General features: G+C 64.9%; 106 protein-coding genes and 1 tRNA gene (1 of these 107 running past the window's edge). 66 read left to right on the top strand and 41 right to left on the bottom strand.

Features of this window, described 5'->3' with window-relative positions; all coding sequences use genetic code 11:
- A protein-coding gene (locus tag SSO01S_RS06620; protein ID WP_066797057.1) for a DNA-directed RNA polymerase subunit alpha crosses the window boundary here: on the top strand, positions 1-1,053 show its 3' portion. The gene continues 18 nt to the left of window position 1, outside the view; 1,053 of the gene's 1,071 nt are visible here — the last part of the coding sequence; its start codon lies off the left edge, out of view; the stop codon is at positions 1,051-1,053.
- A 170-nt stretch (positions 1,054-1,223) separates the two neighbouring features.
- Complete coding sequence (locus SSO01S_RS06615; RefSeq protein ID WP_066797055.1) at positions 1,224-1,691, top strand: MEKHLA domain-containing protein; 468 nt, start codon at positions 1,224-1,226, stop codon at positions 1,689-1,691.
- Positions 1,692-1,723: 32 nt separating this feature from the next.
- Here SSO01S_RS06615 and SSO01S_RS06610 read toward each other — a convergent pair whose 3' ends face one another.
- Entirely contained in the window at positions 1,724-2,113 is a 390-nt protein-coding gene (locus SSO01S_RS06610) for a hypothetical protein (protein ID WP_157073674.1), read from the bottom strand.
- Positions 2,114-2,349: 236 nt separating this feature from the next.
- Here SSO01S_RS06610 and rplQ point away from each other — a divergent pair, with 236 nt between their 5' ends.
- The 6 genes from rplQ to SSO01S_RS06580 all read left to right on the top strand — a co-directional run bounded on the left by rplQ (position 2,350) and on the right by SSO01S_RS06580 (position 8,299).
- Positions 2,350-2,772 carry a 50S ribosomal protein L17 gene (rplQ, locus tag SSO01S_RS06605; protein ID WP_066797048.1) on the top strand — a complete coding sequence of 141 codons (423 nt, stop codon included), beginning with the start codon at positions 2,350-2,352 and terminating at the stop codon, positions 2,770-2,772.
- A 74-nt stretch (positions 2,773-2,846) separates the two neighbouring features.
- Positions 2,847-4,919: a prolyl oligopeptidase family serine peptidase gene (locus SSO01S_RS06600; protein ID WP_245646632.1), complete on the top strand. Its 2,073-nt coding sequence runs from the start codon at positions 2,847-2,849 to the stop codon at positions 4,917-4,919.
- A gap of 65 nt (positions 4,920-4,984) precedes the next feature.
- The gene (locus SSO01S_RS06595) at positions 4,985-5,500 is read left to right on the top strand and encodes a hypothetical protein (RefSeq protein ID WP_157073673.1); all 516 of its coding nucleotides are present in this window, start codon (positions 4,985-4,987) and stop codon (positions 5,498-5,500) included.
- 60 nt (positions 5,501-5,560) lie between these two features.
- The gene (gene guaA, locus SSO01S_RS06590) at positions 5,561-7,120 is read left to right on the top strand and encodes a glutamine-hydrolyzing GMP synthase (protein WP_066797034.1); all 1,560 of its coding nucleotides are present in this window, start codon (positions 5,561-5,563) and stop codon (positions 7,118-7,120) included.
- Positions 7,121-7,262: 142 nt separating this feature from the next.
- On the top strand, positions 7,263-7,886 hold the full coding sequence (locus SSO01S_RS06585) for a hypothetical protein (protein ID WP_066797031.1): 624 nt from the start codon (positions 7,263-7,265) through the stop codon (positions 7,884-7,886).
- Complete coding sequence (locus tag SSO01S_RS06580; protein ID WP_174520761.1) at positions 7,883-8,299, top strand: GNAT family acetyltransferase; 417 nt, start codon at positions 7,883-7,885, stop codon at positions 8,297-8,299. The genes SSO01S_RS06585 and SSO01S_RS06580 overlap by 4 nt, the downstream gene beginning before the upstream one ends.
- 25 nt (positions 8,300-8,324) lie before the next feature.
- On the opposite strand, the gene SSO01S_RS06575 is transcribed toward SSO01S_RS06580, so the two are convergent.
- Positions 8,325-8,765, bottom strand: a complete 441-nt coding sequence (locus SSO01S_RS06575) for a hypothetical protein (RefSeq protein WP_066797027.1) — start codon at positions 8,763-8,765, stop codon at positions 8,325-8,327.
- A 1,049-nt stretch (positions 8,766-9,814) separates the two neighbouring features.
- Between SSO01S_RS06575 and SSO01S_RS06570 the strand changes: the two genes are divergently transcribed.
- Both SSO01S_RS06570 and SSO01S_RS06565 read left to right on the top strand, forming a co-directional pair.
- The gene (locus tag SSO01S_RS06570) at positions 9,815-10,162 is read left to right on the top strand and encodes an ArsC family reductase (protein ID WP_066797025.1); all 348 of its coding nucleotides are present in this window, start codon (positions 9,815-9,817) and stop codon (positions 10,160-10,162) included.
- 70 nt (positions 10,163-10,232) lie between these two features.
- The gene (locus SSO01S_RS06565) at positions 10,233-10,664 is read left to right on the top strand and encodes a hypothetical protein (RefSeq protein WP_066797023.1); all 432 of its coding nucleotides are present in this window, start codon (positions 10,233-10,235) and stop codon (positions 10,662-10,664) included.
- A 6-nt stretch (positions 10,665-10,670) separates the two neighbouring features.
- Here SSO01S_RS06565 and SSO01S_RS06560 read toward each other — a convergent pair whose 3' ends face one another.
- The 4 genes from SSO01S_RS06560 to SSO01S_RS06545 form a co-directional block, all read right to left on the bottom strand.
- On the bottom strand, positions 10,671-11,120 hold the full coding sequence (locus SSO01S_RS06560) for a surface-adhesin E family protein (RefSeq protein WP_066797020.1): 450 nt from the start codon (positions 11,118-11,120) through the stop codon (positions 10,671-10,673).
- A 63-nt stretch (positions 11,121-11,183) separates the two neighbouring features.
- Positions 11,184-11,396, bottom strand: coding sequence for a helix-turn-helix transcriptional regulator (locus SSO01S_RS06555; RefSeq protein WP_066797017.1), 213 nt, complete (start codon positions 11,394-11,396; stop codon positions 11,184-11,186).
- Positions 11,389-11,811 (bottom strand): hypothetical protein, encoded by a 423-nt coding sequence (locus SSO01S_RS06550; protein WP_066797015.1) that lies wholly within the window; start codon positions 11,809-11,811, stop codon positions 11,389-11,391. The genes SSO01S_RS06555 and SSO01S_RS06550 overlap by 8 nt, the downstream gene beginning before the upstream one ends.
- A gap of 2 nt (positions 11,812-11,813) precedes the next feature.
- Entirely contained in the window at positions 11,814-12,278 is a 465-nt protein-coding gene (locus SSO01S_RS06545) for a hypothetical protein (RefSeq protein WP_157073672.1), read from the bottom strand.
- A 125-nt stretch (positions 12,279-12,403) separates the two neighbouring features.
- Here SSO01S_RS06545 and panB point away from each other — a divergent pair, with 125 nt between their 5' ends.
- The 5 genes from panB (at position 12,404) to SSO01S_RS06520 (ending at position 17,361) form a co-directional block, all read left to right on the top strand.
- Complete coding sequence (panB, locus tag SSO01S_RS06540) at positions 12,404-13,261, top strand: 3-methyl-2-oxobutanoate hydroxymethyltransferase (protein WP_066797010.1); 858 nt, start codon at positions 12,404-12,406, stop codon at positions 13,259-13,261.
- A gap of 68 nt (positions 13,262-13,329) precedes the next feature.
- Positions 13,330-14,040, top strand: coding sequence for a tetratricopeptide repeat protein (locus SSO01S_RS06535; protein WP_066797008.1), 711 nt, complete (start codon positions 13,330-13,332; stop codon positions 14,038-14,040).
- A complete protein-coding gene (locus SSO01S_RS06530; protein WP_066797007.1) occupies positions 14,037-15,362 on the top strand; it encodes an outer membrane protein assembly factor BamB family protein in 1,326 nt (441 codons plus the stop codon). Before SSO01S_RS06535 ends, SSO01S_RS06530 begins: the two co-directional genes overlap by 4 nt.
- A 107-nt stretch (positions 15,363-15,469) precedes the next feature.
- Complete coding sequence (gene der, locus SSO01S_RS06525; protein ID WP_066797004.1) at positions 15,470-16,840, top strand: ribosome biogenesis GTPase Der; 1,371 nt, start codon at positions 15,470-15,472, stop codon at positions 16,838-16,840.
- A 107-nt stretch (positions 16,841-16,947) separates the two neighbouring features.
- Positions 16,948-17,361 carry an Hpt domain-containing protein gene (locus tag SSO01S_RS06520; protein ID WP_066797001.1) on the top strand — a complete coding sequence of 138 codons (414 nt, stop codon included), beginning with the start codon at positions 16,948-16,950 and terminating at the stop codon, positions 17,359-17,361.
- Positions 17,362-17,370: 9 nt separating this feature from the next.
- Here SSO01S_RS06520 and bfr read toward each other — a convergent pair whose 3' ends face one another.
- The 3 genes from bfr to SSO01S_RS06505 form a co-directional block, all read right to left on the bottom strand.
- Complete coding sequence (gene bfr, locus SSO01S_RS06515; RefSeq protein WP_066796999.1) at positions 17,371-17,856, bottom strand: bacterioferritin; 486 nt, start codon at positions 17,854-17,856, stop codon at positions 17,371-17,373.
- A gap of 104 nt (positions 17,857-17,960) precedes the next feature.
- Complete coding sequence (locus SSO01S_RS17185; RefSeq protein WP_083942888.1) at positions 17,961-18,131, bottom strand: (2Fe-2S)-binding protein; 171 nt, start codon at positions 18,129-18,131, stop codon at positions 17,961-17,963.
- A 76-nt stretch (positions 18,132-18,207) separates the two neighbouring features.
- A complete protein-coding gene (locus tag SSO01S_RS06505; RefSeq protein WP_066797712.1) occupies positions 18,208-19,455 on the bottom strand; it encodes a DUF418 domain-containing protein in 1,248 nt (415 codons plus the stop codon).
- A gap of 20 nt (positions 19,456-19,475) precedes the next feature.
- On the opposite strand from SSO01S_RS06505, the gene SSO01S_RS06500 reads away from it, so the two are divergent.
- On the top strand, positions 19,476-21,077 hold the full coding sequence (locus tag SSO01S_RS06500) for a GGDEF domain-containing protein (protein ID WP_066796993.1): 1,602 nt from the start codon (positions 19,476-19,478) through the stop codon (positions 21,075-21,077).
- Positions 21,078-21,083: 6 nt separating this feature from the next.
- On the opposite strand, the gene purL is transcribed toward SSO01S_RS06500, so the two are convergent.
- Entirely contained in the window at positions 21,084-23,303 is a 2,220-nt protein-coding gene (purL, locus tag SSO01S_RS06495; protein WP_066796984.1) for a phosphoribosylformylglycinamidine synthase subunit PurL, read from the bottom strand.
- Positions 23,304-23,400: 97 nt separating this feature from the next.
- Between purL and SSO01S_RS06490 the strand changes: the two genes are divergently transcribed.
- A complete protein-coding gene (locus tag SSO01S_RS06490) occupies positions 23,401-23,814 on the top strand; it encodes a PAS domain-containing protein (protein WP_157073671.1) in 414 nt (137 codons plus the stop codon).
- A gap of 57 nt (positions 23,815-23,871) precedes the next feature.
- On the top strand, positions 23,872-24,615 hold the full coding sequence (locus SSO01S_RS06485) for a hypothetical protein (protein ID WP_066796978.1): 744 nt from the start codon (positions 23,872-23,874) through the stop codon (positions 24,613-24,615).
- Here SSO01S_RS06485 and arsC read toward each other — a convergent pair.
- The 4 genes from arsC to aroQ all read right to left on the bottom strand — a co-directional run bounded on the left by arsC (position 24,612) and on the right by aroQ (position 27,341).
- Positions 24,612-24,947, bottom strand: a complete 336-nt coding sequence (gene arsC / locus SSO01S_RS06480) for an arsenate reductase (glutaredoxin) (RefSeq protein WP_066796977.1) — start codon at positions 24,945-24,947, stop codon at positions 24,612-24,614. The two genes, SSO01S_RS06485 and arsC, sit on opposite strands and share 4 nt — an antisense overlap.
- Positions 24,948-25,019: 72 nt before the next feature.
- Positions 25,020-26,381, bottom strand: coding sequence for an acetyl-CoA carboxylase biotin carboxylase subunit (gene accC / locus SSO01S_RS06475; protein WP_066796976.1), 1,362 nt, complete (start codon positions 26,379-26,381; stop codon positions 25,020-25,022).
- Between the two features lie 2 nt (positions 26,382-26,383).
- Entirely contained in the window at positions 26,384-26,872 is a 489-nt protein-coding gene (gene accB / locus SSO01S_RS06470; RefSeq protein ID WP_066796975.1) for an acetyl-CoA carboxylase biotin carboxyl carrier protein, read from the bottom strand.
- Between the two features lie 34 nt (positions 26,873-26,906).
- Positions 26,907-27,341, bottom strand: coding sequence for a type II 3-dehydroquinate dehydratase (aroQ, locus tag SSO01S_RS06465; RefSeq protein WP_066796973.1), 435 nt, complete (start codon positions 27,339-27,341; stop codon positions 26,907-26,909).
- A gap of 100 nt (positions 27,342-27,441) precedes the next feature.
- Between aroQ and thiS the strand changes: the two genes are divergently transcribed.
- Entirely contained in the window at positions 27,442-28,446 is a 1,005-nt protein-coding gene (gene thiS / locus SSO01S_RS06460; RefSeq protein ID WP_083942887.1) for a sulfur carrier protein ThiS, read from the top strand.
- 41 nt (positions 28,447-28,487) lie between these two features.
- On the opposite strand, the gene SSO01S_RS06455 is transcribed toward thiS, so the two are convergent.
- On the bottom strand, positions 28,488-30,029 hold the full coding sequence (locus SSO01S_RS06455; protein ID WP_066797707.1) for a CocE/NonD family hydrolase: 1,542 nt from the start codon (positions 30,027-30,029) through the stop codon (positions 28,488-28,490).
- Positions 30,030-30,525: 496 nt separating this feature from the next.
- On the opposite strand from SSO01S_RS06455, the gene SSO01S_RS06450 reads away from it, so the two are divergent.
- Positions 30,526-31,569, top strand: a complete 1,044-nt coding sequence (locus SSO01S_RS06450) for an MBL fold metallo-hydrolase (RefSeq protein ID WP_157073670.1) — start codon at positions 30,526-30,528, stop codon at positions 31,567-31,569.
- Positions 31,570-31,575: 6 nt separating this feature from the next.
- On the opposite strand, the gene SSO01S_RS06445 is transcribed toward SSO01S_RS06450, so the two are convergent.
- Positions 31,576-33,090: a DUF389 domain-containing protein gene (locus SSO01S_RS06445; protein ID WP_245646631.1), complete on the bottom strand. Its 1,515-nt coding sequence runs from the start codon at positions 33,088-33,090 to the stop codon at positions 31,576-31,578.
- Between the two features lie 771 nt (positions 33,091-33,861).
- Positions 33,862-34,461 (bottom strand): class I SAM-dependent DNA methyltransferase, encoded by a 600-nt coding sequence (locus SSO01S_RS06440; RefSeq protein ID WP_066796967.1) that lies wholly within the window; start codon positions 34,459-34,461, stop codon positions 33,862-33,864.
- Positions 34,462-34,551: 90 nt separating this feature from the next.
- Between SSO01S_RS06440 and SSO01S_RS06435 the strand changes: the two genes are divergently transcribed.
- Together SSO01S_RS06435 and SSO01S_RS06430 are read left to right on the top strand one after the other, a co-directional pair.
- A complete protein-coding gene (locus tag SSO01S_RS06435) occupies positions 34,552-34,755 on the top strand; it encodes a CsbD family protein (RefSeq protein WP_066796965.1) in 204 nt (67 codons plus the stop codon).
- Positions 34,756-34,932: 177 nt separating this feature from the next.
- Positions 34,933-35,247 carry a helix-turn-helix domain-containing protein gene (locus tag SSO01S_RS06430; RefSeq protein ID WP_066796962.1) on the top strand — a complete coding sequence of 105 codons (315 nt, stop codon included), beginning with the start codon at positions 34,933-34,935 and terminating at the stop codon, positions 35,245-35,247.
- Between the two features lie 4 nt (positions 35,248-35,251).
- Here the strand turns inward: SSO01S_RS06430 and SSO01S_RS06425 are convergent, their stop codons facing one another.
- Together SSO01S_RS06425 and SSO01S_RS06420 are read right to left on the bottom strand one after the other, a co-directional pair.
- Positions 35,252-36,901 carry a thiamine pyrophosphate-binding protein gene (locus SSO01S_RS06425; RefSeq protein ID WP_066796960.1) on the bottom strand — a complete coding sequence of 550 codons (1,650 nt, stop codon included), beginning with the start codon at positions 36,899-36,901 and terminating at the stop codon, positions 35,252-35,254.
- Between the two features lie 42 nt (positions 36,902-36,943).
- Entirely contained in the window at positions 36,944-37,360 is a 417-nt protein-coding gene (locus tag SSO01S_RS06420; protein WP_066796958.1) for an energy transducer TonB, read from the bottom strand.
- Positions 37,361-37,496: 136 nt separating this feature from the next.
- Between SSO01S_RS06420 and SSO01S_RS06415 the strand changes: the two genes are divergently transcribed.
- From SSO01S_RS06415 to grxD, 12 genes are all read left to right on the top strand, one after another.
- Positions 37,497-38,204, top strand: coding sequence for a CoA transferase subunit A (locus SSO01S_RS06415; protein WP_066796956.1), 708 nt, complete (start codon positions 37,497-37,499; stop codon positions 38,202-38,204).
- A gap of 2 nt (positions 38,205-38,206) precedes the next feature.
- Positions 38,207-39,259 (top strand): HAD family acid phosphatase, encoded by a 1,053-nt coding sequence (locus SSO01S_RS06410; protein WP_245646656.1) that lies wholly within the window; start codon positions 38,207-38,209, stop codon positions 39,257-39,259.
- Positions 39,260-39,895 (top strand): CoA transferase subunit B, encoded by a 636-nt coding sequence (locus SSO01S_RS06405; protein WP_066796953.1) that lies wholly within the window; start codon positions 39,260-39,262, stop codon positions 39,893-39,895.
- The gene (locus SSO01S_RS06400) at positions 39,895-40,776 is read left to right on the top strand and encodes an alpha/beta hydrolase (protein ID WP_066796950.1); all 882 of its coding nucleotides are present in this window, start codon (positions 39,895-39,897) and stop codon (positions 40,774-40,776) included. The genes SSO01S_RS06405 and SSO01S_RS06400 overlap by 1 nt, the downstream gene beginning before the upstream one ends.
- A gap of 31 nt (positions 40,777-40,807) precedes the next feature.
- Positions 40,808-41,470: a hypothetical protein gene (locus tag SSO01S_RS06395; protein WP_066796947.1), complete on the top strand. Its 663-nt coding sequence runs from the start codon at positions 40,808-40,810 to the stop codon at positions 41,468-41,470.
- 84 nt (positions 41,471-41,554) lie between these two features.
- Positions 41,555-42,397, top strand: coding sequence for a c-type cytochrome (locus SSO01S_RS06390; RefSeq protein ID WP_083942886.1), 843 nt, complete (start codon positions 41,555-41,557; stop codon positions 42,395-42,397).
- A gap of 70 nt (positions 42,398-42,467) precedes the next feature.
- Positions 42,468-43,910 carry a 3-isopropylmalate dehydratase large subunit gene (gene leuC, locus SSO01S_RS06385; protein WP_066796941.1) on the top strand — a complete coding sequence of 481 codons (1,443 nt, stop codon included), beginning with the start codon at positions 42,468-42,470 and terminating at the stop codon, positions 43,908-43,910.
- 183 nt (positions 43,911-44,093) lie between these two features.
- Positions 44,094-44,723: a 3-isopropylmalate dehydratase small subunit gene (gene leuD, locus SSO01S_RS06380; RefSeq protein ID WP_066796938.1), complete on the top strand. Its 630-nt coding sequence runs from the start codon at positions 44,094-44,096 to the stop codon at positions 44,721-44,723.
- On the top strand, positions 44,686-45,684 hold the full coding sequence (locus tag SSO01S_RS06375) for an NADPH:quinone oxidoreductase family protein (RefSeq protein ID WP_174520760.1): 999 nt from the start codon (positions 44,686-44,688) through the stop codon (positions 45,682-45,684). Before leuD ends, SSO01S_RS06375 begins: the two co-directional genes overlap by 38 nt.
- Positions 45,685-45,908: 224 nt before the next feature.
- Entirely contained in the window at positions 45,909-46,232 is a 324-nt protein-coding gene (locus SSO01S_RS06370; RefSeq protein WP_066796933.1) for a DUF1476 domain-containing protein, read from the top strand.
- A 1-nt stretch (position 46,233) separates the two neighbouring features.
- Positions 46,234-46,473, top strand: a complete 240-nt coding sequence (locus SSO01S_RS06365; RefSeq protein WP_066796931.1) for a BolA family protein — start codon at positions 46,234-46,236, stop codon at positions 46,471-46,473.
- Positions 46,474-46,478: 5 nt separating this feature from the next.
- Positions 46,479-46,799: a Grx4 family monothiol glutaredoxin gene (grxD, locus tag SSO01S_RS06360; protein WP_066796929.1), complete on the top strand. Its 321-nt coding sequence runs from the start codon at positions 46,479-46,481 to the stop codon at positions 46,797-46,799.
- A gap of 296 nt (positions 46,800-47,095) precedes the next feature.
- On the opposite strand, the gene SSO01S_RS06355 is transcribed toward grxD, so the two are convergent.
- Positions 47,096-47,860, bottom strand: coding sequence for an SDR family NAD(P)-dependent oxidoreductase (locus tag SSO01S_RS06355; RefSeq protein ID WP_066796927.1), 765 nt, complete (start codon positions 47,858-47,860; stop codon positions 47,096-47,098).
- 403 nt (positions 47,861-48,263) lie between these two features.
- Between SSO01S_RS06355 and SSO01S_RS06350 the strand changes: the two genes are divergently transcribed.
- From SSO01S_RS06350 to nadA, 5 genes are all read left to right on the top strand, one after another.
- On the top strand, positions 48,264-48,632 hold the full coding sequence (locus SSO01S_RS06350; RefSeq protein WP_066796926.1) for a BlaI/MecI/CopY family transcriptional regulator: 369 nt from the start codon (positions 48,264-48,266) through the stop codon (positions 48,630-48,632).
- On the top strand, positions 48,629-50,131 hold the full coding sequence (locus tag SSO01S_RS06345; RefSeq protein ID WP_066796924.1) for a M56 family metallopeptidase: 1,503 nt from the start codon (positions 48,629-48,631) through the stop codon (positions 50,129-50,131). The genes SSO01S_RS06350 and SSO01S_RS06345 overlap by 4 nt, the downstream gene beginning before the upstream one ends.
- 184 nt (positions 50,132-50,315) lie before the next feature.
- Positions 50,316-51,173: an MBL fold metallo-hydrolase gene (locus tag SSO01S_RS06340; RefSeq protein WP_066796922.1), complete on the top strand. Its 858-nt coding sequence runs from the start codon at positions 50,316-50,318 to the stop codon at positions 51,171-51,173.
- Positions 51,155-51,850, top strand: coding sequence for a DUF4230 domain-containing protein (locus SSO01S_RS06335; RefSeq protein ID WP_066796920.1), 696 nt, complete (start codon positions 51,155-51,157; stop codon positions 51,848-51,850). The genes SSO01S_RS06340 and SSO01S_RS06335 overlap by 19 nt, the downstream gene beginning before the upstream one ends.
- 71 nt (positions 51,851-51,921) lie before the next feature.
- Entirely contained in the window at positions 51,922-52,947 is a 1,026-nt protein-coding gene (gene nadA / locus SSO01S_RS06330; RefSeq protein WP_066796918.1) for a quinolinate synthase NadA, read from the top strand.
- Here the strand turns inward: nadA and SSO01S_RS06325 are convergent.
- Positions 52,944-53,930, bottom strand: coding sequence for a phytanoyl-CoA dioxygenase family protein (locus SSO01S_RS06325; protein ID WP_245646628.1), 987 nt, complete (start codon positions 53,928-53,930; stop codon positions 52,944-52,946). The genes nadA and SSO01S_RS06325 overlap by 4 nt on opposite strands.
- 73 nt (positions 53,931-54,003) lie before the next feature.
- Between SSO01S_RS06325 and nadC the strand changes: the two genes are divergently transcribed.
- The gene (gene nadC, locus SSO01S_RS06320; protein ID WP_066796915.1) at positions 54,004-54,849 is read left to right on the top strand and encodes a carboxylating nicotinate-nucleotide diphosphorylase; all 846 of its coding nucleotides are present in this window, start codon (positions 54,004-54,006) and stop codon (positions 54,847-54,849) included.
- A 9-nt stretch (positions 54,850-54,858) separates the two neighbouring features.
- Positions 54,859-55,575 (top strand): ribonuclease T2, encoded by a 717-nt coding sequence (locus SSO01S_RS06315; RefSeq protein WP_066797693.1) that lies wholly within the window; start codon positions 54,859-54,861, stop codon positions 55,573-55,575.
- A 6-nt stretch (positions 55,576-55,581) separates the two neighbouring features.
- Here SSO01S_RS06315 and SSO01S_RS06310 read toward each other — a convergent pair whose 3' ends face one another.
- Both SSO01S_RS06310 and SSO01S_RS06305 read right to left on the bottom strand, forming a co-directional pair.
- A complete protein-coding gene (locus tag SSO01S_RS06310; RefSeq protein ID WP_066796911.1) occupies positions 55,582-55,986 on the bottom strand; it encodes a DUF4112 domain-containing protein in 405 nt (134 codons plus the stop codon).
- 23 nt (positions 55,987-56,009) lie between these two features.
- Positions 56,010-57,455: an ABC transporter substrate-binding protein gene (locus tag SSO01S_RS06305; protein WP_066796908.1), complete on the bottom strand. Its 1,446-nt coding sequence runs from the start codon at positions 57,453-57,455 to the stop codon at positions 56,010-56,012.
- A gap of 162 nt (positions 57,456-57,617) precedes the next feature.
- Between SSO01S_RS06305 and SSO01S_RS06300 the strand changes: the two genes are divergently transcribed.
- Positions 57,618-57,842, top strand: coding sequence for a hypothetical protein (locus SSO01S_RS06300; RefSeq protein WP_066796906.1), 225 nt, complete (start codon positions 57,618-57,620; stop codon positions 57,840-57,842).
- Positions 57,843-57,844: 2 nt separating this feature from the next.
- Here the strand turns inward: SSO01S_RS06300 and SSO01S_RS06295 are convergent, their stop codons facing one another.
- Positions 57,845-58,345, bottom strand: a complete 501-nt coding sequence (locus tag SSO01S_RS06295) for a MarR family transcriptional regulator (RefSeq protein ID WP_066797691.1) — start codon at positions 58,343-58,345, stop codon at positions 57,845-57,847.
- 69 nt (positions 58,346-58,414) lie between these two features.
- Here SSO01S_RS06295 and SSO01S_RS06290 point away from each other — a divergent pair, with 69 nt between their 5' ends.
- Both SSO01S_RS06290 and SSO01S_RS06285 read left to right on the top strand, forming a co-directional pair.
- A complete protein-coding gene (locus SSO01S_RS06290) occupies positions 58,415-59,512 on the top strand; it encodes a branched-chain amino acid aminotransferase (protein ID WP_066797688.1) in 1,098 nt (365 codons plus the stop codon).
- Positions 59,513-59,535: 23 nt separating this feature from the next.
- Positions 59,536-59,610 (top strand) — tRNA-Gln (locus SSO01S_RS06285).
- Positions 59,611-59,670: 60 nt separating this feature from the next.
- Here SSO01S_RS06285 and SSO01S_RS06280 read toward each other — a convergent pair.
- Positions 59,671-59,868, bottom strand: a complete 198-nt coding sequence (locus SSO01S_RS06280; protein ID WP_066796903.1) for a hypothetical protein — start codon at positions 59,866-59,868, stop codon at positions 59,671-59,673.
- A 216-nt stretch (positions 59,869-60,084) separates the two neighbouring features.
- Here SSO01S_RS06280 and SSO01S_RS06275 point away from each other — a divergent pair, with 216 nt between their 5' ends.
- Both SSO01S_RS06275 and SSO01S_RS06270 read left to right on the top strand, forming a co-directional pair.
- Positions 60,085-62,313 carry a TonB-dependent receptor gene (locus SSO01S_RS06275; protein ID WP_066797686.1) on the top strand — a complete coding sequence of 743 codons (2,229 nt, stop codon included), beginning with the start codon at positions 60,085-60,087 and terminating at the stop codon, positions 62,311-62,313.
- Between the two features lie 81 nt (positions 62,314-62,394).
- A complete protein-coding gene (locus tag SSO01S_RS06270; protein WP_066796900.1) occupies positions 62,395-63,993 on the top strand; it encodes an AMP-binding protein in 1,599 nt (532 codons plus the stop codon).
- A gap of 36 nt (positions 63,994-64,029) precedes the next feature.
- On the opposite strand, the gene SSO01S_RS06265 is transcribed toward SSO01S_RS06270, so the two are convergent.
- A complete protein-coding gene (locus tag SSO01S_RS06265) occupies positions 64,030-65,664 on the bottom strand; it encodes a carboxylesterase/lipase family protein (protein WP_066796898.1) in 1,635 nt (544 codons plus the stop codon).
- The gene (locus SSO01S_RS06260; protein ID WP_066796895.1) at positions 65,661-66,947 is read right to left on the bottom strand and encodes a spinster family MFS transporter; all 1,287 of its coding nucleotides are present in this window, start codon (positions 66,945-66,947) and stop codon (positions 65,661-65,663) included. Before SSO01S_RS06260 ends, SSO01S_RS06265 begins: the two co-directional genes overlap by 4 nt.
- Positions 66,948-67,084: 137 nt before the next feature.
- On the opposite strand from SSO01S_RS06260, the gene SSO01S_RS06255 reads away from it, so the two are divergent.
- The 4 genes from SSO01S_RS06255 to SSO01S_RS06235 all read left to right on the top strand — a co-directional run bounded on the left by SSO01S_RS06255 (position 67,085) and on the right by SSO01S_RS06235 (position 70,836).
- Complete coding sequence (locus SSO01S_RS06255; protein ID WP_245646626.1) at positions 67,085-67,768, top strand: TetR/AcrR family transcriptional regulator; 684 nt, start codon at positions 67,085-67,087, stop codon at positions 67,766-67,768.
- A gap of 106 nt (positions 67,769-67,874) precedes the next feature.
- On the top strand, positions 67,875-68,768 hold the full coding sequence (locus SSO01S_RS06250; RefSeq protein WP_066796891.1) for an SDR family NAD(P)-dependent oxidoreductase: 894 nt from the start codon (positions 67,875-67,877) through the stop codon (positions 68,766-68,768).
- Positions 68,765-70,081, top strand: coding sequence for a glycoside hydrolase family 1 protein (locus tag SSO01S_RS06245; RefSeq protein ID WP_083942884.1), 1,317 nt, complete (start codon positions 68,765-68,767; stop codon positions 70,079-70,081). The genes SSO01S_RS06250 and SSO01S_RS06245 overlap by 4 nt, the downstream gene beginning before the upstream one ends.
- Before the next feature lie 440 nt (positions 70,082-70,521).
- Positions 70,522-70,836 carry a helix-turn-helix domain-containing protein gene (locus tag SSO01S_RS06235; RefSeq protein WP_245646624.1) on the top strand — a complete coding sequence of 105 codons (315 nt, stop codon included), beginning with the start codon at positions 70,522-70,524 and terminating at the stop codon, positions 70,834-70,836.
- Here SSO01S_RS06235 and SSO01S_RS06230 read toward each other — a convergent pair.
- The 4 genes from SSO01S_RS06230 to manD form a co-directional block, all read right to left on the bottom strand.
- On the bottom strand, positions 70,815-71,732 hold the full coding sequence (locus SSO01S_RS06230) for a 1-phosphofructokinase family hexose kinase (RefSeq protein ID WP_066796875.1): 918 nt from the start codon (positions 71,730-71,732) through the stop codon (positions 70,815-70,817). The two genes, SSO01S_RS06235 and SSO01S_RS06230, sit on opposite strands and share 22 nt — an antisense overlap.
- The gene (locus tag SSO01S_RS06225) at positions 71,729-72,730 is read right to left on the bottom strand and encodes a P-loop nucleotide/nucleoside kinase family protein (protein WP_066796872.1); all 1,002 of its coding nucleotides are present in this window, start codon (positions 72,728-72,730) and stop codon (positions 71,729-71,731) included. The genes SSO01S_RS06230 and SSO01S_RS06225 overlap by 4 nt, the downstream gene beginning before the upstream one ends.
- A gap of 67 nt (positions 72,731-72,797) precedes the next feature.
- Positions 72,798-73,943, bottom strand: coding sequence for an endo-1,4-beta-xylanase (locus SSO01S_RS06220; protein ID WP_066796869.1), 1,146 nt, complete (start codon positions 73,941-73,943; stop codon positions 72,798-72,800).
- A 13-nt stretch (positions 73,944-73,956) separates the two neighbouring features.
- Complete coding sequence (manD, locus tag SSO01S_RS06215) at positions 73,957-75,168, bottom strand: D-mannonate dehydratase ManD (protein ID WP_066796866.1); 1,212 nt, start codon at positions 75,166-75,168, stop codon at positions 73,957-73,959.
- A 129-nt stretch (positions 75,169-75,297) separates the two neighbouring features.
- Between manD and SSO01S_RS06210 the strand changes: the two genes are divergently transcribed.
- The gene (locus SSO01S_RS06210) at positions 75,298-77,454 is read left to right on the top strand and encodes an alpha-glucuronidase family glycosyl hydrolase (RefSeq protein WP_066797679.1); all 2,157 of its coding nucleotides are present in this window, start codon (positions 75,298-75,300) and stop codon (positions 77,452-77,454) included.
- Positions 77,455-77,589: 135 nt separating this feature from the next.
- Here the strand turns inward: SSO01S_RS06210 and SSO01S_RS06205 are convergent, their stop codons facing one another.
- Positions 77,590-78,606: a cupin-like domain-containing protein gene (locus SSO01S_RS06205; RefSeq protein WP_066796864.1), complete on the bottom strand. Its 1,017-nt coding sequence runs from the start codon at positions 78,604-78,606 to the stop codon at positions 77,590-77,592.
- Between the two features lie 171 nt (positions 78,607-78,777).
- A complete protein-coding gene (locus SSO01S_RS06200) occupies positions 78,778-82,029 on the bottom strand; it encodes a TonB-dependent receptor (RefSeq protein ID WP_218000341.1) in 3,252 nt (1,083 codons plus the stop codon).
- 335 nt (positions 82,030-82,364) lie between these two features.
- Here SSO01S_RS06200 and SSO01S_RS06195 point away from each other — a divergent pair, with 335 nt between their 5' ends.
- The 6 genes from SSO01S_RS06195 to SSO01S_RS06170 are packed head-to-tail and all read left to right on the top strand — an operon-like array spanning position 82,365 to position 91,812.
- Positions 82,365-83,852 carry a tryptophan halogenase family protein gene (locus tag SSO01S_RS06195; RefSeq protein ID WP_066796855.1) on the top strand — a complete coding sequence of 496 codons (1,488 nt, stop codon included), beginning with the start codon at positions 82,365-82,367 and terminating at the stop codon, positions 83,850-83,852.
- A 2-nt stretch (positions 83,853-83,854) separates the two neighbouring features.
- Positions 83,855-85,288 (top strand): tryptophan halogenase family protein, encoded by a 1,434-nt coding sequence (locus SSO01S_RS06190; protein WP_066796852.1) that lies wholly within the window; start codon positions 83,855-83,857, stop codon positions 85,286-85,288.
- Complete coding sequence (locus SSO01S_RS06185; RefSeq protein WP_066796849.1) at positions 85,285-86,802, top strand: tryptophan halogenase family protein; 1,518 nt, start codon at positions 85,285-85,287, stop codon at positions 86,800-86,802. Before SSO01S_RS06190 ends, SSO01S_RS06185 begins: the two co-directional genes overlap by 4 nt.
- Positions 86,799-88,301 carry a tryptophan halogenase family protein gene (locus tag SSO01S_RS06180; RefSeq protein ID WP_066796846.1) on the top strand — a complete coding sequence of 501 codons (1,503 nt, stop codon included), beginning with the start codon at positions 86,799-86,801 and terminating at the stop codon, positions 88,299-88,301. Before SSO01S_RS06185 ends, SSO01S_RS06180 begins: the two co-directional genes overlap by 4 nt.
- Complete coding sequence (locus SSO01S_RS06175) at positions 88,298-89,989, top strand: glycoside hydrolase family 43 protein (protein ID WP_066796843.1); 1,692 nt, start codon at positions 88,298-88,300, stop codon at positions 89,987-89,989. Before SSO01S_RS06180 ends, SSO01S_RS06175 begins: the two co-directional genes overlap by 4 nt.
- Positions 89,990-89,991: 2 nt before the next feature.
- Entirely contained in the window at positions 89,992-91,812 is a 1,821-nt protein-coding gene (locus tag SSO01S_RS06170) for a glycoside hydrolase family 9 protein (RefSeq protein ID WP_066796841.1), read from the top strand.
- 87 nt (positions 91,813-91,899) lie between these two features.
- Here the strand turns inward: SSO01S_RS06170 and SSO01S_RS06165 are convergent, their stop codons facing one another.
- Positions 91,900-94,296 (bottom strand): glycoside hydrolase family 3 N-terminal domain-containing protein, encoded by a 2,397-nt coding sequence (locus SSO01S_RS06165; protein ID WP_066796839.1) that lies wholly within the window; start codon positions 94,294-94,296, stop codon positions 91,900-91,902.
- Positions 94,297-94,443: 147 nt separating this feature from the next.
- Between SSO01S_RS06165 and SSO01S_RS06160 the strand changes: the two genes are divergently transcribed.
- From SSO01S_RS06160 to SSO01S_RS06145, 4 genes are all read left to right on the top strand, one after another.
- On the top strand, positions 94,444-95,544 hold the full coding sequence (locus SSO01S_RS06160) for a LacI family DNA-binding transcriptional regulator (RefSeq protein ID WP_066796836.1): 1,101 nt from the start codon (positions 94,444-94,446) through the stop codon (positions 95,542-95,544).
- 83 nt (positions 95,545-95,627) lie between these two features.
- Positions 95,628-97,034: a sugar porter family MFS transporter gene (locus SSO01S_RS06155; RefSeq protein WP_066796833.1), complete on the top strand. Its 1,407-nt coding sequence runs from the start codon at positions 95,628-95,630 to the stop codon at positions 97,032-97,034.
- A gap of 159 nt (positions 97,035-97,193) precedes the next feature.
- Positions 97,194-98,972, top strand: a complete 1,779-nt coding sequence (locus tag SSO01S_RS06150; protein WP_066796830.1) for an IlvD/Edd family dehydratase — start codon at positions 97,194-97,196, stop codon at positions 98,970-98,972.
- 9 nt (positions 98,973-98,981) lie between these two features.
- Positions 98,982-101,312 carry a glycoside hydrolase family 95 protein gene (locus SSO01S_RS06145; protein ID WP_083942883.1) on the top strand — a complete coding sequence of 777 codons (2,331 nt, stop codon included), beginning with the start codon at positions 98,982-98,984 and terminating at the stop codon, positions 101,310-101,312.
- Positions 101,313-101,324: 12 nt separating this feature from the next.
- Here SSO01S_RS06145 and SSO01S_RS06140 read toward each other — a convergent pair whose 3' ends face one another.
- Positions 101,325-102,017 (bottom strand): DUF4386 family protein, encoded by a 693-nt coding sequence (locus tag SSO01S_RS06140; protein ID WP_066796827.1) that lies wholly within the window; start codon positions 102,015-102,017, stop codon positions 101,325-101,327.
- A gap of 130 nt (positions 102,018-102,147) precedes the next feature.
- Here SSO01S_RS06140 and SSO01S_RS06135 point away from each other — a divergent pair, with 130 nt between their 5' ends.
- A complete protein-coding gene (locus SSO01S_RS06135) occupies positions 102,148-102,756 on the top strand; it encodes a TetR/AcrR family transcriptional regulator (protein ID WP_066796825.1) in 609 nt (202 codons plus the stop codon).
- Positions 102,757-102,834: 78 nt separating this feature from the next.
- On the opposite strand, the gene SSO01S_RS06130 is transcribed toward SSO01S_RS06135, so the two are convergent.
- The 4 genes from SSO01S_RS06130 to SSO01S_RS06115 form a co-directional block, all read right to left on the bottom strand.
- Complete coding sequence (locus SSO01S_RS06130) at positions 102,835-103,722, bottom strand: SMP-30/gluconolactonase/LRE family protein (protein WP_066796823.1); 888 nt, start codon at positions 103,720-103,722, stop codon at positions 102,835-102,837.
- A gap of 2 nt (positions 103,723-103,724) precedes the next feature.
- Positions 103,725-104,519 carry a D-xylose 1-dehydrogenase gene (gene xylB, locus SSO01S_RS06125; protein WP_066796820.1) on the bottom strand — a complete coding sequence of 265 codons (795 nt, stop codon included), beginning with the start codon at positions 104,517-104,519 and terminating at the stop codon, positions 103,725-103,727.
- Positions 104,520-104,558: 39 nt separating this feature from the next.
- Positions 104,559-105,680, bottom strand: a complete 1,122-nt coding sequence (locus SSO01S_RS06120) for a fumarylacetoacetate hydrolase family protein (protein ID WP_066796817.1) — start codon at positions 105,678-105,680, stop codon at positions 104,559-104,561.
- 89 nt (positions 105,681-105,769) lie between these two features.
- Positions 105,770-106,438 (bottom strand): nucleoside/nucleotide kinase family protein, encoded by a 669-nt coding sequence (locus SSO01S_RS06115; RefSeq protein ID WP_066796814.1) that lies wholly within the window; start codon positions 106,436-106,438, stop codon positions 105,770-105,772.
- 224 nt (positions 106,439-106,662) lie between these two features.
- On the opposite strand from SSO01S_RS06115, the gene SSO01S_RS06110 reads away from it, so the two are divergent.
- Complete coding sequence (locus SSO01S_RS06110; protein ID WP_157073668.1) at positions 106,663-106,932, top strand: hypothetical protein; 270 nt, start codon at positions 106,663-106,665, stop codon at positions 106,930-106,932.
- A 104-nt stretch (positions 106,933-107,036) separates the two neighbouring features.
- On the opposite strand, the gene SSO01S_RS06105 is transcribed toward SSO01S_RS06110, so the two are convergent.
- Complete coding sequence (locus tag SSO01S_RS06105; protein WP_066796808.1) at positions 107,037-107,651, bottom strand: response regulator transcription factor; 615 nt, start codon at positions 107,649-107,651, stop codon at positions 107,037-107,039.
- Entirely contained in the window at positions 107,648-110,005 is a 2,358-nt protein-coding gene (locus SSO01S_RS06100; protein WP_066796805.1) for a PAS domain-containing sensor histidine kinase, read from the bottom strand. The genes SSO01S_RS06105 and SSO01S_RS06100 overlap by 4 nt, the downstream gene beginning before the upstream one ends.
- 176 nt (positions 110,006-110,181) lie before the next feature.
- On the opposite strand from SSO01S_RS06100, the gene SSO01S_RS06095 reads away from it, so the two are divergent.
- From SSO01S_RS06095 to SSO01S_RS06085, 3 genes are read left to right on the top strand one after another with little or no spacing between them, the layout of a single operon-like run.
- Positions 110,182-111,600 (top strand): amidohydrolase, encoded by a 1,419-nt coding sequence (locus tag SSO01S_RS06095; protein WP_066796796.1) that lies wholly within the window; start codon positions 110,182-110,184, stop codon positions 111,598-111,600.
- Positions 111,600-112,910, top strand: coding sequence for an amidohydrolase family protein (locus SSO01S_RS06090; RefSeq protein ID WP_066797672.1), 1,311 nt, complete (start codon positions 111,600-111,602; stop codon positions 112,908-112,910). The genes SSO01S_RS06095 and SSO01S_RS06090 overlap by 1 nt, the downstream gene beginning before the upstream one ends.
- Before the next feature lie 56 nt (positions 112,911-112,966).
- A complete protein-coding gene (locus SSO01S_RS06085) occupies positions 112,967-113,362 on the top strand; it encodes a hypothetical protein (protein WP_066796793.1) in 396 nt (131 codons plus the stop codon).
- Positions 113,363-113,486: the final 124 nt, after the last annotated feature.

Genomic DNA, 113,486 nt, shown 5'->3' with positions numbered 1-113,486 from the left:
AACTGGCAGGAACTCAAGAAGCCGAACGGCCTCGAAAAGAAGCCCAGCGGCGATCCCAAGCGCAAGACCAGCTTCGTCGCAGAGCCGCTCGAGCGTGGCTTCGGCCTGACGCTCGGCAACGCGCTGCGTCGCGTTCTGCTGTCGTCGCTCCAGGGCGCGGCAGTCACTTCGATCAAGATCGAAAACGTGCTGCACGAATTCTCGTCGCTTGCCGGCGTGCGTGAAGACGTGACGGACATCGTCCTGAACGTGAAGCAGATCGCCATCCGCATGCAGGGCGAAGGCCCGAAGCGGCTTCAGCTCTCGGCCACCGGCCCCGCTGAAGTGAAGGCTGGCGACATCGCCGTCTCGGGCGACATCGAGGTGATGAACCCCGATCTGATCATCTGCCATCTGGACGATGGCGCGACGCTCAACATGGAGCTGACCGCCGATACCGGTAAGGGCTATGTCCCGGCCGCTGCCAACCGTCCGGTCGACGCGCCGATCGGCCTGATCCCCGTCGATGCGCTGTACAGCCCGGTCCGCCAGGTTTCGTACAAGGTGGAAAACACCCGCGTCGGCCAGGAGCTCGATTACGACAAGCTCACGCTGACGATCGAGACTGACGGCACGATCACTCCGGAAGATGGCCTCGCTTATGCGGCGCGCATCCTTCAGGATCAGCTTGCCCTGTTCGTCCACTTCGACGATTCGGCGGTCACCCGCTCGGCTCCGATCGGCATGGCGGCTCCTGCCGCTTCCGAGGGTGGCGCAGCCGGTGGCGATACCGCGCAGATCAACCGTTACCTTCTCAAGAAGGTCGACGAGCTTGAACTGTCGGTGCGTTCGGCGAACTGCCTGAAGAACGACAACATCATCTATATCGGCGATCTGGTCCAGAAGACCGAAGCGGAGATGCTGCGCACCCCGAATTTCGGTCGCAAGTCCTTGAACGAAATCAAGGAAGTGCTTTCGTCGATGGGTCTCCGTCTGGGCATGGAAATCCCGGGCTGGCCGCCCGAGAACATCGAAGAGATGGCCAAGAAGCTCGAACAGGAGATCATGGGCTGATCGCAATGGATTAGCGCGAGCTAATCCATGTCTCGGCGATCTGCCCGGCCGGCGGGCTAGGCCCGTCCGACGACGCGGCTTTGCCGCGGCGGGATCTGCAGGAAACAGGAAGGGCTCCGCAGCAATGCGGGGCCCTTTTTGCTGGCGCGGCGCTAAGCTACCAGCCTCAAATGACCACGCCGCTGCCACCCCGGTTTGCCACGCCCGCGATGCGTGCGTCGCTCGCATTGATCGCCGAGAGCCATTTGCGGCTGACGGGGCGGGCGCTTGTCACGGGGGCCGGTGATCCCCAGGCGCTCTGGCATGCGCCATTCGCGATTGTCGCGCACGGCACACAGGCCGATCCTCTCTTCTTCTTCGGAAACCGCGTGGCGCTCGATCGGTTCGAGCTGTCCGCAGACGCGTTTTCAGGGATGCCGTCGCGGCTATCCGCTGAGCCATTGTTGCGCGAAGAGCGACGAAAGCTGCTCGCCCGCGTGACCAGCCATGGCTTTATCGATGACTATGCCGGGGTGCGTATCTCCGCCAGCGGACGACGCTTTCGAATCCGCGAGGCGACGGTGTGGAACCTCGTCGATTCGGGCGGTGTGGTGCATGGGCAGGCCGCAGCGTTCGCGCGCTGGGACGAATTGGATTGAAGCGGTGCCGTGTCAGGTCGAAGCGCTGCGTCTCAGTCTTCCGCGATCCAGGCCAGTGCCTCGGCTTCCGAGCCGAAGAATTTGTAGAACTGGTTTGAAAGGCGGCTGATCTGCATCTTCACGATCGGATTGGGCGTCACTACGCCGCATTTCCGCAGTCCCATGGCCTTTGCCTCCTCGACCAGCCTTTCGCGCGCGTCGTTGAGTGTTTGAAGCTGCGGTGGAAAGTCGGTCAGGTCGCCAAGCAGGTCGAACGGTTCCCCGCGGCTATGAAATTTGCTCATCTCGCGCAGAATCGCCTGGTGGAAGCGGGCGTAGATAGCGGCGTCCCAAAAGCCCTTCATCGCATAGCGGATCATTGATCCCGTGCCATCGATCCTGATGTCGAAATACGTCGAATCCGATGCTTGCGGCGCGTCCACCTTCATCCTCCCCGTCAATTTCTCGCCCGATGCGTGAGGGGCGCTCGGCTGTCGGCGAGTGATGGCATAGCGACAACGGCGGAGCAATTGCGGTCTGAAGCTGGTGGTGGGAGGGGCCAGCCTTGACTTTTCCGGGAGAATCGGGTTGTAGCCCGCCTTCGGTTTTTGGCGGTGACCGCAACATCGCCTGGTCTGGGGTACCTGAAACGGCCCCTTAACGAACGAAGGAAAATACCATGCGCCATCGCGTAGGCGGCCGTAAGCTTCAGCGCACCTCGGCTCACCGCATTGCTCTGTTCCGCAACATGAGCGCAGCTCTCATCAAGCACGAGCAGATCACCACCACCGTCGCCAAGGCGAAGGAACTGCGTCCCTATATCGAGAAGCTGATCACGCTCGCCAAGAAGGGTGGCCTTTCGAACCGCCGTCTCGCGCATTCGCGCCTTCTCGACGATGCGCAGCTGGTGAAGCTGTTCGACGTGCTGGCCAAGCGCTACGCCGATCGCAACGGCGGCTACACCCGTATCATCAAGGCCGGCATCCGCGCTTCGGACGCATCGCCGATGGCGATCATCGAATTCGTCGACCGCGACGTTTCGGCAAAGGGCCAGGATTCGGGCCCGGTGCTGGGTGACGACGACTACGCCGACGCCGCGTAAAACCCCTCTCGGGTTGCGAAACAGGATAGGCCGGGCCATTTGGCTCCGGCCTTTTCTGTATCTGGAGCACCCGCGTGACCGATCCGATCGCTTATCCCGAGACCCGCCGCGACGAGATTGTGGAGGAACTGTTCGGAACCAGCGTTGCCGATCCCTATCGCTGGCTCGAAAACGACGTCCGCAGCGACAGCGAAGTCGCCGATTGGGTTGAGCGCCAGAACGCCGTCACCAGCGCCTATCTCGCCACGCTCCCGGCACGCGACTGGTTCCGCAGCCGCATCAAGCAGCTCTTCGACTATGAGCGCTTCGGCCTGCCCGAGAAGAAGGGCAGCCGCTATTTCTACATGCACAATTCGGGGCTCCAGCAGCAGGCAGTGCTGTTCGTCCGCGAAGGGATCGATGGCGCCGGCCGTGTCCTGATCGATCCCAATGGCTGGTCCGCCGACGGCGCCACGGCGCTTGCCGAATGGACGCCCTCGGAAGACGGGGCGCATCTGCTCTACGCGGTGCAGGATGGCGGCAGCGACTGGCGCGTCGCGCGGGTGCTCGATGTCGCGACCGGCAAGGATAGTGGCGACGAGATCCATGGCATGAAGTTCGCGCTATCGGCGGTCTGGAACAAGGACGGCAGCGGCTTCTTCTACTCGCGCTATCCGGAGGTGGCCGAGGAGGACAAGTTTCAGGCGCTCAACGAGAACCACAAGATCTATTTCCACCGGCTCGGCAATCCACAGTCGGCCGACGGGCTGGTCTATGAGACCCCCGCGCATCCGAGCCACAGCCATTATGCCCAGATCACCGATGACGGGGACTGGCTGGCGATCACCACCAGCGAAGGCACCGACGATCGCTACCAGATCACACTGATCGACCTGCGCGAGCCGGCCTGGCCCGCGCGGACGATCATCCACGGGCTCAACCATCATTGGAGCCTTGCCGGTAATGTCGGCACGCGTTTCTATTGGAGCACCAACAGCCACGCGCCGCGCATGCGGATCGTGACGATGGACGTGGCCACCGGCGAGCACCCCGAAGCGCACGAACTGGTGCCCGAGGACAAGGCCACGCTGGAGGGCGCGGCGATCATCGGGCACACGCTGCTCGCCTCCTATCTGGTCGATGCCCGCACCGAGATCCGCCGCTTCGCGCTGGACGGCACGCCATTGGGGCCGGTCGCGCTGCCCGGCATCGGCACGGCGTCCGGCTTTGGCGGGCATTCCGACGATCCCGAAACCTTCTTCGCATTTACCAGCTTCAACGAGCCGACGACGATCTACCGCCACAATGTCGCGACCGGCGAGAGCGTCGCCTGGGCCGCGCCGAAGCTGCTGTTCGATCCGTCCGGATATACCGTCGAGCAGCGCTTCTACGCGTCGAAGGACGGCACGCGCGTGCCCATGTTCGTGGTTCGCCGCAAGGATACGCATGGTCCCGCGCCGACGCTCCTTTATGCCTATGGCGGCTTCGGCATCTCGCTGACGCCTGCTTTCGCATCGTCGCGGATCGCATGGATGGAGCAGGGCGGGGTGCTCGCCGTGGCGAACATTCGCGGCGGCGGCGAATATGGCAAGGCGTGGCACGATGGCGGCCGCCTCGCCAACAAGCAGAACAGCTTCGACGATTTCATCGCGGCGGGCGAGTATCTCATCAAGGAAGGCATCACCGGCAAGGGCCGGCTCGCCATCCAGGGCGGCTCGAATGGCGGCTTGCTGGTCGGTGCCGTGGTCAACCAGCGGCCGGACTTGTTCGCGGCCGCGCTACCGGCTGTGGGCGTGATGGACATGCTCCGCTTCGATCGCTGGACCGCAGGCCGCTACTGGGTCGACGATTATGGCAAGCCCGGTGAGGAAGCGGAATTCCACAATCTTCGCGCCTATTCGCCCTATCACAATGTGCGCGATGGCGCGGACTATCCGGCGATCCTCGTCACCACCGCCGACACGGATGATCGCGTCGTGCCCGGCCACAGCTTCAAATATGCGGCCGCGATCCAGGCTGCGGCGATCGGCGACAAGCCGCATCTGATCCGTATCGAGACGAGGGCGGGCCATGGTTCGGGCAAGCCCACCGACAAGATCATCGAGGAAGCTGCGGACCTCTGGGCCTTCGCCGCCGAATGGACCGGATTGGCCGTCAAGACCGGCTGATCCGGTTCATCGCTGCGACAGCCACGCGAGCCTATCTCGTTTCGCACAAGAAACGGGAGGAAGGCATGAAGCTTCTGAAGATCGGCGGCGGAATCACGGCAGCGCTCGCAGTTTTGAGCATGACGGTTCCGGCGCAGGCGCAGGACCGGCGCTGGCAGGGGCGGGGCGACCACAAGCGACACCATCGCGGCGGCGACAGGATCGACGCGGGCGATTTGCTGATCGGCGCAGTGCTCCTCGGCGGGATCCTGGCCCTGACCTCCGGCAGCAAGAAGCGTCAGCGTACCGAGGCCGATTATGACGCGCCCTATGCGCCCGATGCCGATCAATATGACGGCGTCTATGATCCCGAGGCCGCGGGCGAGCGCTGCGGCGCCGAGGCGGGCATCCAGGGCGGAGACTATGCCCGCTTCTCGCGCCTCGAGTCTGTCGGCAGCACCAACTGGAATGGCCGTAGCTGGGTGGTGAAGGGCCGCGTCGAGCTGAGCGACGACGACGATCAGCGCACCGTCCGCACCGCCAGCTTCCGCTGCACCCTCCGCGCGGGCAGCGCGCCTGTCGTGACCTTCGAAGGCTATTGAGGGCCGTGCACGGCCAATAGCCCGCTTTACACTGCGGGACGGGCTTTCTATCGCCCGGCCATGACGGCCCAGCACAACGACTCCATCCTTATCGTCGATTTCGGGAGCCAGGTAACCCAGCTCATCGCGCGCCGCGTGCGCGAAGCCGGGGTCTATAGCGAGATCGCCCCATTCACGACCGCGGCGGAAGCCTTTGCGCGGATGAAGCCCAAGGGCGTCATCCTCTCCGGCTCGCCCGCTTCGGTGCTCGAAGAGGGCAGTCCGCGCGTTCCCCAGGAAATCTTCGATTCGGGGCTGCCGGTGCTCGGCATCTGCTATGGCCAGCAGGTGATGATGCACCAGCTTGGCGGCGAGGTGCGGCTGGGCGATTCGGGCGAGTTCGGTAGCGCGTTCATCGAGATCGAGGACAGCTGCGTGCTGTTCGACGGGCTCTGGGCCGAGGGCGAGACGCATCAGGTGTGGATGAGCCATGGCGACAAGGTCACCGAGCTTGCCCCCGGTTTCCGCCCGGTGGCGGTCAGCCCCGGCTCGCCCTTTGCCGTGATCGCCGATGATGCGCGCCGCTATTATGCGATGCAGTTCCACCCCGAGGTCGTCCACACCCCCGACGGCGCAAAGCTGCTCGCCAATTTCGTTCGCCACGTGTGCGGACTTGGCGGTGACTGGACGATGGCCGAATTCCGGGCGGCCAAGATCAAGGAAATTCGCGAGCAGGTCGGCGACGGGCGGGTGATCTGCGGGCTTTCGGGCGGCGTCGACAGCGCGGTGGCGGCGGTGCTGATCCATGAGGCGATCGGTGACCAGCTGACCTGCGTGTTCGTCGACCATGGCCTGATGCGGGCAGGGGAGGCCGATCAGGTCGTCAGCCTGTTCCGCGGCCATTACAATATCCCGCTCGTCCACCGGAATTGCGAGACGCTGTTCCTGAACGGGCTGGCCGGGGTCACCGATCCCGAGGCGAAGCGCAAGTTCATCGGCAAGACCTTCATCGAGGTCTTCGAGGAAGAAGCGAAGAATATCGGCGGCGCCGATTTCCTGGCGCAGGGCACGCTCTACCCGGATGTGATCGAGAGCGTCAGCTTCACCGGCGGGCCGAGCGTGACGATCAAGAGCCACCACAATGTCGGTGGGCTCCCCGAGCGCATGAACATGAAGCTCGTCGAGCCGCTGCGCGAGCTGTTCAAGGACGAAGTGCGCGCGCTGGGCCGCGAGCTGGGCCTGCCCGACATCTTCGTCGGGCGCCATCCGTTCCCCGGGCCCGGCCTCGCCATCCGCATCCCCGGCGAAGTCACCAAGGAACGCTGCGATATCCTGCGCAAGGCGGATGCGATCTATCTCGAAGAAATCCGCAACGCCGGGCTCTACGATGCGATCTGGCAGGCATTCGCGGTGCTGCTGCCGGTGCGCACCGTGGGCGTGATGGGTGATGGGCGCACCTATGATTACGTCCTCGCACTGCGCGCCGTGACCTCCACCGATGGCATGACCGCGGTCGCGTTCGAATATCCCGGCGGCTTCCTGCCCCGCGTCGCGACGCGGATCGTGAACGAAGTCCGTGGGATCAACCGGGTGACCTATGACTATACGTCGAAGCCGCCCGGCACGATTGAATGGGAATGACGGCGGGGCGGTTGGCGGGATCGGCGCGGACGAACCAGGGCTAGGCGCAGCAGCCGTGCCCCGTGCCATGCAGGTTTCCATTTCGCCTGCGGAACGGCTGGGTTACGCTGGTACGCCCGAACCGGCGCAGGGGGGAATTCGAATGCACAAGACGATGCTGATGGGTGCGGCCGCCATGCTGGCGCTGCTGACCGGTTGCCAAAGCGAGCCAACCGCGAATGTCGCGGTCGCCAATGAGGCGGCGAATTTGGTTGACCCGGAGCCGGCCGCCGCAAACACCGCTGCTGCTGCGGAGGTTTCGGAGACCGCAGCGCTCGCGCTCAACCTCGCTTCGGACGAACTGACCCTGGTCACCGAAAGCGGTAGCGCGCGGCACATCCCGTTCGGCATGGAGCGCGCGACGGCGCTCCATATGATCTCCGCTGCTCTCGGCAGCCCGATCGAGCAGGACAGCAACCAGGATTGCGGCGGGGGCAAGCTTGATTACGCCGCCTTCCGCCAGGGCCTGTCGCTCTATTTCCAGGACGGCAAGTTCGCCGGATGGAATCTCGATGGCCGGGAAAATGGCAAGTTCACGACCGCCAACGGCATCGGCATCGGCATGACGCGCGCGGCGCTTGAGGATTCGGGCAGCGAAGTGACAGTCGAGGAATCGACGATCGGGCTGGAGTTCATGACCGGCGACATGTCCGGCCTGCTCAGCGCGCCGGGGCCGGGCGGCAAGGTTACCAATCTCTGGGCCGGCGTAAACTGCATCGCGCGGTGATCGAACCGGCCCATGTCGGCGACAGGGATGCCGTTGTCGCGTTGTGGCGCGTCTGCGGCCTCACCCGCCCGTGGAACGATCCCGACGCCGATTTCGCGCTCGCAATGGCTACCACGGACAGCGTGGTTCTGGTCGCGCGCGCCGAAGCAGGCATCGTCGGCAGCGTCATGGCGGGCTTCGACGGGCATCGCGGCTGGGTCTATTATCTCGGGGTCTCGCCCGATGCGCGGCGCGGCGGGCTGGGCAGGGCGTTGATGGCCGCGGCCGAGGCCTGGCTGCGTGAGCGCGGCGCGCCCAAGATCCAGTTGATGGTGCGCGGCACCAATGATGCCGCGCTCGGCTTCTACGAAGCGCTTGGCCTTGAGCGGCAGGACGTCGTAACCCTCGGCCGCTTCCTGAACGATCCTGCCTGATCGGCGCGCGGCGCTGGCTTATCGGTCAGCGATACTCTCCCTTCGGGCCATCGGCTGAGCCGAAGATCCTTTTGCACTCGCTGCGATTTTGCGGGAATTCGCACAGTTTGCGGCAATGTTCGAGCGGGCCATCGCGCTTGTCCCAGGCTTTCATGCAGAGACGATAATATCGCTCTTCGTCTGCTGCGGCGATTTGGCTGCTTCTCTCGTGGTTTACATAGACTGCGAGCATCAACGCCGCACCGATGATGATGGTCACACAGCCAATGCCCGCTTTACCCCCGGTAAGGCCTCCCCGGCGGCGGGTTTGTACGAGTTCATCGTATGATTCAAATTCCTGGACACCATGGGCGTTGGTGCGTTCGAACTTCTCCCTGTCCATCTGCTTCCCGGCCTTGGTCGCCGAGATAAACAGATACACGCCGAACAGCACGACCAGGGCGCCGAACAGATAGCCGCCAAGCACTGCCACCCCTCCTCCCGAAACTGGAACGGGGCTTGGCAGGAAACTCCTACTCCGCCGCCCCGTCTCTCAATTGCTTATCGTCACATATTAGGATCGATATGGAAATGATCTCGTATGGCGCAAATGTGCGCGGAGCAACGACGCGTTGCTCGCCTTCGAGGATGCTCCGGCCTATCGGTCGGCTCTATTGTCCCTTCGGCTTGTCGCGCTCGGCCCGTCGGGTGAACCGAAAATCCGGGTGCACTCGCTGCGATTTTGCGCGAACTCGCACATCCTCCGACAGAGCTCTATCTCATTTTCCCCGTTGTCCCAGGCTCTCGTGCAACTGTGATAGTATCGTGCCGCCTGATCTGATTGCCTTTGGCTGTCTCGCGAATGCCCAAGATAGGTCGCAAGCATGAACGCCGCGCCGGTGAAGAGGGTGACGCAGCCGATGCCTGCTTTGCCTCCGGTAACCCCGGCCTTTCGGCGAGCCTGCAGCGAAAGTGCGCAACCGCTGTCCGGGCGTGAGGAGTTGGCGGCGGAATAGGCCAGCCTACTCGTCGCCCCAACCGTCACCCCGGCGAAAGCTGGGGTCTCCCGCGAGAACTCGCTGTCCGAGCCGCGAGCGATGCCAGCTTCCGCTGGCATGACGGCCAGTTACCATGTCCCGAACCCCGCTCGCACACCGCCGCCCCTTCACCGAATCCCCCCAACCGTCACCCCAGCGAAAGCTGGGGTCTCCCGCGACGGCGCGCCGCCCGAGCCGCGAGCGATGCCAGCTTCCGCTGGCATGACGGCCAGTGACCTTTTCCCGAACCCCGCTCGCACCCCGCCGACCCTTCACCACGTCCTCCATTCGTCACCCCAGCGAAAGCTGGGGTCTCCCGCGATGGGCGAGCCGCCCGAGCCGCCAGCGACGCCAGCTTCCGCTGGCATTACGGGTAGTTGCGCTGCTTCTGCCCCACGCGCACCCGGGGCCGTCTCCTCATGGATGGGCGAGCTGCGCGGCTGCAATATCGTTCGACACGCGCTATCGGGGCCAAATCACTCAGCATGCCGAGGTGCCCATGACCGTCACGATATTCGGGATTCCCAACTGCGACACGATGAAGAAGGCGCGGGCGTGGCTCGATGAGCACAAGGTCGCGACTGAGTTCCACAACTACAAAACGTCGGGAATCGACGCGGCCCGGGTCTCGCGCTGGATCGAGATTGCCGGTTGGGAAAAGGTGCTCAACCGTGCCGGCACCACCTTTCGCAAGCTCCCCGATGCGGCGAAGACGGATCTCGACGCCGGCAAAGCCGCCGCGCTGATGCTGGAGCAGCCATCGATGATAAAGCGCCCGGTGCTGGAATATCCGGGCGGCCTGCTGATCGGTTTCAAGCCTGAGGAATATGCCCGGGCGCTTCTTTAGCTGCATGCTTCTCTAATTCTGCATTTTCCGGTAGGTTAACCCTATAATCGCGGTTGTCGGGGGATTGACGATGACGATTGCAAAGCGGCCGGGCTGGTTCATCATCCTCGTATGCGTGCTGATCCTGTGGGGATTGGCGGGATGCGCGGCATTCTATGTGCACGTGAAATACGGGCCGGCGATGGATCCGGCGGCGACCGATTGGGACCGCGCTTATTTCGCCGCGCTGCCGCCTTGGTTCACCTGGGACTATGCGGTCGCCGTAGGAGCGGGGCTGCTCGGCTCGATCGCCTTGCTTGCCCGCTCGCGCTGGGCGGGGCTGCTTTACGTCCTCTCGCTGATCGCGGTGGCTATCCAGTTCGGTTACGTCTTCTTCGCGACCGATCTGCTGGCGCATAAGGGAGCTGCCGCCACCGTACCGTTCCCGGTGTTCATCGTCGCCATGGCGCTGCTCCAGGTGTGGCTGGCCGGATATGCCCGCGATCGCAACTGGGTAAGCTGACGTGGTTTAGAAGCCGCTGGCGAACTTTCCGAGTGCCCAGACTTCGACATCGCCGGTAATGACCGGGGAGAAATAGTCGCCGCGCCCGCAAACCGTGTTGAGCATGGTCATCAGGACCGTTCCAGGCTTGGCGACAATGGCACCTCCCGGGCCTTCTTCATGCCCCAGGAACTTCTTGCCGACATAGAAGTCGCTCTTGCGCATGCTCGACGTATAAGCGCTGCAATCCGCGTCGCGCCAAAACACAGACCGGGTGAAGTCGCGAGACTCGGTTGTGGTATCGTAGATGGACATTTGGCGGAAGCTTACCTTCGTGCCGTAGCGACTGATCGAATCAATATCGACGAAAAAGGCCAACTTCGGGAATGCGTTGGAATAGGCGGCAAGACGCCACGCTTCGGCCGATGCGGTGTGCGGAACCAGAAACGCCGCCAGAGCGAGAAGCGTAGCGCGCATGAAAATCCCCCCGTTGTTGCGCGAAGGCTAGTGATTATCCCAAGCCGCGCAAGGCCGCGATGCTCATTCCTCCCACTGGAATACCTCCTCCAGCGGCTTGCCGAACACCCGCGCGATCCGGAACGCGGCTTCGAGGGTGGGGGAGTATTTGCCCGCCTCGATCGCCGCGATCGTCTGGCGTGTCATGCCGATCTTCTCGCCCAGCTCTGCCTGGGTCATTTCCCCGGCCATGAAGCGCAACGTGCGAACCTGGTTGGCAATGTGCGGCTCAGCCATGCCAGCCTCGGCGGTAGCTCATAAGGACCACGCCGTTGTTGACGAGCTCGGCGATGACGATCGCGAACAATGCAGCATTGACGATCTTCGCTGGCGGTGCGGAGAACGGCATCATCACACCGGCGATGACAGCCCCGGTCATCAGCACGAGATAGGCGATGCTCGCGCCGCGCCGGTTGATTGCACGATCGCGCTCGTCGGGCTGCGCGCGGCCCTCGGCGCCGGACTGGATGCGGACCACGAGGGTGCCAAGGCCGGCGAGCACGGCGTGGACGATCGCAGCACCGCCGAACAGCCAGAGCATGTCGATTAGCCGCGGTTCGGGCGGGCGTGTCGCGACCAGGGTGAAATAGACGGAATAAGGCAGCGCCATTGCGATGAAGTACACTGCGGCGAGTTTTTCACGATAAGCCATGCTCAGCTTCCTCTGCGAAAATGGATGATCTGCGTCACTGCGTTGGCGACCTCGGCGGTCACCAAAGCGGCGAGAAGTGCGTTGCCCATGAACACGGGCGCCATGCTCGGGGGTGGGGCGGGGGTCCATTCATAGGCGATGTGCAGCAGGATGGGGGTGGTGATCATCAGCATCACGACGATCAGCATCAGCGCGATATAGGCCGACCGGTAGCCGAGCAGCGCGATCGTCTTTTCGCGATCATCGGCGGGGGCATTGGCTTCCCGCCCTGACGTCAGCGCCAGCGCTGCGGCCATGATGATCTGCACCACGACGATCAGGATGATCGCGGTGACGAAGTTTCCGGTCTCCGCTGCCAGATCGTAGCGGCTGGCGCGCACGGCATCTGCGAAGCCGGCGAAATACCAGCCCCATATCGCCAGCGTGCTGGCGAGCGACGTCCAGAGCATCTTTTCACGGAAAGCCATTTTGCGCACCTCATGTCTGCGATTCGCGACATCATGTAAAAAATATCGAACATTGAGTCAAGAATATCAGTCATGCACGGGTGGGTGGTTGGCGTCCGCCGCGATGTGCGGCTAGGAAGCGCGCCATGTCTCACATGACGCTCGATACCGGCACCAGCCGCGCGAACCCGACACCTTCCCCGATGAAGCGGCTCACGGTCCCTGCGATTCGCAATCGCAAGGGAAAGGACCCGATCGTGATGCTCACCGCGTACACCACGCGGATGGCGCAGCTTCTCGATCCGCACTGCGATGTGCTGCTGGTGGGGGATAGCCTGGGGCAGGTGATTTACGGCCTGCCGTCGACGCTCCCGGTCACGCTCGACATGATGATCGCGCATGGCGCGGCTGTGGTGCGCGGCAGCTATCATTCGGTGGTGATCGTCGACATGCCCTTCGGCAGCTACGAAGCGAGCCCGGAGCAGGCGTTTCACTCCGCTTCCCGCGTGATGGCCGAAACCGGCGCGGCGGGCGTAAAGATGGAGGGAGGCGAGACCTTGGCTCCCACCGTCGAGTTCCTTACCCGGCGCGGCATTCCGGTGATGGGCCATGTCGGCCTCACGCCCCAGGCGGTGAACGCGCTCGGGGGCTATGGCGCGCGGGGCCGGAGCAACGCCGAGCATGCCCAGATCCTGGATGATGCGCGCGCGATCGCGGATGCTGGCGCGTTCGGCGTGGTGGCCGAGGGCGTCGTCGAAACGCTGGCCAATGAGATCACCGCCGCGGTTTCCGTGCCGGTGATCGGCATCGGCGCTTCGTCGCAATGCGATGGCCAGGTTCTGGTGACCGAGGACATGCTGGGCATGTTCGAGCGCACGCCGCGTTTCGTGAAGCGTTTCGATGACCTGGCTGGCCGCATTTCCGCCGCGGTTGAGACCTATGCGACGGAGGTTCGCTCACGGGCCTTCCCGGGTGCCGAACAGGTCTATGCGGCGCGGGATTGAACGGCTAGGCAAACGATCTTTCCCGGTGCGGTGCCAAGATCCGCGCTAACGAGCCGATGGAGTAGATTTTGGCGCTTCCCCCCCCCGATGCGACGAACGAAGCCTTCCTGCGCGAAGTCGACGAGGAATATCGCCGCGAGCGGTTGCTGAACATCTGGCGCAATTACGGGCGCTGGATCGTTGTCGCCGTTGTGGCCGCGCTGGTCGCGCTGGCCGCCTGGCTCTATTGGGGTCACCGCACGAACAGCGCCGCGGGCGTGGAGGGTGAGCAATATGATGCCGCGCTCCATCTGGTCGAAGAGAATCAGCCGGACAAGGCGATGCCCGAGTTCGAGAAGCTCGCGAAAAGCGGGAGCGAGGGCTACGCCGCCTTGTCGCGCATTACGCTCGGCAATTTGCTGCTCCAGAAGGGCGATGCGAAGGGCGCTGCGGCGAAGTTCGCCGAAGTGGTGTCCGACACCCGCTATCCGCAGCCATATCGCGATCTCGCGCTCGTGCGCCAGACGTCGACCGAATATGATACGCTGAAGCCCGAGCAGGTGATCGATCGGCTGAAGGGCCTGGCCGTGCCCGCATCGCCCTGGTTCGGCACCGCCGGCGAGATGGTCGCAGCATCCTATCTGAAGCAGGGCAAGCGAGCCGATGCCGGCAAGCTCTATGGCCAGATCGCCCAGGGCGGCGAGAATGTGCCCGAAAGCATCCGCCAGCGCGCGGTCACGCTGGCCGGCGTTCTTGGCGTCGACGCTATCGATCAATCCACGGGAAATAGTGCGCAATGAACAAAAAGGTGAGGGTGGCGGCGGCGCTCGGAGCGCTCGCGCTGGTCAGCGGTTGCGGGATCATCAAGGGCGGCGGCAAGGCGAAGACGCCGGTGGTCGGCGAACGCGTGCCGATCCTGATTTCGGAAAACGACATCGTTGCGGACCGCGCGCTTTCCGGCGTGGACGTGCTGGTGCCCGAGCCTGCGGCGAATGAGGCCTGGGCACAGCCGGGCGGCAACGCCGCCAAGTCGATGGGGCATCTCGCGCTGGGCCAGAATCTCAGCCGCGTCTGGAGCAAGTCGGTCGCCAAGACCTCGAAGCGCGAGCGTCTCGCCGCTTCGCCGGTGGTCGCGGAGAACAAGCTGTTCGTGATCGACACGGCCGGCGTGGTGCATGCCCTGGCGGCGGATTCGGGCGGCGCGCTGTGGACCGCCGATACTGTCAAGGAAAAGGGCAACAAGTCCGCGCGCTTCGGCGGCGGCGTCAGTGTGCAGGGCGAGCATGTCTTCGCGACGAACGGGCTGGGCGATGTAGTCGCGCTCAATGCTGCGAACGGCTCCGAAATCTGGCGCAAGCGTCCCGGAGGTCCGCTGCGCGGTGCGCCTACGCTCGCCAACGGCAACGTCTATGTTCTCACCCAGGACAACCAGCTCTTCGCGCTGAACCAGGAAACCGGCGAGTCCGCCTGGACCGCGACCGCCAGCCTCGAATCGCAGGGTGTGTTCGGGGTCGCGGCCCCGGCATCGGCGAACGGCACCGTGGTCGCCGGCTTCTCCTCGGGCGAGCTCAACGCGTATCGCTATGAGAATGGCCGTTCGCTCTGGGCCGAAGTGCTGTCGCGCAGCTCGATGACGACCTCGGTTTCGTCGCTCTCGGATATCGATGCCGAGCCGGTGATCGATCAGGGCCGGGTCTATGCCGTGGGGCAGGGCGGGCGCATGGTCGCGATCGACCTCGCCAGCGGCCAGCGCATGTGGGAACAGAATATCGCCGGCATCTCGACGCCCTGGGCGGCGGGTGAGTGGCTGTTCGTCGTCACCGATGACGCCCGCCTGCTCGCGATCGCGCGCGGCAGCGGCAAGGTGCGCTGGATCTCGCAGCTCACGCACTATCGCAACGAAAAGAAGCTCAAGGGCATGGTAGGCTGGGTCGGCCCCGTGCTGGCCGGCGGCCGCCTGCTGCTCGGCAATACCGAGGGCGAACTCGTCTCGGTCAATCCCGCGGACGGCAGCGTGACTGCCACGCTCAAGGTCAAGGCGCCGGTCACGCTCCAGCCGATCGTCGCGAACAACATGCTCTATATCCTCGACGACAAGGGCGATCTCTCGGCCTATCGCTAAGCGCGCCTTTGATGAACCAGATGGAACGGGCGGGGCCGCAGGCTCCGCCCGTTGCCTTTTTGCCCTCCCGGCGTTCCCCTCGCACCATAGTCTGATAAGAACCGCATATGCCTCTGCCCACCGTAGCCATTGTCGGCCGCCCGAATGTCGGCAAATCGACGCTGTTCAACCGGCTGGTCGGCAAGCGCCTGGCGCTGGTCGACGATCAGCCCGGCGTGACGCGCGATCGGCGTGAGGGCGATGCATCGCTACTCGGGCTCGATTTCCGCATCATCGATACCGCCGGTTACGAGGATGAGGATGTCGCGACGCTTCCCGGCCGGATGCGCGCGCAGACCGAAGCGGCGGTTCGCGATTCGGACGTCTCGCTGTTCCTCATCGATTCGCGCGTGGGGGTGACCCCGCTCGACGAGGAAATCGCACGCTGGCTGCGCGGCACCAACCGTCCCGTCGTGCTGATGGCCAACAAGGCGGAGGGCAAGTCGGGCGAGACCGGCGTTATCGAAGCGATGGGGCTGGGTCTTGGCGATCCCATTCCCTTCTCGGCCGAGCATGGCGAAGGCGTGGCCGATCTGTTCGAGGCGCTGCGCCCGCATCTGGAGCGCGACGAAGACGAGATCGCCGAGGAAGACGAGGAGGGCAGCGACGCGATCCTCAAGCTCGCGATCGTCGGGCGCCCGAACGCGGGCAAGTCCACCCTGGTCAACCGCTTCCTTGGCGAGGACCGTCTGATCACCGGGCCGGAGGCGGGCATCACCCGCGATTCGATCTCGGTCGATTGGGAATGGACCGATTTCGAGGAACAACCCCGCAAGGTGCGCCTGATCGACACGGCCGGCCTCCGCAAAAAGGCGCGGGTCGAGGAGAAGCTCGAAAAGCTCTCCGTGATGGATACGCTCCGCTCGATCGACTTCGCCGAAGTCGTCGTCTTGCTGCTCGATGCCACACGCGGCCTTGAGGTTCAGGATCTCAAGATCGCGGATCGCGTGCTCCAGGAAGGGCGCGCGCTCATCATCGCGCTCAACAAATGGGACGTGGCGGAGAATGCCTCCAGCCTGTTCAACGGCGTGAAGGCCGCGCTCGAAGAGGGCCTGTCGCAGGCGAAGGGTATTCCGGTCCTCACCGTCTCGGCGGTGACCGGCAAGGGCCTCGACATGCTTATGAAGGTCGCGTTCGAGACGCGCGAGGCATGGTCGCGCCGCGTATCGACCGGCCAGCTCAACCGCTGGTTTGAGCGCGCGATCGAAGCCAATCCACCGCCCGCGCCGGGCGGAAAGCGGATCAAGCCGCGCTACGTCACCCAGAACAAGACCCGCCCGCCCAGCTTCGTCCTGTTCGGCACCCGCGTCGATCAGCTTCCGGTCAGCTATCAGCGTTATCTGATCAACAGCCTGCGCAAGGAGTTCGATTTCGGCGCGGTGCCGGTGCGCCTTTCGCTGCGCGCGCCGAAGAACCCGTTCGATCAGGAGAAGAAATAGCCGTTACGGGTAAGAAATACCCAAAATGGCCATATCAACCTGCTGTTTACTTCCACCTGCGTATGTCGGGTTCGTGCCTCTTGGGCGCGGTGTTGGGGTAAAAAGCGATGACCGGCGGCGAACCTCTGGTGAATTGGGCGGCTTTCGGACAGGCTCGTAGCGAGCTTGGCGCCAATTTCGTACGGATTCTCGGCTATTTTCGCGAGGACGGTTTCAAGTCCGTCTCTCAGATCGAGGATGGCATGCGCGCCGAGAGCGCTGCGGCGATGGTAATCCCCGCCCATACGCTGAAGGGCGAAGCGCGCCAGTTCGGCGCCGATGTGCTGGCCGATCTCGCCGAAGATATCGAGACGATCGCGCGGCTCTGCGTCGAGCGGCACGATACGCCGACCAACGCGCTGGAGCATGTCGTCAAGCTGCGCCCGCTGTTCGATTCCACGCTCGAATTGCTTGAGCGCGAGGCCAATCCGCTGGTCGCGCGCCGCCCTGCGACCTTTGGGCGCCGCAGCCTCGCGGGTTGATCTTCCTTTCTATTCCGCGTCGGCTTCGGACTTGCTGTTGAGCTGGATGTAATTCTCCAGCCCCATGCGCTGGATCATCTCGAACTGCCGCTCGAGCGTATCGACATGCTCCTCCTCGCTGTCGAGGATGCGGCGGAACAGATCGCGGCTGACATAGTCGCGCACCTTCTCGCTATGCTCGATCGCGTCCCTGAGCACGGCCACCGCCTCGATCTCCAGCGCCAGATCCGATCGGAGCGCCTCTTCCACGGTCTCGCCGATGCGCAGCCGCCCAAGCAGCTGGAAATTGGGCAGGCCGTCCAGGAACAGGATGCGCTCCGAAACCATGTCGGCATGCTTCATCTCGTCGATCGATTCGTGGCGCTCGAATTCCGCGAGCTTCTTCACGCCCCAATGGTCGAACAGCCGGTAATGCAGCCAATATTGGTTGATCGCGGTGAGTTCGTTCTTGAGCACCTCGTTGAGGTATTCGATGACTTTCGCGTCGCCCTTCATGTGCCTGTCCAATCGCTGAATTACAGAAGCGACAATAGGCTCGCCGGGGCGGCTTTAATAGCTAAAAAATGGCGGATTTCTGCGGTTTTTGGCTGTTGCGAGTGTTACGCAGCAGCACGTTCTTCGGCGATAATGGCTCGCGCGAACGGCACGCACTGGCCGCATTTGGGCTGGAGGCCGAGCGCGCGATACGCCTGGCAGGCGCTGATCGCGCCTTCGCGCGCCGCAGTGCGGACTTCCCGTTCCCGAATTGCATTGCAAACGCAGACGACCATGCGACCCTCACATTCGATGATCGCTAGCTAGGGCTAATGCGAGCGATTCGCAAGGGTATTGCGACGCGTTCGCAATTTAGCCAATGGCTCCCCCGCGTATCGGCTGCAGCCGAAGCCGCGCCAGACTGCGCCACAGCCATTCCAGCGGCCCGAATCGGAAACGCTCCAGCCAGGGCTTCGACCAGAGCAGCATCAGCGCCCAGATCGCCAGCACCACGAGATACACCTGCCAGCGCGAGAGATGGCCGTAGAGACCCAGACCATAGCCGTAGAACAGCGTGGTGCAGATCAGGCTGGTGAAGAGATAGTTGGAGAACGCCATCCGCCCCGCCGCCGCGATGCGCGTGGTCAGCGCGCCGCCCGGCCGCATCAGCAGCAGGATCAGGCACGCCCAGGCCAGGATCATCAGCGGGCGGAAGGGCACCGATGCGGTCATCACGCCCAGCCCCGTCGCGAACACGCTGAAATTCTCGCGCACCATATAGGCGGCGATCGCGACATAAGCGGGGATCGCGATGGCGAAGCAGACGAGCATCCATTTCCAATATCGCTTGCGTTCCCACGCTCCGGTCAGCAGGCCGCTCTTCAGCGAGGCCATGCCGAGCAGCATATAGCCCAGCGTTTCGGGGCCGCTGAACGACAGCATGCCGAGCGGGGAAAGCACGTGATGGCCGAAGCGGTCGCGCAATATGGCTTCATAGGAGCCGCGGAACAGCGCGAGCTGATCGGCGATATAGGCGGCTGGGGGCACGCCGAATGCCTTCTCGAATTCGACCAGCGCTTTCGCCATCTCGGCGGCGCTGGCATTGGCCCAATTTTGCTGGAGCGCGAGCACGCCCATCGGGATGCCGCACATCAGAAGCGTCTCCAGCACAAGCAGCCCGATGCCGATCCGGACCAGCGAAGCCACCGGCTTATCGCGGAAGAAAAAGGCAATCGCGCCCACCAGCGCGTAATGGGCCAGGATGTCGCCCCACCAGACCAGCCACAAGTGCGCGAGGCCGAACACCAGCAGCCACAGCATGCGCGAATAATGCACCCGCGCCGGGTTTTCGCCTTTCGCCTCGGCGCGCTCGGTCACCAGCACCAGCGATGCGCCGAACAGGAAGGAGAAAAGCCCGCGCATCTTGCCGTCGAACAGCACGAAATTGACCAGATAGACCCACAGGTCCGCCCCCGTCGCGCCGCCATAGGCGCGGGGGTTGATATAGGCCGCCTCTGGCATCGAGAAACCGATGATGTTGAGCAGCAAGATGCCCATCACCGCCACGCCGCGAACGGTATCCAGCGCTATAAACCGCTGCTCGGCAATGTCTGCGTTCATGGCCTGTTTTCGCATCTCGCATGGCGCCGCGCAATCGCGGAAGCGGCGCATCGGCCTTCCATGTCGGACCTCTGCGCGTATTTGAAGGAATCCTTAAGCTAGGCGCTGTAGTCACATCGGTCATGTTAGTCGGCGTACCGTATCTCGAGGCGTCGCGGATTGCCGCATGGTCCGCCAAACGGCTCTTCTGGGCCAGCCTGCTGGTTCCCCTCGTACTGCTCGTCTCGCAGATCGGCGTCTATGCGGTCGGCGTAAGCCGGGCGGATCTGGTCTCGTTCGCCTTTAACGGCGCGGCGCCGCTGGCGGCGGCCATTGCTTGTTTCATGCGTGGCATGCGATCGCCGCCGGGTGCGGGGGAAGGGTGGTTCGCGCTTTCGCTGTCGCTTGCGCTTTGGGCCGGCGCGATGGCGGTACTGCTGCTGGCTGCATTTTCCGGCCACTTCGATCCGGATTCGCTGCCCCCGCTCCTGCTCTTCGTCCTCTACGGGGTACCGCTCACCTTTGTGCTGGCCAGTCAGCGTTCGGAGATTTGGCCCGCGCGTGTGGTGGATGGGCTGATCGCGCTGACGCTTGGCGTTACTTTCTACATTTTTCTGTCAACCATCGTCGCGCCGTTGACCAGGCCGATTACCCCGGGGGCCGAAGGACATCTCACCTTGGCGACGATGTTCGATGTGCAGAATGCCTATATCGCGGTCTTCGCTGCGATTCGTTATTTCTCTAGCTACAGCGCCCGGGACCGGAGCTTCTTTTCCGTGCTGGCGGTTTTCGGCGTCGGCTACGGGATATGCGCGGGGATCTGGAACCACTTCTTGCTGATGACGCCATTCGCCTCGATGCAGGAATTGCTCGTCACGATTTGCTTCCTGTTGCTGATAGTATTGACCGGGATCGTCCATTTGCCCGCCCGTGCCGCGGCCAGGCCATCCGGTTTTGCCAGGATCGTGCGGGCCGGCAGCCCCTTGATGCTGCCGCTAACCCAGATCACGCTTTCTATCGCGCTGGTGCCCAGGCACCTGGTGGCCGGAATTGCCGGGCTGGTCGCCGCGCTGGTCCTGTACGGTGTCCGGAACATTCTTGTTCAGGTGCGGAACGTCGAGGAACAGGAGCGGTTGCAGGGCCTGTCTTCCACCGATGCGCTCACCGGGCTGGGAAATCGCCGCATGTTCGATGAGGCGCTGCGCCGCGAATGGGATCGCGCCCGGCGTTCGGGCGATGGGCTGGCGCTGATGATGATCGATATCGATCACTTCAAGACGCTCAACGATGTGATGGGCCACCCCGCGGGCGACGCCCGGCTCCGCGACGTCGCCCAGGCAATACGCGGGCGTGCACGTCGCGCGGCGGAGGTGGCCGCGCGCTATGGGGGAGAGGAGTTCGCCGTCATCCTGCCGGGCGTGGATCCCGAACGCGCGCTCGCCCAGGCCGAAGAAACGCGGCTGGCGGTCGAGGAGATGGCGCTGCAATCCCCCGCGCCGCTGGGCAGGATAACCGTGAGCATCGGTGTGGCGCACATATTCGGGCCGCACGACGCGGACACCGCCGCCCTTACTGCGGCAGCGGACGCCGCGCTGTACCGCGCCAAGCATGCAGGCCGGAATTGCGTGATGCTTCACGCCTGAGCGGGATTACGCGAGCGCGCCGTCCTCGCCCATCAGCGCGGGGAAGAAGCCTTCATGCGCGGTGCGCAGATCGTCGATGCTGACGCAATAATCGCCCTCTTCCAGTTCGAAGATCAGCCGGTTTGCGATCGTGCGCCCGATCGGATCGGCGACCAGCCCGGCCTTGTCCGCCGCGACGAGGAAATCGGCGAGCGATTCGTCGCGCACGGTGACCACGTACAGGCCCTGATCCTCGCCAAAGAAGCTGCCCGCCACGCCAAAGGGCTGGGGCTGATCGATGATCGCGCCAATGTTCGACGCCAGCGCCATTTCCGCCAGCGCCACCGCGAGGCCGCCATCGGAGACGTCATGGCATGCGGTGATGCAGCCGCTATGGATCGCCGAACGCACGAACGCGCCCGCGCGCCGCTCCGCCATCAGGTCGACGGGCGGGGGAGGGCCTTCCTCGCGCCCGTGGATTTCGCGCAGCCAGATCGACTGGCCCAGATGGCCTGATCGTTCGCCCAGCGCGATGATGATGTCGCCGGTGCCCTTGAAGGCGATGGTGCAGCTCTTCGACCAATCCTTGAGCAGCCCGACGCCGCCGATCGCGGGGGTGGGCAGGATCGCCGATCCGCCGCCGGTCGCCTTGCTCTCGTTATAGAGCGAGACGTTGCCCGAGACGATCGGGAAGTCGAGCGCGCGGCACGCTTCCGACATGCCTTCCAGGCAGCCGACGATCTGGCCCATGATCTCGGGGCGCTGCGGATTGGCGAAGTTGAGGCAGTTGGTCACGGCCAGCGGCGTCGCGCCGACCGCGCTCAGATTGCGCCAGGCTTCGGCAATCGCCTGCTTGCCGCCCTCGACCGGGTCCGCGAAGCAGTAACGCGGGGTGCAATCGGTGGTGATCGCCAGACCTTTGTCGGTGCCGTGGACGCGGACCACCGCGGCGTCGCCGCCCGGGCGCTGGACGGTGTCACCGCCCACCATGTGGTCATATTGCTCCCAGATCCAGCGGCGGCTGGCGATGTCGGGCGAACCCATCAGCTTGAGCAGATCGGCCGCGATATCGGTGCTTTCGGGCACGTTGGTCAGCGGCGCGGGCTTCGGCGTCGGGACATGCGGCCGGTCATAGAGCGGCGCTTCGTCGGCCAGCGGCGCGAGCGGAATGTCGGCAACCACGTCGCCCTTCCACTTCAGCACCATGCGGCCGGTGTCGGTAACGTGCCCGATCACCGCGAAATCGAGCTCCCACTTGCGGAAGATCGCCTCGGCAAATGCCTCGCGGCCGGGCTTGAGCACTATGAGCATGCGCTCCTGGCTCTCCGACAGCATCATCTCATACGGCGTCATGCCGGTCTCGCGCTGCGGCACATCGTCCATGATCAGCTCGATGCCGACGCCGCCCTTGCTGGCCATCTCGACCGAGGAGGAGGTGAGGCCCGCGGCGCCCATGTCCTGAATCGCGACGATCGCGTCGGATGCCATGAGCTCCAGGCATGCCTCGATCAACAGCTTCTCGGTGAACGGATCGCCCACCTGCACGGTCGGGCGCTTCTCTTCCGAATCCTCGCCGAAGTCGGCCGATGCCATCGTCGCGCCGTGAATACCGTCGCGGCCGGTCTTGGAGCCGACATAGACGATCGGATTGCCGATGCCGGAAGCGGCGGAATAGAAGATCTTGTCCTGATCGGCGACGCCCACGGTCATCGCATTGACCAGGATGTTGCCGTCATAGGCCGGGTGGAAGTTCACTTCGCCGCCCACGGTCGGCACGCCCACGCAATTGCCATAGCCGCCAATGCCGTGGACCACGCCCGCGATCAGATGGCGCATCTTGGGATGATCGGGACGGCCAAAGCGCAGCGCGTTCAGGTTCGCGACCGGACGCGCGCCCATGGTGAACACGTCGCGCAGGATGCCGCCCACGCCCGTCGCCGCGCCCTGATAAGGCTCGATATAGCTCGGGTGGTTATGGCTCTCCATCTTGAAGATCGCCGCCTGGCCATCGCCGATATCGATCACGCCGGCATTCTCGCCGGGGCCGCAAATCACCTGCGGGCCTTCGGTCGGCAGCTTCTTCAGATGGATTCGCGAGCTCTTGTAGCTGCAATGCTCGGACCACATGACCGAGAAGATGCCGAGTTCGGTCAGGTTCGGCTCACGCCCCATCGCGTGCAAAACGCGCTCATATTCCTCAGGGGACAAGCCGTGCTCGGCGACGATCTCTGGGGTGATTCCGCTCATGAGCGCAGCCCATAGCGATGGCATTGCGCGCCGTCACCCTCCGCTGTGCTGCCGCGCGTAATCATTGGGTAAGCCCCGCTCGACTAAGCGTGTGGCCATGCACGCAATCATCCCCCAGGTCGAACTCGGTAGCCGCACATGGCGGCATGCTACACGGTCTGCGGAGCCGATGCGTCCGGCGGCCTGCGCCGGGCGCTGGCACTGCGATCTCGCCGATGACAGCCTCTCCTGGTCGCCTCCGATCTTCGCGCTGTTCGGGCTCGATCCGGCCAGCCCGCTCGATCGCGACACGATCGTGGAGATGTACGAGCCCGACTCGCGCATGCTGATGGAGCAATTGCGCGCCCGCGCCATCGAGGAGCGCGGCAGCTTCACCATGGAGGCCAGGATTCGCGGCGCCGATGGCGCGGTGCGCTGGATGCTGCTCACCGCCGATGTGGCATGCCATAATGGCCGCCCGACCCAGCTTTACGGCGTGAAGCAGGATATCACGCTGGAGATGACGGCGTAGAAAAAGCTGGTCGCGGCAGGGGCTTTACCCAGGTTAGGTGTCTGATAGGGTCGCCTTGTGGCAAAACCCGGTTTCCTGGAACGGCAGTTTCGCAGGCAATTCACGCCGCACGAAGGCGGCTATTTGCTGCAAAGCGATCATCTCTACTCGTTCGACGCCGATGAGGTGGAGCAGTTCATCGAGGAATGGCGCAGGCACTGGGCCAATCCATGGGTCTGGATTGGCTATTTTCTGATCGGAATCGCGGTTCCGGTCTGGTTCTATTCGCAGGACTATTGGGGCGCAGCCTTTGTGATCGGCGTCATCGCCGGCATTGCGATGGTCGTCAATCTCACCTTTCCGCTCCGCCAGCCCTATGACGTGGCCGCCGGTCGCGCGCCGCTGCCGGAAGCACCGGTGTGGCGGCCACCGACGGGGCTGGGGGTGATAGGCGGATTTGGCGCCGCAGCCGCCTATGGTTGTTATGTCTGGTATATGCACGAGCCGGGGGAGCCATGGCTCAGCGGGTTTGAAATTCCCGTGCTGCTCTGGGCGTTGATCTTCCTGTGGTTTGCATTCGTCCAGCTGGTGCTGTGGTGGCGCGCGAGCGGCTTTTCACACAAGCCATTTTCTCGGGAAAAGGCGGAGGAGCTTCGCGGAAACGGCATCTATTTCGCGCTTGCGGTCCTGGCCGTCTGCCTATGGTTCTCGCCGAACGCCGACTGGTGGGAGCGTATGCTCTCGATCGGCGTGCTGGTCTTCTTCGCGGTCGTAGATGTGGTGAAGCGCGTGAGAGGGCGCGAGGAAGCCGACGCCGCCTAGAGGATCTCGCGCACCGCTTCCGGCGGCCGCCCCAGCCGCACGCCCTTTTCGGTCTCGACCAAGGGCCGCTCGATCAGGATCGGGTCGGCGGCCATCGCCGCCAGGATCGTCGCATCATCGGCATCCGCCAGCGGCTTCGCGCCCGGTTCGGCCTTGCGCAGCACCTGCGCCGCCGTCAGCCCGGCGCGATCGAACAGCCGCGCCAGTTCCGCTGCGCTGGGCGGCGTCTTGAGATACTCGACCACTGCAATTTCGGCCCCCGCATCCTGCAGGATCGCCAGCGTCTCGCGGCTCTTGGAGCAGCGCGGATTATGCCAGATCGTCGCTTTCATTCGCATCCTCGTCACCCCGAATGGCCGGGGTTGTAAGCGGGCGGGAGGCCCCGGCTCGCGCCGGGGTGACGGCTAGTTCGCCGAATCGTCCTGCTGCGCCAGCCATTCCTCCAGCCACTTGATCGTATAGTCGCCGTTCTGGAAGTCCGGGTTCTCGATCAGCGCCTGATGCAGCGGGATCGTGGTCTTCATCCCGTCGATCACGAATTCTTCCAGCGCACGGCGGAGACGCCGGATCGCGCCCTGGCGGCTGGTGCCATAGACGATCAGCTTGGCGATCATGCTGTCGTAATAGGGAGGCACCTTATAGCCGGTGTAGAGCCCGCTATCGACGCGCACGTTCATGCCGCCCGGCGCGTGATAGCCCTTCACCAGACCCGGTGAGGGGGCGAAGGTGCGCGGATCTTCCGCGTTGATGCGGCATTCGATGGCGTGCCCGCGGAACTGCACGTCCTCCTGCCGCAGCGTCAGGCCATGGCCCTCGGCCACGCGGATCTGCTCGCGAACCAGGTCGAGCCCGGTGATCGCCTCGGTCACCGGATGCTCCACCTGCAGGCGGGTGTTCATCTCGATGAAGTAGAACTCGCCATCTTCCCACAGGAATTCGATCGTTCCCGCGCCGCGATAGCCCATATCGGCCATCGCCTTGGCACAGATGCCGCCGATCCGCGCGCGATCTTCCGCACCCAGCACGGGGGAGGGGGCCTCTTCCAGCACCTTCTGGTGGCGGCGCTGGAGCGAGCAGTCGCGCTCGCCCAGATGGATGGCATTGCCCTCGCCATCGCCGAACACCTGGATTTCGATGTGGCGCGGATTGCCGAGATATTTTTCGAGATAGACGGTGGCGTCGCCGAACGCGGCCTTCGCCTCGCTGCCGGCCTGCTGCATCAGCGTCTCCAGCTCGTCTTCCGAGTTGCAGACCTTCATGCCGCGGCCGCCGCCGCCGGACGCTGCCTTGATGATCACCGGATAGCCGGCCTTGGCGGCGATCGCCTTCGCCTCGGCCACGTCGCTGATCGCGCCGTCCGAACCGGGGACGAGCGGCAGGCCCAGCGCGCGCGCGGTGCGCTTCGCCTCGATCTTGTCGCCCATGGTGCGGATATGCTCGGGCTTGGGCCCGACAAAGATGATCCCGTGCGCCTCGACGATCTCGGCGAACTGGGCATTCTCCGAAAGGAAGCCATAGCCCGGATGGATCGCGTCCGCGCCGGAGATTTCGGCGGCGGCGATGATCCGGGGCACGTTGAGATAGCTTTCGGCGGCGCTGGGCGGCCCGATGCAGATCGCCTCGTCGGCCAGCCGCACATGCATCGCGTCGCTATCGGCGGTGGAGTGCACAGCCACCGTCTTGATGCCCATTTCGTGGCAGGCGCGGTGGATGCGCAGCGCGATCTCGCCGCGATTGGCGATCAGGAGCTTCTTGATCTCGGGCATCGTTACTCGACGACCACGAGCGGCTGGTCGAACTCGACCGGCTGGCCGTTCTCGACGAGCACGGCCTTCACCGTGCCGGCGGCGGGTGCGTGGATCGGGTTCATCACCTTCATCGCCTCGATGATCAGCAGCGTATCGCCGGCGGAGACCTTGTCGCCCACGCTCACGAAGTTTTTCGCCTCGGGGTTCGCGGCGAGATAGGCGGTGCCGACCATCGGCGACTTGACCGCATTGAGGGCAGCGGCAGGCGCAGCCTCGGCTGCGGGCGCGGCGGCGGCAGGTGCTGCGGCGGCAGGGGCGGGGGCAGCGGCATAGGCCGGCGCCTGCATCACCTGCGGGGCTGCGTGCACGGTGCGTGCGACGCGCACCTTGCGGTCACCGTCCTCGACTTCGATTTCGGTCAGGTTGGTATCGTCCAGCACAGCGGCGAGCTGGCGCACAAGGTCGATATCGACGTGCATCGCCCCCGGCTTGTCGTTCTTGTCGGCCATTTGACTCTTCTTCCGAATGAAAGCGCGCGCTCTGTCAGATGCGCGCGGCGGCTTCAAGCGCAAGCATGTAGGAAAGCGCCCCGAAGCCCGCGATGGTTCCGCGCGCGGCGCGGCCCACATAGCTTTCGTGGCGGAATTCCTCACGCGTGAGCGGATTGGAAAGATGCACTTCGATCACGGGCGTTTTGATCGATTTGATCGCATCGTACACGGCAAGGCTGGTATGCGTGAACGCCCCGGCATTGAGCAGCACGGCCTTCGCCCCGCGCGCCTGCGCCTCCTGCAGCCAGTCCACCAGATGCCCTTCATGGTTTGACTGGCGCATGTCGATCGTCAGCCCCAGTTCGCGCCCGCGATCCTCAAGCTGGCCGGCGATATCGTCCAGCGTGTCCGAGCCATAGATTTCGGGCTCGCGCGTTCCCAGCAGATTGAGGTTGGGGCCGTTCAGGACGAAAATCGTATCGGCCAACGCCAAGCCTTTCGGTTGCGGCCCAGACTTACGGTTGCGGGCCGTGCGGGGCCCTCCCTATATGAGCCGCGTCCCCCGATCAAATCGCTTAAGGAACGATATGCACACCGACGGCACCGTCTCGATCACCGTCAATGGCCAGCATAAGCGCGTCCGCGCCGGGCTGACCATCGCCGGGCTCGCCGAGGAACTGGGGCTGGTGCCAGCCAAGCTGGCGGTGGAGCGCAACCTCGAAGTGGTCCCGCGCTCCACGCTCGATTCCGTGCTGGTAGAGGATGGCGACGAGCTGGAGATCGTCCATTTCGTCGGCGGCGGCGATCATTCCGGGCCGCGGGCGGACGATAGCTGGACGGTGGCGGGCAAGACCTTCCGCTCGCGCCTGATCGTCGGCACCGGCAAATATAAGGATTTCGAGCAGAACGCCGCCGCCGTCGCGGCCAGCGGCGCCGAGATCGTCACCGTCGCGGTGCGCCGCGTGAATGTCAGCGATCCCAACGCGCCGATGCTCACCGATTATATCGATCCCAAGAAGATCACCTATCTGCCCAACACCGCCGGCTGCTTCGATGCCGAGTCGGCGATCCGCACGCTGCGCCTGGCGCGCGAGGCGGGCGGCTGGGATCTGGTGAAGCTCGAAGTGCTGGGCGAGGCGCGCACCCTGTATCCCGACATGGTCGAGACGCTCCGCGCGACCGAGATTCTCGCCAACGAAGGCTTCAAGCCGATGGTCTATTGCGTCGATGATCCGATCGCGGCCAAGCGGCTGGAAGATGCCGGCGCCGTCGCGATCATGCCGCTCGGCGCGCCGATCGGTTCGGGCCTAGGCATCCAGAATCGCGTCACCATCCGCCTGATCGTCGAAGGCGCCAAGGTCCCCGTGCTCGTCGATGCCGGCGTCGGCTCGGCCAGCGACGCCGCCGTGGCGATGGAGCTTGGCTGTGACGGCGTGCTGATGAACACCGCCATCGCCGAGGCGAAGGACCCCATCCTCATGGCCGCCGCGATGAAGTCCGCCGTCGAAGCAGGCCGCATGGGCTATCTCGCCGGCCGCATGGGCAAGCGCATGTACGCCGATCCCAGCAGCCCACTGGCGGGGTTGATCTAAGGGGGGCGCATCCGCCCCCGGGGATTTGCGGCGCGATGAAGCTAGGGCTTGACGCCGAGCCGCGCGAGCTGATCGATCGCGCCGCGATTGGCGGGGTTCAGCGAAAGCGACTTTCGATAGGCTTCGATCGCCGGGGCTTTCATCCCCGCCCTCGCATAGGCTTCCCCCAGGCTATCGAACGCGTTCCAGCTATCTGGGTGGAGTTCTGCGGCAAGGCGAAGGATCGCGACCGCGCCTTCGACTTCGCCGTCTCCCAGCAATGCATAGCCCCAGCTATTCAGGTCGCGCTCCGATAGCGCGAAGCCGGGATCGCGCTTGCGCCAGGCTCCATAGATCGCGGACGCTTGTTGAAAGCCGCGCCGCGCCAGTTCGGCTGCGAAGGCGGCGCGGGAGGGCGGGGCGCCCTGCGCTTTGGTCCGATAGAGGGTGAACAGATGCGCGGGCGCCTCGGTCTGGGAGGCGGGCAGCTCAAGAAACGCCCGGGCCGCCGCGTCATCCTTCAGATAGCCGTCCAGAAAGCGCCGGACATAGGTTTCGAGCCAGGCATTGGCGACGGAAAGCTCATCCTTGTCATAGTCGCCATAAGCACCATCGGGCAGAAAGCGCTGGCCCATGACCGAGAAGTTGGAATGGACATAGGGGGCGAGCGTCACCCGGTAGAGATCGGCATATTTCATCTTGTTGAGGAAGCTGCGCTCCGCATTCATATCCGAGGGAAGGTCTTCCAGATGCCTCGGGGTCGCCGCGACATAGAGCATCGGAACGGTGATCCGATCGGGCGTCAGGAAGCGGGATTGCTCGATAACGTCGGGATAGCTTCGCACCGAGCCGTCGAGCGAAACCAGCGCATCAATCCGCGAGTCCTTCGCCGCCGCCATGACGTTCGCCAGGCCTCCCCAGCTATAGCCGATCACCGCAAGGCGCTCCGTGTCGGCATTCGGCAGAAGGTGCGCGAAGCCGATCAGAAACTGGATATCGCCCATCTGGGTTTGGACGCCTTCCAGGTCGTCGTTCATGCCCTCCATGGATTGGCCGGTGCTGGGGCTTGCAATGACGATATAGCCCTGGCTTGCCAGAAACTCGGCGAGATCGGCGTTTTCGAACGCTGGGGCTCGATAGCTCGGCGCGTAGATGATGACCGGGAACTTGCCGGAGCTTGCCGTCGCATCGCGCTTGGCCAGCATCGGCGCCGATAGCTCGGCCTTGGCCCGGTCCGGGGGCAGGGTGCCCGTCCGGCTCTGGACATAGCGGGCCTCCAGCCGCGCCCGCTCTGCGGCTTGGGCCGGAAAGCTGTCCGATGTCCCGCCCAGGCGCATATAGTCGCCGGCGCTGGTCGCCCGGCCCGTTGCCTTGTCGGCGGGGTACCAGATCAGCGTCTGCACCGGTCGCGCCCGCTCCCCCTCGGTCGGCTTGCCCGTGAAGGGATCGGTGGCGCCACGATAGCCGCGGCTCTTGTCATATTGCTCGACAACGCGCAGCCCCACCGCATGCGGCCCTGGCGGATTGATACGGGTGAAGTGCGATTGCGCCGAAGCCATGCCTGGCATGATCAGCAGGGCGATCGACAATAACAGGCTTCGCATCGAGACGTTCCTTATGCGCCATGCGCGATCTGTGCTGATCTGCGGCACCATGTTGAGAAGATTGAACTAGTTTCCGTGGATGCTGGCCAGAATACCTGAATATTCTAGGGCATTGCGCTCCGGACGGATCGGGGAAGATACTCCGAAAGGCTGCGACGCAGAGTTTCCCGGTAACCGACTATTCACCCGGCGACTCCTGATTATGGTCTGGCCTTTCAAACGCTCGATACACAGCGAACTGAATGATTAGTGCGCGGACCGTTTTGCGCAATATCCGCCATTCGCTCTTGGTACGCCCAGTTCATCAGGAGTCCGGAGCGGGCGCAAGAGAGTTTTCGCCATTGGCAGGCAATACTGGGCCAGCCTTCGACTGACCTTCCCGCGTTCTCGACACCCTCGGAAACATGCCCTCCGGCTGCCTGCGAGCTTGACGAAAAGGGGCGGCTTCCTAGGGGTGCGGTGAACAAAATCGGAAAGCTCATAGGGGGAGGGGCGCGTGAATTCCTGGTCGGCCGGTGTCGCGGCAATTCTGGCATTTCCACTGGCGTTGCAGCCGCTTCTCGCACAGCAGGCTCCGCCCCAGTCTCCGGCCGAACCGCCCGCGCCCGCCGTTGGCGACGGCCTGTACTCCGATGCCGCAAAGCGCCTGGTCGCGGAAGCCGCCATCGCCGCGGGACAGGATCTGACCGCCGAGCTGGCTTTGATGTGCCGCAAGCAGCCCCCGCCGCGCGTGCCGAACCGCCCCGCAGCCGAAGGTGCCGCCGCCCCCGCGCCCCGGCCGCCTCGCCCGCAGCCGCTTCTCCACGCGCCCAATCGCGTCTTCGACAATGTCTATCATTTCGGCACGAGCCAGGTCGGCGCGACGGTCATTCGCACCTCCGCCGGGCTGATCCTGATCGACACGCTGATGACCGCGGCCAATGCCGAGCATCTGCTCGTCGCCGGAATGGCGCGTGAGGGGCTGCACGTGCGCGACATCAAATATGTCGTCCTCACCCACGCGCATGGCGATCATCACGGCGGCCTGACCTATCTCCGCTCGCTCAATCCCGCCATCCGCGCGGCCATGTCCGCCGATGACTGGGCCTATTCGCGCGCGCCCTTCTACATGCCCGATGGAAGCCTCGATCCCGCCCCCAAGCCCGTCTGGCAAAAGGGCGATATCAGCTATGCAGACACGCTCCGCCTGAAGCTCGGCGGCACCACGATCCACCTCGTCAAGACGCCCGGCCACACCCCCGGAACCTCCGGCCTGCTCTACAATGTCACCGTGAACGGCCGGCAGGAGACCGTGATGCAATGGGGCGGCGGCCAGCCCCAAAACGCCGACTACAGCCTCGCCACCGTCGAAACCTTCTTCGCAGCCGCAAAAGCCTCCCGCCCATCGATCCTGTGGTCCAGCCATAACGGCCCCGATTTCAGCGCAAAGGCCGCGCAGGTGCAGCCCGGCTCGCCCAACCCCTTCGTCTGGGGCCAGGAAAAGATTGGGCGCTACATCGCCGTCGTCACCCTCTGCAAACGCGCCGTCGCGGCGGGGTAGGGGCGATCATTCGGGCGCGCGTGGGGCGGCTTCGGCCTGCCATTCCAGCCGAGCGGCCCCGCCCGGGGCTCCCGGCTCGGCGGTGCCGCCGCGGCTGACGATGCCCTGGGCAATCGCCTCGCGCTGGGCGCGCGTGCCGCCGTCCACCCTCAGCCCCCGGTTCAGCCGCGCCGAACCCCAGGCGGCTGCATCGAGCGCCCTGCCATCCACCACGCCCTCGCTGATCGCGATCCCCGGCGGCGCAACTGCGTCCGGCGGCGTCAGCGTGACGCGCCATTCGGGAAGCGCGCGCACGGCTCTCGCCTCAAGCTCGCGATAGCCGTCCAGCCCCAGCTCCGCGAGCGGCGCGGCGGTGGCGGCAAGCGAGTGCCCGTCATCGCCGGCATGCACCTCCGCCGGCTTGACCCCGGCGATCAGCGCCAGATCGGCGGTGGCGCGTTCGCGGCTTTGGCCCGCCGTCGCGCTCTTGACCGTGATCGCCCGCGAAATCTGGGTGGCTTCGGTGCCCGGGTCCTGCGACGTCCGCAGTTGATCGACATGCAGGTCCACCGGGCTGCCCAGCCGCTGGCGAAGCGCGGCGGAAAGCCTGGCATCCGCGCCGGGTTCGATCCGGGGCGTCAGCACCGCCGCCCGGATGGTGATCGGATCGGCATCGTAATCCACGTCCAGCGCGCCAAGCCGCGATCCTTCGGGAAAACCCGCGCGAATGACCTCGCCGATCTGGCGCTGCGCGACCGCCTCGAACGCGATCTGCCGAAGCCCCGCGCCCAGCGGGATCGAGAGCAGGCCGAGCGCCGCCACGAACAGCGCAAGCTGCCACCTCGTATGCTGGGACGAAAGATGGCTGCCAAAGCCATAGACCCGCGCGACGAGCGCGGCGGTCAGCGTGATCGTGATCGCGTTGGTCAGGAACAGCAGCAGCGATCCCGAAAACACCGCCCAGTTCCACGTCGCGATCCCGAAGCCGACAACGGCGAGCGGCGGCATCAATGCGATTGCGATCGCCACGCCCACCACCGTGCCGCCACGCCCCCGGATCAGCGCATAGGCGCCCGCAACGGCGGAGAGCAGCGCCACCAGCAGATCGAACAGCGTCGGGCGCGTCCGGCCGGCGATCTCGCTCGTGATCGTCTGGATGGGGGACAGCCATACGAACACGACCGACAGCAGGATGGCGATCAGCGAGCCCGCGATCAGCGCCGTCGCCGATCGCCGCATCTCGCGCGTGTCGAGCGTCGCAATGCCAAAGCCCAGCCCGATGATCGGCATCATCAGCGGCGACAGCAGCATCGCCCCGATCAGTACCGCTACCGAAGGCATCAATAGCCCCAGAAGCGAGATCGCGACCGAGACGACGATCAGGAACGCGTAGCGGCCCGACCATCCCGAATCCTCCGCGATCTGGCGTAGCACATCATCATGATCGACGCCGCCGACCACCCACATATCCCACCACCGCCGCAGCTTCCCCCGCGCCGCCTTTGGCACCTCCGGCGCCACCGCCTCATTCCGAACAATCATCCCGCGCCTCTAGGCCAATCGCCCCGCGATGCGAAATCTTCGTCACCCCGAACTTGTTCCGGGGTCCACCAAGCCATGGGTGCGCACTCAGGAGCCTCGTGTCCATCGCGTGCCGCCAGGTGGATCCCGGAGCAAGTCCCGTCACCCCGAGCTCGACCCGGGGTCCCGCTTCTTCCTCGAATATCGTCAGCACTGCGCGGTGCGGCTGACTCGGCTCGTGCATCATGCGCAAGCCATACGCGTCAGAGATAGCGGGACCCCGGGGCAAGCCCGGGGTTACGGGGGAGAAGGCTGGCTCTCTGCTCGACACAGTCGCGGATCTTGAATCTTCGTCACCCCGGACTTGTTCCGGGGTCCACGGAGAAATGGTTGTTTAGGCTGGAGCCTCTTGTCCATCGCCTGCCGCCAGGTGGATCCCGGAACAAGTCCGGGATGGCGGGTGTGAACATGGGGAATGTCGGCCTCCCACCCATAGTCGGCTTTGTCGCGGGGCGCGACGACCGCAGCTATCGCGTAGCGGCTGTCCCATAGACCCCGCCCAGCCCTCTTCCCCCTTGCAATGTAGGATTTCGCCTGCTTGGCTCGCCCTTCGCGAGTGCCTCGGCATCGCCGCTCTTTGACCTGTCCGGACCTTGTCTATGCCGCGCGCGAAGCCATGTTCGCGCGCGATTCTACGCGCGAAGCCGGCGCACCTCCAGCGCGTGCCCCCGGTTGCATCCGTGTCCGCAAAACCGCGTTCTTGGTGTCACTTTTGTGTAACCTTCCGCGCGTTCAGTGCCCCTTGCGCACGAACCATACGCTGCGCCCGCCGACATGCGGGTCGTCGGGCACGAAGTCGATTTCCATCAGCCCCAGTTCGTCGAACAGCGCGCGATATTCGAACGGCGCCAGGCTGGCGTGATAGATGTCTTCGCCGAATTGGTGGCCGATCGCCTCGCCGCGTGCGGGTCCGGTGTTGAACAGTATCGCGCCGCCCGGCTCCAGCCAGCCCGCCATCCGGGTGAGCATCGCGGCCTGATCGTCATGGTCGAAGTGGAACAGGCTGTCCCACGCCAAGATGCCGTCGAAATTGCGGCTCATCACGGCCCTGCGCATATCGGTGTGCAGCCAGATCTGGCGTGGAAAGCGCGTGCGCGAAAGGGCGATCATCTTGGCGGACACGTCCACGCCGGTCAGGTGATAGCCCTTGTCGATCATGTAGCGACCCACCGGCTCGCCCGCGCCGCAGCCCAGATCGAGGATGTGCCCGTCCTTGCGCACCGCGAGCAGGAAGCGGTTCAGCCAGTCGCGCTCGACAAAGTTGCGGCGGCGCGCCGCATCGAACGCATGCGCATGGCGTTCATAATGCTCGGCAATCCGGTCGGGCAGCATCGGGAACCCCCACTGCGTCAGAACCGTTGGACCACGGTGGAAATGAGCCGGCGCGCCCCTGCGCCGGTACCGTGCCAGGAGGCTGAAATCATGGGTGAACTGACCGACAAGATCAAGGGCAACATCAACGAGATGGTCGGCAAGGCCAAGCAGGCGATGGCGGGCGACGCGGACGATCCGCAGCGCACCCGGGCCGACGACCGGCTCGCCGCCGAGGGCAAGGCCCAGGAATTGAAGGGCAAGGGCGAGCAATTTATGGGCAAGGTGAAGGGGGCGCTGGGCGACGATATCTGACCCCGGTATAGCTAATGAAAGCTTGCGCCGGATAGGCAGGAAAGGGCCGTTTCGCTTTGGCGAAGCGGCTTTTTCTTCCACTGGCCGCACGACTCCACCGCGACGCCGCAGCGGGTTTGACTCAAGGGGCGGAAGCCTCGGACACCGCTGACACGCCGACTCAGTCCGGGGGGACGTATGTACCACGCCCAGCTTGCTTATTCCGAAGATGCCGTGCTGCCGTTCGGGCAGGATGAAATCGCGCAGGTCGATCTCAGCAGGCTCGGCCCCACGCTGAAGCGCGCGCGCGAGGCCAAGCGGCTGACGCTCGAGGATGTCGCAGCAACGACCCGGATCAGCCTGCGCTACCTAACCGCGATCGAGAATTCGCGCTTCGATACGTTCGTCGGCGCGGTCTATGCGATCGGCTTCGTCCGGGCCTATGCCCGGATGGTCGGCATGTCGGAGAAATGGGCCGCCGACACGCTCCGCGCCGAAGCGGGCTGGCGCTAGCCGCTCAGCCGCCCCGAACGCTGGTGATCGTCAGCCCCGGCGTCAGGAACTCCACATCGGTCTTGAGGTGCAGCAGCCGAACGCCCGGCGCTGCCAGCGCGCGGTCGAGCGCGGGTGCGAAGCCATCGGTTGTCTCCACCGTCTCCGCCCAGCAGCCATAGGCCCGCGCCAGCGCCGCGAAGTCCGGATTGTGCAGCGTCGTGCCTGACAGGCGGCGCGGATATTCGCGCTCCTGGTGCATCCGGATCGTGCCATAGGCGCCATTGTCGATGACGAGCACGAGGATGTCGGCTTGGTGCTGGATCGCGGTGGCGAGTTCCTGGCCGTTCATCATGAAGTCGCCATCGCCCGCCAGCGCCACGACCGGGCGGTCCGGCGCGCGCAGCTTGGCGGCCACTGCGGCGGGCACGCCATAGCCCATCGCTCCGGCCGTGGGCGCGAGTTGCGAGGGCTGGGCGGCATAATGCCAGTAGCGGTGCCACCAGGAGGAGAAGTTGCCTGCGCCGTTGCAGATGATCGCGTCGGGCATCCGATCGCGCATCGCCGCCACGCACTGGCCGAGATCGAGCGCGACGCCTTCGCGAGGCTTCGGTGTCGACCATTCGAGCCATTCGGCATGGGCTTCGGCACCGTCCGGGCGCTGTTCGACATCGCTGGTCGGCACCGTCATCATCTTTGCGAACTGGCCGGGATCGGCGCAGATCGCCACGTCCGTTCGATAGACGCGGTTGAGCTCGTTGGGATCGGGATGGACGTGGATCAGTGTTTGGCCGGGGTGGTCGGGCGTGATCAGCGTATAGCCGTCCGTCGTCGCCTCGCCGAGCCGGGCACCGAGCACCAGTACCACATCGGCTGCCTTGACGCGGGCCACCAGCTTCGGATTGGGACCATAGCCGAGATTGCCCGCGTAGACCGGACAGTCATTCGGCACGGCGTCCTGCCGCCTGAAAGCGGCTGCCAGCGGTAATCCGAACTCGGTGGCGAAGGCGCCGACGTCCGCAAGCGCTGCGTCGTCCCAATATGCCCCGCCGATGATTGCAATGGGGGCGGAAGCATTCTCCAACAGGTCGCGGGCTTCGAGGTCCTTGACGATGTCACTATCCTGAAGAATGCGATCGATGCGTGGCCGGTCCAGCGCCTCGACCACATCGCACAGCATATCCTCGGGAAGGGCGATCACCACTGGACCCGGCCGCCCGTTCATCGCAGTCGCGTAGGCCCGCGCCACATATTCGGGAATCCGCCGCGCATCCTCGATCCGCGTCGCCCATTTGCAGATCGGTCCGAAAAACGCCGGGAAATCGACTTCCTGGAAGCCTTCGCGATCCCGCATCCCGCGATCGACATCGCCGATGAACAGGATCATCGGCTGACTGTCCTGCATCGCGACGTGCACGCCGATGCTGGCATTGGTCGCGCCTGGCCCGCGCGTGACAAAGGCCACACCCGGCCGCCCTGTCATCGCCCCGTCCGCGCAGGCCATGAAGCCGACCCCGCCTTCCTGCCGGCAGGTCACCACGTCGATCTGCGGCACATCATGCAATGCGTCGAGCACGGCGAGGAAGCTCTCGCCCGGCACGTGAAAGATGCGGTCGCAGCCCTGTGCGACCAGATTGTCGACGAGGATCCTGCCCCCGGTGCGTGTAGCGGTCATGGCCGTCGTCCTAGCCCGGTAGCGGCTTCGCTCCAAGTCCGGCTATTGCCTAGCGCGGCGAACCTCGTCGGTGATTTTCCAGGCGACGATGTAATCGAACACGGCGTGGGTCGGTTTCCCCTCGGCATCGAGAGCCGGCGTGAACCTTGTGCGGCGCGTCAGCAGGCCACAAGTCCAAGCGTCCAGTATCCGCGAACCGCTCGATCGCAGGACGGTGCAGTCGCTTGCCTTGCCCTTGGCGGAAACGAGCAGTCGGATACCTACGTCGCCCTCTTCGTTCGCCCGGAATGCAGCGTCGGGGTAATCGTCGGGCGTGATGAGTGCAGTCAGCGGCTGGCGGGGCACCGGCTGCACCATGGCGGGCTGGCCCGACCCGGGGTCGCGCGGCCATACGATGGACTGCCCCGCAGCGGGCGAAGCACCGGCCAGTGCCAGCACGAAAAGAGCGATACGGATCATAGTGCGGACTGTGGATATGCCACGCGGAGTCGTCAATCTACGCGGAATGGCCTCCACAAGTTGAAAACTGGTTCAGGTTGACCGTGGCGCAGCTGCGGGACTATCGCGCGGCCAAGCCACGGAGAGAATCGCGCCCATGAAAAAGCTCTACCCCAACGCAGAAGCAGCGCTGGAAGGGCTGCTGTTCGACGGCATGACCATCTGCGCGGGCGGCTTTGGCCTGTGCGGCATTCCCGAGCGGCTGATCGACGCGATCCAGGCATCCGGCGTGAAGGACCTGACCATCGCGTCGAACAATGCCGGCATCGACGGCGAAGGGCTGGGCAAGCTGCTGCGTTCGCGCCAGGTCAAGAAGATGATCTCCTCCTATGTCGGCGAGAACAAGGAGTTTGAGCGGCAGTATCTGGCAGGCGAGCTTGAGGTCGAGTTCTGCCCGCAGGGAACGCTCGCCGAGCGGTGCCGCGCGGGCGGCGCGGGGATCCCCGGCTTCTATACCAAGACCGGCGTCGGCACGCAGGTGGCCGAGGGCAAGGAGGTCAAGAATTTCGACGGGCAGGATTACATCCTCGAACGCGGCATCCGCAGCGATCTATCGATCATCAAGGGCTGGAAGGCGGACGAGGCGGGCAACCTCATCTTCCGCAAGACCGCGCGCAACTTCAACCAGCCGATGGCGACTGCGGGGCGGATCTGCGTTGCCGAAGTCGAGGAAATCGTGCCGGTGGGCAGCCTGGATTCCGATAGCATCCATCTGCCCGGCATCTATGTGAAGCGGATGATTATCGGCGCGCCGTATGACAAGAAGATCGAGTTCCGCACGGTGCGCGAGCGGGCGCCGGCGTGAGCATGCGTCCCGCCATTGCTGCGCTCATGGCCGGGTCGGTGCTTCTGTCCGGCTGCGTTGTCGCTGCGATCCCGGTCGTCGCCGCAGCGGGGATCGGCAAGACGGCAATCGGCGGCCAGGACAGCAAGAAGCGCAAGTCCCGCAACACGCAAAAGTCATCCAAGCCAGGCCAAGTCATCGATACGGGTAACGGCACCGCCGTCGTCACCGATCTCAAGGCGCTGCCTGCGCCGAACGGCCCCGCGCAGACCGCGCCCAAGCCCGTCGTCGTGCCGCCCGAGATGCAGTATCTCTATGGCTCTGGCGAGGCTGCGGCGATCAGTATCCAGGCCTATCGCGCGCTGTGGAATTTCGTGAAGCTCGAGATCGGCTATCGGCGCGACAAGAGCCAGATCAACTCGGTGGTGCTGTCGCGCGATGCGACCCTGACCTCGCCCAAATTCGATCCGTGCGGCAAGCGCAAGCTGGCGGTCGTGCTCGACGTCGATGAAACCGCCTTGCTCAACCTGGGGTTCGAAGCCGACGCCGCGGCGCGGCCGAGCGCCTATGATCCGGCCAAATGGTCGCGCTGGGAACAGACGGGCGCAGACAAGGTGGTGGCGGTCCCCGGGGCGGCGGAAACGCTGGCGGCGATACGCGGCGAGGGGATCACGGTGATCTTCAATTCGAACCGCGCGACCTCAAGCGCGGCGCAGACTGCGGCCGCTATCGAAGGCGCGGGGCTGGGGTCAGCGGTGCTGGGCGACACGCTCTGGCTGCGCGACGAAGGCGCGCCCAGCGGCAAGGACGAACGGCGCTGGAAGATATCGGAGACCTATTGCGTCGTCGCGATGGTGGGCGACCAGCTCGGCGATTTCAGCGACCTGTTCAACACCGGCGAATATAGCGTCAGCATGCGGCGCAACATGACGAGCGAGAGCCTGCTCGCCACGCTCTGGGGCGCTGGCTGGTTCCTGCTGCCGAACCCGGTTTACGGATCCGCGCTGCACGGCGGACTCGACGATGTGTTTCCCAAGGACAAGCAATGGGCCGATCCGGCCGAGGAGAAGAAGTAAATGGCCTGGACCCGCGACGAAATGGCGGCGCGCGCCGCACGCGAGCTGCAGGACGGCTTCTACGTCAACCTTGGCATCGGCATCCCCACGCTGGTGGCGAACCATATCCCCGAAGGCGTGGAGGTAACTCTCCAGTCGGAGAACGGGATGCTCGGCATTGGGCCCTTCCCCTATGACGACGAAGTCGATCCCGATCTGATCAACGCGGGCAAGCAGACGATCAGCGAGTTGCCGCAATCGGTCTATTTCGGCTCAGAGCAGAGCTTTGCGATGATCCGCGGCGGGCATATCGACCTGACCGTGCTCGGCGCGATGGAGGTGAGTGAGACCGGCGACATCGCCAACTGGATGATCCCGGGCAAGATGATCAAGGGCATGGGCGGCGCGATGGATCTCGTCGCGGGCGTGAAGAAGATCATCGTGGTGATGGAGCATAACTCGAAGAACGGTGATCCGAAGTTCGTGCCAGCATGCAGCCTGCCGCTGACCGGCAAGAATGTCGTGGACATGATCATCACCGATCTGGCCGTGTTCCAGCGTCCCGATCACGACAGCCCCTTCAAGCTGATCGAGCTGGCACCCGGCGTCACCCATGAGGAACTGGCGAGCAAGACGACGGCGAACTATACAGTCTGATGTGGCGCAAGGCCGGGCTCCTCGCGCTGGCGATCGTCCTGGGGCTCGGCATCATGATCGCTTTCACCTCTGCGCCCGCTTTGCTGTCGTTCCTGGATGGTGTGATGGGCGGCGGTTCGGGTGCGCTTCGCACCGGAAGCTCGATCCCGTTCGGCACGCAAGGGCAGAGGCTGGACGTGTGGCGTCCGGCAGGTGCTGCCGCATCCGGGCGGCCGGTGGCCATCTTCTTTTACGGCGGCGGCTGGGTGAAGGGCGACCGGCGGGCATATAGCTTCGCCGCGCGTGCATTGGCGCGCGAGGGCTTCGTCGTCGTGGTGCCGGATTATCGCAAGGTGCCGGCGGTGCGCTTCCCCGCATTCCTCCAGGACGGTGCCGAGGCGGTCAAATGGACGCGCGACCATGCCGCCGAGTTTGGCGGCGACCCCGCGAAGATCGCCCTGATGGGGCATTCGGCGGGTGCGTACACGGTCGCGATGCTGGCGCTCGATACGCGTTGGCTGGCAGCCGAGGGGGTGGACCCCGCGATCATCAAGGCGGGCGTGGGGCTTTCCGGCCCCTATGATTTCTTCCCCTTTACCTCCAGGCGGGCGATCGACGCGATGCGGGGCGCGGCGGATCCGCAGATGACCCAGCCGCTGCACTTCGCGCGCAGGGACGCACCGCCACTGCTGTTGGTTACTTCCACCGCCGACGACACCGTTCGGCCAAAAAACGCGATCAACCTCGACGCGCGGCTTCGCGCGCTGGGTGCACCATCCGACCTGAAAAACTATTCGGGCCTAACCCATGAGCAGGTAGTGATGGCGCTGTCCGTGCCGTTTCGCCGCAAGGGGCCGGTGCTGGCCGACAGCACGAAGTTCCTGAAACGCCACCTCAATTGACTATATGGGGGCAAAGGCGCAGCCTCCCGCCATGCTAGCCGCCTTTCGTCGCCGGTATCTCGATCTTCTGGGCTCGATCTACATCTATAACGAGCATCGTGGCTATACGAGCATCGATCGCGTTCTGGAGGCCGTGAAAGCGCGCGAGCCGGACAATACGCATCTGATCGTCGCTATCGAGAAGCACCGCGCCGACGAGCGCAAACATTATGTGATGTTCAAGCGGTGGTTCGAGCTTCAGGGCAAGATGCCGCTCAGCGTCGACCGTACCTGCGGGCATATCGACCGCTTTGTCGAGATTATGTTCCGCCGCTCGATCGACGAACTCGATACCAATCGCATCATCGCCGAAGACGCGCAGTTCGAGAAGCTCTGCCGCGTCATATCGCTCACCGAGCAGCGCGGTTACAAACAGGTCGAGATCTTGCTCAGGCATCCGTTGGTAAGGCCGGACAAGACGCTCATCAGGATATTCCAGATCATCGAGAAGGACGAGCCGAGCCACTGGGCACCCTATGACGGCTGGCTCAGGGCAAACGGCAAGCGTGATCCCAAATGGTGGGAGCGGGGAATCGACACTTTCATCCACTCCGAACTGCTATTCCTCAAATTGCCGGCCCTGTTCGTAAATCCGTGGCTGAAGCGGCGGACGGAATGGCAGGACGCGCACGATCCCCTGCCGCCGGTGGCCTGATCCTCCGTCGCATCCTCGTCGCGGGGAGGGGGACTGTCATTTTCATTCCAATATGTGCAGGCTTCGCCAAAGGGAGGGCGGAGCATGCGGATTTGGATCGTTCGTGGATTGATCGGGGTCGCCGCCGTAATCGTGTTGGCGCTGGTGGTGATCTATGCTGGTTCGCAGTGGAAGCTGCGCCAGGGCCACGACATCGCGGCATCTGAACTTGTCATTCCCAAGGACGCGGCGTCGATCGCGGAAGGCGCCCGGCTGGCTAAGATCGCCGGCTGCCGTGACTGCCACGGCCAGAGCGGCGAAGGCGGATTGCTCGCTGAAGATCCCATGCTCGGCCGCATCGCGCCACCCGCGCTGGCGGCTGCTGCGGCGCACTATACCGATCCCCAGCTTGAACGTGCCATCCGCCACGGCGTTCGGCACGACGGCAGCGCACTGTTCGTCATGCCGACCGCCGCGCATCGCTTCCTCGCTGATGACGATACTGCGCGCATCATTGCCTGGATCCGCAGCCTGCGCGCCCAACCGAGCGATTCCCGCGCCATCACCAGCTTCGGCCCGCTAGGGCGCGCCTTGCTCCTCGTCGGCGTGATCCAGCCGAGCGTGCGTCCGGAGAAGGTGTCTTCGCCCACGCGTCCGGCGGACACGGGCCGCTATATCGTCGATTTCTCATGCAAAGGGTGCCACGAACTGCACTCGTCGCGTCCGTCCGACGACGGCAAGCAGATTGTGCCGCCTCTGGCTATGGTTTCGGCGGCCTATGATCTCCCCGCGTTCAAGAAGCTGATGCGCACCGGCCTGCCACCTTCGGGCCGCGACCTCGGCATGATGAAGGCGGCCGCACTTGGCGGCCTGCATGTGCTGACTGATGCGGAGATCGAGCAGATCCACGCCTATCTGAAGCTGGAGGCCGAAAAGCCGCTGCAATAGCTCTGCTTCACGCCACAAAATTGCGCGACGGGTTGCGGGCGCGATCGATTTGAGTAGAGCCGGACGGATCATGGCTAGCCGTCCGCTCACACTGTATGAGAAAATCTGGGCCGATCACGTCGTCGAACGGCGCGATGACGGCACATGCCTCATCTATATCGATCGCCACCTCGTTCACGAAGTGACGAGTCCGCAAGCCTTTGCGGGGCTGCGCGCGCAGGGGCGCAAGGTGCGGCGTCCTGATCTTACGCTGGCGGTGCCCGATCATAATTTGCCGACCACGGCGCGCGTCGATGCGGCGGGCAACATGCTGCCGATCGCCGATCCGGAAAGCGCCAACCAGCTCTCGACACTGCGCGCCAATGTCGCGGAGTTCGGCGTGCCTTATATCGACGCGCTCGATGCCCGGCAGGGGATCGTCCACGTCATCGGGCCGGAACAGGGCTTTACGCTGCCCGGCACTACCCTGGTGTGCGGCGACAGCCACACTTCGGCGCACGGCGCGCTGGGGGCGTTGGCGTTCGGGATCGGGACGAGTGAGGTTGAGCATGTGCTCGCCACCCAGACGCTGCTGCTCCAACAGATGAAGACGATGGAAGTCCGCGTCGATGGGACGCTGGGCTTCGGGGTCAGCCCCAAGGATGTCGTCCTTGCCATCATCGGCAAGATCGGCGCGGCGGGCGGCACGGGCTATGTCATCGAGTTCACGGGCGAAGTGATACGGGCCATGTCGATCGAGGGGCGGCTGACCGTTTCCAACATGTCGATCGAAGGGGGTGCGCGCTCGGGTCTGATCGCGCCCGACGAGACTACCTTTGCCTACCTCAAGGGCCGTCCGATGGCGCCGAAGGGCGCGGACTGGGACAAGGCGGTCGCTTATTGGCGCACGCTGCCCAGCGACGCGGCTGCGCAATATGACCGGAGCGTGCAGCTCCACGCCACCGATATCGCGCCTTCGCTTACCTGGGGAACCAGCCCTGAGGATGTGGTGCCGATCACCGGCCATATCCCCGATCCGGAAAGCTTTGCCGATCCATCCAAGCGCGTCGCGGCGCAGAAGTCGCTCGATTATATGGGGCTGACGGCCGGAACCGCGATGCAGGATATCGGCGTCGAGCACGTCTTTATCGGGAGCTGCACCAACAGCCGCATCGAGGATCTACGTGCGGCGGCGGCAGTGGTGAAGGGCCGCCGTGTCGCGGACCGCGTGCGCCAGGCGCTGATCGTTCCGGGTTCGGGCCTGGTCAAGCGGCAAGCGGAGGCGGAGGGTCTGGATCAGATCTTCATTTCGGCCGGATTCCAGTGGCGTGAGCCTGGTTGCTCTATGTGTCTCGCAATGAACCCGGATAAAGTGCCCAGCGGCGAACGTTGCGCTTCCACCTCGAATCGAAATTTCGTAGGACGGCAGGGTCCGGGCGCACGGACCCACCTGCTATCCCCCGCAATGGCGGCGGCCGCGGCGGTCACGGGGCGCCTCACCGATGTCAGGGAGCTGATGTCGGCGGATGCGTGAGGGGGTGCCAAATGAAGCGTGCGTTGATCGTGCTTATCGCCGGAACGGTGCTCAGCGGACTGGCCGCAGCCTATGCGGGCACATTGCCGTCGCAAAGGACCGCAGCGGTCCGCTGACCGCGAACCCGCGGGCCATTATTGCAGATACAGCGCCGGGTTTCGGCCTGGAAGGGAGCTTTGCGGCGTGGATCCGGTGAGGCAGGTGGAGGGGTGCGCTTATCCCTGGGGGGCCAAGAACATTGATACGGATATCATTATCCCTGCGCATTGGTTGAAGACAACTACGCGAGAGGGACTTGGAAGGGGTGCATTCGAGACGATCCGCGCGCAGGAAGGCAATATCTTCGACGATCCGCGCTACGCCGGCAGCCCCATATTGATCGCGGGCGACAATTTCGGATGCGGATCCAGCCGCGAGCACGCCGCATGGGCACTGGCCGACCTGGGCATCAAGGCGGTGATCGCGCCGAGCTTCTCCGACATCTTCTCGGGCAACGCCTTCAAGAACGGCATCGTCCCCGTCGTTCTCCCGCAAGAGGCGGTGGACCGGCTGATCGAAGTGGCGAAGACCGAAGAGATCACCATCGACCTGGAGACGATGACCGTCACCACGCCGTTCCAGGACCGCTTCACCTTCGAGCTCGACGCCTTCCGCCGCCAATGCCTGCTCGAAGGGCTGGACGAGATCGGACTGACGCTGGCAAGAGATACCGCGATTTCGAAATTCGAATCCGGTGCCGCCGAAGCGCGCCCCTGGATCAGCGTAGGAGCGGGAAATGAAGGCGTTGCTATCGAAGGCGATCGGCGGACCTGAAACTCTAAGCCTGGACGACCTGCCCGATCCGGTGGCGGGCAAGGGGCAGGTGGTGGTCGCGGTAAAAGCCTGCGCGATCAACTTTCCCGACGTGCTGATTATCGAGGACAAATATCAGTTCAAGCCTGCGCGCCCCTTCGCCCCCGGCGGCGAAATCGCTGGCGTGATCGAGAGCATCGGCGAAGGTGTCTCCGGCTGGACGGTCGGAGACCGTGTCATCGCCGTGCCGGGCCATGGCGGACTCGCCGAGAAGATGGCGCTGGGCGCAGGCCAATTGTTCCGCCTGCCCGAAGGCCGCAGCTTCGAGGACGGCGCGGCCCTTCTGCTCACCTATGCCACGACGATCCATGCGTTGCTGGATCGCGGCAGGTTGAAGGAGGGGCAGACCCTGCTTGTGCTGGGCGCTGCCGGTGGCGTGGGCCTTGCCGCCATTGAGCTGGGCAAGGCGTTCGGCGCGCGCGTGGTCGCGGCGGTATCGTCCGAGGAAAAGGCGGCCGCCGCCAAAGCAGCCGGCGCGGACGAAACCCTGGTCTATGGCCGCGCTCCGTTCGACAAGGACGCCAGCAAGGCGCTGGCCGAACAGTTCAAGGCCGCGGTCGGCCCCAAGGGCGCCGACGTGATCTACGATCCGGTGGGCGGCGATTATGCTGAGCCCGCGCTCCGCTCGATCGCCTGGGAAGGGCGCTACCTGGTCGTCGGCTTCCCCGCGGGCATCCCCAAGCTCCCGCTCAACCTTACGCTGCTCAAAAGCTGCGACGTCTGCGGTGTCTTCTGGGGCGCTTTCGCTGCGCGCGACCCGCAGGCCAACCAGGCCCATGTCGATCGCCTCTTCCGCCTGTGGAGCGAAGGCAAGATCGCGCCGAAGGTGACCGAGACCTTCGCCTTCGCCGATGGTGGCAAGGCGATCGCGAAGCTGGGCGCGCGCGAGGTGATCGGAAAGGTCGTGGTGCGCGTTAGCTGACCGCCGTACCAAGCTGATAGCGGCTCGCGGACGCTACCCGGGGCGGTTCGGCGATACCCTGTTCGGCTCTGGAACCCCGCTTTCGCGGGGATGACGGCTTTTCGATCCGGATGGGATCCAAATGCTCGGCGGCACCTCGCTGACAGAGGCGAAGGCGCTCTGACCGGTTGCCACAGCCGGTTGCCCCTCCTATCTCGGCACAAACAGCATCCAAGGGAGCAATCATGACCAGTTTCGACGATCGCGAGAAGGCATTTGAGGCGAAATATGCTCGCGATGAGGACATGGCTTTCCGCGTCACCGCGCGCCGCAACAAGCTGGTCGGGCAGTGGGCCGCAGCCAAGCTGGGCCTTACCCCGGAAGAGACCGATGCCTATGCCAAGGCAGTCGTCCAGGCCGACTTCGAGGAAGCCGGCGATGAGGACGTGATACGCAAGGTGCTGGGCGACCTGCTCGCGGCGGGCGTGGAGACCGACGACGCAGAGGTGCGCAAGGCGCTCTCCGACCAGACCGTCGAGGCGCGCCGCCAGCTGATGGAAGCAAAGTAAGATGCCGATGGCCGCCGCCGAGATCGAGGAACTGATCCGCGCAGGCATCCCCGATGCCAGCGTGGAAATCACCGACCTTGCCGGCGACGGCGATCATTATGCGGCACGGGTAATCGCGCCGATGTTCCGGGGGATGCCGCGCGTGCGGCAGCACCAGGCAGTATATGCGGCGCTGGGTGACCGGATGGGCGGCGTGCTCCACGCGCTCCAGCTCACCACCGCAGCGCCAGTCGAGGAGTGAATAGCGTGAGCGACGACGTGCAGGACCGCCTGAAGGCGCTGGTCGAGAATAATGATGTCGTGCTGTTCATGAAGGGCAGCCCGTTATTCCCGCAATGCGGCTTCTCCAGCCGCGCAGTGTCTATCCTCAACCACCTGAACACCGAGTTCGAGAGCGTCGACGTGCTGCAGGATCAGGCCGTTCGCCAGGGCATCAAGGAATTCTCGGACTGGCCGACCATCCCCCAGCTCTATGTGAAGGGCGAGTTCATCGGCGGATCGGACATCATGATGGAGATGTACGAGAGCGGCGAGCTGGCGGCACTGCTGGGCGCCAAGGCGGCGTAATTAGCGTTCGATCCGACTAGGCTGAACAAGCGTCACCTCCCGCGCGGGCAGGCGAGGTTTGGCGGGCGATAGTCTGCTTGGCTCTGGGTCCCCGCTTTCGCGGGGATGACGTTCTGGGTGTCGAGAACTTGCCTAAGTGCTTGGCGCGGTCGGTGCCAAGGCTGGGTAATTGGCGTTTGATCCGATCGGGTTGAATAGACGTCATCCCCGCGAAAGCGGGGACCCAGGGTTGGCGGGCGATGCGCTGTTTGGCTCTGGATCCCCGCTTTCGCGGGGATGACGATGCCGTGAGGGCGTTACCCGGCCGTCCAGCCTCCATCGACCAGCAAGGCGCTGCCGGTCATCAGGCTCGACGCGTCCGATGCGAGCAGCAGCAGCGGGCCGGTGAGTTCCTCCATCTGGCCAAGGCGCCCGAACTTGATCTTGCCGAGCACGCGCTCGCGCGCGCCGGGCACCGCCAGGACCGGACGAGTGAGCTCGGTATCGATGAAGGTCGGGCAGAGCGTGTTCACCCGGATATTATGCGGGGCCAGATCGATCGCCATGCATTTGGTCAGCCCCTCCAGCGCGAATTTCGAGCCGCTGTAGAGCGAGCGCCCGGGGCCGCCGGTATGGCCCTGTTGCGACGAGACGTTGATGATCGATCCCGGCTTGCCCGCCGCCAGCAGCCCGCGTGCGACGGCCTGCGCGACGAACAGCGCAGCCTTCAGGTTCAGCCCGAGCACCGCATCATAATCCTTTTCCTCGATATCCTGGATCGGCAGGATGCGATTGGTGCCGGCATTGTTGAGGAGGATATCGAACGGGCCGCGCGCGGCGACTTCGCGGCGGACGGCGGTGAGATCGGTCACGTCGAGGGCGAAGCCCTGGGCCAGGAAGCCTGCCGCGCGGATTTCCGCTGCCTTGGCCTCCGCTTCGGCGCCGTTTCGTGCGCACAGAAGCACCTCGGCGCCCGCTTGCGCATAAACGTCGGCCGCAGCCGCGCCGATGCCGCGGCTGCCGCCAGTGATCAAAGCTCGTTTGCCGTCGAGGCGGAGGTCGGGGAGGGGCATAAGCGGCATAAGCGTTCTCCGGCAGCAGATCGCGCCGGTTATTCACGCGCGCGAGAACGAACGCAATCGCTGCCGAGTCGCACTGCGGATTTTTGGGAAGCCCGGGGTGGGGTGGGCCGACGCGAGACCGGTAAAAGCTGGTCGACCCACCCCGGAATGAAGCGTCAAGCGCTCGGGATGCCTGATATCTTGCAGCCGCCGTGCCAAAATTGCGTGAGACGTTGGTTTTCAACGGCTTGGATGGTTAACGGCGATCCGTGCTTATCCCCATGTGTAAGCCGTTTCGACAGTTTCGATCCCGTTTCCAGCCCGCACCTGGGCGCGGAACGCGATATCCTGTTCAGCCAGCGTTCACCCACTTGACTACAGACGTAATCGCGAGGATTACACACGTAGTCGATAAGAGGGACCGATGACCGAACGCATCAGCGACGCCGAGCATGCCGTGATGGAGGTGCTGTGGGACGAAAGTCCGCTCACCGCTCAGGAAGTCGTCGAGCGGGTTCCCGCCGAACGCGGCTGGAGCGCCAACACCGTCAAGACATTGCTGGGCCGCCTGCTCGCCAAATCGATCATCGCGCATGAAGAGGTGGGCCGCCGCTATCACTACCGGCCGCTCGTGGCACGCGATGATTATGTGGCCAAGGAATCGCGCAAGCTGATGGACCGTCTGTTTGGCGGCAAGCTGACGCCGCTGGTGGCGCACCTCGCCGAGCGCGATGCGATCACCGATCAGGACATCGCCGAAATCGAGGCGCTGCTGAAGGATCTCAAGTCATGACCGGCTGGATGATCGAGACCATCATCGCCACCACGCTGCTGATGCTTCTGGTGCTTGCCGTCCGCGCGCCGGTCCGCAAGGCGTTCGGACCGACCATGGCCTATGCGCTGTGGCTGCTGCCGGTGCTGAGGATGCTGCTGCCGCCATTGCCGGCGAGCTGGACCGAAAAGGCCGCAGCACCTGTCGCGGCGGCCAGCGACGTCATCGCTTATTATGTGATCGAGCCCATCGCCGGTACCTCTGACGCGCCGGCTGCGGTTACGTCCGGTTCGATCGACTGGCTGATGCTCGCCGGGCTGGCCTGGGCGGGCGGGGCGCTGCTGTTCCTGGCCTATCATCTGATCTCGCACACTCGCTATTGCCAGAATCTGCTGCGCGCGGCCCAGGTGGACCGGACCGTCGCCGAAGGGCGGGTGCGCGTGATCGAGACCGACGCGGCGCATGGCCCGCTAGCATTTGGAGTGTTCCGCAAATATGTCGCCTTTCCGCGCGATTTCGCGGAGCGATATGACGAGCAGGAGCGCGATCTCGCGCTGGCCCATGAGCTGGGCCACCATGTTCGCGGGGATCTGATCGCGAACTGGGTCGCGCTGATCGTCCTTGCCATCCACTGGTTCAACCCGGTCGCCTGGAAAGCCTTTCGCGCTTTCCGTGCCGATCAGGAAATGGCCTGCGACGCGCTTGTGCTCGCCGGCCGCGCCCAGGCGCTGCGCCATGCTTATGGTCGCGCAATCGTCAAGTCCGCGCATGGGGGCGCGGTCTCGGCGGCATGTCACTTACACACAATCAACGAAGTCAAAGGGAGGTTACGCATGCTTTCGAAGACCGGAAATCTTTCCCCCACGCGCCTTGTGACCGGATTGGTGGGCGTGAGCGCCCTCAGCCTGGCCGCGCTCGGCCTCACCGCCTCGGGAACCCAGGCCGCGGAGACGATCAAGAACAAGGTAGAGGCCGTTACCGGCGTCTCGCTCGGCCAGGATGTCCCCGCGCCGCCGGCGCCGCCGGCCGCGCCCGCCGCCAGCGCCGCACCGCGCGCTCCCGCCGCTCCCGAAGCGCCCGAGCTCGGCCAACATGTGGAGAAGCGCGTCTATCGGTTCGACGGGAAGGACGGCAAGCAGGTCCGCAAGATCGTGATGGTCCATGCCGATGGCAGCAAGACCGAGACCGACATGCCCGATATCGACAAGATCATGGCCGATATGCCGCAGGTCCGCGACGGCAAATGCGGCAATGGTGGCGGCGACGCGACCGTCGAGCATCGCGCCGAGGGCGGCAAGAAGGTGATGATCATCTGCACCGACCGGATCGAGAAGATCACCATTGATGCGGCCCGCATGGCGGAGCGCAGCAAGCGGTTTGGCCTGGAAAGCGCGCTGATGGGGCTGCGCCAGGCCCGGCGCTCGATCGAGGCGGAAACCTCGATCAGCCCCGAAGAGCGTGCGAAGGCGCTGAAGGGCATCGAAGACGCGATCCGCGAGATCGAAAAGGAAAAGAACTGATCCTCTGGGGGAGGGCGTCTGCTTTAGTACCCCTTTCGTAGATGCCCTTCAGGAAGGGGCCGGCTGACCTCCTTCGCGGCCGGCCCCTTTTCCTTGGAGCGGGACGGTGGCCGGACATCCGCCGTAATTCCAAAAGCGTGACGCGACTTGCGCGGGCCGCAGCCAGCCGCCATCTGGCAGGGTGATGAACGACTTTCCCACCGGCGTTGCAATGGCGATCGACCCGCTGGTCACCCGGGTATTGGCGCCGAATCCGTCGCCGTTCAGCTATACCGGCACCCAGACCTATCTGGTCGGCACGACCGAGCTGGCGGTGATCGATCCGGGGCCGGACGAGCCCGAGCATCTGGACGCGCTGATCGCGGCGATCGCCGGGCGCAAGGTGATCGCGATCCTCTGCACCCACACGCACCGAGACCACAGCCCGGCTGCCGCGCCGCTCAAGGCGCTGACCGGCGCACCGATCATCGGATGCGCGCCGCTCACCCTGCGCGACGATGGCCCGCGTGCCGATGCGGCGTTCGACACCAGCTATTCGCCCGATCGCGTGCTGACGGACGGCGAGAGCCTCGCCGGGCCGGGCTGGACGCTGACGGCGGTGGCGACGCCGGGGCATACGTCCAACCATCTGTGCTTCGCGCTGCCCGAGAGCGGGGCGCTGTTCACCGGCGATCATGTGATGGGCTGGTCGACGACCGTGGTCTCGCCCCCCGATGGCGACATGGCGGATTTCATGGCGAGCCTCGACAAGCTGATGCAGCGCGACGATCGCATCTATTTCCCGGCGCATGGCGAGCCGGTGGAGAAGCCGCGCCGCTTCGTTCGCGGGCTGATCGGCCATCGCAAGCAGCGCGAAGGGCAGATCCTGCGCCTGCTCAAGGCCGAACCGCGCGCGGTTCCCGATCTGGTCGAGCGCATGTATGTTGGCCTCGATCCGCGGCTGATGGGGGCGGCGGGCCGCTCGGTGCTCGCGCATCTGATCGAATTGCGCGCGCGCGGGGTGGTCGCCGAGGATGGCGACGCATGGAGGGTGGCGGCTTGAAGAACGGATGCGTGGGTCTGATCGGCGCGCTGATCGCGCTGATCCTCGTCGTGGGTGGCGGTTTCTGGTTCCTGGGCGATCAGCTCAAGCGCCAGTTCACGGCGCCGAGCCCCGTGACGGTCGCGCAGGCGAGCCTGGAGGGGCTGCGCGAGCAGAGCCGGCTTTCTACCTTCGCCGCACGCTATGTCGCCGTGGTGACGTCGACGCAGAGCCGCCTGGGGCTGCAGGCGAAGAAGACGCTGATCATGCCGGGCACGGTGCGTTACGAAGTCGATCTTTCCAAGCTGCAACAGCGCAACCTTAGCTGGAATGGCAACAAATTGACGGTTACCTTGCCGCCGATCGAAGTGATCGGGCCCGAGGTGGATATCAACAATATCCGCGAATATGGCGAAGGCGGCATCCTGATGTCGCTCACCAATGTGGAGGAGCAGCTCGACGAGGCCAATCGCAAGGCGGGCCAGGTCGAACTGGTGCGGCAGGCGCGCGAGGAGACGCCGATGCGGCTGGCGCGCGACGCCACCCGCCGCGCAGTCGAGCGCAGCTTCGCGATGCCGCTCAAGGCCGTGGGAGTGGACGCACAGGTCGAAGTGCTGTTCCCCGACGAGACCAAGGGGCCGGACGAGCGATGGGATGTGTCGCGCAGCGTGAGCGACGTGCTGGCGAACCGGCACTGATCCCAAGGGCGGGTGGCGCGTCCCCGCATCCATGCCTTGATCGCAGCCCCCGCGCGGGCCATGTGCAGCGGATGAACGCACCAAATGGCATCGATAGCCTGAAAGGGCTGGATCTTCGCGCCGAGATCGATCGGCTGCGCAAGGAGCGCAACGCCGTCATCCTCGCGCATTATTACCAGAAGCCCGAGCTTCAGGACCTCGCCGATTTCGTGGGCGACAGCCTGGACCTCAGCCGCAAGGCAGCGGAGACCGACGCGGACGTCATCGCCTTTTGCGGCGTGCGCTTCATGGCGGAGACCGCGAAGGTGCTCAGCCCCGAAAAGACCGTCGTGCTGCCGGATATGAATGCCGGGTGCAGCCTGGAGGATAGCTGCCCGCCCGAACAGTTCGCGGCATTCCGCGCGCAGCATCCCGATCACATTGCGCTGACCTACATCAACTGCTCGGTCGAGGTGAAAGCGCTGAGCGACATCATCGTCACCAGCTCCAGCGCCGAGAAGATCCTTTCGCAGATTCAGCCCGAGCAGAAGATCATCTTCGGACCGGATCGCAATCTGGGCGGCTATCTGACGCGCACGCTGGGCCGCGAGATGCTGCTGTGGCCGGGCGTGTGCATCGTGCACGAAGCCTTTTCGGAGACCGAACTCCTGAAACTCAAGGCGCAGCATCCCGGCGCGCCGATTGCCGCGCATCCGGAATGCCCGCCGCATATCCTCGATCATGCCGATTATGTCGGGTCGACGCGCGGCATCCTGGATTTCGCCAAGACCTTCCCCGGCCAGACGCTGATCGTCGCGACCGAGCCGCACATCATCCACCAGATGGAAAAGGCGCTGCCCGAGAAGAACTTCATCGGCGCGCCCGGCGCGGACGGCAACTGCAACTGCAATATCTGCCCGTACATGGCGCTCAACAACATGGAGAAGCTGTACCTCGCGCTGCGCGACCTGACGCCGCGCATCGAGATCGAGGAAGAGCTGCGGCTGAAGGCGAAGAAGTCACTCGACCGGATGCTGGAAATGGCCAGCGCGACGGTGGGGAAGGGCGATCTCGGGCCGGTTCCGGCAGTGGGTGGCCCGCCGACCAAGGGCGACTAAAGCCACTCCGCCTGATGCGTCAGGCCGGGTGCATACATCGTCACATATTGCGCGAGGCGCGGCGCGGCGGCGCGGTTTGGGCTGGCACCGTGCGGTAGATCGTGCCGCCAGATGATCAGGTCTCCGGCATTTGCGGGGACGCGGACCGCCTCGGCGCTTAGATCCACGGCGCGCGGATCCGCACCCGCGAGACCGTCCAGCCAGGCATCGAGCCGGTGATGGAAGCCCGGCACAAGCTCGAACGCCCCCTGATCCTCCGCGGTATCGCTGAGATAGAGCACGCCCAGCGCGGCGAAGGGTATCGGGCGGACGAGGCTGACGTCCCAATGGAGGCGCGGGGCGCGAAACGGATGCGAGGGCCGCTCGGGCGGATTGAAGCTCACCCGGTCGATGATCATCCACAGGTCGCTGCTGCCCCAGAGCTGGGCATAGGCCTTGTGGATGCGAGCGGACCGGCGGGCGGGTTCCAGCGCGGGGTGCTGGAAAAGCTGCACCATCATGCCCTGGTTGCGCGCCGCGCCATACCAGCTTTCGGGTGCGTCGGGCAGTGCGCCATTTGCTTCCCAGATCAGAGCCGCCGCCGCCGCGACTTCGCCGGGTGTGATCGCGTTGCGGAGAATGACGAAGCCGTCGCGCTCCCATTGCGCGATATCCGCAGTGTCGAGCACCGGAGGCATCGCATCGATCGCGGCGATTTGATCCTGCACGGCCCCGGGAAGCGGCGCGCCCGCGAGCGTCGCCTCATAGCGCGCCAGCACCGGCGGATCGGGAATGCCCGCCGTCTCGACGATCCAGTTGAGGAACGTCTCATAGTCCGGCTGGCCGCCGAGATAGGCCAATGTCTGTTCGAGCCCGAGGCCGAGCGTATCGAGCAACAGCCGTTCGCTACGATCAAGACAGGGCGCGAATGGCACGCGGTGCGACCGCGTCTCCCAATAGGCGCGCAGTCCGGTCATCCGGATGGGAGCTTCCTGATCCGCCACCGATGCAGCGTGCCGCAGCGAAAGCCGCGCGGCAACGGTTCCTTTGGCGCGCGCGGGCGGCTAGACGCGGATCATGACCTTCACGCTCGACCGCTTCGATCTTGATGCCTTTGTCCGTTCCACGCTTGCCGAGGATCTGGGCGATGGCGGAGACATTACGTCCGCTGCGGTGATACCGGCGGATGCGGTGTTCGATGGGGTGATGGACAGCCGCGAGGCCATCGTGGTGGCGGGGCTGGGGATCGCCGAGGCGTTCTTCCGTGCGCTCGATCCCGACGTGGCGATCGAACGGCTGGTCGAGGACGGGGCATTCGTGCCGGGCGGCACCGATCTGTTGCGGCTGCGGGGCAAAGCGCGGGCATTGCTCACGGCCGAGCGGTCCGCGCTCAATACCGTCCAGCACCTTTCGGGCATCGCAACGATGACGCGCAGCTATGTCGATGCGATTGCGGGGACCGGCACGATCCTGCTCGATACGCGCAAGACGATCCCCGGCCTGCGCGTGCTGGAGAAATATGCGACCCGGATGGGCGGAGCGACCAATCATCGCATGGGCCTGTGGGACGCGGCGATGATCAAGGACAATCATGTCGCGGTTGCGGGATCGGTGGGCGAGGCGGTGCGCCGCGCGGTGGATGCCGGCATCGCCAACATCATCGTCGAGGTCGACCGGATCGATCAGATCGCCCCTGCGCTCGACGCGGGTGCCACGCACCTCCTGCTCGACAATATGGGACCGGACACGCTGCGCGAGGCGGTCAAGCTGGTCGACGGGCGCGTGCCGACAGAGGCATCGGGGGGCGTCCGGCTCGATACGATCCGCGCGATTGCCCAGAGCGGGGTCACCTATGTCAGCGTGGGCCGGCTGACCCAGTCGGCTCCGGCGGCTGATATCGGCCTGGATTTCACGGCGGCCTGAGGGATGGCGATGCGAACAATCTCGAGCGCTGTTGCGACCGCTGCGATGCTGCTGGCCGGTCCCGCCTTCGCCCAGGCGCAGTCCTGCGCCGTGCCGGCCAAGATCCAGCGGCCCCGGCCCGATCTGCCGACCACCGCCGAACCCACACGCGTGCTGCCGATCGGCGGCTACACGCTCGCGCTGACATGGAGCCCGGGATATTGCCGCGCCAATGGCGGCAAGGGGGACAACAAGTTCCAGTGCGGCGGCCCCAATCGCTTCGGCTTCACGCTGCATGGCCTGTGGCCCGATGGCGTGGGGAAAAGCTGGCCGCAATATTGCACCCGCACCACGATCCTACCCGACGCCGTGATCCGCGCGAACCTGTGCGCGACGCCGTCCGCGCAATTGATCCAGCACGAATGGGCGAAGCACGGCACCTGCATGCCGGGCAATGCCGAGGATTATTTCGCCAAGGCGCGGCGGCTGTACGATCCTTTGCGCTATCCCGATATGGACGCATTGTCGCGGCGTACACTCACGGTCGGCCAGTTCAAGGTACAGATGGCAGCGGCCAATCCCGGCATCCCCGCATCCGCGATGCGCGTGACGCTGACGCGCCAGAACTGGCTCGATGAGCTATGGTTCTGCCTCGATACCAGGCTGCGCTACGCGCGCTGCAAGCCGGGGGCGGGGGCACCCGATGCGGCGCTGGTCAAGATCTGGCGCGGCGGCGCGCGGCGCTGAGGCCGTTCAGCGCTGATTGATCGTCGCGGTCGATGGGTGGTGCTTGTCGAGATGCTTGCGGATGATCCGCAGGTTGCGCGAATTGGAGCGGAAGAAGAAATCGGCCGCATCGCCCAGGAGCGGAACCGCGCCCAATGCGGTATCGAAGCCGACATTGCCCAGCATCCGGACCATCGCGGTCTTCGACATGCCCAGGTTGCGCGCTTCCCAAACCATGTAGAGCCCCATGGCCGCCGTCAGCACGTCACCGCCGACGGGGATCAGGCCAAGGATGAAATCCAGGCCGAACTTCTGGTTCGTGCCCGGGATCGTGAAGCCGCGTTCGAGCAATTTTTCCATCGCTTCGATCCGCCGACGGACGGCTGCTGCGTCCCTGCCCAGCGGCAAATCCGGTCCGAGTCCGGAAGCCATTCGCGTCGGCTTTGCCACTTCGCTCACCTCGTATCGTTTCGCAGGTGGTTCAACGGGTGCCACGCGCGGCTGTTCCCCTGCCACGCACGCAGCCGCAGGGCGACGATAGACCAGCGGAGCGGCTGGGCAATGGGAATAAATGCGGCGTCGGCAGTGAGCGCGGCGTCCGCTTCGGCGATGCGCCGGGCGCGGGCCGGCAGGTCGGGAGCATCGCGGCCCGCCTCGACCAGGACCCTGGCGGCGTCGCTGCATGGCGCGCAGGCGTTTGCCACGAACCATCGCCCGCTGTCATACGGCGCGACAGCATCGATCAGCCGCAAATCGGCGTCGTCACCCGCCGCCACGCGAACCGCGTCCGCGCCGATCGCGCGGATCGCCTCTGCGACATAGGCCCAGACGATCGTGGAGCCCGGCCCGGCGGGCAGCGCGAGGCGCAGCACGGGCGCCGCGCCATGCTCGCGCCGCCACGCCGCAACGCTGGCCCGCGCGCTGCTGCGCCGCGCCTCAAGCGTGAGCGGGGCCCAGGCAGGCTGGGCGGGCGGGACGGCGGAATCGATCTGGGCGGGCAGCAGCGTTTCAACCGGCGCCCAATCGGGGTTGAGCGCCGCAGTTAGCCCCTTGCGGTCGATCGCCATCGCTACTGCGGCGCGGCCCGCTGGTTCGGCAAGAAAGCCCTCGCGACGGCTCACCGCCAGGCCGAACAGGCCCAGCGCGCTATCCATCCGGATATTGGCGGGGGCGATCCCCGCTGCCCCCACGATGGGCCAATCGGCAAAAGTGCCACCCAGGATCAGGTCCGACTGGCCATCCTTGAACCGCGAAAGCGCGGCGGCTGCGCGCTCGCCGCGCAGCAGGATGGTCTCCTCCGGCGCTGGGCCCTCATCGTCCGCTGCCTCGGGGCCGGGAACCGGTCGCAGCAGCATCCCGCGCGCATTCGTCCGCGCGATGCGGAAAGGTCCGCTGCCCTTGCCATCGCGCGTCACCGCAAGCTCGGGCTGGGCGAAAAGCTGGAGCAGATCGGGCCGGGGGCGCTTGAGCCTGACCTCGATCACCTGGGGCGTCATCTCGACGATCTCGTCGATGACCGCGATGAACGGGGACAAAGCGTTGCGGCTGTCCGCAGCGATGGCGCGGCGCAACGCCCGCACCACCTGGGTGGCGGTCACCGGCTCGCCGTCGCTCCATTGCGCTTCGCTCAGCCGGAAGATGAAGCTGCGCCCATCGTCGATGACGATCCAGCGCTCGGCCAGGCCCGGCTCGATCTGGCCGGCAGCGTCGAAGCGCACCAGCCCCTGGGCGGTGGCACCGAGCAGCACGCGGTCCGGATTCGTCAGCGTGCCGCGGTTCGGGTCGCCGGTCTCCAAAGCGCCGCCGATCGCGCTGACCGCTACGGGGGCGTCATCCTTGCGTTGCCCGCTACTGCCGCAAGCGGCGAGCGCGAGGGCGAAGAGGGGCAGCAGGCGGTTCATGGCTCCGGCGACACGCACGACCGGGGTGTATGTCCGGGCGGCGGCGCTGCCAACCCCCGGCCCGACGCATCGCGCTTTCGACCTGCCGCATTGCAACATGGATGCGCGAAACCATCGCGCCACCCAGGGATTGAGCCCCGGTCCCGTGCAGGAGGTTCGCTCATGAAAAGACTGTTCAGCAAAACCGCCATCGGCATCGCCGCAATGTCGCTTGCGGCCGGCCCGGCGCTGGCGCAGGGATCGGCGTCCGCGCTTTCTCCGCGCGCCTCGACGTCCGCCAAGAAGGCCTCCTCGATCACCCCGCCGCCGTTGATCGCCGTCATCGGGCTGCTGGCCATCGTTGGCGGCGGCATCTTCATCGCGGTGGACGAGCCCGACAGCCCCTAAGGCTATTTGCGCAGATCGAAGATCCGTCCGCGTTCGTCTTCGGGCACCAGACCTTCCAGCACCGCCCAGAAGCCGCCCACGGCACCCTGGCCCGCGCTGGAATAGGCGCCGGACATCTTCTCGCGCAGCGCTTCGAACAACTCCGCCTCCAGCGCCGTGCCGTCAGGGGTCAGCCGCAGCAGGCGCTGCCGCCGGTCGCGATCGCCCGCGCGCGTCTCGACCAGCCCGCGCTCGCCCAGTTCGCCGAGCACGCGGCCCAGCGATTGCTTGGTGATCGCCAGCAGGGCGAGCAACTCGCTCACCGTAAGCCCCGGTTTGCGTGCGATGAAATAGAGCGCGCGATGATGCGCGCGTCCCAGCCCCTGCGCCGCCAGCCCCGCGTCGATCGAGCGGGTGAGATGGGCATAGCCGAAATATAGCAGCTCCACGCCGCGCCGGATCTCCGGCTCGCGCAGGAACAGCGGCGAGGCGGCGTTCGGCGATGGAGGAATTGGGACAGCCATGTTGACCATCTTTGCCACCGCGCCTAACCCTGCGCAACCCAAAGGGCACCCAAGTAACGGATGACGGAAATGGCAGACGCGACGATCCTGGATTACGAGTTTGAGGCACACGCCAATCCCGTATCCGCAGCCGATCGCGCCGAGATCCTCGCCAATCCCGGCTTCGGCAAGCGTTTCACCGATCATATGGTTATGATCAAATATCACGTCGATCGCGGCTGGCACGATGCCCGGGTGATGCCGCGCGGGCCGCTGTCGATCGATCCGGCCTGCGCCGTGCTGCATTATGCGCAGGAAATTTTCGAAGGGCTGAAAGCCTATCGCTTGCCGGACGGCGGCGCGGCCCTGTTCCGCCCGGAAGCCAATGCCGCGCGGTTCCGCGAATCCGCCGAACGCCTGGCGATGGCGCCCTTGCCGGAAGAGGCGTTCCTGTCCTCGATCCGCAAACTCGTCGAAGTCGATCGCGACTGGATTCCGGAAGGCGAGGGCGGATCGCTCTATCTGCGGCCCTTCATGTTCGCGAGCGAAGTCTTCCTCGGCGTGAAGCCGGCGAGCGAATACACCTATATCGTGCTCGCATCGCCCGCAGGCGCCTATTTCAAGGGTGGGGCTCCCTCGGTCACCTTGTGGGTGAGCGAGCATTACACCCGCGCCGCACCGGGCGGTACGGGCGCGGCAAAGTGCGGCGGCAACTATGCCGCGAGCCTTGTCGCGCAGGCCGAAGCGATCCGCGAAGGCTGCGATCAGGTCGTGTTCCTCGACGCGGTGGAGAACCGCAACGTGGAGGAACTGGGCGGCATGAACGTGTTCTTCGCGTTCGAGGATGGATCGCTGATCACGCCACCGCTGGGGGGCACGATCCTGCCCGGCATTACCCGCGATTCGCTGCTCACGCTGGCGAAGGACGTGGGCATTGATGTGCGCGAGGAGCAATATTCGCTCGAGCAATGGCGCGCCGATGCCGAGAGCGGGAAGCTGCGCGAAGCGTTTGCATGCGGCACGGCAGCAGTGGTCACGCCGATCGGCCGGGTGCGCGGGCGCGGCTTCGAGTTCCAGATCGGCAATGGCGGCCCCGGGATGCTGACCGAGCGGCTTCGCGAGCAATTGACTGCAATACAGCGCGGAACCGCACCGGATCCGCACGGCTGGGTTGAAAGGCTCTTCTAAGCCCGTATAAGCCCGCTTCCCGTTGGGGCGTCGCCAAGTGGTAAGGCAGCGGCTTTTGGTGCCGCCATTCCCAGGTTCGAATCCTGGCGCCCCAGCCAATCCTCGCTATCCCGGCCGCTGCGCGTGACCGGAGCGGCCGGCCGGCCTTCGCCCGGCAGTCAGTCGGGATCGATGTCGAGATAGGCGACCACATCATTCTCGGTCGCGATCCACAGGCCGGCCTGCACCTCCTCCGTTTGCTGCCGCGCTATCATCAGCGCCTCGGCGAGCGGGCCGTAGAACAGGGTCTCGGCCGCCGCATCATTTTCACTCAGGTGATAGAGCCGGACGCTGGCCATGTCGGAAGTGGTACGCATCCTGCCTCCCTTGCAGCCTTTCCGTGCCGCGCTCAAGCCGCGCGCCTTCGGCGCCAGGGGGGGGCAGTGCGCAAGGAAGTGCCCCGTGATGCTGCCTGCCGCGCTGTGTCAATATCATTCACTCGGGAGAGAATTAGTATTGCAAGCTGCCGGACTTTGAGGCAATTCCGCCCAACCGCGCCGCAGAGCGTGCCGGCCATGTTTTGGGAGGGAAGTATGATTAACCGTGCCATATTGCTGGGTGCGTCCGCATTGGCAGTCGTCTGGAGCGGTTCGGCCGCGGCCCAGACCGCGCCGCAGAGCGCCCCTAGCGAAGCCGCCGAGCAGGGGGGCGAAGACGAGATCGTCGTCACCGCGACCCGCCGCAGCGAAAACCTGATGACCTCGGCGATCTCCGCCACCGTCCTGTCGGGCACCGATCTGGAGAATAAGGGCGTCGTCAATGTCGACGCGCTTCAGTTCGCGATGCCCTCGATCGTCGTCAACAATTTCGGCCAGGGCAATGATTTCAACGTTCGCGGCATCGGCAAGGCCGAGCACAACACGCAGACCACGACCGGTGTGATCACCTATCGCGACGGCGTGCCGAGCTTCCCGGGCTATTTCCAGGGCGAGCCCTATTACGACGTGGCGAACATCCAGGTCCTGCGCGGCCCGCAGGGCACGATCGTCGGCCAGAACGCGACCGGCGGCGCGGTGTTCGTCAACACCAACGATCCGATGATCGATGGCGGCAATCACGGCTATTTCAACGTCAATTACGGCAACTACAACGAAGCCGGATTCCAGGGCGCGGTGAACCTCCCGATCAGCAGCACCTTCGCCGCTCGTGCAGCCGTCTATACGTCGCGCCGCGACAGCTTCTTCAACGTCAAGGGCCCGGGCGGCGCGCCTTACGCCTATGACAAGGGCGATGTCGGCATCCTGTCGGCACGTCTCAGCCTGTTGTGGAAGCCGAGCGACAACCTGACGATCTCGTCGAAGACCGACTATTCGTGGATCGACATGGGTGCCTATCCGGCCAGCCCGTTCGCCAATTATTACAAGACTCTGCCGGGCACGAACACGCCGAACCCCAACTATCGCGATCTGTATGACGTGTCGTTCAACGCGCCTCAGGCCGCGCGCGACCACATGATCCGTCAGGTGCTGAAGGCTGAGCTGGAGACTGCAGGCGGCGTGAAGCTGCGCTCGGTATCGAGCTACCAGTGGGGCAACACGATGTACCAGGCCGATCTGGACGGCACATCGACCGGCACTTCGTACTTCTACGACAGCGTCGATGAGCAGCAGATCACGACCGAGTTCAATATCATTTCGCCCGACAACCAGCGCTTCACCTGGCTGCTCGGCGCGTTCGGCGTGTGGAACGACTATCACTTCCGCCGGCCCTATGACTTCGTCATCGACTTGGCCTATCCGTTCAACCTGCCGGCGGCGCAGTACAAGCTGCAGGGCAACAACCTGACGTACAGCTATGCCGCGTTCGGTCAGATCGGGTTCAACATCACGCCGAACCTCAAGATCGAAGCCGGTGCGCGCTACACCGAGAGCAAGTCGACCAACGAAGTCGACGTGATCCAGTATGGCACGCCGATCGCGGCCTATCAGTCGGTCAAGTCGGACAACGTATCGTACAAGGTGTCGCTGGGCTGGAAGGCGAGCCAGGATCATTATTTCTACGGCTTCGTCGCCACCGGCTTCCGTCCGGGCGGCCTCAACCTGCCGGTGGGCCTGGGCAATCCTGCGCCGTTCAAGCCCGAGGAAATCACCTCGTACGAAGGCGGCTGGAAGGGCAATTTCGCTGGCGGCAAGGTCCGCACCACGGTCAGCGCCTTCTATAACGACTATAAGAACTTCCAGGTCATCATCGGCTATCCGACGTTCCCGACCTTCGGGATCGAGCTCAACGTGCCGAACAGCACGAAGATTTATGGCTTCGAGGCACAGGCGGACCTGCATCTCGGCAATCTGAAGCTGGGTGCCGGTGTGAACGTGCTGCGCAGCGAACTGGGCCAGTTCTATGCCAGCGACCCGCGCATTGCCGCGACCGGCGCCTGCGATCCGCTTACCGGCGGTTCGGCGCTCGCGACCAACTGCATCAACCTGAAGGGCCGCCGCCAGACCTATGCGCCGGACCTGACCTTCAACTTCAGCGCGGAATATACGCTGGAGCTGGGCAATGGTGACAAGCTGACCCCGCGCGCCAATTTCGGCCATATCGGGCAGCAATGGGCAACCCTGTTCGAGAATGTCTCGCGCGGCGACAGCATCGTCGAGCGCAACATTCTCAACGCGCAGATCGCCTATAATCATGGCACGTGGACGCTCACGGCCTATGGCACCAACCTGACCAACCAGCATTACCCTGCAGCGCTCAACTCCGGCCTCTACTTCGCCGGCACACCGCGCCAGTACGGGGTGAAGCTGCTCAAGACGTTCTGACCCACCCTATGAACGGCCGTCGTCCAACTCTCTGGGCGGCGGCCGTCCTTTTTTCCGCTTTCCGTGCAGCTTGAAGGTCCCATGCAGCCATACGGCCTGACCATAGACAAGTTTCTCGATCACGCCGCGAAGTGGTTTGGAGACCGTGAGATCGTCGAGGCGGATGCCGGTAGCGTGCGCGCGCGGTTTACCTATTCGCAGCTTCGCGATCGCGCCAACCTGATGTCCGGCGCGCTGGCCGCTCTGGGGCTGGAAACCGGCGATCGCGTCGGTACGCTGGCGTGGAACACGCGCCATCATCTTGAAATCTATTATGCGTCGATGGGCATGGGGCTGGTCTGCCACACGCTCAATCCGCGCCTGACCGCAGCCCATCTCGCGGCGATGGTCAATGAAGCAGGAAACCGGGTGCTGGCGGTTGCCGCAGACCTGATGCCGCTCGCCCGCGAAGTCGCGCCGCTCTGCCCGGCGATCGAGCATATCATCGTGATGGATGCCGTGGGGGATGCGGACCTGAAGCCCGCGGGCGCGGTGCCGGTCACCGGATACGAGGCGCTGCTGGAAGCGCATGGCGCTCCGGCTGCCTGGGGCAGCTTTGACGAGAATTTGCCCGCAGGGCTTTGCTACACTTCGGGCACGACCGGCGCTCCCAAGGGCGTGGTCTATACCCACCGCTCTAATTATCTCCACACGGTGCGCGCGCTTCAGGCCGATGCGACGGGGCTCACCTGCCGCGACGTGCTGATGCTCGCCGTGCCGATGTTCCACGCCAATGGCTGGGGCCTGCCCTTTGCCGCGCCGGCCGCGGGGGCGAGGCTCGTGCTGCCGGGGCGCTTCCTGGACGGCGCCAGCCTGGCGCGCATCATGCGTGACGAGGGCGTGACCATTGCAGTGGGCGTGCAGACTGTCTGGCTTGGGCTGGTCGACCATCTCGACAATGAAGGCGGCGATCTTCCCGCACTGGCGCGCGTGCTGATCGGCGGTTCGAGCTGCCCTGATGCTCTGCTGCGCCGCCTTGAAGACCGGCTTGGTGCAGAGGTGCAGACGAGCTGGGGCATGACCGAATTGTCGCCGGTGGGAACGATCGCCCCGGCGGGCAGCGGCAGCGATGCCGCGCGCGCTTCGGGGCGCCCGCCGATGGGTCTGGACCTAAAGCTGACCGATGCGGAGGGCAATACGCTGACGCCCCAGCGCGGCATCCTCGGCCATCTGAAGGTCAAGGGGCATAGCGTGATCGAGCGCTATTACCGGGCCGAGACAAGCGCGCTCGACGCCGAGGGCTATTTTGACACGGGCGATCTTGCGATGATCGACCACGCCGGAAATCTCACGATCTGCGGCCGTTCGAAGGACCTGATCAAATCGGGCGGCGAATGGATCAACCCGACCGAGATCGAAGCGGTGATCGGTACCCATCCGGCGGTGCGCCACGTTGCGGTGATCGGTCGCCACGACGAGAAATGGGGCGAACGTCCCGTGCTTATCGTGGAGACCGAGGGTGAGCAGAATCCGCAGGCTTTGCTCGCGATGCTGCGCGGCAAGATCGCCGATTGGTGGATCCCCAGCCAGGTGATCGAGATTCCCGCAATGCCGCTGGCGGCGTCGGGCAAGATCGACAAGATGCGGCTGCGCGCGGACTATGCGGCGGGCCGGCTGAGCGGCGAGACCGCAGCGGCCTAACTTCCTCCCTCGCGCGGCGAGGGAGGATAAGTCATGTCAGTCGCAGCCCGCGGCCTTGGCGGGCAATTTCGGCGAAGCGACGCTCGAATTCCACATCCACGGGATCGTGCCCGTCGCCTTGCGGCGGCACATCACGCTTTCGTGCAGCTCGAACATGCCCGGCAGCAGCCCGCTCTCCGGGCGGGGCGTGCCGGCGAAGCGGATATACGCGCGTGACGTGCCGAATGCGGGCCAATCGGGAGCGCCTTCGGCCTTGGGCGCGCCCGTGGCGGCGAAGCTCGTCCAATAGCCGATCATCGCATCGGAAAGCGCATGCTCTGCGGGCGTTTCCGGGATTTTCGGCCAGAGCGGCCCGACGCGGTCGAACGTGCCGAAGACATAGGGAAGCTCGCTCGCGTGGAAGGCGTGAAGGTTCTTCTCGTCCATCGCGGGATAGCCGTGATCGAACAGATAGACATAGGCCTTCTGGCCCGCCGCCGTCTGCCGGCGCGCCATCCGCTCCGTGGTCCAGCCGTAGAGCGCATCGCGCGTATTCGCGAGGATGGCTTCCTTGTAATCGCTGGCCGGATAGAGCTTGAGATAGGCGTCCGCGAGCTCGCCATAGCGTTCGCGCACTTCCTTCTCATATGCCGCCGCGTCGCCCGGTGCCTTGGCCGCGAGCATCAGCAACGAGCGGATCTCGCCCTGATTGAAGCCGGTGAGAATCGGCACCTTGGCCTGACGTCCGCCGTCGAAAGCCGATACCATCTGTTCGGGCAAGGCAAAGCCATCGACCACGCCCCATGGGCCGAAGCCCAGCGCCGCCGCCTTGTTGGTCAGTTCCGTGGCGTTCATGCCGCGCATCGCCCCGATATCCGGCATCTGCAGGCCCGCCTGGAGCATCTGGCCGACGGTCTCTCCGCCCGGCAGGCCATAGACCTGCTTCTTCTGGTCGGGCATCGGCAGCATATAGGCGCTTTGCGCGATCGCCTTGTGGAACAGGCCCTTCGCGATGGGCGAGGTCAGCAGATACATCACGCTGAGCGCGCCCGCAGACTCGCCCGCGATCGTCACATTCTTCGGATCGCCACCGAACGCCGCGATATTATTGTGCACCCAATAGAGCGCCATGATCTGATCGAGCAGGCCGTAATTGCCCGATACCTTCTGCGCGGTTTCCTTGCTGAGCTGCGGATGGGCCAGCCAGCCGAGCACGCCGAGCCGGTAATTGATCGACACGACGATCGCGCCGCGCTCGGCGAGCTTGCGGCCGTCATACATCGCCTCGCGGCTCGATCCCGATACCAGCGCGCCGCCATGGATCCAGAAGAATACCGGCGCACCCTTGGGGTTCTTGGGCGTCCAGATATTGAGCGTCAGGCAGTCTTCGCTCTGCGGCAGCGGGTTGGTTGGCGAATAGATGTTCGGCGTCTTGCTTTCGGGCTGGACGCAGGCGGGGCCGAACTCGGTCGCGGTACGGGTGCCCTCCCATTTCGGCATGGGCTGCGGCGGCTGCCAGCGACGGCTCTCGACGGGGGGCAGCGCGTAGGGAATGCCCTGGAACACGCGGACATCGCCTTCCTGCCGACCGCTCACCTTTCCCGCCGGCGCATCTACCGTCGGCGCCTGGGCGAAAGCGGGAGCTGCCGCGAGCAGGCTGGCGGCAAGCGTAAGGCGACGAAACGAAATCATGCGATAGCCTCGGTTACGGGACGGGTCTCGCGGCGCAGGACGCGGGAGAGTGAGAGGAAGAGGAGGATGGCGATAAGGTAGAAGGGCGCGATAGAATAGAGCGCGAGCTGGAGCGTGTTCTGATAATCATGCGCCTTCAGCCAGTCGCTCGCCGCGCCCACATAGGTCGGGCCCAGGCCGAGGCCGATAAAGTTCATTACCAGCAGCAGCAGCGCGCCCGAAAGCACACGCTGGTTCGGTGCGACCTCATCCTGCACCAGCGCCACCGATGCCGAGAGATAGACATAGTTGAACAACATCACGATGGTCAGCAGCGCCAGCGCCAGCGGCCAGCCCGGTGCCCAGACAAAGGCGATATAGAAGGGCAGGGCGACGGCAAGCGAGAGCGCCGGCGCCGTTGCATAGCCCGTCCGCGACCGCCGGGTGAGCTTGTCGAGTACCCAGCCTGACACGATCATGCTGCCGCCCATGCCGGCCAGCACGGTCAGCGCGTACCAGACGGCGACGTCGCTGAGCTGCATGCCCTTGCTTTCCATCAGGAACAGCACGGTGAAATTGCCCAGCCCGTAGGTAACGAACTGAGTCGCGCCGCTGCCCAGCGCCGCGAGGAGCAGCACGGGATTGGTGAAGAACATCTTGGTCGTCGCCCAGAACGGTGCCTTTTCATTGGCAGGCGCATTGGCAGGCTTGGCGTCGAGCCCGCCGCGCGGCGGATCGCGAAGGATGATGCGCACCAGCACTGCGGCCACCAGGCCGATCACCCCGATGGTGATGAATGCCTCGCGCCAGCCATAGGCGATGGCGATCCAGCCGCCGAACGCGATGCCCAGCGCCGCGCCGGCAGGGGGACCGAAATTGTAGATGCCGAACGCCAGGCCGCGCTTACCCGGCGGGAAGGTGTCGGTGATGATCGCGTAGGAAGGCGGCACGCCGCCCGCTTCGCCGAAGCCCACCACCATGCGCGCCGCGACAAGCTGGGGATAGGTGGTCGCCATGCCGCACGCTGCCGTCGCGCCGCTCCAGATCGCGCAGGCGAGGGACAGGATGGTCACGCGGTTCGTACGGTCGGCCAGCCAGCCGATCGGGATCGCGATGAAGCAATAGAAGCAGGCGAAATAGAAGCCACCGATCAGCCCGAGCTGCCCGTCGCTGATCTGCAGCGAATCCTTGATCGGCTTGGCCAGGAAGCCCAGCAATTGGCGATCGAGGAAATTGATGACGTAGACGATGGTGAGCGTGACGAGCACTACCCAGCGATTGCTGCCGGTTTCCTGACGATCCACGCATCTCTCCCTATGGCGGGTTTTCCGCCTCGCCAGCATAATGCGGGCTAGCCGGCGGGGCTGTCAATATCACTATCACGTGTGTGAATATCGTATCGGGCTTGACGTTGGGCTGTCACACGGAGGAAGGACGCAGTGTGACAACGAAACCCAAACCTGTCCGCCGGAAAGCCGAGCGACGCGCCGAGACGATGGAGCTTATCCTCGATGCTGCGGAGGAACTGTTCTCGCAGCACGGGCTGTATGGCGTGACGTTGAAGGACGTCGCCAAGCAGGTGGGCGTCCATCACACTTTGCTCAATTACTATTTCACCGACAAGAAGGCGCTGTTCGACGCGGTGTTCGCGCGGCGGGCCGAAGTGACCAGCGGGCGGCGAATGCAGGCGCTCGACGCATATGAAGCCTCGGTTGGCGGCAAGGTGACGGTCGAAGGGGCGCTGCACGCCTTTCTCGACACCGATCTCGATACCTATATCGAGGGTGGCGAGGGCTGGAAGAATTATGCGCGGCTGAGCGCGCAGGTCGCCAACACGCCCGAATGGGGTGCGGAGCTGATGGACGAGCATTTCGATCCCGTCGTGCTGCGCCTGATCGGCCTGCTCAAGGCTGCTCTGCCCGATTGCTCGGAACAGGATATTTTCTGGGGCTATCACTTCACCACCGGGGCGCTCGTGCTGACGCTTGCCCGCACCGGCCGCATCGACAAGCTTTCGGGCGGCCTGTGCCATTCGGACGATTTCGCTGCGGTGAAGGAGCATATGGCCCGGTTCATGGCGGCGGGCTTCCGCGAAATCTGCAAGCCTCAATCAGAGCGGGAATAGCGAACCCACACTCTCACCGTCACCGTCCCGCACCAAGACACTCGCTATCTTGATAGTGAACGAAAGCGGCGCTAACCCGTCCGCTCGTTAATCTTGGGAGAATGTGATGTCCTTGTCTGGCCGCGTAGCGATCGTGACGGGTTCGGGTGGGGGCTTGGGCAGGGCCCATGCGCTGTACCTTGCGCGCAAGGGTGCCAAGGTCGTCGTCAACGATCTGTCGCAGGATAATGCCAATGCCGTTGCTGCGGAAATCGTGGCCGCAGGCGGTGAAGCGCTGGCGATCGCCGCGTCGGTGACCGACGAGGCCGGTGTGGCCGCGATGGTCGAGCAGACGCTCTCGGCCTGGGGCCGGATCGACATTCTCGTGAACAATGCCGGCATCCTGCGCGACAAATCGTTCGCCAAGATGACTATGGACGATTTCCGCCTCGTCGTGGATGTTCACCTGATGGGTGCGGCGATTTGCAGCAAGGCCGGGTGGGAGGTGATGCGCGCTCAGGGTTATGGCCGCATCGTGATGACAACCTCGTCCTCCGGACTGTACGGCAATTTCGGGCAGGCCAATTATGGCGCGGCGAAGATGGCACTGGTTGGCCTGATGCAGACGCTCGCGATCGAAGGAGAGAAATATAATATCCGCGTCAACTGCCTCGCGCCCACTGCGGCGACCCAGATGACGCACGGCGTGCTGGCGGACGAGAGCCTGCGTGCGCTCGATCCTTCGCTGGTCAGCCCGGGCCTGCTCGCGCTGGTGGGTGAGGATGCGCCGTCGCGTGCGATCATGTGCGCCGGGGCCGGCAATTTCGCGACCGCCAGCATCACGCTTACCGACGGCTATTTTGCCGGCGGTGCGGAGGATGCCGGCGAACAGGTCGTCGCAAACTGGAGCATCGTCTCCGATCGCGAGGGAGAGATCGTGCCGGCTTACGGCTTTACCCAGGCCGAGCGCGAACTGGCCAAGGCGGGTATGACCGCGCCGGTTGCGGCGGTCGCCCGGTGAAAGACGCTGCCAGGCTGGGGCGGCGCGAGCTGATCGCGACCGCCGCCGCACTGGGCATTGCCGCGCCTGCCGCGGCGCAGGCTTCCGGTCGCAAGCGCGCCGTGCCTCCCGGCTTCCTGTGGGGCACGGCGATCTCCGCGCATCAAAGCGAAGGCAACAACACCAACAGCGACGCCTGGCTGATGGAGAATATCCAGCCGAGCATGTTCAAGGATCGCTCGGGTGACGCGACCGACAGCTATCATCGCTATGAGGAAGATTTCGCGATCGCCGCGAAGCTGGGGCTGAACAGCTACCGGCTCGGCGTGGAATGGGCGCGGATCGAGCCGAGCGAGGGCCATTTCTCGAACGCCGAGCTCGATCATTACGCGCGGATGCTGGAGCGTTGCCGCGCGCACGGCCTCCGCCCGATCGTGACGCTCAACCATTTCACCACGCCGCTCTGGTTCGCGCAGCGGGGCGGTTTCGAGGTGGCGGATTCGCCGCAGCTTTTCGCCCGTTACTGCCGCAAGGTCGTGGAGCGGCTGGGCGGGCTGATGCACATGGTCACGACGTTCAACGAAGCCAATATACGCTTGCTCGTCGATCTGATGCCTGGGTTCGCGGAGGCGCTGCCGAAGGTGAAGGCTGCGGTGGCGGAAGCGGGACGCCGCACCAACAGCCCCAAATTCTCGCGCCTCGCTTATGCCGATCCGGCAGTGGCCGGGCCGCTGATGCAGGAAGCGCACCGGCTGGCCTATGAAGCGATCAAGGCGGTGCGACCGTCCTTGCCGGTCGGTATCACGCTCACCACGCAGGATATCCAGTCCGACGATCCCAAGCTCGTCGAGCATTATCGTGAGCGGCTCTATGGCGGCTGGGTCGATGTGGCCCGCAGCCATGCCGACTTCTTCGGCGTCCAGACCTATACGCGGTTCATATTCGATCAGAACGGCCTGGTGGCGCCGCCAGCGGGTGCGGAGATGACGGCCGCGGGCTATGAATTCTATCCCCAGGCGCTGGCGAACACGATCCGCTGGGCGCACAAGGCCGTTGGCAAGCCGATCTACGTTACCGAAAGCGGCATCGCGACCGATGACGATGCGCGTCGCATCGCTTTTATCGATCAGGCGCTTGATGGCGTGCGCGCCTGCCTAGACGAAGGCATCCCCGTGCATTCCTATCTCTATTGGTCCCTGCTCGACAATTTCGAGTGGACCTCCGGTTATGGTGTGCATTTCGGTCTGGTCGCGGTCGATCTCCAGACCTTCAAACGCACGCTGAAGCCGAGCGCCGTGCATCTCGGCGCGATCGCGCGCGCCAACCGTATCTAGCTGCCCCCGCTCCGCTATCGAGTTGATCGATCGGCGCGGCTAGTGCCGGAGGGACGGCAGCTTATCGGGAAGCGGATCGGTCTGGCGGACGCTCGCTTCGTAGCGATCGTAAGCGCCCGCCGAAGCTGACGGTCAGCCGCTTGCCCGTCCAGCCCTGGAATTTTGAGGGGCGTCTTACCCGCCGAATCGATCGCGGAGATAAACCGGGACTCTTGATCGGCGGAGACGCCGTTGTCCCGGTAAGCGAGCGCGGGAAGGGCTGCGAAGTCAAACAGATCGGGCAACATTGCCTTCATGAAACATACTGGAAATGGACCGGAAGCATGGGGAAAGCCATGCGGTTTCTGAATACCCATTATGGGTATTTTTTGCCCAAACCACCTTGGCTTTCCGTGAGATAGCAGTTGCCTTCCGGTCCGTTCCTTCCTAGCTGTCGCCCCGTGAAAGACGATATGATTGCCGTAGTCGACCGAGCGTCGCTGTTCCTTAAGGCCCTGTCCGGGCGCAGCCGACTGCTCCTGTTGTGTCACCTTCTCGATGGCGAAAAATCCGTCGGGGAACTCGCTCGCCTGACGGGCTCGCGCGACACTGCGGTGTCGCAGCAATTGGCGCTTCTTCGCCGCGAGGGGATGGTCGCCGCGCGCCGTTCCGGCCAGATGATCTTCTATTCGCTCGCCAGCAAGGATGCGGAGAAGATGCTCGAGGCGCTGCACGGGCTGTTCTGCTCGGCGTCTCAGGACGAGATCGCCGCATAAAGCCGTTCGACGTCGTCGCGGCGAGCCAGTTCGGTCGCGGGGGTCATCAGCGTGGCGGCACCTGCGGCGATGCCATAGCGAAGCGCGTCCTCCAGCGGACTGCCCTTCGCCAGCGCGAGCGTGACTGCGCCGACCATCGAATCGCCCGCGCCGACCGCGCTCTGCGTTTCCACCCGGATCGCCGGCAGCCTGCGCTCGACGCCACCGGCGACCAGTAGTGCGCCGCGCTCGGCGAGCGATAGGATGATTACCTCGGCGAATCCCCGCGTGCGCAGCGATCGCGCGGCGTCCAGCTCGTCATGCTCGCTTCGGATCTGCGTGCCGGTCAGATCCTCGACCTCCCGAAGGCTTGGCTTGAGCAGATAGACGCCAGCATCTTCGCAGGCTGCCAGCGCAGCGCCCGAAGTATCCACCACCAGCTTCGCATTCTGGCTTTGGGCAGCCTTCGCCAGTCGCTTGATAATGTTGGGATCGCATCCGGGCGGCAGGCTCCCGCTGACCACCAGATGCGTCACGCCGGGAATGGCGGTGGCGCGCAGCAGCGCTTCGATCTCTGCATCGCTGAGCGACGGCCCGGGCAATACGAAGCGATATTGCAGCCCCGTATCGCCTTCATCGACCGTGATGCTTTCGCGCGTCGTGCCCTCGATCGGCACAGGCGCGATCGTCACGCCCGCCGCGCGGAGCAACTGCACAAAGGTGTCGCCCGCGCCGCCGCCCTGCGGGAACGCTGCGGTGACTTCGCCGCCCAGCCCATGGATCACCCGCGCGACATTGACCCCGCCGCCGCCCGGATCGAAGCGCGGCGCGGTGCAGCGCAATTTGTGGGTATGCTGCACCTTTGGGGTGCAGGTCGTGACGTCGAGGGCCGGGTTGAGCGTGAGCGTGACGATCATCGGCGAGTCCTGTCGAGCGCCGCGCGCGTCGCTGAGACGATCAGTTCGATCGGGCGATTGACGCGGATGCGGTGCCATTCGGCCAATACGCCCACCGGCCGCCGCGATTGCTCGCGCGCCACCTCCACGCCTGCGTCCGAAGCGTCTCCGCTGCGCGCGGCCACGCGGGCGAGCCGGTCCCTCTCCGGGGCTTCCAGCCAGATGCCGGTAAAGGGCACGCGGTGGCGATGGGCGAGGGCAGCCGCCACGTCGCGCTCGCTGCGGTTCATGAAGACGGCGTCGAGGATCACGCTGTTGCCACAGGCCAGGTGGTCGTCCGCCGATTCGTACAGCGCCTGATAGGTGTGCTGGTCATTCAGCCTCGTATAATGCGCGGAGGGCAGGCGTGTTTCCGGCGGCACGCCCGCAAGGCGCTTGCGGAAGACGTCGGATCGCAACACGCGGGCGCCGGGCGGGCGTCCGATCCGGTGACCAACCAGCCGGGCAAGCGTTGATTTGCCGGTCCCCGAAAGCCCGCCGATCGCCACCAGGCGGGGCGGGGCAGGGGCAAGGATCGCATCCGCCAGCGCATCATCCTCCACATGCAGCGACATATAGAGCGGCAGCAGCGCCCAGCCGGACGCGCCCTGCGGCGTCACATCGAGATAGCGGTTTGCCAACAGATTGGCGTCGTCCGTGCGGCCGAGGCTGGCCAGCGCCGCGAGTGGCCGGGCCAGGTCGAACAATATGTCCGCATCGCCCTCACCAAGCGCGCGAATGCGCTTTGCGGCTACGCGGCGGTCGATCTGCGGCGCGTGCCGGCCAAGCTCCGCGCGCTGGGCAGGCGTGCGTGCCTTTCTGTCGAGCAGCGCGCGAAAGGCTTCCGGGCTCGCGGGGTGCGCGGCGGCATGCTCCCGGCCGATCGCGTCGGCGAGCGACTGGATCGCAGGCGCGTCCAGCCCGCCCTCACCCAGCAGGGCATGGGTCAAAGCCTCGCGCTGCCCGGCTTGCGCCGTCATCCTCCCGCCCTCCGCCGATTCCCGGCCTCCCTAGCAGGCGGAAGATGAACGCACGACGACGCTTTTTTCAACTGCGCACGGGTGCGGCGTCGAACGCGTCCCGGATTGCGCGGTACAGCGCCTTGGGCTTGAAATCCGCGCCATAGGGCGTGGCGCGCTGATGGGTCTTGTCGGCACGCGGCCGGAAGCCGTTCAGCCAGCCATATTTGTCGCACATGCCCCAGGCGAGCACGTCCTTGAGCTGCGGATAGCTGAACATGATTTCCAGATAGGCACCCGCGTAATTCGCGATGATCCCGTCGCGGATATCGGGGTCGGTCGGCAGCGCCCTGTCGTTCACGTCGAATTCGGTGACCACCAGCTTATAGCCCATCGCGACTACGGCATCGAGGAATTCGCGCCAGGGTTTCTCCTGCTTGCTGACCAGCGCGCCGACGGTGCCTCCGGGGCTCAGCCCGATATGCGATTGCACGCCTAGCGCGTCGCAAGGCACCCCGCGCGTGCGGAAGCCCTCGAGCAGCTTGAGAACGCCCGCGCGGTGGGCCTCGTTGCCCGACTCCCAGCTCATATAATCATTGTACACCAGCTCGGCCTTGGGCGCGTATTGCCGCGCGACGTGAAAGGCGTGGTCGACCATCGCATCGGCGCTGCCATAGGCTTTGGAGAGCGAGGATTGGCGCTGCGCTCCGGTCTTCTCGTCCACGGTCTCATTGACCGCGTCAAAGCTCATCACCCGTTCGCCATAGAGCTTGCAGACGGTCTTCACATGCTGGGTCAGAATCCGCTCCGCTTCCCTGGCGGGAGTCGGGCCGAAGTCATATTCGTTCAGCCATTTCGGGAAGTATTGCGTCTTGTGCCACAGCAGAGTGTGGCCGCGCATCGCCATGCCCCGAGCCTCGGCAAAGTCGAGCATGTCGGCAAAGCGCTCGACGGTGAAGGTTTTCGCGTCGGGCCGCAGCGCCTGCCACTTCATCTCGTTTTCCGCGACCAATATGCCGCAATCGCGCTCCAGCAGCGCGGCATAGGCGGGGTTGGCGAAGGAGCCGCTGTCTGCGCCGGCCGCGCTCCAGGCTGTGCAGGCGCCAAACCGCATGCCCTTGGCCTTTGCGGCGTCGTTGAGCCCCGCCGCGGCCTGCATCGCCAGCGCAGGAGAGGCAAGCGCCGCTCCGCCCAGCGCGGCGGCTCCGGCCAGAATCTCGCGTCGCTTCATCATCGCGTTGCCCCGCTCACCAGTTGAACATCGTGCCGTCTTCGAGACGGGCCACGGGAAGAAACGCCCGCGTATATTCGTATTTGGCCGCCAGTTCCTCGTCGATCTCGATGCCAAGCCCCGGCGCGTCGCCCGGATGCATCATGCCATGCCTGTACGAATAGGCATGGGGAAAGACCGTGTTGGTCAATTCGGTGTGCGGCATGAGCTCCTGGATGCCGAAATTGGGCACCGACAGCCCGAAATGCAGCGCAGCCGCCATGGTGACGGGCGACAGATCGGTCGCGCCATGGCAGCCGGTGCGGACCTGATAGAGATCGGCCAGCGCGGCGATGCGGCGGATATGGGTGATACCGCCTGCATGCACGATCGTCGTGCGGACATAATCGATCAACTGCTCTTCGATCAGCTGCTTGGCGTCCCAGATCGAATTGAACACCTCGCCCACCGCAAGCGGAACATTGGTGTGCTGGCGGATCAGGCGGAAGGCCGCCTGGTTCTCCGCCGGGGTCGGATCCTCTACCCAGAAGGGACGGTAAGGCTCCAGTTCGCGGCCCAGCCTCCCGGCCTCGATCGGCGTCAGCCGATGGTGGACGTCGTGGAGGAGGTGCACGTCCCACCCCAGCGCTTCGCGCGCCTTTTCAAACAGCGGCGCGACCGAGCGCATATATTTCTCGGTGGACCACAGGCTCTCGGTCGGCAGCGCGCCATCGGCCGGCTCGTAGCGCTCGCCAGCCTTCGCCACGCCATAGGTTGCGGCCAGCCCCGGCACGCCCGATTGCAGACGGACTGCCTTGTACCCCTGCTCGACATGGGCGATCGCAGCCTCGATCGTCTCCTCGATGTCCGCGCCATTGGCATGGCCATAGACCATGCATCCTTCGCGGCTGGCGCCGCCCAGAAGCTGATAGACCGGCAGCCCCGCCATCTTTCCCTTGATGTCCCACAGCGCCATGTCGACCGCGCCGATCGCGCTCATCGTCACGGGCCCGCGCCGCCAGTACGCGCCCTTGTACAGATACTGCCAGATATCCTCGATCCGATGCGCATCGCGCCCGATCAGACAGGGGATGACATGGTCGTTCAGGTAGCTCGCCACCGCCAGCTCGCGGCCGTTGAGCGTCGCGTCGCCCAGTCCATAGACGCCGGCGCGCGTTTCGATGCGCAGCGTCACGAAATTGCGGCCGGGGCAGGTGACGATCACGCGCGCCGATATTATTTCAGCCATGCGTGCGATTGCCCCCTCCCTCAATTTGCGGTGCCATGTGGCGCGCCGCTTGTCTGGTAGCGCTACCAAAAGCAAGCTGCTATCGGCTTGTCAACGGCGGCACATGACCGCACGGGCGAGAGGATGACGATGCGTCGGATATTGCTGGCAATTTTGTCTGTGTTTTGGATTTTTGCCGTGCCGAATCAGGCATGTGCGGAGACCGGATACGACCTTTGGCTGCGCTATCAGCCGCTCGACTCCGGCGCGAAAGAGCGTGTCGGGCAGGTCGTGGGCGGCTATTTCACCGCCCAGACGCACCGCCCCACAATGGAAGCCGCGGCTCGCGAGTTGCGCACCGGATTGAGCGCGATGCTCGGCTATCAGATCGTCCAGCGCCACACCGTGCAGGCCGATGGCGGGATCGTCCTGGGTACCGGTGAATCCCCGCATATCGCGCCGCTCGGCCTGCCGCTCGCGAGCCTGGGCCGGGAAGGCTATCTGCTCCGCAGCGTCGTGATCGAGGGCAAGCAGGTCACGATCATTGCCGGAAACACCGATGTGGGCGTCCTTTACGGCGTGTTCGCGTTCCTGAAGCGCATCCAGCTCGGCCAGCCGATCGACAAGCTAGACATTATCGACAAACCCAAGCTCCAGCTTCGCGTCCTCAATCACTGGGACAATCTCGATCGCCATGTCGAGCGCGGCTATTCGGGCTGGTCGATCTGGGACTGGCAAAAGCTGCCGGGATACAAGGATCCGCGCTACACCGATTATGCCCGCGCCAATGCATCGATCGGAATCAACGGCGTGGTGCTGACCAACGTCAACGCCAATGCCGAAGTGCTCAAGCCCGAATGGCTGCAGAAGGTGAAGGCGCTCGCCGAGGTCTTTCGGCCTTATGGGATCAAAGTCTATCTCACAGCGCGCTTCTCCGCGCCGATCGAGATTGGCGGGATGAAGACCGCCGATCCGCTCGATCCCGGCGTCGCCGCGTGGTGGAAGGCCAAGATCGACGAGATCTATGGCGTCATCCCCGATTTCGGCGGCTTCCTGGTCAAGGCGAACTCCGAAGGCCAGCCCGGGCCCAACGACTATCACCGCAGCCATGCCGACGGCGCCAACATGTTCGCGGATGCGCTTAAAGCCCATGGCGGCGTGGTGATGTGGCGCGCCTTTGTCTATGCTGCGGAAAACCCCGAAGACCGCCACAAACAGGCCTATACCGACTTCAAGCCCCTCGACGGCAAGTTTCGCGACAATGTGCTCGTGCAGGTCAAGAACGGCGCGATCGACTTCCAGCCGCGCGAGCCCTTCCATCCGCTGTTCGGCGCGATGCCCCGGACGCCGCTGATGATGGAATTCCAGATCACCAAGGAATATCTCGGCTTCGCCACGCACTTGGCCTATCTCGGGCCGATGTGGGAGGAGGTGCTGGAGGCCGACACCTTCCGCCCCGCAAAGGGCAGCACGGTCGCGAAAGTGATCGAAACCCCGGTCGCGCCCGGCGCGGTCACCGGCATGGCGGGGGTCGCCAATGTGGGCAACGACCTGAACTGGTCGGGTTCGCAATTCGATCAGGCGAACTGGTACGCGTTCGGCCGCTTCGCCTGGGATCCCGATGCCTCGGCACATGCGATCGCGCGCGACTGGGCGGGGCTGACCTGGGGCAATGATCCCGCGCTCGTCGATCCGATCGTCGCGATGATGATGGGTTCGCGCGAGGCGGTGGTCGATTACATGACCCCGCTCGGGCTCACCCATCTGATGGCGACCGGCCACCATTATGGTCCCGGCCCCTGGGTCGCGGATCTGGCGCGGCCCGAATGGAACCCGGTCTATTATCACAAGGCCGATGCGAACGGCATCGGCTTCGACCGGACCAAGACCGGCAGCGACGCGCTCAGCCAATATGCGCCGGAAGTCGCCAGACTCTGGGGCGATCCGAAGAAGGTGCCCGAAAACCTGCTGCTCTGGTTCCACCACGTGCCCTGGGATCGCAAGATGCAGTCCGGCCGCACGCTGTGGGACGAGCTGGTCGTCCGCTACGATGCCGGCGTTGAGGCCGTCGCCGCGATGCAGGCGCGGTGGGATGGGCTGAAGGACAAGGTCGATGCCCGCCGCTGGTCCGAGGTGCGCGATTTCCTCGCGATCCAGCATGAGGAAGCCAAATGGTGGCGCGACGCTTCGATCGCCTATTTCCAGTCGATCTCCAAGCGCCCGCTACCCGTCGGCCACGCCGCGCCGCCACACGACCTCGAACATTACAAGGCGATCAACAATCGCTATGCGCCGGGGAACGGCTAGCGACGCATCGCTCCGACCTGCTGTCCTGAATGCGGTGAAGTTGCCATGCTGCCCCCCATCTCATGCGCAGCCATGTTGCGCCACTGGGCAACAGAGTTTCAGATCCGCAGGAAGGAAGCTAAGTGGAGTTCTGGCTCAAGGTCGCCCAAGTCCCCGCATCAGATAGGCCCGGATATAGTCGCGCAGCCGCGGCGAGGGGGCGCCCAATACGCTGCGGTGCTCGGGCGCGAGATGTTCTGCGGGCTCGCCGTGCCGCTTGAACACAAAGGTGTCGAACATTGCCCGCCAGGCGTCGCGGCGGTTCTCGGGCAAGTGGCTCACCGTCAGCACGGCATGCACCATCGCATCGAAGCGCGCCGCCATGTCGGGAGAGTCCGCCCACCAGTAATTCATCAGCACGTTGAACGGCGAAAGCGCATCCACCTGGTGCCACCAGAGCGCCGGGATGTAGATCGCGTCTCCCGGCTCCAGTTCAACGATCAGCGCGTGATCCAGCGCCTCGCGGAAGCGCGGGTAGCGGTCGAAATCCGGGTTGTTGAGCTCCACCATGCTCGCGGGTTGCCCGGCCATGTTATAGTCGAGCGGGCCGACATAGAGGTTGTGGATCTGATTGGGGGGAAACAGCGTGAAGCGTCGCCGCCCCGCAGCAACGACTGCGATATTGTCCGATGCATCGAAATGGGTGCTCACGGTGGATGCGTTGCCCACCCAGATGCGCGGATCGGCACCCAGCCCCTCCACCAGCGGCATCGGATTGGCTTCGGCCAGGCCGGGCAGGGCGGCGGGCGTCTCCAGCGCGCCGGCATATACCGATGGCGCATCCTCACGCCCGGCGAGCGCCAGCACGTAGCGAAGCAGGTCCGCCAGAGGCCCTTTGCGCCGTTCGAAATTGAAGCCGCGCATATCGGGCGCGTAGAAAAAGCGTCCCTTGATCGCGGGCGGGCCCACGAATGCCTCCACCGCCGCGCCCCGGTCGAAGCTCAGCAGATATTCCAGAACGGACTGATCCGATCGTGCTGCCGCCTGCACAAGCGGCCAGTCCCGCGCCACGCCGCGCAGCACGACCGGCGAATAATCTGCGACGATTTCGTTTAAAAACCGTGCGGCGGTGACTGTGTCCGCCGAGTACGCAATTATGTGACGCGAATACATTTAAGCCCAATATCAAGCAGTCATTGCGGTAACTTTGCAGGCTTCTTCTTTTCCGGAACTTTTTTGTCAGCGCGGGAGCATTGTCCGTGCACCCGCGGTCCCGCCGCGAACCGGCAAAAAAGGCGCCGCCGGTCTTTTGACCGACGGCGCCAGTGCAGGGTGAAAGTCGAACTAGAAGTTGAAACGAGCGATTGCGGACAGGCGGCGATCGTTCATGTACCAGCCGCGCGGCACTTCCTTGATCCCACCACCGATCGCCGTGATCACCGCGTTGGTGCGGGTGACCTCGTTGGTCAGGTTGGAGCCCTGGACACCAAGCTTGATGTTCGGGGTGATCGCAAAGAACAGCGAAGCATCCAACTGGCCGGTGGCCTTGTTGATGATCGGATCGAACGGCGTGATCACGTCGCGGACGGTGAGCACGAAGTCCGAGCGCCACGAGTAGGTGAGACGCGCCGAGATCGGTCCCCAATCGAAGAACGGGGTGATGTTCACCTGGTGCTTCGACAGGCCCTGGAGCGGCAGCAGCGCCGTATCCACCGTGGTCACGCGGCCCGCGGCCACGTCCGGATCGGTTGCCGACAGCGTCGACTGCGGCACGCCCGACGAGTCTACATAGGTGTAGTTCGCCTGGAGACCGAGCCCCTTGAGCGCGCCCGGCAGGAAGTCGAACGTCTGCTGGTAGCCGATTTCGAAGCCCTTGATCTTGCCGACCTTGGTCGCGTTGACCGGGGTCGTCACAAGCGCGTCGAAAGTGGCGCCGTTGTTGGTGAAGGTGCTGCGGACCGTATCGTTGGTCAGCACTCCGTGCAGTGTCTTGTAGAAGCCCGAAATGGTGAGCTGGCCGACGCTCGAGAAGTACCATTCCGCCGTGAGGTCGAAGTTATCGGCCTCGGTGGGCTTCAGGTACGGATTGCCGGCGGTGAGCGATCCCTGCAGGCGGAAGCTGTTCGGGATCAGGTTTCCGTTGGCATCCGCATTCTGCACCGTCCCCAGGTTCACCGGGAAGAAGTTGCGGATGAAGCCGGTCTGCGGCGGAGCCACGCCCTTGAAATAAGCGGCGCGGAACTGCAGCCCGCCGCCCACCTCGAGCTTCGCGTTGAAGCTCGGCAGCCAGTAATCATAACGGAGCTTCGCGGTCGATGCGACCGTAGCGCCGTTGATGAAGGCACGCGCCGAGTTGCGGGTCGCGAGGTCGAAGGCGCAGAACGGCTGCACGGTGGCTGGCGGTACAACCGGCACCGCGCAATCGGCTTCGGTGGGGAAGGGCGTCGTGTTGACGAACGACTGGAAGCCGCTCGATGTACGATCGGTGCGGCTGAAGCGCAGGCCGATATTGCCGCTCAGCCGGACGCTGTCGCCCAATTGGGTGTCGAACCGCGCCATTGCGTAAGCGGCATAGTTCTTTTCCCGGATCGGGTTGACTTCATCCGGAAGGAACGGCGTACCCGCCACTACGCCGCAGCGATCCGCAAGTGCATTCCATCCGGTGTTGATCGTGCGGGTTCCGCAGGTCGTGGTGCCCTGCCATTCCCGTGCGATCGCGCCGGCATATTGGATCATCTGGTCGTAATTCGCGACGGTGTTGCCCGAATAGAAGAGGCGACCCACACCGATCGGATTGGAGACCGAGTTGCGGAAGAAGTTGTTGAACGCAAAGACCTCATAGCCGTTGGGCGCGGTGCCCTGGGTGTGGCCATTGGCGTTGTTGCCATCCACCGGCGTATTGAACCAGATCGGGCCGTCATTGCCCCACTGTTCCGAGAGCACGCCCCAGTTATAGCGCGAGAAGCGCGAAGTCTGGTCGCGATCGGCATAGCGTCCGCCGACACGGATCGACTTCAGGAAGTTCGAGTCCGGGAAGGCGTATTCCAGATCGAGGCGGAAAGCGTCGGAATTGCCGTCGCTGCGCTCGATATGGTCCATCGCGGCGCGATAGAAGCTGTTGTACGGATCAAGGAAGTTGTCGTGGCCCGCGCCGAAATAGCCCGGATTCTGCGCACCGCCGACAGGCTGGCTGGTGTCGCAATCATTGTCGGTGCCGGGAGGATTCTGCGAGTTAGCGGCCGGACCGCTACAGACCTGCGGCGGCAGGAACTCCACGGTCGGGAACTTGTCGCCGTTCAGCCCGAGCTTCGCGTTCTGATAAGTCGAGCCCCAGACCGTATTGTCGAGCAGATCGGTCGACGAGCTGACATGCTGGTAGTCGAACACCAGGCCGAGACGGTCGTTCACATCCCATTTGAAGTTGAAGCCGTAATCGTCGGTGACGAGCTTCTGCTCCTGGTCGCGGCGGATATTGTTCGACTGCAGACCGAGCATCGGCACCCGGCCGGCGCCGCTGTTCTGGTCGGCGCGCCAGCCGGTCGGGCCGGTGATCGTGCCGCTGGTGAACATGCCGTCGCCGCCGAATTCCAGAGTCGTGCCGGGAACGCGGCGCGAGTCGCCGTTCGACGAAACGTTGTCGGTTGCGATTTCGACGGTGTGCTCGGTCCAGGCCTGGCGCGCGTCGGAGCGCAGGAACTGGAACACGGCTTCCATCGAGCCGTCGGTGCTGCGCCACTGCGCGGCAGCTGCATAGCCGTAACGCTTGCGGTCGAATTCCTGGGTGCCGATCACGGCGCCGCGGGGGAAATAGACCTGGCCTCTCGCCGTGGTGCCGCCATTGTCGATCACATCGCCGTCCGAATAGAGCGTGCGAATGCGGAAGCTCGAAAGCTGGAAGCGGTCTGCGCGGGTCTTGAGCTGCGAATAGGAAACGTTGGCCAGCAGGCCGATCTCGCCGATGCCCGTCTCCCAGCGATTACTCACCAGGAAGGAGGCGGTGGGCGCCCACTTCTTGACGAAGTCGCCATAGTTCGCCTCGAACGATCCGGCGACGACCAGGCCCTTCGCGTCGAAAGGCTTGCGGGTGCGCAGATTGACCACGCCCGCGATGCCGCCTTCGATGCGGTCTGCCGAAGGCGACTTGAAGACGTCGACGCCGCCAAGCATTTCGGAAGGCACGTCGGAGAAGCTCAGCGAACGACCGTTATTGGCGGTGAAGGCCTCGCGGCCGTTAAATTCCGAGCGGATATAGGTGAGGCCGCGAACGGTGACGCCCGATCCTTCCACGCTGAAGTGATCGGGATCGACGCCCGCTGCGAAGCGGTTGATCGAGACGCCGGGGATGCGCTGCAGCGCTTCGGTCACCGAACGGTCGGGAAGGGCGCTGATGTCCTCGGCGGTAACCGAGTCGACGATCACGTCGGAGTTTTTCTTCAGCGCCTGGGCGCTTTGGAGCGATGCGCGATAGCCCTGAACGACGATCTCGCCGTCATCCTGCGCCGCGGTGTCCTGCGACGCGGGCGCATCCTGCGCGAACGCAGGCGCCGCTACGGCAAAGCACGCCACGGCCGCTGCGGAAACGCCAGCCCTCAGCATGCTGGCGCGCATTCTGCCAGCGTTGTCAGGATTCGCATGTATAGTGAGCTTGCGCATCAAGCTGTCCTCCCCTTTTAAAATGTTAGCGCTATCAGTGCGCAGCGCTGTTTTATCGATCATGAACTTAATTTAGGTTCGCGCAAAAGATCAAGCGGTCATTGAAACAATTCTGCAACCGCCCCGATTTGTGGCGGAAATGCAACGGTTACGGCGTGTTTGCGCCCTCCGGGGAGTGCCATATTTGCCGGTTTTCGCCGAGAATCACCCTTCCGGCGCGATTGACCGCCGCGCTTCGGGAGCGCTAACATTTGCGCTTGGGAGAGGGGCATGACCCTATGTTGGTGAAGCGGGTTCTGGTGGTCGGAGGGGGTACCGCCGGCTGGATGACGGCGGCTGCGCTGTCGAACAAATTCCGCGGCTCGCCGCTGGAGATTCGTCTGATCGAATCGGCCGAAATCGGGACGGTTGGGGTGGGTGAGGCCACCGTGCCGCACATCCGGCACTACAATGCCACGCTCGGTTTCGATGAAGCCGAGTTCCTGGCCGCGACCAAGGGCACGTTCAAGCTCGGCATCGAGTTTCGCAACTGGGGGCGACTCGGCGATTCGTACATCCATCCCTTCGGCGCGTTTGGCCAGGATTTCGCGGGTGTGCCGTTTCACCAGCATTGGTTGCGGATGCGTGGCAAGCCGGGTGTGGCGGCGTTCGAGGATTTCTCATTGCCGGTGCAGGCGGCGCGGCGCGGGCGCTTCCATCATCCCAGCGCCGATCCCGCCTCACTGCTCAATACGTTCAACTACGCCTATCAGTTCGATGCGGGGCTCTACGCCAAGTTCCTTCGCGCATATGCGGAAGCGCGCGGCGTGGTGCGGCAGGAGGGCAAGGTCGTCCATGTCTCCCAGCATGGCGAGACGGGCTTTGTCGAGGCGGTGACGCTGGACAGCGGCGAGCGGATCGAAGCCGATCTGTTCGTCGATTGCTCGGGCTTTCGCGGGTTGCTGATCGAGCAGACGCTGGGCGCGGGCTATGAGGAATGGACGCATTGGCTGCCGTGCGACCGCGCCATCGCCTTGCCCTGTCCGAATGATGGCCCGCCGCCGCCGCTGACCCGATCGACGGCGCAGAAATCGGGCTGGGTATGGAAGATCCCGCTCCAGCATCGCTGCGGCAACGGCCATGTCTATTCGAGCAACTTCATCTCGGATGACGGCGCGCTGGAAACGCTGCTCGGCGCCATCGCCGCGCCGCCCTTGGCCGATCCCAACAAGCTTCGTTTCGTAACCGGCAAGCGAAAGAGGCAGTGGGTGGGGAATGTGGTCGCGATCGGCCTGTCCTCGGGGTTTCTGGAGCCGCTCGAATCGACCAGCATCCACCTGATCCAGCTCGCAATCGGGCGGCTGCTCGATTTCTTCCCGACGGGCGAATGGGATCCGCTCGATGCCGAGGAGTTCAATCGGGTGATGGTGCTCGAATATGAGCGCGTCCGCGATTTCCTGATCCTCCACTACAACGCCACCGAGCGCGATGATTCCGAGTTCTGGAATTACTGCCGTACGATGGATCTGCCCGATTCGCTGCGGTACAAGATGGAGCTGTTCCGCGAACGCGGCGTGGTGGTGAACTATCGCGACGGCATGTTCCTCGAACCGAGCTGGCTCGCGGTCTATCTCGGCCAGAATGTGCTGCCGAACGCGCATGATCCGCTTTCCGAGCGCCTGTCCGACGATGATCTGATGGCGGCAATGGCCGATCTCCGCGCGCGCTATGCGGCGGCGGCGGAAGCGATGCCGGCGCATCTCGATGCACTTGCGGCGGCCGCCTGATCATGGCGATTCGGCGCATCGTAATCCTGGGCGGTGGCGTGGCCGGCTGGATGAGCGCGCTCGCGCTGGGCAGGGCGCTTGCCGGGTGCGCGATCGCGATCGATCTGGTCGAAACGGAGGGGCCGGATCACAGCATTGGCCCGTTCGGCCCCGGAGAATCCACGCTTCCCGCCTTTCACAAGTTCCTTGGGGACGAGGGCGTGGACGAGGACGCGCTGCTGCGCGCCTCGCGCGGCACCTTTGCGCTGGGAGCAGCATTTTCGGGTTGGGCGGACAGGCAATCCGCTTGGTTCCTGCCATTTGGCGATATCGGCGTGGGGATGGGGACGGTCGCGTTCTCGCCGCTGGTCGCCCGCCTGCGCGCGGCGGGGCACCCGGTGCGCCCCACCGATTTCTCGCTCGCCGCCGTCGCCGCTGCGGCGGGCCGCTTCGCCCGGCCCAGCCTCGATCGGCGATCGGTGCTGTCGAGCTATGGCTACGGCCTGCATCTCGACAAGGCCGGGTTCGCCGGCATGTGCCGCACCCAGGCGAGCGGCGTCACCCATCACGCCGCGCCCTTCGCCCGCGCGATCCGGGTCGCGAATGGCCATGTCTCCGCGCTCGAACTGGTGGGCGGCGAGCAGGTGCCCGGCGATCTCTTCCTCGATTGCTCAGGCCCAGCCGCTTTACTGTGCGAAGCGCACGGCTTCGAAAGCTGGTCCGCCTGGCTGGCCTGTGACCGCGTCGTCGAGCGCGCTACGCAGCAGGAGGGTATCCCTCCGCCTTACACCCACGCCGCCGCGCACCCCGCCGGCTGGCTCCGCAGCGTGCCGCTTGCCGGCGGGCCCAGCGAAGCCATGGTCTTCGCGTCGGCGCACCACAGCGATACTGCGGCGATCGAAATCCATCAGGGCCGCCGCACGCGCGCCTGGCACGGCAACGTCATTGCGATCGGTGCGGCCGCGGCGCTGGTCGAGCCGCTATACGGCCACAACCTGCACCTGGTGCACTCCGCCATCCAGCGGCTGGTCACGCTGTTCCCCACGCGCGCCGATGGGCCGGAGGCGGCGGAATATAACCGCATCACCGCCGAAGAGGCTGACCGCGTCCGCGATTTCGTCATCGCGCATTACAAGACCAATGCGCGCACCGGCGAGCCGTTCTGGGATGCCGCCCGCGCGATGTCTGTGCCCGATACGCTGCAATACAAGCTCGATCTCTATGCGAGCCGGGGCCGGATGCCGATGTATGACGAGGAGCTTTTCGACCGCGCCGAATGGATCGCCATGCTCGACGGGCAGGGGCTGCACCCCCGTCGGTACGACGCGCTGGCGGATACGATCCCGGAGCCCGCGATCATCCAGCATGTCACGCGCCTGCGCGAGATGATCGTCGACGCGGCCAAGGCCATGCCGAACCATGGCGCGACGCTCGCGCAGATCGGCGCGGGGGCATGACCGCGCCGCAGCCCATTCGCAGCATCGTCATCGTCGGCGGGGGCACGGCGGGCTGGATGGCCGCCGCTGCGCTTTCCCGCCTGACCCGCACCGGGGTCCGGGTGACGCTGGTGGAGTCGGATGCCATCGCCACCGTCGGCGTGGGCGAGGCGACCATTCCCCCGATCCGCAGCTTCAACGGCCTGCTGGGCATCGACGAGAACGAATTCCTGCGCCGCACCCAGGGGACGATCAAGCTCGGCATCGATTTCCAGGGCTGGGACCATGAGGGGGATCGCTATTTCCACCCCTTTGGCGAGTTCGGCTTCGATATCGAGGGCGTGAAGTTCCACCAGTTCTGGCGCAAGCTCCACGAAACCGGCGCCGCATCGGGCATCGGGGACTATAATCTGTGCGCCATGGCGATGAAGCTGGGCCGCTATCAGCCGCCATCGACCGATCCCGGCTCCGTCTCGTCGCGGATGGCCTATGCCTATCAGTTCGATGCCTCGCTCTATGCGGCGTTCCTGCGCGAATTTGCCGAGGCGCGCGGCGTGGTGCGGCAGGAAGGCAAGGTGGTGCACGTGCCCGTTCGCGGGGAGGACGGGCATATCGAGGCCGTCGTGCTTGAGGGCGATCGCCGGATCGAAGGCGAGCTTTTCATCGATTGCACGGGCTTTCGCGCGCTGCTGATCGACCAGACGCTGGGTGCGGGCTGGGAAAGCTGGGCGCACTGGCTGCAATGCGATCGCGCGGTGGCCGTTCCCTGCGCCGCGCCGGACGAGACGATCACACCTTATACCCGCTGCACCGCGCGCACCGCGGGGTGGCAATGGCGCATTCCGCTCCAGCACCGGATCGGCAACGGCTATGTCTATTGCAGCGGCGATATCTCTGACGACGCCGCGCGGGAGATGTTGCTCGCCAATCTCGACGGAAAGCCGCTGCGCGATCCCTTCATGCTCAAGTTCGAGGCGGGCCGTCGCAAGCTGGCCTGGCACCGGAACTGCGTCGCTCTCGGGCTGTCCTCGGGCTTTCTCGAGCCGCTGGAGTCGACCAGCATTCACCTGATCCAGACGGGCGTATCCAAGCTGATGGCGCTCTTGCCCGATACCGGCTTCTCGCCCGTCGAGCGCGACGAATATAACCGGCTGACGGATACGCAGATGGAGCAGGTCCGCGACTTCATCATCCTGCATTACCATGCCAATCGCCGGACGGATGGAGATCTGTGGCGCCGCGTGCGCGAGATGGAAATCCCGGAAACGTTGCGCCGCAAGCTCGATCTGTTCCGCAATCGCGGCCGCTTCTTCCGCTACGAGGATGAGCTATTCGCGGAATCCTCGTGGATCGCGGTGATGCTGGGGCAGGGGGTCTATCCGGCCGGCTGGGATCCGCTGGCGGACGCGATCGACACCGCGCAGATACAGAAGACGCTCGATCGCATCAGGACGATCTTCGCGCAAACCGCCTCGACCATGCCGCGCCACGAAGACTGGCTAGCGCGCCACGCACCCGCCGGGAGATTCGCATGACCGACAGGAAGATCCGCAGCATCGTCATCGTGGGCGGGGGCACCGCAGGCTGGATGAGCGCCGCGACGCTCGCCCGCATCCTCTCCACCCAATATGCCAGCATCACGCTGATCGAATCCGACGAGATCGGCATCATCGGGGTGGGGGAGGCGACGATCCCCCAAATGGCGACCTTCAATCGCATGCTTGGCCTCGATGAGGACCAGTTCATGCGCGAGACGAAGGGCAGCTTCAAACTGGGTATTCAGTTCGTCAACTGGGCGCGCCAGGGGCATGTCTATTATCACCCATTTGGTAAATATGGCTTGGATATGCAGGGTGTCTCCTTCCATGCATACTTCCTGCGTCTTCACCAGATGGGAGAAGCGCCCAATATCGATGATTGGTCCCTCCAGGCCACCGCGAGCAGGAACAACAAGTTCATGCGCCCGATCGACGCGGGCAATTCGCCGCTCAGCGAAATCCCCTACGCCTTTCATTTCGATGCGGGGCTCTATGCCAAATTCCTGCGCAGCTATGCCGAGGGCCTGGGCGTGGTGCGGCGCGAGGGCAAGATCGTCGATGTGAAGCTGCGCGGCGAGGACGGCTTCGTGCAGTCCGTTGTCATGGAAAATGGCGACGAGGTCGAGGGCGATCTGTTCATCGATTGCTCGGGCTTCCGCGGCCTGATCATCGAGCAGGCGCTGAAGGCGGGCTTCACCGATTGGTCGCATTATCTGCCCTGCAACCGCGCCGTGGCGGTCCCGTGCGAGAGTGTGGACGAATGGACGCCCTACACCCGGTCCACGGCGCACACCGCCGGCTGGCAATGGCGCATCCCGCTCCAGCACCGCACCGGCAACGGCCATGTCTTCTCGGTCGATCATATGAGCGAGGACGAGGCGACCCAGATCCTGTTGAACAATCTCGATGGAAAGCCGCTTGCCGATCCCCGCGTCGTCCGCTTCACCACCGGGCATCGCAACAAGCTGTGGATCAAGAATTGCGTGGCGATGGGCCTTGCCGGCGGCTTTATCGAGCCGCTGGAATCCACCGCGATCTGGCTGATCCAGTCGGGCCTGTCGCGCTTCCTCACCATGTTCCCCGATCGCGATTTCAACCAGGCCGATATCGATCGCTACAATCGGATCATGACGACGGATTATGAGGAAATTCGCGACTTCATCGTCCTGCACTACCACGCCACGGAACGCGATGATTCACCGTTCTGGAACTATTGCCGGACGATGGATATCCCGGAACGGTTAGCGGAAAAGATGCGCGTGTTCCGCTCGCACGGCCGCTGCTTCCGCGAGAATGAAGAGCTTTTCAACGATACGAGCTGGTTCGCGGTGATGCACGGTCAGCTGATGAAGCCGAAATCCTATGATCCGGTGGCGGACGTCATGAGCCTTGAGGAAACCCGTGCGCGACTGGCGCATATCAAGGAAGCGATCGTCAATTCGGCGGATTACATGCCGAAGCAAAGGGACTTTATCCGGGAGCATTGTGCGGCATGAAAAAGCTTCTGGCCCTGTTCGCGCTGCTTCTGGCAGTTCCCGCCATTGCCCAGCCCGTCGCCCGTTTCGATTGGTTCGATTATCAGGGCGCTGACGCCATCGACGACGTCCGGCTTTATCCCGGCGAGTTCCGCAACCCGATCCTGCGCGGCTTCTATCCCGATCCCAGCGTCACCCGCGTCGGCAATGATTTCTACCTCGTCACCTCGACCTTCAGCTTTTTCCCCGGCATGCCGGTCTTCCACAGCCGCGATCTGGTCAACTGGACGCAGATCGGCAACGCGATCGATCGTCCGGAACAGCTCGATTTCAAGCAGCTCGGCCTCTCGCGCGGGGTCTTCGCGCCCACGATCCAGGCCAAGGATGGCATCTTCTACATCCTCAACACCTGCGTCGATTGCGGCGGCAATTTCGTCATCACCGCGAAGAACCCTGCCGGGCCTTGGTCCGATCCGGTCTGGCTGCCGGCGCTGGAGGGCGGCATCGATCCTTCGCTTTTCTTCGACAAGAATGGCCGCACCTGGATCCTCAATAATGGCGCGCCGGAGGGAAAGCCCGAATATGACGGGCACCGCGCGATCTGGATCCAGGAATTCGATCTCAAGACGCTGAAATCGTTCGGCCCGCGCACCGTGCTGGTCAATGGCGGCGTCGATTTCTCGAAAAAGCCGATCTGGATCGAAGGGCCGCACATCTTCCAGAAGGATGGTTGGTACTATCTGAGCTGCGCCGAGGGCGGCACCGCCGAGGGGCATAGCCAGGTCATCCTCCGCTCACGCAGTGTCACCGGCCCGTTCCTTCCCAATCCGAACAATCCCGTGCTCACCCAGCGCGATTTGCCGGGGGACCGGGCCAATCGGATCACCTCCGCCGGCCATGCCCAACTCGTCACCACGCCGGACGGCAAATGGTGGGCCACCTTCCTCGCGGTCAGGCCCTATGCGGAGGATTTCTACTCCACCGGGCGCGAGACTTTCCTGATGCCCGTCGAGTGGGTCAATGGCTGGCCGTTCATCACGCGCGAGCCGATCCCCGTAGCGCTCCCGCGTCCGAAATTGCCGCGTACCGCCAGGCCTGCGGTCCCGACCAGCGGCGCGTTCGCCGTGCGCGACGAGTTCGATGGGGCGAAGCTGCCGCCTTATTGGATGATGATGCGAAACCCGCGCGAGCAATGGTTCGCGCTGAAGGACAGCGCGCTTGAGCTGACCGCCCGCAAGCAGGGTCTTGGCGACAATGCCAACCCGTCGTTCCTCGCCCGCCGCCAGCAGCATATGAACGCCAGCGCGACCACCTCGGTGCGCTTCACCCCCGAGAAAGACGGTGACCGGGCCGGGCTCGTCGTGCTTCAGAATGACGATTACTGGTTCTTCTTCGGTATCAAACAGGTCGCCGGAAAGCGGCAACTGGTGATCGAGCGGCGCAATGGACCAAAGGATCCCGCCGCCGGGGTTCCCATCGCGACCGCCGAAGCATTGGGGTACGCGCCCGTGCCCGGCACGGCGGTCGCGCTGCGCATTTCGGTGCGCGGCGATCTCTATCGCTTCGATGTCGGCGTGCCGCTTGGCGACAATCAGGATCTGGTCGCCTGGACCCCGCTCACGATGCTCCGCACCGATGGGCTCACCACCAGAACGGCCGGCGGCTTTGTCGGATCGGTGTTCGGGCCATTTGCCGCCACGGGAGAATAGTCATGCGCCTACTCCTCTTCGCCGCCCCCTTGCTTGTCAGCGCTGTCATTCCGCCGCCGCTGCCGGTGCACCTGAATCAGCTTGGCTTCGAACCCGGTGATGCCAAGGTCGCGATCGTTCATGGCAGCGATGTTCCGCTGGCCTGGAAGCTCGTGGATGCGAGCGGGAAAACGGTGCTGGAGGGCAGGGCGACGCTCTATGGCGACGATCCCGCATCCGGCGGCAAATACATCCAGCGCGTCGATTTCAGTGCGTACCGGGGCACGGGCAAGGGCTATCGCCTGATCGTCGCCGGGTCTGAGAGCGAGCGGTTCGATATTCGCCCGGGCATCTACAAGCCGTTGGCAACGGATGCGCTCGCCTTCTTCTACCATCAGCGTGCGGGCGTTCCGATCGAGGCGCGCTTCGTGGGAGAGAAATGGGCACGCCCCGCGGGCCACGCCACGGAATTGGCGAAGTGCTTCACCGGCAAGGATGATCGCGGCATCGAATGGCCCGCATGCGGTTATGGGATCAACGTGCGCGGCGGGTGGTACGACGCGGGCGATCACGGCAAATATGTCGTCAATGGCGGCATCACGCTGTGGACCCTGCTCAACGCCTATGAGCGGCGGCCGGACGCCTTTCCGGACAAGTCGCTGAAGATCCCCGAGGCGGGCAATGGCGCAAGCGATCTGCTCGATGAGGCGCGCTACGAGATGGAATGGATGCTGCGGATGCAGTTGCCCGATGGGCAGAAGGTCCGCGTTCCCGTCGGCCCGTTCAAGCCGCTGGCGCCCGGGCAGAATCCCTGGACCGCGACGCCCGCTGATTTCGCGGAGATCAACGCGGGCGGCATGGCGCTCCAGAAGGTCGCCGATCGCAACTGGACCAAGCTTCCGATGCCTCCGCAGGACGATCCGGAAGAGCGCCTGCTTTATCCACCCACCACTGCCGCCACGCTCAATCTGGCCGCCGTCGCGGCGCAATGCGCGCGGCTGTGGAAGGGCATCGACGATGCCTTCGCCGCCCGTTGCCTGAGCGCGGCGCAGCGCGCCTGGGCCGCCGCGCTGCGCAACCCGGAAGTGCTGGCGACGAACAGCTTCACCGGCAGCGGCGGCTATGGCGACCGGGACGTGTCGGACGAATTCTATTGGGCCGCCGCCGAATTGCTCGTGACCACCGGCGAAGACCAATATGCGCAGGCGGTCCAGCGCTCACGCCATTTTCGCGACGATGTCCGCGAGCCGGCATGGCCCAGCACGGCGAGTCTGGGCACCTTGCTCCTCGCCACGCGGCCTGCCTTGCTTCCCGCTGCGGAGGTGAAGCGTCTGCAGGCATCGGTGATCGCCGCCGCCGATCGGTTCCTCACGGACGCACAGGGCAACGGCTATGCGGTGCCCTATATCGCGAAGGACTATCCCTGGGGCTCGAACTCCAGCGTGCTGAACCGCGCGATGATCCTCGCCACCGCGCACGATCTGACGGGCAATGCCAAGTACCGCGCCGGCGTGATCGCCGCGCTGGATTACGTGCTCGGCCGCAATCCGATGAACGTGTCCTATGTCAGCGGCTATGGCGCGCTATCGATGCAGCATCCGCATCACCGCTTCTGGGCGCCATCGCTCGACCCCAAGCTCCCCGGCCCGCCGCCGGGCGCGCTCTCGGGCGGACCCAACTCGACAAACATGTCCGATGCGATCGCCGCAAAGATGAAGGGGCAATGTGCGCCCCAGACCTGCTGGGCCGATAACATCCACGCTTATGCGCTCAACGAAGTCGCGATAAACTGGAACGCCCCGCTCTTCTGGGTCGCCGCCTGGGCGGACAGCGAAAAGCCATAGCCGTCGTCCCGGCGAAAGGCCGGACCTCAGGCCAAGAAGGGCATCCGTAGTCGCAGGAGACCCCGGCTTTCGCCGGGGTGACGACTGCTATTTCACCGTCAGCGTCGTGCTCTTCAGCTTGACCGAGTCCGGGCCTGACGAAATCGTGAACGTGCCCGGCTCCACCACGCGCTTCATGTCGACATTCCACAGCGAAAGGTCGCGCGGGGTGAGCTCGAACTGGACGGTCTTCTTCTCGCCGGGCTGGAGCGTCACGCGCTCGAAGCGCTTTAGCTCCTTCACCGGCCGGGTGACGCTCGCCAGGTCGTCGCGCACGTAAAGCTGCACCACTTCGTCGCCCGCGCGGGTGCCCGTGTTGGTCACGTCCACGCTGACCTTCACATTGTTGTACCGCCCGATCGTCGGCGTCGCGAGCACCGGCGCTGCAATGTCGAACGTCGTGTAGGACAGGCCATAGCCGAACGGGAAGAGCGGGCTGGTCTCGGCAAACAAATAGCCGCGGCGTGCGCTCGGCTTGTGGTTGTAGAAGATCGGAACCTGGCCCACGTCGCGGGCGATCGTCACCGGCAGCTTGCCGCCCGGATTGGCGCGGCCAAACACCACATCGGCCACCGCGTTGCCGGTCTCCTGGCCCAAATACCAGCCTTCGATCAGCGCAGGTGCATTCTCGGCCAGATACTTCACCGCCAGCGGCCGTCCGTTGAGCAGGAGCACGACGACCGGCTTGCCGAGCGCGAGCAATTCCTTGGCAAGCTGGTTCTGCGGACCGATCAGCTCCAGCGAGTTGCGGTCGCCGAGATGGTTGTCGGCCCACGCCTCGCGGCTGAGCGCTTCATTGTCGCCCAGCACCAGGAAGATCACATCGGCATTCTTCGCCACTTCCAGCGCTTCCGCGCGCAACTTGTCGTTGGTGACGTCATCCACCAAAGTAACGTCGTCCTGCGCCCAGATGCGGTGCGTGGTCAGCCTCACGCCCTCGGCGAAATCGACCTCGAACTTGCCCTTGCCCTCGGCCTTCATGCCTTCGAGCACGCTCACCACGTGGCGCGGGATGTCCGAATAGCCGCCGATCGGCGTATCGTTCGCATGCGTGCCGATTACGGCCATCCGCTTGATCTTGCTGGCGTCGAGCGGGAGCAGGTTGTTGCTGTTCTTGAGGAGCACGATCGCCTCGCGCGCCGCCTCGCGGGCCAGCGCGATCGCATCGGGCGTCTCGGTCTTCTTCGCCGCTGCCTTGGCATCGACATAGGGGTTTTCGAACAAGCCGGCGTTGAACTTCAGGCGCAGGATGCGGCGCACCGATTCATCGATCTGGGCGATGTCCACCCGCCCTTCACGCACCAGTTGCGGCAGCAGCGCATAGGCTTCGCCGTCGGGCGTCTCGAAATCCACCGTCGCGTCGAGCGCGCGCACTGCGGCGTCGCCCAGATTGTCGAACAGATGGTGCCGCGTGTTGAGCTCGCGGATCGCGAAATAGTCGCTCAGCACCACGCCGGTGAAGCCCCATTCCTTGCGCAGCACATCGTGCAGCAGCCAGCGATTGGCGTGGCTGGGGATGCCGTCAATCTCGTTGTAGGAAGGCATCACCGACATCACCGGCAGCTCGGTCACCGCGCGCTCGAAGGGCGGGAAGAAGACTTCGCGCAGCGTCCGCTCCGAAACCGTCGCCGGGCCGATATTGGTGCCGCTTTCCGGCTGACCGTGCCCGGTCATGTGCTTGAGCGTCACATAGACCTTGTCCTTGGCGAGCGGCAGGGTGGTGCCCTGAAAGCCGCGAATCGCCGCCAGCCCCATCTCGCCGACCAGATACGGATCCTCGCCGTACGTCTCCTCGATCCGGCCCCAGCGCGGATCGCGCGCGACGTCGACCACGGGGGCCAGCGCCAGATTGGCGCCGCGCGCACGCATCTCGCGCGCGGCCACGGAGAAGATCTTTTCCTGAAGCTTGGGGTTCCAGGTGGAGGCGAGGGCGATCGCCTGGGGGAAGCTGGTCGCGCCGGGCGCGACATAGCCGTGCAGCGCTTCCTCATGCATGATCAGCGGAATGCCCAGCCGCGTCTGTTCGACCGCCCATTTCTGCGCGGCGTTGATGTAGCGCGCGGTATCTTCCGGCCCGCGATTGATTGTGCCCGGCGCGGCGCCCGCCGCCGGCCCCTGCGTGATCGCGCGACGGTCATAGGGGCGCGATATCTGGCCCAGCCCGTGCGGGAAGTTCTGGCTCGCCTTCACCGGATCGAATTCGCCATCGGCCGTCTGGATCTTGTCCTTGGCCAGCCAGATCGCGACCATCTGCTGGACCTTTTCTTCCAGCGTCATGCGCTTGAGCAGATCCTCGACGCGCGCTTCAACGGGCTGGGACGCATCCTTGTACACCGGCTTGTCCGCCTTGCTTTGCGCGAAAGCGGGGGTCGCGACGAACGGCGTCAGCGCGGTGGCGCTCAGCGCCGCGAGGGCGGCCATAGGCAAGCGGTTGAAAAGGCGCATTTGTCTCTCCTGATGCGCAGCGCTGCGGCGCTGTCTCGCGGTTCGTGGTAGCGCTATCAACTATAGATGCGGACTCGGAACGGTCAACCGTGAACCGGGATTGTTACGGGATTGCATACGTAACATCGCGCGCCTATCCCGCGATCTATGAGCAGACCCAGCCGTAGAAGTAGAGGCACGGTCACCGTGCAGGATGTCGCCCGCGCAGCGGGAGTGTCGGCCATGACGGTTTCCCGCGTGGTCAATGGCGGCGCCAATGTGCGTGAGACCACGCGCGTCGCGGTGCTCGCGGCGATCGAGAAGCTCAATTATTCGCCCAACAGCGCGGCGCGCAGCCTGGCCGCGGGCGAGGCGACGCAGATCGGCTTGCTCTATTCGAACCCGTCCGCGGCGTATCTCTCGCAATTCCTGATCGGTGCGCTCGCCGCCGCGCGCAAGGCGGGCTGCCATCTGGTGCTCGAATCCTGCGAGGGCGAGCGCGCCGACGAGCAGGCCGAGGCGACCCGCCAGTTCGTGTCGACGTCGGTGGAGGGCGTGATCCTCCCGCCGCCGCTTTCGGAGGCCGCGCCGGTTCGCGCGGAACTCGAAGCCGCCGGCATCCCCTGGGTATCGGTCGCGATGGGCCTGCCGCCCGCGCGCAGCCTCAATGTCCGCATCGATGATTTCGCCGCCGCATCGGCGATGACGCAGCATCTGCTCGACCTTGGCCACCGCAAGATCGGCTTCATCCGCGGCAATCCCAACCAGACGTCTTCGGCCGAGCGCTATCGCGGCTTCGTCGCGGCGTGCGAGAATGCGGGACTCGATATTAAGTCGATGGCGGTGGAGCAGGGCTATTTCACCTTCCGCTCGGGCATCGTCGCCACCGAGCGTCTGCTCGATCGTGACGATCCGCCCACCGCGATCTTCGCGTCGAATGACGATATGGCCGCCGCCGCTGTCGGCGTCGCGCATCGCCGTGGCCTGCATGTGCCGCAGGATCTCAGCATCGTCGGCTTCGACGATACCTCGCTCGCTACCACGATCTGGCCCGAACTCACCACCGTGCGCCAGCCGATCGCCGCGATGGCCGAATCGGCGCTCAATCTGCTGCTGGCCCGCCTGCGTGAGCGGCGCGGGGCCGGCGGCGGCAAGCTCGAGGAGCAGGTGCTCGATCATGAGATGATCCTGCGCGAATCCTCCGGCCCGCCGCCCGGCGCCGCACCCGCTCCCGGCAAGACCGCTGCAAAGGCCGCAAAACGACGCTGACAACGCTTGCTTTTCCTCCGCGTCCGGGCCACCGTTACCGCTAACACACCACGGGAATCGTGGCGGCAAGGAGGGGAAGTTCCATGAATCAGACGGCGGAGAGGACCAATATGGCCCTCGTCATGGCCATCGTCGCGGTGGCGACGATCGGCGGCTTGCTGTTCGGCTATGACAGTGGCGCGGTGAACGGCACCCAGACGGGGCTTACCGAGGAATTCAAGCTGACGGCCAACGGGCTCGGCTTCACGGTCGGCTCGCTGCTGATCGGGTGCGCGGTCGGCGCTTTCTTCGCCGGGCGTCTTGCCGATGTCGTCGGCCGCCGCACCGTGATGATCGTCGCTGCGATCCTGTTCGTCGCGGGTGCGCTCATCCAGGGCATCACCGGCGTGCACGAGTTTTTTGTCGCGGCGCGCTTTGCGGGCGGCATGGCGGTGGGCGCGGCAAGCGTGCTCTCGCCGCTCTACATCTCCGAAGTCGCGCCGGCGAAGATCCGCGGGCGGCTTACCACGGTGCAGCAGGTGATGATCATCACCGGGCTCACCGCCGCGTTCGTCGTCAATTATTTCGTGGCGAAGAATGCGGGCGGTTCGCTCGGCGAGTTGGGCGGTATCCACGCCTGGCGCTGGATGTATCTGGCGCAGGCGGTGCCTGCGATCGTCTTCCTCGTCGCCTTGTTCTTCATCCCGGAAAGCCCGCGCTATCTGGTGAGCAAGGGCCGCGAAGATGAAGCGCGCCGGGTGCTGACCAACCTGTTCGGCGCGAGCGAGGCGGAGCGCAAGATCGGCGACATCCGCGCCAGCTTCTCGCAGGACCATCGCCCCAGCTTCCGCGACGTGGCGGCAAAGGGCACGATCTTCCGCCCGATCGTCTGGGCCGGCATCATGCTGGCGACCTTCCAGCAGTTCGTCGGCATCAACATCATCTTCTATTATGGCGAAACACTGTGGAAGCTGGCGGGCGTTTCCGAAGAAGTGGCGCTGGAGCGCAACATCATCTCGGGCGCGGTTTCGATCGCCGCGGTGTTCGCTGCGCTGCTGGTGATCGACAAGATCGGCCGCAAGCCGCTGCTGATCATCGGCTCGGTCGGCATGGCCGCGACGCTCGGCGCGATGACCTGGGCGTTCAGCGGCGCGGGCACCGATTCTGCCGGCAACCTGCTTCTGAACGAGACCGCTGGCTACACCGCGCTGGTCGCCGCAAACCTCTACGTCATCTTCTTCAACTTCAGCTGGGGCCCGGTGATGTGGGTGATGCTGGGCGAGATGTTCCCGAACCAGATGCGCGGCTCGGCGTTGGCGGTTGCGGGCTTGGCGCAGTGGGGCGCGAACTATGCGGTGGTGCAAAGCTTCCCCGCAATGTCCGATCCCGATGCGCTGGGGCTCACCGGCACCTATGCGCTCTACACCGTCTCGGCGGTGATCAGCATCTTCCTCGTCCGCTCGTTCATCAACGAGACCAAGGGCAAGGAACTGGAAGAAATGCAGGGATAATGTCCCGACTTCCTCCCCTGAGAGGGGGAGGGGGACCAGGGAACCGGGTGGAGGGGTAGTCTCCACAAACGAACCATCTATCTTGTGGAGACTACCCCTCCACCCCGCTCTTTGAGCGCGGTCCCCCTCCCCCTCCGGGGGAGGAATTGAGAGAATGCCATGACCAGCCGTACGCCCGTCCGCCCATTCCGCTCGCGCGAATGGTTCGCCGCTCCCGGTCGCAGCGATATGGCAGCGCTCTATCTCGAGCGCTTCATGAATTACGGGATCACGCCGGCCGAGCTGCAATCGGGCAAGCCGATCATCGGCATCGCCCAATCGGGCAGCGATATCGCGCCGTGCAACCGCATCCATCTCGAGACGGTGAAGCGCGCCCGCGAAGGCATCATCGCGGCGGGCGGCGTGCCGATGGAATTCCCGCTCCATCCGATCTTCGAGAATTGCCGCCGGCCGACCGCCGCGCTGGACCGCAACCTTGCCTATCTGGGGCTGGTCGAGATCCTCAACGGCTATCCGATCGACGCGGTGGTGCTGACCACGGGCTGCGACAAGACCACGCCAAGCTCGCTGATGGCGGCGTTCACCGTGGACATCCCTGCGATCGTCCTGTCGGGCGGGCCGATGCTTGACGGCTGGCATGAGGGCGAACTGGTTGGATCGGGCACGGTGATCTGGCGCAGCCGCCGCAAGATGGCGGCGGGCGAGATCGACGAGGCCGAGTTCCTGCGCCGCGCCACGGACAGCGCGCCTTCCGCCGGCCATTGCAACACGATGGGCACCGCATCGACGATGAACAGCATCGCCGAAGGGCTGGGCATGTCGCTGCCCGGCTGCGCGATGATCCCGGCGCCGTACCGCGAGCGCGGGCAGATGGCCTATGAGACCGGCCGCCGCATCGTCGACATGGCCTATGAGGATCTGCGCCCGTCCAGGATCGTCACCCGCCAGAATTTCCTCAACGCGATCAACCTGCTCACCGCGATCGGGGGATCGACCAACGCCCAGCCGCATCTGATCGCGATGGCCGCACATGCCGGCATCGAGATCACTCCGGCGGACTGGATGCAGGGCTATGATCTGCCGCTGCTGGTCAACATGCAGCCCGCGGGCAAATTCCTGTCCGAGCGCTTCCACCGCGCGGGCGGCATCCCCGCCGTGATCAGCGAGATGATCGAGGGCGGACATATCGACGGCAGCGTGATGACCGTGACCGGCAATTCGCTGGCCGAGAATGTCGCGGGCCGCACGGCCACCGACCGCGAGGTGATCTACCCGTGGCACGCGCCGCTGATGGAGAAAGCCGGTTTCCTCGTCCTCTCGGGCAATCTGTTCGATCAGGCGATCATGAAGACCAGTGTGATCTCGGAGGATTTCCGCGCCCGCTATCTCGCGCGGCCGGGGGATGAGGGCGTGTTCGAAGGGCGCGCGATCGTGTTCGACGGATCGGACGATTACCATCACCGGATCAACGATCCCGCATTGGGCATCGACGAGAATTGCATCCTGGTGATCCGCGGCTCCGGCCCGCTCGGCTGGCCGGGATCGGCGGAAGTCGTCAACATGCAGCCGCCCGATCATCTGATCCAGGCCGGCATCATGAGCCTGCCGACGCTCGGCGATGGCCGCCAATCGGGCACGTCGGACAGCCCCTCGATCCTCAACGCATCGCCCGAAAGCGCGGCGGGCGGCGGACTGGCATGGCTGCACACCGGCGACGTGATCCGCATCGATCTGAACGCCGGCACCTGCAACGCGTTGGTCGACGCGGACGAGATCCAGCGCCGCAAGGGCGAGCCCGCGCCGCCGATCCCGGAGAGCCAGACGCCCTGGGAAGAGCTGTACCGCGAAAAGACCAACCAGCTGGGCGAGGGCGGCGTGCTCGAATTCGCGCTCAAATATCGCAAGACCAGCGAGAAGGTGCCGCGCCACAACCACTAAGGGGGCAAGATGCGGCTGACGCGACGGGGCGCGCTGGGCGCGGGGCTATCGGCCGGGCTGCTGGCCGGGCCGCTTGCCCATGCCACCGATGCTGCGCCGGAGGTTTTTCCGCTTTGGTCGCTCTGGTATCGCCAGCCCGCCACCCGCTGGGTCGAGGCGCTCCCGATCGGCACCGGGCGGCTGGGCGCGATGCTCTATGGCGGCATTGGCGAGGAGCGGATCCAGCTCAACGAAGGCAGCTTCTGGGCGGGCGGCCCCTATGACCCCGCGCGGCCCGAAGCGAAGGCGGCGCTGGAGCAGGTCCGCGCGCTGATCTGGCAGGGTCGCCATGCCGAAGCGCAGGCGCTGGCCGATCGCGACCTGATGGCGCGGCCGCTGCAGCAGATGCCCTATCAGACTTTGGGCGAGCTGCGCATCGCGCTGGACGGGCAGGCACGGCCGGACGACTATCGCCGCTGGCTCGACCTCGACGCCGCGACCGTCACCAGCCGCTGGCAGGCGGGCGGGGCGCGCTACACCCGCGAAAGCTACGCCTCCGCCGCCGATCAGGTGCTGGTCCACAGCATCGTCAGCGAGGGCGGAGTGCCGCTGTCGGCGCGGATCGCTTTGTCACGCGCGGCGCGGGTGGAGGGCGATACGCTCTGGGCCGAGGGCAATAATCGCGAGGCGCGCGGCGTAGCGGGGGCGCTCCGCTTTGCGCTGGGCGTCCGGGTGATCGCCGAGGGCGGGCGGATCGAGGTGGAAGGCGAAGCGGTCCGGGTGACCGGCGCGTCGCGGATCACGCTGCTGATCGCGGCGCGGACCAGTTATCGCGACTGGCGGCATACCGATGGCGATGCGCTGGGCGCGGCGCGGCGCGATCTGGATGGTGCCGCGGCACGGGGGCTCGCGGCGCTGCGTAGCCGGCATCTCGCCGGGCATCGCCGGCTGTTTCGTGGTTTCGATCTCGATCTTGGAGCCGATCCGGCACCGGGCACGCCCACCGACGAGCGCGTCCGCTACAGTCATGACGGGCGCGGCGATCCGCATCTCGCGGCGCTCTATGTCCAATATTCCCGCTACCTGCTGATTTCCTGCTCGCGGCCGGGTTCGCAACCCGCGAACCTCCAGGGGCTGTGGAATGACAGCGATACGCCGCCCTGGGACTCCAAATACACGATCAACATCAACACCCAGATGAACTATTGGCCCGCCGAGCCGATGGGGCTGGGCGAATGCGTCGAGCCGCTGATCGCGATGATCGAGGATCTGGCGGAAAGCGGCGCGCGCACGGCGACGACCATGTACGGCGCGCGCGGCTGGGTGGCGCATCACAACACCGATCTGTGGCGCGCCTCCGCCCCGATCGACGGGGCGTTTTGGGGGCTATGGCCCACGGGCGGCGCGTGGCTGTGCAAGCATCTGTGGGACCGCTGGGATTATTCGCGCGATCCCGCGCTGCTGGAGCGCATCTATCCGCTGATGCGCGGGGCGGCGTTGTTCTTTCTGGATACGCTGGTCGAGCATCCTGATGGATCGGGCCTCGTCACCAGCCCTTCGATCTCGCCGGAAAACGCGCATCATCCCGGGGTGAGCATCTGCGCGGGGCCGGCCATGGACCGCCAGATCCTGCGCGAACTGTTCGCGAACACCGCCGAATGCGCCGCGCTCCTGAAGCGTGATCCCACGCTTCAGGCGCAGATGCGCGCCGCCGCTGCGAGCCTTCCCGCCGATCGCATCGGCAAAGCGGGGCAGTTGCAGGAATGGCTGGAGGATTGGGACATGGACGTCCCCGAGATCCAGCACCGCCATGTTTCGCATCTCTACGCCGTGCATCCGGGGCACGCGATCCACCGCGATACCCCCGAATTGCTGCGCGCAGCGGCGCGGTCGCTGGAGATTCGCGGCGACGACGCGACCGGCTGGGGCCTTGGCTGGCGGATCAACCTCTGGGCGCGGCTGGGCAATGGGGCGCGCGCGCATCTCGTGCTGCGCAAGCTGCTTGGCCCCGATCGCACCTACCCTAATCTGTTCGACGCCCATCCGCCCTTCCAGATCGATGGCAATTTCGGCGGCGCGGCTGGCGTGATCGAAATGCTGGTCCACGATCAGCCGCAGCGCACCGAATGGCTCCCGGCGCTGCCGGACGCCTGGCCGAGCGGATCGGTGACCGGCCTGCGCCTGCGCGGCGGCATCACCGCCGATCTTGTGTGGCGCGATAAGGGGCTGGCCGGCCTGACGCTCACCGCCAGCCATCCCGTCGAGCGCACATTTGCCTATGGGGGCAAGCTGGTGACATGCAAGCTTCGCCCCGGCACGCCTCTCCGCCTCGGCCCGGATCTGCAGCCGGAGACCGCTTGAAACCCCGCTTGGTCAGCGCTGGCGGATCAGCGCGATCCCCGTCGCGATCAGCCACAGCGTCAGCCCCATGAACCCGGCGATCGTCGCCATGGCGAAGCCGCTGCCATCTGCGCCGAGCGACAGCGCCAGGCCTTCGCCGGTACCGGCGACCAGGGTGAGCGCGGTTGCGAAGCCGATGCCGGCGGTGATCCGGGCGCGTTCGCCAAATTGCAGCGCGGCGAGCTGGCCTACGAACAATGCGGTCAGCAACTGGCCTAGATGTTCGCCCATGGCGACACCGCCATAGGCGTTGAGCAGCTCGAAGGCCCGCTCCGCCGCCGCCTGCGCTTCCGGCGCACCGCTGGCATGGGCGCGCGCCAGGCCGGGGATCACGAACACCCAGCGCAACAGGCCGATCGCCTGGGTCAGGCCCGCCAGCGCTCCGGCGACTGCAGCGCCGATGGCGAGGGCAGGGCGGCTGGCGATCCGCTCGCGCGTCACCGAAAGCGCGATGGTCGTCGGCACCAGCGCCATGGCCGCCAGCGCGAAGCCATACCAGGTCAGGATCAATGCAGGCCCGCCAGCGGCGAACTTGTCGAGCGCTTCGCCTGCCGAGCGGCGCAGAATGTCCGGATAGTCGTAGATCGATGCGAGGATCGAGAACGGCACGTTGAACGCAATGGCGAGCAGGATCGCGGCACCGCCGAGAAGCTTGGTCGAGCGCATGATGAATTTCCCTTTGTCCCTATATGGTGACAACGCAAATATCCCTGACCGGTGACTTGCGCAAGCAAAAAAGTCACCGCGCAGTGATAAAATTACTGGAAGTCCGGGAATCAGTGAGTTACAGGGGGTAATGGACAAGCGAGAAAAGCAGCGGGACCGTAGCCGCACCGCCGATACGATCCTCGAAGCCGCAAAGACGGTGCTGGCCGAACAGGGATTCGCGGGATGGGGCGTCAACGCGATCGCCCGCGCCGCGGGCTGCGACAAGCAGCTCATCTATCGCTATCATGAGGGGCTGGACGGCCTGGCCGAAGCGATCGGCGCGGAAATGGCCGCCTGGCTTGAGGAGGCGTTGGCCGCGCCCGAAGGTACGCCCGCCACAAGCTATGCCGAACTGATGACCCGCCTCGCGCTCGCTTATCTCGGCGCGCTGCGCGCCAATCGCCTCGCGCAGCGTATTCTCGCCTGGGAAGTCGCCGAGGAATCGCTGCTGGTAAAGCGGTTCGCGGCGGCGCGGGGCAGGGCGATGATGGCGTGGATCGCCCGAGAGCGCGGCGATCTCGTGCCGCCTCCTGGCGTGGATGCGCCCGCCGCCAATGCGGTGCTGATCGCAGGCGTCCAGAATCTTGTGCTGGCCGGGGCGGCGAGCGGCGCGTTCATGGGCGTCGCGCTGGACGATGCCGGATGGGAGCGGATATGCGCGGCGGTGCGGTCGCTCGCCAGTGGCATTTACGGCTGAACCGTCTTGTCCCGCCTGGGGGTGATGCGCATGAACTCCGTCACTCCGGCTCCGCCCGGGTGACAGGAGGGAACGCCCCTAAACCCCCGCGCGCACCAGATGCCCCGGCAGGCCGGGCACGCTCACCTCGAACGCAAACAAGTCCCCCGCGCCCGGCATCGCCGCCTTTTCCTCCGCCGAGAGATGCTTGGCGGCGGTGGTCGCGTACACGGTCTTCAGCTCCGGCCCGCCAAAGGCGATCTTGGTGATCGCGTCCACCGGAAAGCGCACCACTTCCAGCAATTCCCCCGAAGGCGAATAGCGCCGCACCACCGAACCCTTGTACAGCCCCACCCAGACACAGCCTTCGCTGTCCACTGTCGGCCCGTCCGGATAGCCTTCCGCATTGGGGATACGCGCAAATTCGCGCCGGCCGGTCAGCGCGCCGTCCGCGTCCAGGTCGCATGCGAAGACCACGCCGCCCAGCGTATCGATATGATAGAGCGTCCGCCCGTCCGGGCTCACCGCCGGGCCGTTGGTGATCGAGACCAGCGGGCTCGATGCGACGCAGCTCCCATCTCCCGCCAGCTGGTAGATCGTGCCGCTGTCCGCCGCCTCGGCATCGTCCATCGTTCCGAACCAAAGCCGGCCTTCCGGATCCACCGTGGCGTCGTTCAGCCGGTTGCCGGGCAGGTGCGGCTCGGGGTCCACCAGATGCGTAAAGCTTCCATCCGCCGGATCGAACCGCGCCAGCCCCGTCTTCAGGCCCGCGACAAAGCCGCCGCCCTCGATCGGCGCGACGAAACCCACCTGATCGGGCGCGTCCCAGCTACGCCGATCGCCATTGGCGGGGTCGTAGCGATGGACCTTGCGTCCCTTGATATCGACGAACCACAGCGCCTGGTCGCGCTCCACCCAGACCGGCCCTTCGAGCAGCGGCGCGCCGAGCTGCCAGACGCTGACCGGCTCGGAACGCACCACGCCCATCCTCAGCGCCAGCCCGCGTCCACGAAGAACTCATGACCGGTCACCAGTCGCGCATCGTCGGAAGCCAGGAACAGCGCCATCGCGGCGATATCGTCGGGCACCAAACGGCCCTTCATGCACTGCGCAGCCACGATTTCCGCCTCGCCTTCGGGGGTGTACCACATCATCTGGCGAGGCGTTTTCACATTGCCCGGCACGATGCACACCGAACGGATATTGTCCGGTCCCAATTCGCGCGCGAAGCTGCGGGTCAGGCCCTCGATCGCGGCCTTGGCGGTCTGGTAGAGCGTCAGTTCGCTCAGCGCCAAATGCCAGGAAATCGAACCCAGATTGACGATCACGCCGCCGCCCTTGGCCTTCATCCCCGGGATCACCGCCTGGGCGCAGAAGAACAGATGCTTCAAATTGGTGTTGAGGCGGTTGTCCCAATATTCCTCGGTCACTTCCTCGATCGTGTGCCGGTCGTCATTGGCGGCGTTGTTGATCAGCACATCGAACGCGCCATTCGCCTCGATCAGCCGCGCGATCACTGCCTGCACGGTCTTGATATCGGTCAGGTCGCAATGCTCGAACTTCGGCTGGTGCGCCCCAGACAGCCTTGTCACCAGCGCCTGAGAATCTTCCTTGGCGATGTCGAAAAAGGTCACGTCGGCACCCTGGCGGACAAACCCCTCGACCAAGCCCGCGCCAATGCCAGATCCCCCGCCGGTGATCAGCACGCGCTTGCCCTTCAGGCTGGGATAGACCGCGCGCTGGTCGCGCGTGAGGGTGGTCTGGGTAGGATCGGCTTCAGACATGGAACGAATATACCTTGGAGAAAGGGAGGGCGCGGGCGGTCAAAGGAGGCCGCGGCCGGCGAGGTTGCGCATCAGGTCACGGATGCCGAACTCCCATGGAGGAGCGGCCTTGGACGTGGTCACGCGGTTGGTCAGGCTGCCGAGCTTCGGCGTGGAAATGCGGACGACGTCGCCGTCCTTGTGCGTGAAGCCGCGGCCCGGATGGTCGCGGTCCTGGATCGGGGCGAACAGCGTGCCGAGGAACAGTGCAAAGCCGTCCGGATACTGATGCTCGCTCAGCGTCTGCCGCACCAGATCGGTCGGATCGCGGCTGATCTGGCTCATCTTGTTCGTGCCCTCGAGCCGGTAGCCCTCGGGCCCGTCGATGGTCAGGTCGATCTCGGCGGATCGCACATCGTCCATCGTGAAATGATCGTCGAACAGGCGGATGAACGGCCCCAGCGAGGTCGAGGCGTTATTGTCCTTGGCCTTGCCGAGCAGCAGCGCGCTGCGCCCCTCGAAATCGCGCAGGTTCACGTCATTGCCCAGCATCGCGCCGCGAGGGTTTCCGTGGCGATCGACGACGAGCACGACCTCGGGCTCGGGATTGTTCCAGTCGCTGTCCGAACGCACGCCGATATCGGCGCCCCAGCCCATGGCCGAAAGGACCGGCGCCTTGGTGAACACTTCGGCATCCGGGCCGATCGCGACTTCCAGATATTGCGACCACATCCCGGCTTCGATCAGCGCGGCCTTGAGCTTCGCGGCTTCCTCGCTGCCGGGCACGACCGAGCGGATCGAGCCGACCTTGGCCTCCAGCTCGCCGCGAATCGCGTTGGCGCGGGCGGAATCGCCGCGCGCGCGTTCCTCGATCACCCGCTCGATCGCCGAGAGCGCGAAAGTCACGCCGCACGCCTTGATGCACTGCAGGTCGATCGGTGCGAGCAGTTGCGGTCCGTTCTCGCTGCCGATCGCGTCGGCGGCGCATACCATTTCGCCGGGGACCGTCGCGGCATCGCCGCGTTCGAGCAGATCGGCCACGGTCGGGGCGCTCCGTGAGACGTCGAATAGCTGTCCGCCGCGCAGCACGACGGGGCTGGGGCCGGCATCCGTCTGGATACGGCCCACCAGAATCGCCTGCGCATGATCCGCAGGCAGTATGTCCGCCGGAGACGCCTTCAAGTTCCTCTGCCCCAATCGCCTTTTGATAGCGCTACCATGTGCTTGCGCAGGAGGGCGGTGTCAAGCGTCTGTGCGGATGTTAGCGCTAATCAGCCCAGGGTGGCGAGGTGGTCGATTATTTCGGCGACAATTGCCTGGGGCGGGCGCATCGCGCCGCCTTCGCTCGCGCGCACAATTCGCCACGGGCCGAGCAGACCCACCTCGACGATCGCTTCATAATTGGCGCGCACGCGCTGCTGGAGCGCGACATCCGCTTCATATTCGTCATAGCTTTTGGCGGTATAGCTGCGTTCGGCCTTTTGCAGGATCATCGCCTTGGCGAGTTCCCACGGCGTATCGAGATAGAGTGAGAGGGTAGGGGCGGGCAGGGCGAACTGCCCGGTCTCCAGCGCCAGGATCCATTCCATCAGCGCGCGGCTTTCCTCGGCGGGCACGCGCGCGCCCTGATAGGCCATGTTCGACGCGACATAGCGATCGAAGATCAGCACGTCATTGGCCGCCGCCGCCGCCAGGATGGCCTCGCGCCATTCGAACCGGTCCAGCGCATAGAGGGTGGCGGCGGCGTGCGGCGTCACCTTCACCGGCATGTCCCCGGCCAGATAGCGCCCGATCGTCACGCCCGCGACGGTCTCGCCATAGCGGGGGAAGCCGATCACCTCCGCCTTGCGGCCCGCGGCGTTGAGCGCGGCGCACAGCCCGTTGGACGTGGTGTTCTTGCCGACCCCGTCGGCCCCTTCGATCGCGACGATGATGCCCATGCACCCCTTTAGCAGGCCCGCGTGACAAGTCACGGGAGTCCCTCATAGAGACGGAGCTTCCGGAGAATTCCGTAGGCGTGCGGCGGTCGGCTCGCTCCTATTGTTCGAGCTCCCTAAACACCGGATGCTTCGTGGCCTCGGCACCCTTTCTCCTCGTTGTCATTGTCAGCGAAACCGGACTCCGCACTACGCTTGTCGCCCGCCTCTCAATGGCGGGGGCGGACATGCTGACCGCCGATAATCTCAGCGATCCCCGGCTTGCCCGCTACGGCAGCCGGCCGATGGTTCTGATCGCGGACGAAGCTGCGGTGAGCAGCCATGAAGGCGGCGTCGCGGCGCTTGCCGCCGATCCGCGCTGGGCCCGGCTGGTGCTTATCTCGCCTGAAGCTCCGCCCGCGGGCAAATACCCTCATCTCGTTCATATCGAGCGCGCAGGGGCGGCGGCGCTGGAAGCGCTGCTCCCCGAATGGCAGACCCTGGATGCCGCCCGCTGAACGATCCGGCGCTGCCGGGCTAGAGTCGTTCGGCCTGCACCCTCACGGCAAAACGACTCCAGACTGCGGCAAACCGGCTTCCCCCCCTTGCACGATGGAAGGGGCTAAAGGTTCGGCAGCATCCCCGCAGCGAAAGCGATGCGAAGCGCTTCCGAAAGGCTGCGGACCTGCAACTTCTCCATCAGATTGGCGCGGTAGATCTCCACGGTGCGCGGGCTGATATCGAGTTCATAGGCGATCACCTTGTTCGATCGCCCTTCGATCAGGCCCCTCAGCGTATCGGCTTCGCGCGGGGAAAGCGTGGCGATCTTCGCGCGCGCCGCCTGCGCGCGCGCTTCCGCCTCGCCGCCTTGCTCCAATTGGGCAAAGGCATGGTCGATGACGTCCATCAGCGTGCGTGCGTCATAGGGCTTCTCGACGAAGTCGAGCGCGCCGGCCTTCATCGCCTGCACCGCCAGGCTGACATTGCCCTGGCCGGTCAGGATGATGGGCACGAACTTCACGTCGCGATTCAGCCGGGTGAGCACGTCCAGGCCGGTTGAACCCGGCATATGGAAGTCGAGCAGCAGCACGCCGGGGTCGAGATCGGGCATCTCCGCCAGAAATGCGTCGCCCGATCGGAAGCCGCGTATGATCATGTCGGATTGCACTGACAGCAGGGTGTGGAGCGAGGCGCGGACCGCGTCGTCGTCGTCAACGATGTAGATGGTCTTGGTCATGCTTCCACCTCCTCGAACGCAGGTACAGTGAAACGGAAGGATGCCCCCCCTTCCGGCCGATTATCTGCTTTCAGCTCGCCGCCATGTGCTTCGATGATACGCTTACTGATCGAAAGACCAATGCCCATTCCGCCCCTTTCGCTCTTCGTTGTGGTAAATCTCGAGAATAGTTGATTGACAAGTGATTCCGGAATCCCCGGTCCGGTATCGGCGATCTCGATTTCTACCATATTGCCCGCCACCTTGCGCGATCGCAATGTGATCTGGCGCGCGCTCGTCTCCACGTTACGCAGAACATAAACAGAGTTGCGCAATAAATTGACTAAGACCTGCTGGACTTGGACGCGGTCCGCCAGCATCCATTCCGCCTCCGGATCGAGATCATATATCACCTGGATGTGGAGCCGGCCGGTGCCGACCAGAATCAGTTCCACTGCCTCGCGCAGCGTCTGCGGCACCGATTCCGGTCGGCTTTCGACTTCGCCGCGCGCCATGAACGCGCGCAGCCGCCGGATTATCTCGCCCGCGCGCAGCGTCTGGGTGTTCGCCATGCCCAGCAGTTCGCCGATCCGCTCGATATCCGCGCCGCGGTCGGTAAGCACCTGCGCCGCGGCCAGGAAATTGGTCGCGGCGCTCAGCGGCTGGTTTAGCTCGTGCGCCAGATCGGCTGCCAGCTCGCTCATCGCGCTCAGGCGCGCGACATGCGCCAGCTCGGCATTCAGGTGGCTCAGCCGCTCCTCGGTAGCGACCTGCTCGCTCAGGTCGCGCGCGAATATCGTCAGCAGCAGCTTTCCCTCGACGCGCGCCAGCCCCGCGCGCAGCTCCAGCGGGAAGCGCCTGCCATCGGCCGCCTCGCCCTCGGCGGGGATCGTCGCGCCGCTTTGCTGATTGTTGATCAATTCGGCCAGCTTCGCGCTGGTTTGGGTGATCTGGTCCTTGGGCGCGAGGACGCTGTTGTGCTGGCCGATCACCTCTTCGGCGCGATAGCCCCACAGCGCCTCGGCCGTCGCGCTGAACTGGCGGATCAGCCCATCCTCATCGACCACGACCATGGCGTCGGGCACCGTGTCCAGGATCGAGCGCAGCTGCGCCTCGCGACCGCGCAGCGCGGCTTCGCGTTCCTCCTGTTCGGTCACGTTGACCAGCACGCCCACGGTGCGCGTCAGCTCGCCCGCATCGTTGTAGAAGATGTGCGACGCTCCCTGCACGACCCGCACATCGCCATTCTTCGTGCGAAACCGGTAGCGATAGGCGAAGCGGTCGCTGTGCTGGGCCGCGGCTTCCGCCAGCGCCGCCGCCGCAGCCTCGAAATCCTCGGGCTCGATCAGCCCCGCCCAGCTGTCGAAGTCCGGCATGGAGCCGGGCGCCAGCCCCAGGCGCTCTTCGGTGCCGGGCGACCAGCTGATGCGGCCGCTCGCCGCATTCCATTCGAACACGCCCAGTTCGGCGGCGGAAGTGGCGGTGGCCAGCCGGGTCTCGCTGGCACGCAGCGCCTCCACCGTTTCGATCAGCGCCTGCTGGTCGCGCGCGACGCGCCGCACCGCCCAATAGGCGATCAGCCCCACCAGCGCGATGTTCGACAGCATCACGATGAGCCTGGTCGACAGCCGCGACGACAGGTCCATCATCTCCAGCGTGGCGCCCAGCAGCGCCGGGATCAGCGGGATCAGCAACGCTGCAGGCAGCATCACCCGCAGCAATCGCGATTCGGCGCGGTTGGATCCGATCAGCTTCGGCCAGCCAAAGCCGCGCTGCCACAGCACATATGCGACGATCAGGCACAGCGAGATCAACGCGGTCGGCGCGGAAATCCGGTATAGCTGGGAGTGCGGCTCTTCCGGTGTGGTGAACAGGATCACCACCGCCGTGGCGGAGCCTATCGCCAGCACGGCGCTCGCCATCGCGCTGGCGATTTCGTCGCGCTGCCAGCGCCTGGTGCTCGAAACCCATGCCGCGGCACCCAGCAGCAGGAAGATCGTCGTCGGCGTCGCGCCCGGCCGCCCGGGATGCAGATGTGCATAATCGCGAACCGAATCGCCGAAGAGCAGCAGATCCACGCCCAGATCGGTGCCGGTCAGGTTCTGCACGAGCGCGGTGCAGCCGATCGCAATCGGCCCCACCCACAGCAGGCGGGCGGCCTTGGTCTCGCCGCCTATCACCGCGACGAAGCCGAGCGACAGGAAGAGAAAGCCGATCGCGGTCAGCGGAAACGCCGGCATATGGACGAGGCCGAACGATCGCAGCAGCGGGGCGTCGAGAACCCAGCCCGAGAAAGCGAGGATGCTGCCAAGGCTGGCCAGGGCGGCAAAGCCCGCCGCAGCCTTCCTGCCAACCGGCCAATTCCCCGCAGCCACCGTCAATGCACCGCCCTCTCTCGGAGAGCCACGCTAAGTACCCAGAATGGCAAAGTCTAATGCCTTTATGCCGGAAACCTCGCCAATATGGCTGCATCTTGCCAAAGCGTTCCGGCGGCGCGATCAATCCGCTACAGCGCCGTAACGAGCGCAAGCGTTTGTGAAGGGAATCCAGCTTGATACGAACGACCCTCCTCCTGGGCGCCGCGGTTGCGCTTTCGGCGTGCGCCGCGAATGGCGGCAAGGCGCAGACGGCCGCTTCGGATCCCGCCCCCTCGGGCCCCGGCAAGGGGAAGGGCTATGATCACGATCCCTATCCCTCCACCTATCGCGCCTATCCCGGCGCGCCGACGCTCGTCACGCATGTGACGATCTTCGATGGCGAAGGGGGACGGATCGATAACGGCTCGGTCCTGTTCCGTGACGGCAAGATCGTCGCATTGGGCAAGGATCTGGCCGCGGAGCCGGGCGTCACGGTGATCGACGGCACCGGCAAGTATCTCACCCCCGGCGTGATCGACGTGCACAGCCATCTCGGCGATTATCCTTCGCCCGGCGTCCAGGCGCATTCGGACGGCAACGAAGCGACCTCGCCCGTCACGTCGGAAGTTTGGGCAGAACATAGCGTCTGGCCGCAGGATCCCGGCTTTGGCCGCGCGCTTGCCAATGGCGGCGTCACCACGCTCCAGGTCCTGCCCGGCTCGGCGAACCTGTTCGGCGGCCGCTCGGTCACACTCAAGAACGTCTACGCCCGCACGATGCAGGCGATGAAGTTCCCCCAGGCGCCTTACGGTCTGAAGATGGCGTGCGGTGAGAACCCCAAGCGCGTCTATGGCGGAAAGGGCCGCGCGCCCTCCACCCGCATGGGCAATATCGCGGTCGATCGCCAGACCTGGGCGCGCGCGCAGGAATATAAGCGCCGCTGGGACAAATATGAGGAAAAGGGCGGCGAGCCCCCCTCGCGCGACATGGCGATGGATACGCTGCGCGGCGTGCTCGACGGCGAGATCCTCGTCCACAACCATTGCTACCGCGCCGACGAGATGGCCATCGTCATGGATATGGCCAAGGAGTTTGGCTACAAGGTCACGGCGTTCCACCACGCGATCGAAGCGTACAAGATCGCCGATCTGCTCAAGGCGAACGGTGCCTGCGCAGCGGTCTGGGCCGATTGGTACGGCTTCAAGATGGAAGCCTATGACGCGGTCAGCGAAAACCTCGCCATCCTGGATAAGGAAGGCGCCTGCGCGATGATCCATTCGGATGACGAAAACGGCATCCAGCGGCTCAATCAGGAAGTAGCCAAGGCGCGCGCCGCCGGCTTGAAGGGCGGTTTCGCGATCAGCGAGGAAGCCGCGTGGAAATGGCTCGCGATCAATCCTGCAAAGGCGCTCGGCATCGACGATCGCACCGGCAGCCTGAAGCCCGGCAAGATGGCCGATGTCGTGCTGTGGAACGGCAATCCCTACAGTGTGTACACCCGCCCGCAGATGGTCTGGGTCGATGGCGCCTTGCTCTATGATGCCAATGATCCGCGAAAGCGGCCGGTATCCGATTTCGAGCTTGGCCAGCCGGGCGAAGGGGATGTGAAGTGATGAAGCGCGCACTCCTTCTCGCCGCCGCCACCACGCTCGGCCTTGCCGCGCCCGCCGCTGCCCAGAACGTGGCGATCACCAACGCAAAGCTTGTCATCGGCGATGGCGGCCAGCCGCTCGACGGCGGCACCGTCGTCATCCGCGACGGCCGCGTCGTCGCTGCCGGGGCAGGGGTGGCGGTGCCGGCGGGCATTCCCGTGATCGATGCGGGCGGCAAATGGGTCTCGCCCGGCATCTTCGCCGGCTTCACCCGCATGGGCATTGTCGAAGTCGATGCGGTCAGCACCACCAACGATGCGTCGGCGGGCAGCTCGCCCTTCCACGCCGCGCTCGATGTGGCGCCCGCGGTCAATCCGCGCAGCACGCCGATCGCGATCAACCGGGCAGAGGGCGTTACCCGCGCCGTCGTCGCGCCGGAAAACAGCAGCGGCTCGATCTTTGCGGGGCAGGGCGCGGTGATCGATCTCGCCAGCGATGCCAATGCCGTGTCGCGTCCGCGCGCCTTCCAGTTTATGGAATATGGCGAAGACGGTGGCCGCGCTGCGGGCGGCAGCCGCCCTGCGGCGATCGCCATGTTCCGAAACGCCCTGTTCGAAGTCGCGGCATATCAGCGCGCACCGGCAAGCTTCCTTGATCGCGGAAAGGATTCGCTGCTCACCCGCGCCGATGCGGAGGCGCTGGTCCCGGTGCTTCGCGGCACCATGCCGTTGCTCGTCCATGTCGAGCGCGCGTCGGATATCCTTGTCGTCCTTGGCCTCAAGCGCGAATTCCCCGCGCTCAAGCTCGTGCTGGTCGGCGCGGCGGAAGGGTGGATGGTCGCGCGGGAGATCGCGGCGGCAGGCGTGCCGGTGATGGCCAATGCGCTCAGCGATCTGCCTTCCTCGTTCGAAAAGCTTGCCGCCACCCAGTCCAATATCGGCCGGATGCAGGCGGCGGGCGTGCTCGTCGGGATCGGCACGCTGGGGCAGGACGAAGCCCGCCAGGCGCGCTGGGTGAAGCAATATGCCGGCAATCTCGTCGCGCTTGGCCGCATCCCCGGTGCTTCGGGGCTGGATTGGGGCGCGGCATTCGCGGCGATCAGCTCCAGGCCTGCCGAGGTCATGGGGATGGGTGCGGATTATGGCTCGCTCCGCGTGGGCCGCCGGGGCGATGTCGTGATCTGGGATGGCGATCCGCTCGAAATCGGCACCAATGCCGTCAGCGTCATCATCGACGGCGTCGAACAGCCGCTCTCCAGCCGCCAGTCGCGCCTGCGCGATCGCTATTGGAAGCCCGGCGAGGGTGCGCTGCCCAAGGCTTATGAACGTTGAGGAACCTTGGTTACGGCCCGGCATTGAACCGGGAACCGGCAAGTAGAGGAGTGAATATGCGCACGATGATCCTGCCCGCTCTGGCTGCCGTCGCGCTCGCCGGATGCGGCGGCATTGCGCCGGAAGCCGAGCGCAACGTCACCAACGTCAACAGTGACGAGGCGGCAAACGCCGAAGCAAATGTCGCGGGCAATGTCGCCGAGGCGGACAACGCCACGGCCAAGGTGCTCGCGCTCAACGATGCCCAGCGCAACGGCGTCTTCTATCGCGCGATCGAGGATGCCAATCTGACCTGCCAAAGGGTTACGTCCTCCGATCGCCTGCCCGATCAGGACGGCAAGCCCGTGTGGCGCGCCAATTGCGGCGGCAAGATCGAAGCCGCGAAGGCCGCCTATATCATCTCGATCGCCCCCGACGGCACCGCACAGATCATCGGCCGCAACGATCGATGAAGCCGTTTTCGGTCAGGCTGTAGAGCCAACGCCGAGGCCGCCCCCCTCTTTCGTCACCCCGGGGTCCCGCTTCTCCCTTGCGCGCCGCCAGCACGTCCAGACCGCACCCTCATTCCTCCCCGAA

The sequence above is a fragment of the Sphingomonas soli NBRC 100801 genome (genome assembly GCF_001591025.1).
GTDB classification, from domain to species: Bacteria; Pseudomonadota; Alphaproteobacteria; order Sphingomonadales; family Sphingomonadaceae; genus Sphingomonas; species Sphingomonas soli.
Note: the sequence above shows the minus strand (reverse complement) of the source record. Positions and strands in the feature narration are given on the sequence as shown.

Coding starts and splice junctions, on each gene's coding strand:
- SSO01S_RS06615 (WP_066797055.1), top strand. CDS start 1,224: ATGACCACGCCGCTGCCACCCCGGTTTGCCACGCCCGCGATGCGTGCG.
- rplQ (WP_066797048.1), top strand. CDS start 2,350: ATGCGCCATCGCGTAGGCGGCCGTAAGCTTCAGCGCACCTCGGCTCAC.
- SSO01S_RS06595 (WP_157073673.1), top strand. CDS start 4,985: ATGAAGCTTCTGAAGATCGGCGGCGGAATCACGGCAGCGCTCGCAGTT.
- guaA (WP_066797034.1), top strand. CDS start 5,561: ATGACGGCCCAGCACAACGACTCCATCCTTATCGTCGATTTCGGGAGC.
- SSO01S_RS06585 (WP_066797031.1), top strand. CDS start 7,263: ATGCACAAGACGATGCTGATGGGTGCGGCCGCCATGCTGGCGCTGCTG.
- SSO01S_RS06570 (WP_066797025.1), top strand. CDS start 9,815: ATGACCGTCACGATATTCGGGATTCCCAACTGCGACACGATGAAGAAG.
- SSO01S_RS06565 (WP_066797023.1), top strand. CDS start 10,233: ATGACGATTGCAAAGCGGCCGGGCTGGTTCATCATCCTCGTATGCGTG.
- SSO01S_RS06560 (WP_066797020.1), bottom strand. CDS start 11,120: ATGCGCGCTACGCTTCTCGCTCTGGCGGCGTTTCTGGTTCCGCACACC.
- SSO01S_RS06555 (WP_066797017.1), bottom strand. CDS start 11,396: ATGGCTGAGCCGCACATTGCCAACCAGGTTCGCACGTTGCGCTTCATG.
- SSO01S_RS06550 (WP_066797015.1), bottom strand. CDS start 11,811: ATGGCTTATCGTGAAAAACTCGCCGCAGTGTACTTCATCGCAATGGCG.
- SSO01S_RS06545 (WP_157073672.1), bottom strand. CDS start 12,278: ATGGCTTTCCGTGAAAAGATGCTCTGGACGTCGCTCGCCAGCACGCTG.
- panB (WP_066797010.1), top strand. CDS start 12,404: ATGTCTCACATGACGCTCGATACCGGCACCAGCCGCGCGAACCCGACA.
- SSO01S_RS06530 (WP_066797007.1), top strand. CDS start 14,037: ATGAACAAAAAGGTGAGGGTGGCGGCGGCGCTCGGAGCGCTCGCGCTG.
- der (WP_066797004.1), top strand. CDS start 15,470: ATGCCTCTGCCCACCGTAGCCATTGTCGGCCGCCCGAATGTCGGCAAA.
- SSO01S_RS06520 (WP_066797001.1), top strand. CDS start 16,948: ATGACCGGCGGCGAACCTCTGGTGAATTGGGCGGCTTTCGGACAGGCT.
- bfr (WP_066796999.1), bottom strand. CDS start 17,856: ATGAAGGGCGACGCGAAAGTCATCGAATACCTCAACGAGGTGCTCAAG.
- SSO01S_RS17185 (WP_083942888.1), bottom strand. CDS start 18,131: ATGGTCGTCTGCGTTTGCAATGCAATTCGGGAACGGGAAGTCCGCACT.
- SSO01S_RS06505 (WP_066797712.1), bottom strand. CDS start 19,455: ATGAACGCAGACATTGCCGAGCAGCGGTTTATAGCGCTGGATACCGTT.
- SSO01S_RS06500 (WP_066796993.1), top strand. CDS start 19,476: ATGGCGCCGCGCAATCGCGGAAGCGGCGCATCGGCCTTCCATGTCGGA.
- purL (WP_066796984.1), bottom strand. CDS start 23,303: ATGAGCGGAATCACCCCAGAGATCGTCGCCGAGCACGGCTTGTCCCCT.
- SSO01S_RS06490 (WP_157073671.1), top strand. CDS start 23,401: ATGCACGCAATCATCCCCCAGGTCGAACTCGGTAGCCGCACATGGCGG.
- arsC (WP_066796977.1), bottom strand. CDS start 24,947: ATGAAAGCGACGATCTGGCATAATCCGCGCTGCTCCAAGAGCCGCGAG.
- accC (WP_066796976.1), bottom strand. CDS start 26,381: ATGCCCGAGATCAAGAAGCTCCTGATCGCCAATCGCGGCGAGATCGCG.
- accB (WP_066796975.1), bottom strand. CDS start 26,872: ATGGCCGACAAGAACGACAAGCCGGGGGCGATGCACGTCGATATCGAC.
- thiS (WP_083942887.1), top strand. CDS start 27,442: ATGCACACCGACGGCACCGTCTCGATCACCGTCAATGGCCAGCATAAG.
- SSO01S_RS06455 (WP_066797707.1), bottom strand. CDS start 30,029: ATGCGAAGCCTGTTATTGTCGATCGCCCTGCTGATCATGCCAGGCATG.
- SSO01S_RS06445 (WP_245646631.1), bottom strand. CDS start 33,090: ATGATTGTTCGGAATGAGGCGGTGGCGCCGGAGGTGCCAAAGGCGGCG.
- SSO01S_RS06440 (WP_066796967.1), bottom strand. CDS start 34,461: ATGCTGCCCGACCGGATTGCCGAGCATTATGAACGCCATGCGCATGCG.
- SSO01S_RS06435 (WP_066796965.1), top strand. CDS start 34,552: ATGGGTGAACTGACCGACAAGATCAAGGGCAACATCAACGAGATGGTC.
- SSO01S_RS06430 (WP_066796962.1), top strand. CDS start 34,933: ATGTACCACGCCCAGCTTGCTTATTCCGAAGATGCCGTGCTGCCGTTC.
- SSO01S_RS06425 (WP_066796960.1), bottom strand. CDS start 36,901: ATGACCGCTACACGCACCGGGGGCAGGATCCTCGTCGACAATCTGGTC.
- SSO01S_RS06420 (WP_066796958.1), bottom strand. CDS start 37,360: ATGATCCGTATCGCTCTTTTCGTGCTGGCACTGGCCGGTGCTTCGCCC.
- SSO01S_RS06415 (WP_066796956.1), top strand. CDS start 37,497: ATGAAAAAGCTCTACCCCAACGCAGAAGCAGCGCTGGAAGGGCTGCTG.
- SSO01S_RS06410 (WP_245646656.1), top strand. CDS start 38,207: ATGCGTCCCGCCATTGCTGCGCTCATGGCCGGGTCGGTGCTTCTGTCC.
- SSO01S_RS06405 (WP_066796953.1), top strand. CDS start 39,260: ATGGCCTGGACCCGCGACGAAATGGCGGCGCGCGCCGCACGCGAGCTG.
- SSO01S_RS06400 (WP_066796950.1), top strand. CDS start 39,895: ATGTGGCGCAAGGCCGGGCTCCTCGCGCTGGCGATCGTCCTGGGGCTC.
- SSO01S_RS06395 (WP_066796947.1), top strand. CDS start 40,808: ATGCTAGCCGCCTTTCGTCGCCGGTATCTCGATCTTCTGGGCTCGATC.
- SSO01S_RS06390 (WP_083942886.1), top strand. CDS start 41,555: ATGCGGATTTGGATCGTTCGTGGATTGATCGGGGTCGCCGCCGTAATC.
- leuC (WP_066796941.1), top strand. CDS start 42,468: ATGGCTAGCCGTCCGCTCACACTGTATGAGAAAATCTGGGCCGATCAC.
- SSO01S_RS06375 (WP_174520760.1), top strand. CDS start 44,686: ATGAAGGCGTTGCTATCGAAGGCGATCGGCGGACCTGAAACTCTAAGC.
- SSO01S_RS06370 (WP_066796933.1), top strand. CDS start 45,909: ATGACCAGTTTCGACGATCGCGAGAAGGCATTTGAGGCGAAATATGCT.
- SSO01S_RS06365 (WP_066796931.1), top strand. CDS start 46,234: ATGCCGATGGCCGCCGCCGAGATCGAGGAACTGATCCGCGCAGGCATC.
- SSO01S_RS06355 (WP_066796927.1), bottom strand. CDS start 47,860: ATGCCGCTTATGCCCCTCCCCGACCTCCGCCTCGACGGCAAACGAGCT.
- SSO01S_RS06350 (WP_066796926.1), top strand. CDS start 48,264: ATGACCGAACGCATCAGCGACGCCGAGCATGCCGTGATGGAGGTGCTG.
- SSO01S_RS06345 (WP_066796924.1), top strand. CDS start 48,629: ATGACCGGCTGGATGATCGAGACCATCATCGCCACCACGCTGCTGATG.
- SSO01S_RS06340 (WP_066796922.1), top strand. CDS start 50,316: ATGAACGACTTTCCCACCGGCGTTGCAATGGCGATCGACCCGCTGGTC.
- SSO01S_RS06335 (WP_066796920.1), top strand. CDS start 51,155: ATGGAGGGTGGCGGCTTGAAGAACGGATGCGTGGGTCTGATCGGCGCG.
- nadA (WP_066796918.1), top strand. CDS start 51,922: ATGAACGCACCAAATGGCATCGATAGCCTGAAAGGGCTGGATCTTCGC.
- nadC (WP_066796915.1), top strand. CDS start 54,004: ATGACCTTCACGCTCGACCGCTTCGATCTTGATGCCTTTGTCCGTTCC.
- SSO01S_RS06315 (WP_066797693.1), top strand. CDS start 54,859: ATGCGAACAATCTCGAGCGCTGTTGCGACCGCTGCGATGCTGCTGGCC.
- SSO01S_RS06310 (WP_066796911.1), bottom strand. CDS start 55,986: ATGGCTTCCGGACTCGGACCGGATTTGCCGCTGGGCAGGGACGCAGCA.
- SSO01S_RS06305 (WP_066796908.1), bottom strand. CDS start 57,455: ATGAACCGCCTGCTGCCCCTCTTCGCCCTCGCGCTCGCCGCTTGCGGC.
- SSO01S_RS06300 (WP_066796906.1), top strand. CDS start 57,618: ATGAAAAGACTGTTCAGCAAAACCGCCATCGGCATCGCCGCAATGTCG.
- SSO01S_RS06295 (WP_066797691.1), bottom strand. CDS start 58,345: ATGGCTGTCCCAATTCCTCCATCGCCGAACGCCGCCTCGCCGCTGTTC.
- SSO01S_RS06290 (WP_066797688.1), top strand. CDS start 58,415: ATGGCAGACGCGACGATCCTGGATTACGAGTTTGAGGCACACGCCAAT.
- SSO01S_RS06280 (WP_066796903.1), bottom strand. CDS start 59,868: ATGCGTACCACTTCCGACATGGCCAGCGTCCGGCTCTATCACCTGAGT.
- SSO01S_RS06275 (WP_066797686.1), top strand. CDS start 60,085: ATGATTAACCGTGCCATATTGCTGGGTGCGTCCGCATTGGCAGTCGTC.
- SSO01S_RS06270 (WP_066796900.1), top strand. CDS start 62,395: ATGCAGCCATACGGCCTGACCATAGACAAGTTTCTCGATCACGCCGCG.
- SSO01S_RS06265 (WP_066796898.1), bottom strand. CDS start 65,664: ATGATTTCGTTTCGTCGCCTTACGCTTGCCGCCAGCCTGCTCGCGGCA.
- SSO01S_RS06250 (WP_066796891.1), top strand. CDS start 67,875: ATGTCCTTGTCTGGCCGCGTAGCGATCGTGACGGGTTCGGGTGGGGGC.
- SSO01S_RS06230 (WP_066796875.1), bottom strand. CDS start 71,732: ATGATCGTCACGCTCACGCTCAACCCGGCCCTCGACGTCACGACCTGC.
- SSO01S_RS06225 (WP_066796872.1), bottom strand. CDS start 72,730: ATGACGGCGCAAGCCGGGCAGCGCGAGGCTTTGACCCATGCCCTGCTG.
- SSO01S_RS06220 (WP_066796869.1), bottom strand. CDS start 73,943: ATGATGAAGCGACGCGAGATTCTGGCCGGAGCCGCCGCGCTGGGCGGA.
- manD (WP_066796866.1), bottom strand. CDS start 75,168: ATGGCTGAAATAATATCGGCGCGCGTGATCGTCACCTGCCCCGGCCGC.
- SSO01S_RS06210 (WP_066797679.1), top strand. CDS start 75,298: ATGCGTCGGATATTGCTGGCAATTTTGTCTGTGTTTTGGATTTTTGCC.
- SSO01S_RS06205 (WP_066796864.1), bottom strand. CDS start 78,606: ATGTATTCGCGTCACATAATTGCGTACTCGGCGGACACAGTCACCGCC.
- SSO01S_RS06200 (WP_218000341.1), bottom strand. CDS start 82,029: ATGCTGAGGGCTGGCGTTTCCGCAGCGGCCGTGGCGTGCTTTGCCGTA.
- SSO01S_RS06195 (WP_066796855.1), top strand. CDS start 82,365: ATGTTGGTGAAGCGGGTTCTGGTGGTCGGAGGGGGTACCGCCGGCTGG.
- SSO01S_RS06190 (WP_066796852.1), top strand. CDS start 83,855: ATGGCGATTCGGCGCATCGTAATCCTGGGCGGTGGCGTGGCCGGCTGG.
- SSO01S_RS06185 (WP_066796849.1), top strand. CDS start 85,285: ATGACCGCGCCGCAGCCCATTCGCAGCATCGTCATCGTCGGCGGGGGC.
- SSO01S_RS06180 (WP_066796846.1), top strand. CDS start 86,799: ATGACCGACAGGAAGATCCGCAGCATCGTCATCGTGGGCGGGGGCACC.
- SSO01S_RS06175 (WP_066796843.1), top strand. CDS start 88,298: ATGAAAAAGCTTCTGGCCCTGTTCGCGCTGCTTCTGGCAGTTCCCGCC.
- SSO01S_RS06170 (WP_066796841.1), top strand. CDS start 89,992: ATGCGCCTACTCCTCTTCGCCGCCCCCTTGCTTGTCAGCGCTGTCATT.
- SSO01S_RS06165 (WP_066796839.1), bottom strand. CDS start 94,296: ATGCGCCTTTTCAACCGCTTGCCTATGGCCGCCCTCGCGGCGCTGAGC.
- SSO01S_RS06160 (WP_066796836.1), top strand. CDS start 94,444: ATGAGCAGACCCAGCCGTAGAAGTAGAGGCACGGTCACCGTGCAGGAT.
- SSO01S_RS06155 (WP_066796833.1), top strand. CDS start 95,628: ATGAATCAGACGGCGGAGAGGACCAATATGGCCCTCGTCATGGCCATC.
- SSO01S_RS06150 (WP_066796830.1), top strand. CDS start 97,194: ATGACCAGCCGTACGCCCGTCCGCCCATTCCGCTCGCGCGAATGGTTC.
- SSO01S_RS06145 (WP_083942883.1), top strand. CDS start 98,982: ATGCGGCTGACGCGACGGGGCGCGCTGGGCGCGGGGCTATCGGCCGGG.
- SSO01S_RS06140 (WP_066796827.1), bottom strand. CDS start 102,017: ATGCGCTCGACCAAGCTTCTCGGCGGTGCCGCGATCCTGCTCGCCATT.
- SSO01S_RS06135 (WP_066796825.1), top strand. CDS start 102,148: ATGGACAAGCGAGAAAAGCAGCGGGACCGTAGCCGCACCGCCGATACG.
- SSO01S_RS06130 (WP_066796823.1), bottom strand. CDS start 103,722: ATGGGCGTGGTGCGTTCCGAGCCGGTCAGCGTCTGGCAGCTCGGCGCG.
- xylB (WP_066796820.1), bottom strand. CDS start 104,519: ATGTCTGAAGCCGATCCTACCCAGACCACCCTCACGCGCGACCAGCGC.
- SSO01S_RS06115 (WP_066796814.1), bottom strand. CDS start 106,438: ATGGGCATCATCGTCGCGATCGAAGGGGCCGACGGGGTCGGCAAGAAC.
- SSO01S_RS06110 (WP_157073668.1), top strand. CDS start 106,663: ATGCTGACCGCCGATAATCTCAGCGATCCCCGGCTTGCCCGCTACGGC.
- SSO01S_RS06105 (WP_066796808.1), bottom strand. CDS start 107,651: ATGACCAAGACCATCTACATCGTTGACGACGACGACGCGGTCCGCGCC.
- SSO01S_RS06090 (WP_066797672.1), top strand. CDS start 111,600: ATGAAGCGCGCACTCCTTCTCGCCGCCGCCACCACGCTCGGCCTTGCC.
- SSO01S_RS06085 (WP_066796793.1), top strand. CDS start 112,967: ATGCGCACGATGATCCTGCCCGCTCTGGCTGCCGTCGCGCTCGCCGGA.